General features: G+C 54.3%; 106 protein-coding genes, 1 tRNA gene and 1 pseudogene (1 of these 108 running past the window's edge). 45 read left to right on the top strand and 63 right to left on the bottom strand.

What is annotated here, in order from left to right; genetic code table 11:
• Window positions 1-242: 242 nt before the first annotated feature.
• Window positions 243-857, bottom strand: coding sequence for a protein-methionine-sulfoxide reductase heme-binding subunit MsrQ (gene msrQ / locus ACR0AL_RS15005; RefSeq protein WP_480663630.1), 615 nt, complete (start codon window positions 855-857; stop codon window positions 243-245).
• 4 nt (window positions 858-861) lie between these two features.
• Window positions 862-1,764 (bottom strand): protein-methionine-sulfoxide reductase catalytic subunit MsrP, encoded by a 903-nt coding sequence (gene msrP / locus ACR0AL_RS15000; RefSeq protein ID WP_480663628.1) that lies wholly within the window; start codon window positions 1,762-1,764, stop codon window positions 862-864.
• Window positions 1,765-2,070: 306 nt separating this feature from the next.
• Here msrP and ACR0AL_RS14995 point away from each other — a divergent pair, with 306 nt between their 5' ends.
• Window positions 2,071-2,976 carry an alpha/beta hydrolase gene (locus ACR0AL_RS14995; RefSeq protein WP_170352005.1) on the top strand — a complete coding sequence of 302 codons (906 nt, stop codon included), beginning with the start codon at window positions 2,071-2,073 and terminating at the stop codon, window positions 2,974-2,976.
• Between the two features lie 47 nt (window positions 2,977-3,023).
• Here ACR0AL_RS14995 and clpB read toward each other — a convergent pair whose 3' ends face one another.
• Together clpB and ACR0AL_RS14985 are read right to left on the bottom strand one after the other, a co-directional pair.
• Window positions 3,024-5,642: an ATP-dependent chaperone ClpB gene (gene clpB / locus ACR0AL_RS14990; RefSeq protein ID WP_170414866.1), complete on the bottom strand. Its 2,619-nt coding sequence runs from the start codon at window positions 5,640-5,642 to the stop codon at window positions 3,024-3,026.
• A gap of 129 nt (window positions 5,643-5,771) precedes the next feature.
• Entirely contained in the window at window positions 5,772-6,092 is a 321-nt protein-coding gene (locus tag ACR0AL_RS14985) for a hypothetical protein (protein ID WP_170352007.1), read from the bottom strand.
• A 150-nt stretch (window positions 6,093-6,242) separates the two neighbouring features.
• On the opposite strand from ACR0AL_RS14985, the gene pyrF reads away from it, so the two are divergent.
• A complete protein-coding gene (gene pyrF, locus ACR0AL_RS14980; RefSeq protein ID WP_170352008.1) occupies window positions 6,243-6,947 on the top strand; it encodes an orotidine-5'-phosphate decarboxylase in 705 nt (234 codons plus the stop codon).
• A 358-nt stretch (window positions 6,948-7,305) separates the two neighbouring features.
• Window positions 7,306-8,559, top strand: a complete 1,254-nt coding sequence (locus ACR0AL_RS14975) for a DNA polymerase IV (RefSeq protein WP_480663626.1) — start codon at window positions 7,306-7,308, stop codon at window positions 8,557-8,559.
• A gap of 7 nt (window positions 8,560-8,566) precedes the next feature.
• Here ACR0AL_RS14975 and ACR0AL_RS14970 read toward each other — a convergent pair whose 3' ends face one another.
• A complete protein-coding gene (locus tag ACR0AL_RS14970) occupies window positions 8,567-9,427 on the bottom strand; it encodes an N-formylglutamate amidohydrolase (protein WP_170552587.1) in 861 nt (286 codons plus the stop codon).
• 148 nt (window positions 9,428-9,575) lie between these two features.
• Between ACR0AL_RS14970 and ACR0AL_RS14965 the strand changes: the two genes are divergently transcribed.
• From ACR0AL_RS14965 to ACR0AL_RS14930, 8 genes are all read left to right on the top strand, one after another.
• Window positions 9,576-9,650, top strand: a tRNA-Val gene (locus ACR0AL_RS14965).
• Between the two features lie 91 nt (window positions 9,651-9,741).
• Window positions 9,742-9,867 (top strand): type B 50S ribosomal protein L36, encoded by a 126-nt coding sequence (gene ykgO, locus ACR0AL_RS14960; protein WP_008755722.1) that lies wholly within the window; start codon window positions 9,742-9,744, stop codon window positions 9,865-9,867.
• A gap of 184 nt (window positions 9,868-10,051) precedes the next feature.
• Window positions 10,052-10,429 (top strand): hypothetical protein, encoded by a 378-nt coding sequence (locus ACR0AL_RS14955; RefSeq protein WP_170352011.1) that lies wholly within the window; start codon window positions 10,052-10,054, stop codon window positions 10,427-10,429.
• Window positions 10,419-10,934 carry a hypothetical protein gene (locus tag ACR0AL_RS14950; RefSeq protein WP_170352012.1) on the top strand — a complete coding sequence of 172 codons (516 nt, stop codon included), beginning with the start codon at window positions 10,419-10,421 and terminating at the stop codon, window positions 10,932-10,934. The genes ACR0AL_RS14955 and ACR0AL_RS14950 overlap by 11 nt, the downstream gene beginning before the upstream one ends.
• Before the next feature lie 29 nt (window positions 10,935-10,963).
• The gene (locus ACR0AL_RS14945; protein WP_170352013.1) at window positions 10,964-11,527 is read left to right on the top strand and encodes a hypothetical protein; all 564 of its coding nucleotides are present in this window, start codon (window positions 10,964-10,966) and stop codon (window positions 11,525-11,527) included.
• A 141-nt stretch (window positions 11,528-11,668) separates the two neighbouring features.
• Window positions 11,669-12,685, top strand: coding sequence for a Fe(3+) ABC transporter substrate-binding protein (locus tag ACR0AL_RS14940; protein WP_170352060.1), 1,017 nt, complete (start codon window positions 11,669-11,671; stop codon window positions 12,683-12,685).
• A gap of 119 nt (window positions 12,686-12,804) precedes the next feature.
• The gene (locus ACR0AL_RS14935) at window positions 12,805-13,359 is read left to right on the top strand and encodes a helix-turn-helix transcriptional regulator (protein WP_170352061.1); all 555 of its coding nucleotides are present in this window, start codon (window positions 12,805-12,807) and stop codon (window positions 13,357-13,359) included.
• Entirely contained in the window at window positions 13,356-13,874 is a 519-nt protein-coding gene (locus ACR0AL_RS14930; RefSeq protein WP_170352014.1) for a GNAT family N-acetyltransferase, read from the top strand. Before ACR0AL_RS14935 ends, ACR0AL_RS14930 begins: the two co-directional genes overlap by 4 nt.
• A 14-nt stretch (window positions 13,875-13,888) precedes the next feature.
• Here ACR0AL_RS14930 and ACR0AL_RS14925 read toward each other — a convergent pair whose 3' ends face one another.
• The 5 genes from ACR0AL_RS14925 to ACR0AL_RS14905 all read right to left on the bottom strand — a co-directional run bounded on the left by ACR0AL_RS14925 (window position 13,889) and on the right by ACR0AL_RS14905 (window position 19,940).
• Window positions 13,889-15,133, bottom strand: a complete 1,245-nt coding sequence (locus tag ACR0AL_RS14925; protein WP_480663624.1) for a molybdopterin molybdotransferase MoeA — start codon at window positions 15,131-15,133, stop codon at window positions 13,889-13,891.
• Window positions 15,134-15,404: 271 nt separating this feature from the next.
• Window positions 15,405-16,253, bottom strand: coding sequence for a carboxylating nicotinate-nucleotide diphosphorylase (gene nadC, locus ACR0AL_RS14920; protein WP_480663622.1), 849 nt, complete (start codon window positions 16,251-16,253; stop codon window positions 15,405-15,407).
• Window positions 16,250-17,815, bottom strand: coding sequence for an L-aspartate oxidase (locus ACR0AL_RS14915; protein WP_480663620.1), 1,566 nt, complete (start codon window positions 17,813-17,815; stop codon window positions 16,250-16,252). The genes nadC and ACR0AL_RS14915 overlap by 4 nt, the downstream gene beginning before the upstream one ends.
• A gap of 8 nt (window positions 17,816-17,823) precedes the next feature.
• Complete coding sequence (nadA, locus tag ACR0AL_RS14910; RefSeq protein WP_170352018.1) at window positions 17,824-18,876, bottom strand: quinolinate synthase NadA; 1,053 nt, start codon at window positions 18,874-18,876, stop codon at window positions 17,824-17,826.
• Window positions 18,877-19,031: 155 nt separating this feature from the next.
• The gene (locus ACR0AL_RS14905) at window positions 19,032-19,940 is read right to left on the bottom strand and encodes a LysR family transcriptional regulator (RefSeq protein WP_480649317.1); all 909 of its coding nucleotides are present in this window, start codon (window positions 19,938-19,940) and stop codon (window positions 19,032-19,034) included.
• A gap of 100 nt (window positions 19,941-20,040) precedes the next feature.
• Here ACR0AL_RS14905 and ACR0AL_RS14900 point away from each other — a divergent pair, with 100 nt between their 5' ends.
• The 5 genes from ACR0AL_RS14900 (at window position 20,041) to ACR0AL_RS14880 (ending at window position 25,400) form a co-directional block, all read left to right on the top strand.
• Complete coding sequence (locus ACR0AL_RS14900; RefSeq protein ID WP_480649315.1) at window positions 20,041-21,249, top strand: oxidoreductase; 1,209 nt, start codon at window positions 20,041-20,043, stop codon at window positions 21,247-21,249.
• 216 nt (window positions 21,250-21,465) lie between these two features.
• On the top strand, window positions 21,466-21,855 hold the full coding sequence (gene speD, locus ACR0AL_RS14895) for an adenosylmethionine decarboxylase (RefSeq protein ID WP_170352021.1): 390 nt from the start codon (window positions 21,466-21,468) through the stop codon (window positions 21,853-21,855).
• A 106-nt stretch (window positions 21,856-21,961) separates the two neighbouring features.
• A complete protein-coding gene (locus ACR0AL_RS14890) occupies window positions 21,962-23,155 on the top strand; it encodes a GNAT family N-acetyltransferase (RefSeq protein WP_480663618.1) in 1,194 nt (397 codons plus the stop codon).
• Between the two features lie 29 nt (window positions 23,156-23,184).
• Window positions 23,185-23,772, top strand: a complete 588-nt coding sequence (locus ACR0AL_RS14885) for a hypothetical protein (RefSeq protein ID WP_170352023.1) — start codon at window positions 23,185-23,187, stop codon at window positions 23,770-23,772.
• A 77-nt stretch (window positions 23,773-23,849) separates the two neighbouring features.
• Entirely contained in the window at window positions 23,850-25,400 is a 1,551-nt protein-coding gene (locus ACR0AL_RS14880; protein WP_480663616.1) for a polyamine aminopropyltransferase, read from the top strand.
• A 250-nt stretch (window positions 25,401-25,650) separates the two neighbouring features.
• Here the strand turns inward: ACR0AL_RS14880 and otnC are convergent, their stop codons facing one another.
• The 7 genes from otnC to ACR0AL_RS14845 are packed head-to-tail and all read right to left on the bottom strand — an operon-like array spanning window position 25,651 to window position 31,974.
• Window positions 25,651-26,292, bottom strand: a complete 642-nt coding sequence (gene otnC, locus ACR0AL_RS14875) for a 3-oxo-tetronate 4-phosphate decarboxylase (protein ID WP_170352025.1) — start codon at window positions 26,290-26,292, stop codon at window positions 25,651-25,653.
• Window positions 26,289-27,566 carry a 3-oxo-tetronate kinase gene (gene otnK, locus ACR0AL_RS14870; protein ID WP_480663614.1) on the bottom strand — a complete coding sequence of 426 codons (1,278 nt, stop codon included), beginning with the start codon at window positions 27,564-27,566 and terminating at the stop codon, window positions 26,289-26,291. Before otnK ends, otnC begins: the two co-directional genes overlap by 4 nt.
• The gene (locus ACR0AL_RS14865; protein WP_480663612.1) at window positions 27,563-28,360 is read right to left on the bottom strand and encodes an N-acyl homoserine lactonase family protein; all 798 of its coding nucleotides are present in this window, start codon (window positions 28,358-28,360) and stop codon (window positions 27,563-27,565) included. The genes otnK and ACR0AL_RS14865 overlap by 4 nt, the downstream gene beginning before the upstream one ends.
• Window positions 28,357-28,644: a putative quinol monooxygenase gene (locus ACR0AL_RS14860; RefSeq protein WP_480663610.1), complete on the bottom strand. Its 288-nt coding sequence runs from the start codon at window positions 28,642-28,644 to the stop codon at window positions 28,357-28,359. Before ACR0AL_RS14860 ends, ACR0AL_RS14865 begins: the two co-directional genes overlap by 4 nt.
• Window positions 28,644-30,155 carry a tripartite tricarboxylate transporter permease gene (locus tag ACR0AL_RS14855; RefSeq protein WP_480649307.1) on the bottom strand — a complete coding sequence of 504 codons (1,512 nt, stop codon included), beginning with the start codon at window positions 30,153-30,155 and terminating at the stop codon, window positions 28,644-28,646. The genes ACR0AL_RS14860 and ACR0AL_RS14855 overlap by 1 nt, the downstream gene beginning before the upstream one ends.
• A 4-nt stretch (window positions 30,156-30,159) precedes the next feature.
• On the bottom strand, window positions 30,160-30,909 hold the full coding sequence (locus ACR0AL_RS14850; protein WP_480644830.1) for a hypothetical protein: 750 nt from the start codon (window positions 30,907-30,909) through the stop codon (window positions 30,160-30,162).
• A gap of 57 nt (window positions 30,910-30,966) precedes the next feature.
• On the bottom strand, window positions 30,967-31,974 hold the full coding sequence (locus ACR0AL_RS14845; protein ID WP_170361964.1) for a Bug family tripartite tricarboxylate transporter substrate binding protein: 1,008 nt from the start codon (window positions 31,972-31,974) through the stop codon (window positions 30,967-30,969).
• A gap of 135 nt (window positions 31,975-32,109) precedes the next feature.
• On the opposite strand from ACR0AL_RS14845, the gene ACR0AL_RS14840 reads away from it, so the two are divergent.
• The 6 genes from ACR0AL_RS14840 to ACR0AL_RS14815 all read left to right on the top strand — a co-directional run bounded on the left by ACR0AL_RS14840 (window position 32,110) and on the right by ACR0AL_RS14815 (window position 38,526).
• Window positions 32,110-33,198, top strand: coding sequence for an isocitrate/isopropylmalate dehydrogenase family protein (locus ACR0AL_RS14840; RefSeq protein ID WP_480663608.1), 1,089 nt, complete (start codon window positions 32,110-32,112; stop codon window positions 33,196-33,198).
• Window positions 33,195-34,226: a Gfo/Idh/MocA family protein gene (locus tag ACR0AL_RS14835; RefSeq protein ID WP_480663606.1), complete on the top strand. Its 1,032-nt coding sequence runs from the start codon at window positions 33,195-33,197 to the stop codon at window positions 34,224-34,226. Before ACR0AL_RS14840 ends, ACR0AL_RS14835 begins: the two co-directional genes overlap by 4 nt.
• Entirely contained in the window at window positions 34,223-34,900 is a 678-nt protein-coding gene (locus ACR0AL_RS14830; protein WP_480663604.1) for a GntR family transcriptional regulator, read from the top strand. Before ACR0AL_RS14835 ends, ACR0AL_RS14830 begins: the two co-directional genes overlap by 4 nt.
• A 215-nt stretch (window positions 34,901-35,115) precedes the next feature.
• Window positions 35,116-36,216 (top strand): Acg family FMN-binding oxidoreductase, encoded by a 1,101-nt coding sequence (locus ACR0AL_RS14825; protein ID WP_170552531.1) that lies wholly within the window; start codon window positions 35,116-35,118, stop codon window positions 36,214-36,216.
• Window positions 36,206-36,655, top strand: a complete 450-nt coding sequence (locus tag ACR0AL_RS14820; RefSeq protein WP_480663602.1) for a MarR family winged helix-turn-helix transcriptional regulator — start codon at window positions 36,206-36,208, stop codon at window positions 36,653-36,655. Before ACR0AL_RS14825 ends, ACR0AL_RS14820 begins: the two co-directional genes overlap by 11 nt.
• 338 nt (window positions 36,656-36,993) lie before the next feature.
• Window positions 36,994-38,526, top strand: a complete 1,533-nt coding sequence (locus ACR0AL_RS14815) for a phospholipase D family protein (protein ID WP_480663600.1) — start codon at window positions 36,994-36,996, stop codon at window positions 38,524-38,526.
• 103 nt (window positions 38,527-38,629) lie between these two features.
• Here the strand turns inward: ACR0AL_RS14815 and ACR0AL_RS14810 are convergent, their stop codons facing one another.
• From ACR0AL_RS14810 to ACR0AL_RS14780, 7 genes are all read right to left on the bottom strand, one after another.
• Entirely contained in the window at window positions 38,630-39,130 is a 501-nt protein-coding gene (locus tag ACR0AL_RS14810) for a CIA30 family protein (protein WP_480649295.1), read from the bottom strand.
• Between the two features lie 65 nt (window positions 39,131-39,195).
• Window positions 39,196-39,648, bottom strand: coding sequence for a TspO/MBR family protein (locus ACR0AL_RS14805; protein WP_480663598.1), 453 nt, complete (start codon window positions 39,646-39,648; stop codon window positions 39,196-39,198).
• Window positions 39,649-39,661: 13 nt separating this feature from the next.
• Window positions 39,662-40,165 carry an aggregation factor core gene (locus tag ACR0AL_RS14800; protein WP_480663596.1) on the bottom strand — a complete coding sequence of 168 codons (504 nt, stop codon included), beginning with the start codon at window positions 40,163-40,165 and terminating at the stop codon, window positions 39,662-39,664.
• A gap of 134 nt (window positions 40,166-40,299) precedes the next feature.
• Window positions 40,300-40,683: a nuclear transport factor 2 family protein gene (locus ACR0AL_RS14795; RefSeq protein WP_480663594.1), complete on the bottom strand. Its 384-nt coding sequence runs from the start codon at window positions 40,681-40,683 to the stop codon at window positions 40,300-40,302.
• A 145-nt stretch (window positions 40,684-40,828) separates the two neighbouring features.
• Window positions 40,829-41,209: a VOC family protein gene (locus tag ACR0AL_RS14790; RefSeq protein WP_170352041.1), complete on the bottom strand. Its 381-nt coding sequence runs from the start codon at window positions 41,207-41,209 to the stop codon at window positions 40,829-40,831.
• Window positions 41,206-42,222 carry a zinc-binding alcohol dehydrogenase family protein gene (locus tag ACR0AL_RS14785; RefSeq protein WP_170352042.1) on the bottom strand — a complete coding sequence of 339 codons (1,017 nt, stop codon included), beginning with the start codon at window positions 42,220-42,222 and terminating at the stop codon, window positions 41,206-41,208. The genes ACR0AL_RS14790 and ACR0AL_RS14785 overlap by 4 nt, the downstream gene beginning before the upstream one ends.
• A 26-nt stretch (window positions 42,223-42,248) precedes the next feature.
• Window positions 42,249-42,539, bottom strand: coding sequence for a putative quinol monooxygenase (locus tag ACR0AL_RS14780; protein ID WP_170352043.1), 291 nt, complete (start codon window positions 42,537-42,539; stop codon window positions 42,249-42,251).
• Window positions 42,540-42,643: 104 nt separating this feature from the next.
• Here ACR0AL_RS14780 and ACR0AL_RS14775 point away from each other — a divergent pair, with 104 nt between their 5' ends.
• Complete coding sequence (locus ACR0AL_RS14775; RefSeq protein ID WP_170352044.1) at window positions 42,644-43,531, top strand: LysR family transcriptional regulator; 888 nt, start codon at window positions 42,644-42,646, stop codon at window positions 43,529-43,531.
• Between the two features lie 32 nt (window positions 43,532-43,563).
• On the opposite strand, the gene ACR0AL_RS14770 is transcribed toward ACR0AL_RS14775, so the two are convergent.
• The 4 genes from ACR0AL_RS14770 to ACR0AL_RS14755 form a co-directional block, all read right to left on the bottom strand.
• Window positions 43,564-44,469: a haloalkane dehalogenase gene (locus tag ACR0AL_RS14770; RefSeq protein WP_170352045.1), complete on the bottom strand. Its 906-nt coding sequence runs from the start codon at window positions 44,467-44,469 to the stop codon at window positions 43,564-43,566.
• 254 nt (window positions 44,470-44,723) lie between these two features.
• Window positions 44,724-46,613: an SLC13 family permease gene (locus ACR0AL_RS14765; protein ID WP_170352046.1), complete on the bottom strand. Its 1,890-nt coding sequence runs from the start codon at window positions 46,611-46,613 to the stop codon at window positions 44,724-44,726.
• A 340-nt stretch (window positions 46,614-46,953) separates the two neighbouring features.
• The gene (locus ACR0AL_RS14760) at window positions 46,954-48,060 is read right to left on the bottom strand and encodes an alkene reductase (RefSeq protein ID WP_480663592.1); all 1,107 of its coding nucleotides are present in this window, start codon (window positions 48,058-48,060) and stop codon (window positions 46,954-46,956) included.
• A 122-nt stretch (window positions 48,061-48,182) separates the two neighbouring features.
• On the bottom strand, window positions 48,183-48,779 hold the full coding sequence (locus ACR0AL_RS14755) for a TetR/AcrR family transcriptional regulator (protein WP_170379638.1): 597 nt from the start codon (window positions 48,777-48,779) through the stop codon (window positions 48,183-48,185).
• 571 nt (window positions 48,780-49,350) lie between these two features.
• Here ACR0AL_RS14755 and ACR0AL_RS14750 point away from each other — a divergent pair.
• Entirely contained in the window at window positions 49,351-49,770 is a 420-nt protein-coding gene (locus tag ACR0AL_RS14750) for a hypothetical protein (protein WP_170414957.1), read from the top strand.
• Between the two features lie 772 nt (window positions 49,771-50,542).
• Here the strand turns inward: ACR0AL_RS14750 and ACR0AL_RS14745 are convergent.
• The 4 genes from ACR0AL_RS14745 to ACR0AL_RS14730 all read right to left on the bottom strand — a co-directional run bounded on the left by ACR0AL_RS14745 (window position 50,543) and on the right by ACR0AL_RS14730 (window position 53,573).
• Complete coding sequence (locus ACR0AL_RS14745) at window positions 50,543-51,010, bottom strand: lytic transglycosylase domain-containing protein (RefSeq protein ID WP_254428635.1); 468 nt, start codon at window positions 51,008-51,010, stop codon at window positions 50,543-50,545.
• 108 nt (window positions 51,011-51,118) lie between these two features.
• On the bottom strand, window positions 51,119-52,105 hold the full coding sequence (locus ACR0AL_RS14740) for a DMT family transporter (protein ID WP_170352051.1): 987 nt from the start codon (window positions 52,103-52,105) through the stop codon (window positions 51,119-51,121).
• Window positions 52,106-52,287: 182 nt separating this feature from the next.
• Window positions 52,288-52,782 (bottom strand): GNAT family N-acetyltransferase, encoded by a 495-nt coding sequence (locus ACR0AL_RS14735; protein ID WP_170379561.1) that lies wholly within the window; start codon window positions 52,780-52,782, stop codon window positions 52,288-52,290.
• 365 nt (window positions 52,783-53,147) lie between these two features.
• Window positions 53,148-53,573, bottom strand: coding sequence for an acyl-CoA thioesterase (locus ACR0AL_RS14730; RefSeq protein WP_170379559.1), 426 nt, complete (start codon window positions 53,571-53,573; stop codon window positions 53,148-53,150).
• A gap of 121 nt (window positions 53,574-53,694) precedes the next feature.
• On the opposite strand from ACR0AL_RS14730, the gene ACR0AL_RS14725 reads away from it, so the two are divergent.
• Window positions 53,695-53,913: a tautomerase family protein gene (locus ACR0AL_RS14725; protein ID WP_170352054.1), complete on the top strand. Its 219-nt coding sequence runs from the start codon at window positions 53,695-53,697 to the stop codon at window positions 53,911-53,913.
• A gap of 236 nt (window positions 53,914-54,149) precedes the next feature.
• Here the strand turns inward: ACR0AL_RS14725 and ACR0AL_RS14720 are convergent, their stop codons facing one another.
• Window positions 54,150-55,082, bottom strand: coding sequence for a LysR family transcriptional regulator (locus ACR0AL_RS14720; RefSeq protein ID WP_170361945.1), 933 nt, complete (start codon window positions 55,080-55,082; stop codon window positions 54,150-54,152).
• A 334-nt stretch (window positions 55,083-55,416) separates the two neighbouring features.
• Between ACR0AL_RS14720 and ACR0AL_RS14715 the strand changes: the two genes are divergently transcribed.
• A complete protein-coding gene (locus ACR0AL_RS14715) occupies window positions 55,417-57,096 on the top strand; it encodes a BCCT family transporter (RefSeq protein ID WP_170352056.1) in 1,680 nt (559 codons plus the stop codon).
• A gap of 547 nt (window positions 57,097-57,643) precedes the next feature.
• Here the strand turns inward: ACR0AL_RS14715 and ACR0AL_RS14710 are convergent.
• The 3 genes from ACR0AL_RS14710 to ACR0AL_RS14700 form a co-directional block, all read right to left on the bottom strand.
• A complete protein-coding gene (locus ACR0AL_RS14710) occupies window positions 57,644-58,180 on the bottom strand; it encodes a hypothetical protein (protein ID WP_226689732.1) in 537 nt (178 codons plus the stop codon).
• On the bottom strand, window positions 58,164-58,934 hold the full coding sequence (locus tag ACR0AL_RS14705) for a hypothetical protein (RefSeq protein ID WP_480663588.1): 771 nt from the start codon (window positions 58,932-58,934) through the stop codon (window positions 58,164-58,166). The genes ACR0AL_RS14710 and ACR0AL_RS14705 overlap by 17 nt, the downstream gene beginning before the upstream one ends.
• Window positions 58,935-59,007: 73 nt before the next feature.
• Entirely contained in the window at window positions 59,008-59,523 is a 516-nt protein-coding gene (locus ACR0AL_RS14700) for a DUF805 domain-containing protein (protein WP_480663586.1), read from the bottom strand.
• A gap of 560 nt (window positions 59,524-60,083) precedes the next feature.
• Between ACR0AL_RS14700 and ACR0AL_RS14695 the strand changes: the two genes are divergently transcribed.
• The 7 genes from ACR0AL_RS14695 to ACR0AL_RS14665 all read left to right on the top strand — a co-directional run bounded on the left by ACR0AL_RS14695 (window position 60,084) and on the right by ACR0AL_RS14665 (window position 65,445).
• The gene (locus ACR0AL_RS14695; protein WP_425082515.1) at window positions 60,084-60,383 is read left to right on the top strand and encodes a hypothetical protein; all 300 of its coding nucleotides are present in this window, start codon (window positions 60,084-60,086) and stop codon (window positions 60,381-60,383) included.
• 243 nt (window positions 60,384-60,626) lie between these two features.
• Complete coding sequence (locus ACR0AL_RS14690; protein WP_425082516.1) at window positions 60,627-61,046, top strand: hypothetical protein; 420 nt, start codon at window positions 60,627-60,629, stop codon at window positions 61,044-61,046.
• Window positions 61,047-61,101: 55 nt separating this feature from the next.
• Window positions 61,102-61,716, top strand: coding sequence for a hypothetical protein (locus ACR0AL_RS14685; RefSeq protein ID WP_480663584.1), 615 nt, complete (start codon window positions 61,102-61,104; stop codon window positions 61,714-61,716).
• A 408-nt stretch (window positions 61,717-62,124) separates the two neighbouring features.
• Window positions 62,125-62,298 (top strand): hypothetical protein, encoded by a 174-nt coding sequence (locus ACR0AL_RS14680; protein WP_170399849.1) that lies wholly within the window; start codon window positions 62,125-62,127, stop codon window positions 62,296-62,298.
• 118 nt (window positions 62,299-62,416) lie between these two features.
• Window positions 62,417-63,061 carry a hypothetical protein gene (locus ACR0AL_RS14675; RefSeq protein ID WP_480663582.1) on the top strand — a complete coding sequence of 215 codons (645 nt, stop codon included), beginning with the start codon at window positions 62,417-62,419 and terminating at the stop codon, window positions 63,059-63,061.
• A gap of 19 nt (window positions 63,062-63,080) precedes the next feature.
• Window positions 63,081-64,514, top strand: coding sequence for a hypothetical protein (locus tag ACR0AL_RS14670; protein ID WP_480663580.1), 1,434 nt, complete (start codon window positions 63,081-63,083; stop codon window positions 64,512-64,514).
• A complete protein-coding gene (locus ACR0AL_RS14665) occupies window positions 64,504-65,445 on the top strand; it encodes a metallophosphoesterase family protein (RefSeq protein ID WP_480663578.1) in 942 nt (313 codons plus the stop codon). The genes ACR0AL_RS14670 and ACR0AL_RS14665 overlap by 11 nt, the downstream gene beginning before the upstream one ends.
• Here ACR0AL_RS14665 and ACR0AL_RS14660 read toward each other — a convergent pair whose 3' ends face one another.
• Window positions 65,446-66,204, bottom strand: a complete 759-nt coding sequence (locus ACR0AL_RS14660; RefSeq protein ID WP_480663576.1) for a DUF4956 domain-containing protein — start codon at window positions 66,202-66,204, stop codon at window positions 65,446-65,448.
• Between the two features lie 354 nt (window positions 66,205-66,558).
• On the opposite strand from ACR0AL_RS14660, the gene ACR0AL_RS14655 reads away from it, so the two are divergent.
• Window positions 66,559-67,353, top strand: coding sequence for an SdiA-regulated domain-containing protein (locus ACR0AL_RS14655; protein ID WP_480663574.1), 795 nt, complete (start codon window positions 66,559-66,561; stop codon window positions 67,351-67,353).
• 736 nt (window positions 67,354-68,089) lie between these two features.
• Here the strand turns inward: ACR0AL_RS14655 and ACR0AL_RS14650 are convergent.
• Window positions 68,090-69,112, bottom strand: a complete 1,023-nt coding sequence (locus ACR0AL_RS14650) for a permease (RefSeq protein ID WP_480663572.1) — start codon at window positions 69,110-69,112, stop codon at window positions 68,090-68,092.
• Window positions 69,113-69,197: 85 nt separating this feature from the next.
• On the opposite strand from ACR0AL_RS14650, the gene ACR0AL_RS14645 reads away from it, so the two are divergent.
• Window positions 69,198-70,055, top strand: coding sequence for a LysR substrate-binding domain-containing protein (locus tag ACR0AL_RS14645; RefSeq protein ID WP_480663570.1), 858 nt, complete (start codon window positions 69,198-69,200; stop codon window positions 70,053-70,055).
• Between the two features lie 89 nt (window positions 70,056-70,144).
• Here the strand turns inward: ACR0AL_RS14645 and ACR0AL_RS14640 are convergent, their stop codons facing one another.
• The 5 genes from ACR0AL_RS14640 to ACR0AL_RS14620 all read right to left on the bottom strand — a co-directional run bounded on the left by ACR0AL_RS14640 (window position 70,145) and on the right by ACR0AL_RS14620 (window position 75,807).
• On the bottom strand, window positions 70,145-70,978 hold the full coding sequence (locus tag ACR0AL_RS14640; RefSeq protein ID WP_170552465.1) for a CE1 family esterase: 834 nt from the start codon (window positions 70,976-70,978) through the stop codon (window positions 70,145-70,147).
• Window positions 70,979-71,036: 58 nt separating this feature from the next.
• A complete protein-coding gene (locus tag ACR0AL_RS14635; protein WP_480663568.1) occupies window positions 71,037-72,731 on the bottom strand; it encodes an adenylate/guanylate cyclase domain-containing protein in 1,695 nt (564 codons plus the stop codon).
• Window positions 72,728-73,207, bottom strand: coding sequence for a GFA family protein (locus ACR0AL_RS14630; protein WP_480663566.1), 480 nt, complete (start codon window positions 73,205-73,207; stop codon window positions 72,728-72,730). The genes ACR0AL_RS14635 and ACR0AL_RS14630 overlap by 4 nt, the downstream gene beginning before the upstream one ends.
• Window positions 73,208-73,514: 307 nt before the next feature.
• A complete protein-coding gene (locus tag ACR0AL_RS14625; RefSeq protein ID WP_480663564.1) occupies window positions 73,515-74,660 on the bottom strand; it encodes a M24 family metallopeptidase in 1,146 nt (381 codons plus the stop codon).
• 229 nt (window positions 74,661-74,889) lie between these two features.
• Complete coding sequence (locus ACR0AL_RS14620; RefSeq protein ID WP_480663562.1) at window positions 74,890-75,807, bottom strand: homocysteine S-methyltransferase family protein; 918 nt, start codon at window positions 75,805-75,807, stop codon at window positions 74,890-74,892.
• A 267-nt stretch (window positions 75,808-76,074) separates the two neighbouring features.
• Here ACR0AL_RS14620 and ACR0AL_RS14615 point away from each other — a divergent pair, with 267 nt between their 5' ends.
• A complete protein-coding gene (locus ACR0AL_RS14615) occupies window positions 76,075-76,479 on the top strand; it encodes a GFA family protein (protein ID WP_480663560.1) in 405 nt (134 codons plus the stop codon).
• Here the strand turns inward: ACR0AL_RS14615 and ACR0AL_RS14610 are convergent.
• Window positions 76,428-77,258 carry a class I SAM-dependent methyltransferase gene (locus ACR0AL_RS14610; protein ID WP_480663558.1) on the bottom strand — a complete coding sequence of 277 codons (831 nt, stop codon included), beginning with the start codon at window positions 77,256-77,258 and terminating at the stop codon, window positions 76,428-76,430. The genes ACR0AL_RS14615 and ACR0AL_RS14610 overlap by 52 nt on opposite strands.
• 214 nt (window positions 77,259-77,472) lie before the next feature.
• Between ACR0AL_RS14610 and ACR0AL_RS14605 the strand changes: the two genes are divergently transcribed.
• From ACR0AL_RS14605 to ACR0AL_RS14595, 3 genes are all read left to right on the top strand, one after another.
• Window positions 77,473-77,985: a DUF6653 family protein gene (locus ACR0AL_RS14605; protein WP_480663556.1), complete on the top strand. Its 513-nt coding sequence runs from the start codon at window positions 77,473-77,475 to the stop codon at window positions 77,983-77,985.
• Between the two features lie 648 nt (window positions 77,986-78,633).
• Window positions 78,634-79,326 carry an AAA family ATPase gene (locus ACR0AL_RS14600; RefSeq protein ID WP_480663554.1) on the top strand — a complete coding sequence of 231 codons (693 nt, stop codon included), beginning with the start codon at window positions 78,634-78,636 and terminating at the stop codon, window positions 79,324-79,326.
• 53 nt (window positions 79,327-79,379) lie between these two features.
• Window positions 79,380-79,673 (top strand): hypothetical protein, encoded by a 294-nt coding sequence (locus tag ACR0AL_RS14595; protein WP_480663552.1) that lies wholly within the window; start codon window positions 79,380-79,382, stop codon window positions 79,671-79,673.
• Window positions 79,674-80,150: 477 nt separating this feature from the next.
• Here ACR0AL_RS14595 and ACR0AL_RS14590 read toward each other — a convergent pair whose 3' ends face one another.
• From ACR0AL_RS14590 to ACR0AL_RS14560, 7 genes are all read right to left on the bottom strand, one after another.
• Window positions 80,151-80,993, bottom strand: a complete 843-nt coding sequence (locus ACR0AL_RS14590) for a CopD family protein (protein WP_480663550.1) — start codon at window positions 80,991-80,993, stop codon at window positions 80,151-80,153.
• A gap of 32 nt (window positions 80,994-81,025) precedes the next feature.
• Window positions 81,026-81,370 carry a copper resistance CopC family protein gene (locus tag ACR0AL_RS14585; RefSeq protein ID WP_480663548.1) on the bottom strand — a complete coding sequence of 115 codons (345 nt, stop codon included), beginning with the start codon at window positions 81,368-81,370 and terminating at the stop codon, window positions 81,026-81,028.
• Window positions 81,371-81,382: 12 nt separating this feature from the next.
• A complete protein-coding gene (locus ACR0AL_RS14580) occupies window positions 81,383-81,847 on the bottom strand; it encodes a c-type cytochrome (protein ID WP_480663546.1) in 465 nt (154 codons plus the stop codon).
• Window positions 81,847-82,314 carry a DUF411 domain-containing protein gene (locus ACR0AL_RS14575; protein ID WP_480663544.1) on the bottom strand — a complete coding sequence of 156 codons (468 nt, stop codon included), beginning with the start codon at window positions 82,312-82,314 and terminating at the stop codon, window positions 81,847-81,849. Before ACR0AL_RS14575 ends, ACR0AL_RS14580 begins: the two co-directional genes overlap by 1 nt.
• Before the next feature lie 58 nt (window positions 82,315-82,372).
• The gene (locus tag ACR0AL_RS14570; RefSeq protein WP_480663542.1) at window positions 82,373-82,708 is read right to left on the bottom strand and encodes a hypothetical protein; all 336 of its coding nucleotides are present in this window, start codon (window positions 82,706-82,708) and stop codon (window positions 82,373-82,375) included.
• Window positions 82,709-82,917: 209 nt separating this feature from the next.
• Entirely contained in the window at window positions 82,918-83,457 is a 540-nt protein-coding gene (locus tag ACR0AL_RS14565) for a luciferase domain-containing protein (RefSeq protein ID WP_480663540.1), read from the bottom strand.
• A 65-nt stretch (window positions 83,458-83,522) separates the two neighbouring features.
• Window positions 83,523-84,113 (bottom strand): YceI family protein, encoded by a 591-nt coding sequence (locus tag ACR0AL_RS14560; protein ID WP_480663538.1) that lies wholly within the window; start codon window positions 84,111-84,113, stop codon window positions 83,523-83,525.
• A gap of 124 nt (window positions 84,114-84,237) precedes the next feature.
• Between ACR0AL_RS14560 and ACR0AL_RS14555 the strand changes: the two genes are divergently transcribed.
• On the top strand, window positions 84,238-84,819 hold the full coding sequence (locus ACR0AL_RS14555; RefSeq protein ID WP_170634835.1) for a TetR/AcrR family transcriptional regulator: 582 nt from the start codon (window positions 84,238-84,240) through the stop codon (window positions 84,817-84,819).
• A 463-nt stretch (window positions 84,820-85,282) separates the two neighbouring features.
• Here ACR0AL_RS14555 and ACR0AL_RS14550 read toward each other — a convergent pair whose 3' ends face one another.
• Window positions 85,283-85,981 carry a hypothetical protein gene (locus ACR0AL_RS14550; protein WP_480663536.1) on the bottom strand — a complete coding sequence of 233 codons (699 nt, stop codon included), beginning with the start codon at window positions 85,979-85,981 and terminating at the stop codon, window positions 85,283-85,285.
• Between the two features lie 223 nt (window positions 85,982-86,204).
• On the opposite strand from ACR0AL_RS14550, the gene ACR0AL_RS14545 reads away from it, so the two are divergent.
• Window positions 86,205-87,086, top strand: coding sequence for a cation diffusion facilitator family transporter (locus ACR0AL_RS14545; RefSeq protein ID WP_480663534.1), 882 nt, complete (start codon window positions 86,205-86,207; stop codon window positions 87,084-87,086).
• A gap of 159 nt (window positions 87,087-87,245) precedes the next feature.
• Window positions 87,246-88,115: a hypothetical protein gene (locus tag ACR0AL_RS14540; RefSeq protein ID WP_480663532.1), complete on the top strand. Its 870-nt coding sequence runs from the start codon at window positions 87,246-87,248 to the stop codon at window positions 88,113-88,115.
• Between the two features lie 75 nt (window positions 88,116-88,190).
• Here ACR0AL_RS14540 and ACR0AL_RS14535 read toward each other — a convergent pair whose 3' ends face one another.
• The 3 genes from ACR0AL_RS14535 to ACR0AL_RS14525 form a co-directional block, all read right to left on the bottom strand.
• Entirely contained in the window at window positions 88,191-88,838 is a 648-nt protein-coding gene (locus tag ACR0AL_RS14535) for a response regulator (protein ID WP_480663530.1), read from the bottom strand.
• Complete coding sequence (locus ACR0AL_RS14530; protein WP_480663528.1) at window positions 88,835-90,238, bottom strand: sensor histidine kinase; 1,404 nt, start codon at window positions 90,236-90,238, stop codon at window positions 88,835-88,837. The genes ACR0AL_RS14535 and ACR0AL_RS14530 overlap by 4 nt, the downstream gene beginning before the upstream one ends.
• 103 nt (window positions 90,239-90,341) lie before the next feature.
• Window positions 90,342-90,740, bottom strand: coding sequence for a MerR family transcriptional regulator (locus ACR0AL_RS14525; protein ID WP_170351305.1), 399 nt, complete (start codon window positions 90,738-90,740; stop codon window positions 90,342-90,344).
• A gap of 99 nt (window positions 90,741-90,839) precedes the next feature.
• Between ACR0AL_RS14525 and ACR0AL_RS14520 the strand changes: the two genes are divergently transcribed.
• Window positions 90,840-91,163: a hypothetical protein gene (locus ACR0AL_RS14520; protein ID WP_170351304.1), complete on the top strand. Its 324-nt coding sequence runs from the start codon at window positions 90,840-90,842 to the stop codon at window positions 91,161-91,163.
• 4 nt (window positions 91,164-91,167) lie between these two features.
• Window positions 91,168-91,350 (top strand): annotated as a pseudogene (locus ACR0AL_RS14515) (GDCCVxC domain-containing (seleno)protein); the annotation flags it as partial.
• A 12-nt stretch (window positions 91,351-91,362) separates the two neighbouring features.
• On the opposite strand, the gene ACR0AL_RS14510 reads toward ACR0AL_RS14515, so the two are convergent.
• The 5 genes from ACR0AL_RS14510 to ACR0AL_RS14490 all read right to left on the bottom strand — a co-directional run bounded on the left by ACR0AL_RS14510 (window position 91,363) and on the right by ACR0AL_RS14490 (window position 98,259).
• Window positions 91,363-91,776 (bottom strand): hypothetical protein, encoded by a 414-nt coding sequence (locus ACR0AL_RS14510; RefSeq protein ID WP_480663636.1) that lies wholly within the window; start codon window positions 91,774-91,776, stop codon window positions 91,363-91,365.
• Window positions 91,777-91,825: 49 nt separating this feature from the next.
• Complete coding sequence (locus ACR0AL_RS14505) at window positions 91,826-93,625, bottom strand: ATP-binding protein (protein WP_480663526.1); 1,800 nt, start codon at window positions 93,623-93,625, stop codon at window positions 91,826-91,828.
• Window position 93,626: 1 nt separating this feature from the next.
• Window positions 93,627-94,742 (bottom strand): hypothetical protein, encoded by a 1,116-nt coding sequence (locus ACR0AL_RS14500; protein WP_480663524.1) that lies wholly within the window; start codon window positions 94,740-94,742, stop codon window positions 93,627-93,629.
• A gap of 424 nt (window positions 94,743-95,166) precedes the next feature.
• Window positions 95,167-97,584, bottom strand: coding sequence for a DNA topoisomerase (ATP-hydrolyzing) subunit B (gyrB, locus tag ACR0AL_RS14495; protein WP_170351934.1), 2,418 nt, complete (start codon window positions 97,582-97,584; stop codon window positions 95,167-95,169).
• A gap of 102 nt (window positions 97,585-97,686) precedes the next feature.
• A complete protein-coding gene (locus ACR0AL_RS14490) occupies window positions 97,687-98,259 on the bottom strand; it encodes a TetR/AcrR family transcriptional regulator (protein WP_170351933.1) in 573 nt (190 codons plus the stop codon).
• A 100-nt stretch (window positions 98,260-98,359) separates the two neighbouring features.
• Here ACR0AL_RS14490 and ACR0AL_RS14485 point away from each other — a divergent pair, with 100 nt between their 5' ends.
• Window positions 98,360-98,926 (top strand): carboxymuconolactone decarboxylase family protein, encoded by a 567-nt coding sequence (locus ACR0AL_RS14485; RefSeq protein ID WP_170351932.1) that lies wholly within the window; start codon window positions 98,360-98,362, stop codon window positions 98,924-98,926.
• Here the strand turns inward: ACR0AL_RS14485 and recF are convergent.
• From recF to dnaA, 3 genes are all read right to left on the bottom strand, one after another.
• Complete coding sequence (recF, locus tag ACR0AL_RS14480) at window positions 98,923-100,020, bottom strand: DNA replication/repair protein RecF (protein WP_480663521.1); 1,098 nt, start codon at window positions 100,018-100,020, stop codon at window positions 98,923-98,925. The two genes, ACR0AL_RS14485 and recF, sit on opposite strands and share 4 nt — an antisense overlap.
• 39 nt (window positions 100,021-100,059) lie before the next feature.
• Window positions 100,060-101,181, bottom strand: coding sequence for a DNA polymerase III subunit beta (gene dnaN / locus ACR0AL_RS14475; RefSeq protein WP_170361914.1), 1,122 nt, complete (start codon window positions 101,179-101,181; stop codon window positions 100,060-100,062).
• Between the two features lie 227 nt (window positions 101,182-101,408).
• Window positions 101,409-101,672, bottom strand: partial view of a chromosomal replication initiator protein DnaA gene (gene dnaA / locus ACR0AL_RS14470; RefSeq protein WP_170361913.1) — the 3' end only. The gene runs 1,134 nt beyond the window's last position; 264 of the gene's 1,398 nt are visible here — the last part of the coding sequence; its start codon lies off the right edge, out of view — the gene reads right to left on this strand; the stop codon is at window positions 101,409-101,411.

Below are 101,672 nucleotides of genomic sequence, written 5' to 3'. Positions count from 1 at the left end.
TCTCCGCCGTCTCCAGCGTCCCAACACCGCCTCAGCAGCGCCGGTGAAGGGGGTTCTAAGGTTTACCCAAACAACCCGCAAGTGGAAAATTCGACAAACTCGCAAAAAACCGCAGATTAAAATTTTACCCATATAAATCATAAGCTTAAATAATGTCACACTCCACGAAACCCGCAACACGCAGCGCATCCCACCTCGAATCTCAGCTTTTGAACAGGGTTACCCATAGACTCAGCGCCGAGTCAGATGGAATCGGCCTGACGCGACCGAGTCAGCACACCGGATATAGGCAAACGCAGTAGCAACAGGCCGACGATTGCAGACAGATAGACCAGCGGTTCAATCTGGAAGCCCTTGGCCAACATGACATAGTGCAGCCCACCCAGAATCGCCGCAGGAAACACCAGGCGCTGCAAGCTGCGCCATCGCGGACCCAATTTCCGCACCGACAGATTGTTCGACGTCACCGCCAACGGCAGCATCAAGACAAAAGCGGCCATGCCGACCGTTATATAAGGGCGCTTAACGATATCCGCCCAAATCTGGCTGGGCACCTGCACATCCAACACAAGCCACACCAACAGATGCAGCGTGACATACGCAAAGGTCAGAACCCCAAGGGCGCGGCGGAACTTCAGCAGGTTCAGGCCAAGGAAACGCCGCAGAGGAGAAATCGCCAGCACACCAATCAGAAGCTGTAACGCCAACTCTCCGTACCGATGCTCCAACGCCTCTATCGGGTTTACGCCCAATCCGCCTGTCAGCCCCTGGTAAAACAACCAGGGCGCTGGAAGCGCCCCAATCAGGTAGACCGCCCAAGCGGGAATACGGCATAATATATGATTCACCTGCTGCATAGACTTAATAGTATTGCGAAAGATCCATGCCTTCGTACAGCCCGGCGACCTCGTTCTCATAGCCGTTGAACATCAGGGTTGGGATACGCTTGGCAAAGAGACCGCCGCCGATTTCACGTTCCGAGGCTTGCGACCAGCGCGGATGGTTCACGTTCGGGTTCACGTTACTATAGAAGCCATACTCACGTGGCGCCGACATGTTCCAGCTGGTGGGTGGCTCTTCTTCTGTCAGAGTGATCCGCACGATCGACTTGATCGACTTGAAGCCGTATTTCCACGGCACCACCAAACGCAGCGGCGCACCATTCTGGTTTGGGATCGGCCGATCATAAATACCCGTCGCCATGATGGTCAGCGGATGCATCGCCTCATCCAAGCGCAGACCCTCGCGGTAAGGCCACTCCAGAATCGGGTAGCGCACGCCCGGCATCTCGTCGGGGATCAAGGCGGTTTCAAAGGCCACGTATTTGGCCTCTTCCTGAACACCTGCCATGTTCAGAAGATCAGCCAGTTCGAACCCGTTCCATGGGATCACCATCGACCAGGCCTCGACACACCGGAAACGATAGATGCGTTCTTCGACCGTCATCTCGGACATGATATCCTTAAAGTCATAGTCGCCCGGATTGTCGACCAGACCGTCGATCTTAACACTCCATGGTTCGGTGGTCAGCGCACCAGCATATTTGGCAGGATCATCCTTGCCGGTCCCGAATTCATAAAAGTTGTTATAAGACGTGATCTCTTCCCAGGTGTTCGGCTCCAGCGCTTCTTGCGCCGTCGCGCCGCGCGCCATCCCCGCCAGTCCGACACCTGCCAGCCCGGCCATAACCTGACGCCGGTTCAAAAACGCCGCCCTTGGGGTGACGTCCGCATGTGTCAATGTATTGGTCCAGCGATGCGCCATGTATGTCTCCGTTGTCAAAACACCTCGGGTATGAGGTAGATCGCTGATAGCACAGTGCCAAGGTAATGAGCGTCACGATTGAGCGACGAGATTGTAACGTAGTCGCCTGTAAGCGTGGGCTTCAGAACGTTCCCAACCAAGCTAAGCTTTGCAATTCAGGCCCGGAACGTGCAGGCTTTGCAATGGATCGACAGACGTAGTGCGGTGTTTTTGGGGAAACCGTCAAAGCATACCTGCATCCATTAGATCCCTTGCGCCTGCTGACATTGCGATATCAATGGTATGAACCACAGAAAAAACAAACCTATGCCCGCCCCCGCCGCAATCAGTGCCAAGGCTGCATCTTATGCCGAACAAGCCGCAATTCGGGATCTAACGCAGCCTCTTCCCGAAATGCGGGCTATGTTGCGAGAGGATTACGCAGACAGTTGTACCGCAGCCGTAGAAATGTCCGGCGTTGCACTGTCCGATGAAACAATTGGCGGTGTGCGTTGCATGGTTATCACTCCTGCCGAACCGCGCTCTGGCCGCAGGTTGGTCTATCTGTTCGGCGGCGGCTTTACCCTTGGCAGCCCGTTTGAGGATTTGCCAATCTCAGCCTGGCTGGCGGCCAAGACCGGCGCGGTTGTGATTGCACCGGACTATCCCTTGGCCCCCGAAGCGCCATACCCGGCGGCCCTTGATGCCTGCACCGCAGTCATCTCGTCTGTACTGGCCGAAACGCCTGGGGCTTGCCTGTGTGGAGAATCTGCCGGGGGAAATCTTGCATTGGCTGCAGTCCACAGAATGCGCGCAAATGGCGTTCCGTTACCAACGGCACTGGCCCTGCTTTCACCTTTTGTCGACCTGCAGAACAACGGGGACAGCGGACTGGCAGATCGCGACCCGTTTCTAAATCAGTCTGAAATCGACTTTTTCCGTGACTGTTATGTTGGCAAAGAGGTCGACCTGACAGCCCCTGACGTATCTCCGATTTACGGCCTCTTCGACGCAGACTTTCCACCCGTCTTTCTGACTTCGGGAACCCGCGATCATTTGTTGAGCGGTTGCGTGCGTCTGGATCGCCTGCTGCGACAGGCCGGCGCCGACTGCACCCTGCGTGTATGGGAGGGCATGTGGCACGTGTTCGAGTTTTACCCGGAGATACCCGAAGCCGATGCCTCGCTGACGGAAATCGCTGTTTTTCTGAATGGGCATTTTGCCAAGGTGTAAAAAAAAACCCGCCAGTTTGGCGGGTCTTTCTGGTTTCCAATCTCAGATCAATGCACCACGGCATCGTCCGGGCGGGGTCGATCTGACGTGCCCAGCCTGTCACCGATGATCAGACCTTCGGCTCCGGTGGTCACCGGGACAGTCTCGCCGTCCTTGATCTCGCCGGCCAGCAGGGCTTCGGCCAATGGGTTCTGAAGCGCGCGCTGAATCACGCGTTTCAGCGGACGCGCACCAAAGACCGGATCATAGCCTTCGTTCGCCAGCCATTCCTTGGCACCATCGTCCAGTGCCAGCTCGATCTTGCGGGCGGTCAGACGTTTCTGCAGGCGTGCCATCTGGATATCAACGATGCCATCCATATCGGCCCGCTTGAGCCGGTCAAAGATGATCGTTTCGTCCAGACGATTCAGGAATTCCGGCCGGAAATGCGCCCGGACCGCATCCATCACGTCGCGTTTGGCCTGCGCACTGTCCGCACCTTCGGGCAACTGGCTGAGCGCCTGAGAGCCGAGGTTCGACGTCAGAATGATCAGCGTCTGCTTGAAGTCCACGGTGCGGCCCTGACCATCGGTCAGCACACCATCGTCCAGAACCTGCAGCAGCACATTGAACACATCCGGATGCGCCTTTTCGACCTCGTCAAACAGCACGACCTGATAGGGCCGACGCCGCACGGCTTCGGTCAGCACACCGCCTTCATCATAACCGACATAGCCCGGAGGGGCACCGATCAGGCGGGCAACCGCGTGTTTCTCCATGAACTCGGACATGTCGATGCGCACCATCGCGTTGTCGTCGTCGAACAGGAAGTTTGCCACGGCCTTGGTCAGCTCGGTCTTACCCACGCCGGTCGGCCCGAGGAACAGGAACGAACCCAAGGGGCGGCCTTCGTCGTTCAGACCCGCACGGGCACGGCGCACAGCGTTGGCGACAGCAGTGACCGCCGCATCCTGACCGATCACACGGGAATGCAGATCGTCTTCCATCCGCAGCAGCTTCTCGCGCTCACCTTCCAGCATTTTCGAGGTCGGGATACCCGTCCAGCGTTCGACCACCGAAGCGATCTGTTCCGGACGCACCGTCTCCTCAGCCATCATGGCATTGCTTTCGGCGTTTTCGGCCTCAGTCAGCTTTTTCTCAAGCTCGGGGATGACGCCATAGGACAGCTCACCCGCCTTGGCGAGGTTGCCTTCGCGCTTAGCGATCTCCAGATCGGCCCGCGCCTTGTCGAGTTGTTCTTTCAGGTCACGCGCGCCAGCGAGCTTGTCGCGTTCGGCCTGCCACTGGGCGGTCATCTCCGCGGATTTCTCCTGCAGGTCGGCCAGATCCTTTTGCAAGGTTTCCAGACGATCCTTGGAGGCTGCGTCATCCTCAAGCTTCAGCGCTTCTTCCTCGATCTGCATCTGCAGAATCTGACGATCAAGTTGATCGAGTTCTTCTGGCTTGGAGTCTACCTCCATCCGCAGACGCGACGCCGCCTCATCGACCAAATCGATAGCTTTGTCAGGTAGGAACCGGTCGGTGATATAGCGATGCGACAGGGTCGCCGCCGACACCAGTGCCGAGTCCGAGATGCGCACACCGTGGTGCAGCTCATACTTCTCTTTAATACCGCGAAGAATGCTGATGGTGTCCTCGACCGTCGGCTCCTGCACCATCACTGGCTGGAACCGTCGCGCAAGGGCCGCGTCTTTCTCGACGTATTTGCGGTACTCGTCCAGCGTGGTTGCACCGATGCAATGCAGCTCACCCCGTGCAAGCGCGGGCTTGATCAGGTTGGCGGCATCCATCGCACCGTCAGATTTACCGGCACCGACTAGCGTGTGCATCTCGTCGATGAACAGGATAATCTCACCGGCGGCCTCGGTGACCTCGGTCAGAACAGCCTTGAGGCGTTCTTCGAACTCACCGCGGTACTTCGCACCGGCGATCAGCGCGCCCATGTCCAGCGCCAGCAGTTTCTTGTCCTTCAGCGATTCCGGCACATCACCATTGATAATGCGCAGGGCCATACCTTCAGCAATCGCGGTCTTACCGACGCCTGGTTCCCCGATCAGAACCGGATTGTTCTTGGTACGACGCGACAGAACCTGCATCGAGCGACGGATTTCCTCATCCCGTCCGATGATCGGGTCGATCTTGCCCTCGGCCGCAGCCTCGGTCAGGTCGCGCGCGTATTTTTTGAGCGCGTCATAGCCCTCCTCCGCCGACGCGCTGTCAGCGGTGCGACCCTTGCGGATATCATTGATCGCCTCGTTCAGTTTCTGCGCGGACACAGCGCCGGCATCCAAAGCGTCCTTGGCTTTGGATTTCACCATGCACAGTGCCATCAACACGCGTTCGACCGGCACAAAGCTGTCGCCCGCTTTGGTGGCAATCTTGGCGGCCTCGTCCAACACCTTGGCGGTCTGGCCGTCCATGTAAATCTGGCTTGCGTCGCCGCTGACCTTCGGGATTTTGGCCATCGCAGCATCCAGCGCCTCGACCACGCGGTTCGGCGCGCCACCTGCACGAGTGATCAGGTTGCTGGCCAGCCCCTGATCATCATCCATCAATGCTTTCAAAATATGTGTGGGCTCCAACCTCTGGTGCCCCTCGCGCAGCGCAATCGTCTGCGCCGCCTGCACGAACCCCCGTGCCCGCTCGGTGAACTTGTTCAAGTCCATAGCATTCTCCTTTATCTCAAGCGCCCTGAATGTGATGCGCCCGCTTGGCGGCACGCGTCGGTCTGGGCCTCACATTCAATCTGGGAAATATCTTTGACGGTTCAAGAGGCTAAGCCGCAGATTCCGCACTTAACGGCGCGGTACGGAATAGACTGTATACCCTCCGGTTTTTGCGACTTGCCGTGCATTATACATGTCGACCAATGATTGCGCCGCATCGCTGCCTGAGGGGCAGGACACAAGATCAGCCGCGTCATCCAGAAAATCGACGGTAAAGGCCGTTTCGCCGGTTAACTGGCAATCATCGTCGGTCGAACGATAGCCGCGCACAAGGCGCAGATCCTGATTGGTCGGGGATCTGATGACCGTATCTGCGGCCTCTGGCTGCAACGGCATTTGCTGACAGCCAACCAAAGACAAAACAAACCCCACACCCGCAAACTGTTTCATGAGTCCCCCATCTTAAATGTTCTTTGTAGTGGGAGGACCATAGCACACTCAGTCATGAGGAATGCGATTTCGATCAAACATCGGTCCTGCATGGACACAAGGCACGGAACCCGTTAGGACGCAGACGTTTGCCAAAAAGGAGCTTGCCCCATGTCCGATGACCGCCTGATCGTTGCCCTTGATGTTCCAAACGCCTTGCAAGGTCTGGCCATGGCCGAGCGGCTGGGCGATGCCGTATCTTTCTACAAGATCGGGCTGGGTATGCTGACCGGGGGCGGGCTGGCCCTGGCTAATGAGCTGAAACAGGATCACGGCAAGCGCATTTTTCTGGACATGAAGCTGTTCGACATCGGCAACACAGTGGAAAACGCTGTGCGCGGGTTAGCACAGTTCGATCTGGATTTCCTGACCGTGCATGGTGATCCCCATGTGGTACGCGCCGCGAAAGAGGGTGCCACGGGCAAGGACCTTAAAATCCTCGCCGTGACCATCCTGACCTCGCTGAACCGCGACGATCTGGATGCCAGCCTGCTGAAAGAGGGCAACGTGCAGGAACTGGTGGTCGAACGTGCGGCACGCGCGCTAGAGGCCGGGGCCGATGGCGTCATCGCCAGCCCGCAAGAGGCCGCGCTAATCCGCGCCCTGCCCCAGGCCGAAGGTCGTCTGATCGTTACTCCAGGTGTCCGGCCAGCAGGCGCAGCATTGGGCGATCAGAAACGTGTGGCCACCCCGGCCAGTGCAATCAGCGACGGTGCCGATCACATCGTTGTTGGCCGCCCGATCTATCAGGCACAGGACCCAAAAGCCGCAGCCCAGGCGGTTCTTGCTGAGTTAAATTCCTTGACACATCACTGACAAGTGCCACCAAATCAGCGAATTTCCGCGCAGAAATGGCTTGCAACCAGTTGACCTAACGTCACTTTCCGGCCCAACCGTGCCAAATCGCCGCTGTGCCCCAAAACACACATGAAAAATACGAGTTTCTCATGTGTGACCTCGGTCCTATCGAAATTGGCGGTTTTGCGCGATTCTAGGGGTGTGATACTCCCCGCGGACCCTCTCTTCCTGAGGTCCGTCACCTCCCCCCGCCACTTCGCGGGGGGTCTTCTTTCGGACATGACCCTGCTTTCAGTAATCGCTGGCATTTCGTGCCACAGCTGGGGCTGGTATAAGGAAACCACTAATTGAATCGCATGAAAGGCGGGAAGATTTCATGCCCGGTCTCTGCCGAGATTGCCTGACCAAATTGACCGACGAACGGCGCTGCACTGCCTGCGGCAGCCCGCGGATCAAGGCGCATCCCGAGCTGTTTGATCTGTCCATCGCACATATGGATTGCGATGCCTTCTATGCTTCGGTCGAAAAGCGGGACAATCCCGAGTTGGCCGACAAGCCGGTAATCATCGGCGGCGGCAAACGCGGCGTGGTGTCGACCGCTTGTTATGTGGCGCGCATTCGCGGTGTACGGTCGGCCATGCCGATGTTCAAAGCCTTGCAACTGTGCCCCGAGGCGGTGGTGATCAAGCCGCGCATGTCGATCTATGCCGAAGTGTCGCGCGAGATTCGCAAGATGATGGACGAACTGACCCCGGTGGTCGAACCGCTGTCGCTGGATGAGGCGTTCATGGACCTGTCCGGCACGCAGCGCCTGCATGGCGCGCCGCCTGCCGTTATGCTGGCGCGGCTGGTTGGGCGGATGAAGGATGAGTTGGGCGTGACCGGCTCCATCGGGCTGTCGCACAACAAGTTTCTGGCCAAGGTCGCTTCGGACCTCGACAAGCCGCGCGGATTTTCGGTGATCGGAAAGGCGGAAACGGCTGAGTTCCTGTACGACAAACCCGTGCGGCTGATCTGGGGCATCGGCCCTGCCGCGCAGGAATCGCTGGATCGCGCGGGCATCCGCAGTTTTTCCGACCTGCTGCGCTGGGACCAAGAGGCGCTGACCGCACGTTTCGGATCAATGGGTTATCGGCTGTGGCATCTGGCGCGCGGACAGGACAAGCGACGCGTCTCGGCCCATGAGCCGATGAAATCCATCAGCAACGAAACGACGTTTTTCGAAGATACCGCCAGTCTGGATATTCTGGACGGGCACATCTGGCGCCTTTCCGAAAAGGTGGCGGACAGGGCAAAGGCCAAAGGATTGGCCGGGCGTGTTGTCACCCTGAAACTCAAACGAGCCAATCACAAGATCATCACGCGGCGCGTATCCCTGCGTGACGCCACCCAGATTGCCGACCGACTTTACCGCACGGCCCGTGGCCTTTTCGACCAGGTTGGCGATCAGGGGCCATATCGATTGCTGGGCGTTGGCTTGTCTGAATTGTGCCCCGAAGCGCAGGCCGATATATCGGGCGATTTGCTGGATCCCGGAGCAACTCAGCGATCACAGGCCGAACGCGCCACCGACGAGATTCGGCGCCGTTTTGGCAATGATGCAATTGTGAAAGGCCGCGCGCTGCGCTGAGCTGAGCTTACTCGGCCGCCAGGCGAACCGGATCATCGCCAATGCTGGCGATTTCCTGAATGATGTCGCGCAGAATCTCTTGAAACAGGGCGAAATTCTCATTCGGCACGATGTTGGCCTCGTCCATATAAAGCGCCCGGTCAACTTCGATCTGTACCGCATGTTGATGACGGGCGGGGCGGCCATAGGTCTGGGTCACATACGCCCCGGCAAAGGGCGCGTTACGTGCCACGTTCAGCCCGGCGGACACAAAGGCCGCTTCGATCCGATCCACAACCTCAGTCGAGGCGGACGCGCCAAACCTGTCCCCCAGCACCACATCTGGCCGCTTGGATTTCGCGTTGCTGGCCATGGCGACCGCCTCATGCGGCATCGAGTGGCAATCGATCAATATCGCCTGGCCGAAGACGTCGAGTGATTCGGCCAACAAGGATTTGAGACGTGCATGATAGGGCCGCCAGCAGGTGTCGATGCGCAGGCGCGCCTCGTCCATTGTCAGCTTGCCGCGATAGATCGCACGCCCATTGGCCACCACGCGGGGAATCACCCCCAACCCGGATGCCACCCGGGGGTTATGCCCGGAACGTCGCGCCCCTTGGACCAGTGCCGGATCCAGTTCCTCGGCACTGCGGTTCAGATCCAGATACGCCCGTGGCAACACTGCCGAGATCAACGGCGCGCCAAAGTCAGCAGCCGCAGAAAACAGCTGATCTACGAAGGCATCTTCCGAGGATCGAATCACATTTTCACTTAGAACCGTGCGGTTCAACAGCGTTTGAGGGTAACTCCGACCACTATGAGGAGAAGAAAACACCACGCATGACGTGCGTCTGGCGGGCATGTCCAATACATAGGGGGCGTTCGGCATGGTGACTCCTTGTTCGCATTGAACATAGACCGGAAAATAGTTCTACCAAACCCCTTGAACCCCTTTGCGACTCCTTTTATAGACCCCGCTACCGGCGCGGGGTTCCGCGCCCCATTTCGTTATGGGGTAGGACAACGCAACGGGACGTGGGCGGTTAGCTCAGCGGTAGAGCACTTCGTTGACATCGAAGGGGTCACAAGTTCGATCCTTGTACCGCCCACCATGATTTCACTGTTCCGGGCTTCCGGGGCACCCGACTAACCCAGGCGCTGGCCACGTCCTTGATGAAGGCGCCGCAGATTGGAGACAGACCAATGAAGGTCAAGAACTCGCTCCGCTCGCTCAAGAACCGGCACCGTGATTGCCGTATTGTGCGTCGCAAAGGCCGCGTCTACGTGATCAACAAGACGCAGCGCAAGTTCAAAGCTCGTCAGGGCTAAGAACTGCACATAACCACTTAAAGAAACCGCGCCTTCGAGCGCGGTTTTTTTGTTTTCCAACTATGCGTTTCTTGCCTGCGCTCAGCCCCGTAAGGGGCTTGGCAAGTTTGATTTTGATATTTCGCGTTGTGATAGAGCGTTCTCGTGTTAACGTTCTCCGGATTTTCGATGACGGGAGGTCAACTTGGCCGACGGTGAAATACTCGGAACGACCCTGACCGATATGGTCGCGGATATTGGCAGGAGCGTGGCGCAAGCCGCCGAGCAACTAAGCCTCGACCAGTTGAACGCCCTAAAGAACTACCCGCAGGAGCTTCGCGACATGGGCATCCCACCGGTTTTCTATCACATGCAGGATGTCGATGTGGAATTGAAAGTCGTAATGGAGATGAGCACTAAGACGGAAGAAGGCAAGCGGCCCGCAATCATCTCGATCTTCATGGGACCGAAGTTGACCCAGACCGATACGGTCGACACCAAAAGTGCATCGACCATGCGCATGCGCTTTGCTCCGGGCCCAGTAGATGACAACAGGTCACCAGAGGACACCGATGGCACGTAAGACAGTTAAGGCCCCCAAGAGGCCACCTATTGATGTACGCGTCACCGAATTGCCCGAAGCCTTTGCGACACTGTTGCAGTCACTTGCTGACCGTCTTACCGCAATGGAGCAGCGCGAGACCACTTTGCTTCAAACAATTTCGGACCTGCAGAATCGGATTGACGATCTGGAAGAAGGCGGCGGCGGCATGCTGATGGGCGCGGTGTCTCCGGTAACAAACCCGTTGGCCCAGGGTCGGTCAGAAATGAATTCGGGCGACGAAGACACTCAGGTTGTCGACGCTCAGGAATTTTCACAGGCACTGGGCGAACAGATTCTCGCCGGTTCAGACGGAAGCAGCGAGTTTACCATCGACAATGTAAAGGTCGAGGCCGTGGTCGGGCTGGGCCAAGATGGCAATAGGGCACAGATCGCAACCAACGCCAAGAAACAGGCGGTCAGCCAGAACGCATCGAAAGTTACGTTTTCGGTCCGAAGGCGGTCAAAAACGCAAATCATCGAATGAACACAAATTTTTCAAAAGGAGTTTGAACAATGAGTATCGGGCAAGAACTGCTGAACGTTCCCTTTGCAGAAATGGTTCAAAAGCTGGCACTTTCGGTCGCTGAATCACAAAGCGAGTTGGATCGCCACTCGACTGATATGGCCAAATACATGGCCGATCAGAAAATCCTGCTTCCCGATCTCTCCAATCCCGACGGCCCCGCCAAAGAATTCAGCCTCGTGTCGATGGGATTCCTCCCTGCATTCTATGCGGTGCAGGAGGCCGAGATAGAGGTCAAAATGGCGATCTCGATGACCAAACAGACCGAAAAATCAGGTAGCGCTTCAGTGAAAGGCGGCTGGGGGCCCGTGGCGGCCCAGGTCAACGCCAGCTATTCCTCGCGCTATGCCTATAGTCAGGAAGGTGCAAGCAGGTTGACCATCAAACTCGCACCGGCCGATCCGCCGGTCATGCTGCAAAAATACATGGAAGCTGTAACTCAGGCCATGCTGACCAAGGAACCGGTACTGAGCGACGATCCGGAACCTGAGCCGGCGCCGTCACCCGCACCACCGCAACCGGAAGGAAGACAGAGCAAACAGCGTCGATCCTGACAGCAAGTGCGCAGCAGGAAAGGCGAGCGACATTTTGACCAACTAAATCTGTCAGATTTCCTTGCATCCCCCTCAGAATCGTTTAATTGACCAAATCAGTCGGGTTAATACCCGCCACGATTTTCAATGTTGGGACAAATGATGCTGAAATCCTCTACCTGCGTTGCCGCCGCTCTGATGGCTTTGGTTGCTACCTCTGCCGCCGCCGAAGGTGAACTGAACCTGTACTCGTCACGCCACTACGACACCGACGAACGTCTCTATTCTGATTTCGAAGAGGCGACCGGCATCACCATCAACCGTATCGAAGGCAAGGCCGACGAACTCATTGCACGGATGGAAGCTGAGGGCGCCAACTCGCCCGCGGACATCCTGTTGACCGTAGACACCTCGCGTCTGGCGCGGGCCAAAGACGCGGGCATTTTGCAACCGGTCGACAGTGCAGTGCTCGAAGAACGTATCCCTGCCAATCTGCAAGACAATGACAACCAATGGTTCGGCTTTTCGCAGCGTGGCCGCATTATCTTTTTCGACAAAGAAAACGTAGCCAACCCGCCGGCCACCTACGCCGATCTGGCGAAACCTGAATACAAGGGTCTGGTCTGCATCCGCTCGTCCAGCAACACATATAACCAAACGCTTCTGGCATCGATCATCACCCACGAAGGACCTGAAGCCGCCAAAGCCTGGGCCGAAGGCATCGTCGCCAACATGGCGCGCGATCCGCAGGGCGGCGACACCGACCAGCTGCGTGGCATTGTTTCGGGCGAATGTGATATCGCCGTGTCGAACACCTATTACTTTGCCCGCGCCATCCGCAAAGATGTCAAAGGCGTTTCGTCGGAAATCGACTCAATCGGCTGGGTGTTCCCTAACAACGACAGCACTGGCGCGCACATGAACCTTTCCGGGGCCGGTGTCGCCGCGAATGCACCGAACAAGGACAATGCGGTCCTGTTCCTGGAATACCTGGCCAGCGACTCGGCCCAGCAATATTTCTCGGCCGGCAATGACGAGTTCCCGGCGGTGAACGGCGTCGCACTTGCGGACTCGGTTAAGTCACTGGGTGAGTTCAAGGCAGATGAAGTGAACCTGTCCGAGGTCGCCAAGAACCTTCCTGAAGCGCAAAAAATCTTCAACGAGGCTGGCTGGAAATAACCCAGTGCACGAGACCTTAACACTTTGAAGGGCGCAGAAATTTCTGCGCCCTTTTTTATTGCATATTACATATTTTTGCAGAATAATCTCTATAATGAACGATATTCTCACATATGAACATGCTGGATGATCTCTCGAACCGCCTCGCCAACCGTCTGAACGAACTGCGCCGGAGCCATGGGTGGTCACTGGACCAACTGGCCGAACACAGCGGCATTAGCCGCGCCACGCTTTCGCGGATGGAAAAGGGCGATGTCAGCCCGACCGCTGAAACGCTGGGGCGGCTCTGTGCAGCTTTTGGCCTGCCGATGTCGCGTCTGCTGATGATGGTCGAAGACAGTTTCGACCCTCGCGTACCGTTCGAACGGCAACCCGAATGGCGCGACCCGGAAACCGGATTTACCCGTCGCTCGGTATCTCCGCCCGCCACTGGGCTTAGCGGAGAGGTGCTGGAAGGTCACCTGCCCCCCGATGCGATAATCACGTACGATGCGCCACCAAAACCTGGGCAAGAACATCACCTGATCATGTTGGACGGCGCGCTGAAACTGACCGTAGACGGCGTTGCCCATGATTTGAATGGCGGCGATTGCCTGCGCTATCACCTTGCGGGTCCCACGCGGTTTGAAACAACGCCCGCGCGTGGGGCACGGTACCTACTGGTGCTGATATGATTACACGCATCGACGATTGCAGCTTTGACACCGCCTTGGACGACCTGACCGATATCCTGCACGCTTGTGTACAGGACGGGGCCAGTATCGGGTTCATCCTGCCCTTTTCATCGGATCAGGCCCGCTCCTATTGGCAAGACCGGGTGCGGCCCAACGTACAGACCGGCTCGCTGGACCTGTTCGTCTTTCGTGAAAACGAACGCATTGTGGGCACGGTGCAATTGATCCCCGCGACGATGCCCAACCAGCCACATCGGGCCGATGTGGCCAAACTGCTGGTTCACCCCAGCGCCAGACGCCGGGGTTTGGGGCGGGTCTTGATGGCGGCGCTTCAGGACCGGGCTATCCAGCTGGGCCGTACCTTGCTGGTGCTTGACACACGCAGTACAGACCCGTCACGCATCCTGTATCAAAGCCTAGGCTTTCAGATCGCCGGAGAGATCCCGGACTATTGCCGCAATCCGCTTGAGGACCGGCTAGAGCCTACGACCTATATGTACAAAAACCTAAGTTGATCCGGGCATCTGTTTCAAAAACGAAGAAACGGCAACTTATGACCTTGTGGCAGCGTTTCGGTTTCCGCAGGGATGACTGCAAGACCATCCGCCTGTGCAAGCGTCGCAACCCGGCCGCTATATGAAGGTGCCATCAAACGCAGCCGTGGAACGCCGTCGGAAGTCGTGTCGTCGATCATGACCGGACGGTATTCCTGACGCCCAGCGTGGCGCTGCAGCGGTTCGGCCAGCACCGCCTGTTCCGGGGTTGGCGGCGTATGACGCAGACCAGCCCGACGTGCCATCATGTGCGACCCGATGATCTGCCATGTCACAAAAGCCGAAACCGGATTGCCCGGCAGCCCGACATAAAGCGCGTCGCCGCGCCGACCGAAAATGATCGGCTTACCCGGTTTCATGGCCACCTTCATCACGTCAATCTGGCCGCCAATGGCTTCAAACAGGCGCGGCATGTGATCTTCATCCCCCACCGAAACACCACCCGTTGTGACAATGAGATCGGCATCATCGCAGGCCTGCCGCAACACCTGCTCCAGCCGCTCGGGGTCATCTGCGACCGGGCCTATATCCATCAGATCAATCCACGGCTTGTTCAGCAAAGCCCGCAGCATATAGCGGTTCGAGTTGTAAATCTGGCCCGGGCCCAGCGGTTCACCGGGTTGTTGCAGCTCATTACCGGTGGAAAAAAGGGTGACCTTCAGCTTCCGGAATACATTCACATCGCCATACCCGGCCGAAGCCAGTGCTGCAGCTTCGCGCGCGGTGATCTCGCATCCTTGCGACAGGATCGGGGCACCGGCCTTCAAGTCCTCCCCCGCGCGGCGGATATGTTGGCCAGGTTTGGGACGGCGGGTAAATCGGATACCTCCGGTGGTGGCCTCGCAATCCTCCTGCATCAGCACGGCGTCGAAATCGGTGGGCACCGGGGCACCGGTAAAAATGCGCAAGGCCGCACCCGCTGGCGTACCATGGGCACCGCTGTCCCCGGCGGCGATGCGTCCCGCCACCGGCAGGTTGAACACGGGCCCTTTGCCCAGATCAGCCGTGCGGACGGCAAAGCCATCCATGGCGGAATTGTCGAAGGCGGGCATGTCCACTTTGCTGGTGCAATCCTTAGCCAACATCCGACCCGTCGCATCGATCAGGGACACGGTTTCGGTCTCGGCAATCGGATCGGCAACGGCCAGTCCGCGAGCCAAAGCCTCTGTCACCGTCAGATACATCCGAGCGTGCTGGTCGCAACCACATCCATCAGCCATTTGAGCCCTCCAACCGGTCAAACACCTCTTCCAACCCAGCGCGTTCAACGCGAGCCTCTTCTTAGTTGGAGCTTGGGCCGCCGACAGCCATCACACCCCCAAACTGCCCATGAGCACGGCAATCAGGATTGCACAGCCCGGCCAGCGATATGCCCCCAATGAACAACACTGGCGCAGAGCCGTCATTGACATAGGTCACTATCACTATTCGCGGGCGGTCAGAGGGAATGGCACCGGAGCGGCCCCCATCCGCGAGAGGGTTTGAGTTGGTTCAGAAATCCAGCCCGATATCGATAGTGCGATAGGAATGAGTCAGCGCCCCGGATGAAATGTAATCCACGCCGGTTGCCGCCACGGCGGCCACGGTGTCGCGGCTGATGTTGCCCGATGCCTCGGTCACGATCCGACCGTCGACCAGCGCCACCGCCTGTTTCAATGTCTCGGGTGGCATGTTGTCCAGCAACACGACATCGGCCCCACCGACCTCCAGCACTTCGGCCAGTTGGTCCAACGTGTCCACTTCGATCTCGACCTTCATCATGTGCGAGGCGCGGGCCTTGGTGGCCTCAAGCACGGCGCGCACCCCACCGGCAGCGGCGATGTGGTTGTCCTTGATCAGGATCGCATCTGACAGGGAAAAGCGGTGATTGAACCCGCCACCATGCAGAACCGCTTGTTTTTCGACAATACGCAGGCCGGGCGTGGTCTTGCGGGTGCAGGTGATGCGAGCATTGGTGCCTTTGGTCTCAGCCACCAGCGCCGCCGTCGCGGTCGCCACCCCGGCCATGCGCCCGGCATAGTTCAGCGCCACCCGCTCACCCGACAGGATCGAAGCGGCGCTGCCCTCAATTTCCATCAACGTATCGCCTTTTGTGCAGCGTTGGCCGTCGGCGATGTGGGTGGTGACACGCAGCGCCGGGTCCACCAGACGGAACGCCAGCGCCGCCACCTGCATACCCGAGACCACCGCATCCTCACGCGCGTTCAGCCTGGCTGAATAAGTGGCATCTGCAGGGATTACGGTCAGGGTGGTAACGTCGCCATTGGTACCCAGATCCTCCATCAGCGCAGACCGTACCATCGGTTCAAGGATCAAGTCGGGCAAAGCCGGGTAATTCATACTGTGTCCTTTGCAATATGGTCCCGCAGGGCCAGCGCCTCGCTCAGCGTCAGGGCCGAGCGTTGGCCGGGGCCGGGGGTGAGATCGGGGAAATCGGATCGGGAATGGGCACCGCGACTTTCTTCGCGCAGCAGCGCGGCAGCCGCGATCAGGGTGGCGGTGGCGGTCATGTTCAGAAACAGGTCAGAAACCGCATGCCGGAATTCCAACGCACCGATTATCGTCAACGCTTGGCGCAGACCGGTACCATCGCGCACCACACCCACATGTTCGGTCATGGTTTCGCGCAGGGCGGCCACATCCTGTTCATTGATCGGCTCACCACCGGTGGTAAAACAAATGTTCACCTCAGCCGCGTCCTGCGGATTCACAACGGTTGCAATGTCGCGCGCGCATGAGCGGGCAAACACCAACGCCTCAAGCAACCCGTTCGACGCCAGCCGGTTCGCCCCATGCAACCCGGTTGAGGCTGCCTCGCCGCACACCCACAGCCCAATCAGTGAGCTACGCCCAGCCAGATCGGTCTCAACCCCGCCCATGTGATAATGCGCCGAAGCGGTCACGGGGATGGGGTCGGTCGCAGGATCGACACCGTTGCGCAAACAGGCCTCGGTGACCGAGGGGAATTGCCTAGCCATCTCGGCCCCGATGGCCTGGCGCGTGTCCAATGCCGGGCGTTTGCCCGCCTGCGCCTTCAGGTAAACGGCGCGCGCAACCGTGTCGCGGGGGGCCAGTTCAGCGTCAGGGTGGATGTCGGGCATAAACCGGTGGCCGGCGCTGTCGATCAGGATGGCACCGTCGCCCCGAAGCGCCTCGGTTGCCAATGGCGTCGGGTCTTCGCCCACGTCGATGGCGGTGGGGTGGAACTGCACGAATTCGGCATCTGCAATGCGCGCGCCTGCGCGAGCAGCCATGCCGATCCCCTGCCCGCGGATACGTGCAGGATTGGTGGTTTGGGCATAAAGGCCCGAGGATCCCCCCGTGGCCAGAACATGCGCTGATCCGCGCAGCAATATCGGCGGCGCATCGGCGGCATCGGCGCGGGTCAGGTAAACGCCGGTCACTTGTGTACCGTCGCTTTCCAGCCCTACGGCCTGCGCGCCCTCGATCACTTGAATCGACGGCGTTCGGCGCACCTCCTCGATCAGAGCACGCATGATCTCGGTTCCGGCCTGATCGCCCTTGACGCGGACCACGCGGGCGGCGGAATGCGCGGCCTCGCGCGATTGCACGAACCCACCATCGGCGGTGCGATCAAACCCGGTGCCCAAGTCGGACAGATCATAAATATGTTCCGGTGCGGCATTGGTGACGAACTCGGCCACCTCGCGCAGGACCGACCCGGCCCCGGCGCGCATGGTGTCGTCCGCGTGCGCTTCGGGGCTGTCCGTCCGCGCCATGGCAGCGGCAACGCCGCCTTGTGCCCAGGCCGAGCTTGCACCCGATCCAAGCGGTTCAGGCGAAATCATCACCACAGGGCAAGGGGCCAGCTTCAGGGCCGCATAGACTGCCGCCAGCCCGGCGCCGATGATGACCACACGCGGCGTCTCAACGCTCTGCATGTCGCGGATCAAATACCCAGCTGGCGTGACAAGTCGATCATGCGTTGCACCGACAGGCGGGCCTTGTCCGCCACTTCGGCGTCAACTTCGACCTGCCCGGTCATGGTATCAAGCGCGAACAGCACCTTCTCCAGCGTGATCTTCTTCATGTAGGGGCACATGTTGCAGGGGCCGACAAACTCAACCTCGGGCAGTGAATCCGCAATATTCGACGCCATCGAGCATTCGGTAATCAGCAGCGCCTTTTCCGGCTTTTCGTCCGAGACGTATTTGATGATACCGCTGGTGGAGCCCGAGAAATCTGCCTCGGCCACAACGTCCGGTGGGCATTCAGGGTGCGCAATCAGGCGGGTGCCCGGATTCCATTCCCGGAAATCGCGCAGATCTTGCGGGCTGTATTGTTCATGCACGATGCATGACCCTTCCCACCAGACCACATTTTTCTGCGGCACATCGCGTGCCACGTTCTGCGCCAGATACTGATCCGGCGTCATGATGACCGTGTGACTGTCTTGCGCCGCAACAATCTGGGCGGCATTCGACGAAGTACAACAAATATCTGACGCCGCTTTGACCTCGGCCGTGGTGTTCACATAAGACACAACCGGCGCACCTGGATACCGGCGACGCATTTCCTCGATCCCTTCGGCGGTGATCGATTCCGCCAGCGAGCATCCCGCCTCCATATCCGGCATCAGCACCGTCTTGTCCGGGCTAAGAATCTTGGATGTCTCGGCCATGAAATGCACACCGCATTGCACAATCACATCCGCCTCGACCTCGGTCGCTTTGATCGCCAGTTGCAGGCTGTCGCCGCCGAAATCCGAAATGCCATGGTAAATTTCGGGCGTCATGTAGTTATGGCCCAGAATGACCGCGTTGCGCTCGACCTTCAGGTCGTTGATCGCCTTGACATAGGGCGCATAGATCGCCCAATCGACGGGCGAGACCACGCGGGACATGCGGTCATAGATATCGCTCATGCTTGCGGCAAGCTCGGGCGATGGGGTCAGATCATATTTTTCGGAGAGATGCGCACGCTGCGCCGGTAGGTCGAACACGGGACTGTTTTTCTGCCTGATGGATTCGTGACGCACTTAATATGGGGTTTATCGTGGATTTACCACCACTCTTAAAAGAAGAATGTTCCAATATTCCCAGCTCTAGCGGAACTATCTTATCAATTCAGGCGCAACAGACCTTCTCGGCCCGCACCTCAAGCATCTCGGGGGCTGGTCTTGCCCGAGAAATGGTCGGCCACAAAGTTGATCAAGGCCCGCACGCGCTGCGGTAAAAACGGCATTTCTGGGCGCAGAATAAAGATCCCACCACCGGCATTCGGTTCAGCATGATCGGGCAAAACCGAGGTCAAGCGACCAGTGCGCAAGTCCTTCGAGACAAGAAACTCCGGCAGCCAAGCAATGCCGCGCCCGGCGCAGCACGCCGCACGGAGCGCTTCGAGGCTGTTACATGAAAACCCCGGCCCAAGACGCGATAGGAGACCCGCTGCTCCTGTGAATCCCCAATCCGACAGGTGTTTTTCCGGCCCCAGGCGTAGACATTTATGCGCGGTCAATTCCTGTGGTTGCTGCGGTTCGCCATGCCGCTCAAGATAGGTGGGCGCTGCACATGGTATCCGCCGATTGTTCATCAGCTTTCGCGACACAAGCGATGAGTCCGGCAAAACGCCGCTGCGGATCGCGATATCAAAACCTTCTCCGACCAGATCAACAACCTTGTCCGTCAACAGCATGTCAATCTCAACCTCGGGGTTGAGATCCATGAATTCAATGACCAGAGGGACCACGTGTCGCTGACCAAAAGCCGCCGAGCTTGTCAGGCGGATCATGCCATGCAGGCTGTCGGCACCATCGGCAATGTCCTCTTCCAGTGCCGTCAGGCGGGCGAGAATCTCGCGCGCTTCCTCTACATATCGCTGTCCCGCCTTGGTCAATGTCATGCGCCGAGTCGAGCGTATGAGAAGCGGCACCCGCAACCTCTGCTCTAGCTGATACACCCGCTTGCCGACGGCCGACGGGGTGTATCCCAATGCGCGGGCCGCAGCCGAGAAACTGCCGTGATCAACCACGGCCAGAAGAATTTCCAGTTCAGCCTTTTGTGCCATTTGATCCAAAAAATATCAAAAACTAGTCCCAATCACTACCTTATCAAAAGAGATTGTCCAAATTATCTAAGGTGGAGATCAAAAACCAAGGAGACCCACCTTGCCCGCCGCCTCGAACATCTCTCTCTTCACGCCGCTTACACTACCGAACGGGCGTGTTTTGAAGAACAGGATCATCAAATCGGCCATGTCGGATTCACTGGCCGACGGTCAGGGCAACCCAACCGCTGCACAGATGCGTCTGTATGAACGTTGGGCAACAGGGGGTGTGGCCGCGTCAATTATCGGCGAGGTGCAAGGCGATCCTCATTTCCCTGAAAAGCCGGGCAATTTGGTGCTTGATGAACAAGCCGACTTGGCGGCCTTCAGCGATCTTGCCCGGCGCGGGTCGACCGACGGCGCGCAGCTTTGGCTGCAACTCGGCCATGCCGGGGCGTTGGCCCATTTACCGATCAGCCAGCCTAGAGGCCCAAGTGCTATAGACTTCCCAGACTTTCGCAGCGAAGCCATGTCTTTGCCCGAAATCAGAGCAATCCCGGATCAATTTGCCCGCACTGCCCATCTTGCAGCCAAACTTGGTTTTGGGGGCGTCCAGATTCATGCCGCGCATGGGTTTCTTCTGAGCCAGTTTCTCTCACCCCTCTTCAACCGCCGGACGGATGCCTATGGCGGCGCAATCCACGCGCGGATGCGCCTGCTGATCGACACGGTCGAGGCCGTTCGTGCCGCAGTGCCCCGCAATTTTACAGTTGCTGTCAAACTCAACGCCACCGATCAGCTGGACGGCGGTCTTACAGAACAAGACGCGCTGAAGGTGGTTGCAGGGCTTGAAGGCAAAGGTGTTGATCTATTGGACATCAGCGGCGGAACTTATTTCCCGGGCGCTCCGTCCAGTTCTGATCGTACGTCCAAAGGCCCCTATTTCCTCGACTTCGTTCGTGCGGCGCGCGGTCTAACCGCGATCCCGCTTATGGCCACCGGAGGATTCAAGCGCCGCGACGAGGCAGAAGCCGCAATTATGGCGGGGGATGTGGATGCGGTGGGTATCGCACGAGGCTTTGTTCTTGATCCCGCTTTGCCCCGGACGTGGCAGGCGCGACAACACGAGGTCCCCTTCCCCCGCTTCACCACCCTTCCACCCGGAGGGATGACCGCGTGGTATACCATGCGCATGACGGATATCGGGTCGGATCGGGAAGGATCGGTGGATCGCGGTATTGCCCAGGCCATCACCGAATATGAAAACCGCGACGCACAGCGCGCAAGGATCTGGCAGAACCGGTTTAATTCCAGGTCAAAGCAAACCTGAGACAGCCGATCAGCAGGTTATGTGAAATTGCCCCCAAAAGCACCAAAACCGAACCAGTCGCGGTCTTGATTAAATTTTAGCGCAAATCCCTCATGAGTTGTGTTTTTTTGCCACAGCCCAGCAACCCAATTCAGATAAACCTGAGTTGAGATTGACTACCAAGATCAGAGGGATAGTCAGGATACAGAATTTTTGGATTTGAGGTTTCGATTTCATATGGATGGGTTCTCATCTTCTCTGGGCCTACACCTTATAGCAGATTTTTTCGATGCAAGCGCACTATACGATCCTTCCCCAGCAGAAGAGACCCTGAGACGCGCGGCAATTGCTGCCAATGCTCAGGTTCTTGGGATCAACATGCGCGATTTCGGACAACGGGCAGGTTTCACAGGCATGGCACTTTTGGCCGAGTCGCACATCTCGGTCCACACCTGGCCCGAACACGGATATGCCGCCATCGATATCTTTATGTGCGGTGACGCAGAACCACAGCGCAGCTTAGAGGTTTTGAAGTCCTATTTCCGCCCCCAGCGCGTCGATGTGCAATCCATCAAGCGCGGTCTGATCGGACAGAGCAGACACCGGCTTGCGGCGGCGGGCTGCTAAAGGGCGGATGAAGGAACTGCGCAGATGCCCGGTCACGATAAGTCTCATACTATGCGCGATAGTCGTTTATGCGCTGTGGGGTCCGGTTCGGCATTCCGGACCCATTGTGACGCTGCCAGATCATCTGTTGTTTTCGATCCGACATGGCAACCTGAACCATCTGACGCTCAATTGCCTGCTGATCCTTGTTGGCGGCAGCCTCAGCGAACCGCACTTGGGCAGCGCCCGAACCGCAGGGCTTGTTATCCTTTGCGCCGTTGCCGGAACGACAACAGAATTCGAATTGGCCGGACCCGGTTTTGTGGGGCTGTCCAGTGTCGCCTATGGCCTGGTTTCCTATGGAGTGATTGCCACAAGCACACCGGGGCGACGCAGTTGGATGCTGGCGCTGATTGTCTTTGTCCTTATCGCCGAGCTGTTGTTTCTGCGCCCTCAGATCGCCGTTTTCACCCACAGCACATCCGCCTTGATCGGAGGAGGACTCGCCATGTTTAGCGCCCTGTTCGGCTCAAAAGGGCCAACCCTTAAACCCATGGAATGGCAGCATGTATCCCCGGCTGTCCAAATCATCACCCAAACCGACGAAGATGATGCCGACGAAGCCGAAAACAAGTTCGTGCATGAAGGAACGGACAACATGTTCGTCCTGCAGGACCGCGGCGAGGTGCTGGGGCTGATCGGCTATTGCCTCGACGAAGATGCGCCGGACATCGCCTGGCTGTCCTGGACTTATCTGGATCAGGCGCATGCGGGCAAGGGGCTGGGAAGCCAGATGCTGAACGACCTGCTTGGCAAACTGGCCCAGATGCATGTCCGCAAGATTTTCATCGAAACCAGCGACTATGAAGAGTTTGGCAAAAAGCTCTATGCCGCGGCGCATAAACTGTATGAGGAATTCGGAGCCGAAGTCGAACTGACGGTACCCGGGTATCACGGCCCACGCGAAGCCAAGATCATCTATGGATTGGACAATCCCGAAGCGCCCGACATACAGGCGGCAGAGCCATCGCCAACCACTGGCCTGAGCTTCACCGACATTCACAAAGCTGCCGAAACGGACGACGTTGCCGGCCTGCGCTGGTGCGAAACCAGCAGCGGACTGAGCGGGCTGGATCAACAGCTTTCGTTGGCGCGCGCGCAAAGTTATCGCATGGCCGTTCTGGCCATCCCGTCCGACCTGTCCAACGCCAACGCAACAGAACTGCAGGCCAATGGCCTGAAAAAATGCGGCGAGCTCAAAGAGTTCTACGGCAAAGACCTGCATCAGGTCTGGTGGAGCAGCAACCTTGGCGAAACCTGAATCACAATCTCAAATCAATAGGAGAAGTTATGTTTGGAAACATTAAGACGATAGCCATTGTTGGCGTTGTGGGCTTTGTGGCCTATTCGATGTTTTTTAGTTCGAAGTCCGAGCAAACCGCCGATCTTGGGCAGGTTCTGGACCGGACCGAATTCGCGATCAACCAGTATCAGGAATACCTGGAAGCCAACAGCATCGCCGAAGCATCTGACGAGCAGGTGGATGAGTTCACCGGATATCTGACTCAGGTCATGAACTCGGACCCGCGCTTTTATGACGAACCGCTGGGCATGGAGGTTCTGTCTGACGCCAAATTCTCGGGTTTTGTCGATCCGAACGCAAATGGCACGCGCGACTCGAGCGAGGGTGAGATTTTCACAATCGAGATTGACGAGGCCAACAACCGCCTGATCGCCACCGACACCACCGGCCAATCCGCGGGCTTGCGGTTCTCGGGGGCGGGATTCCTGGCGGGGGCTCTGATCGGCAACCTGATCAGCCGCCAACGCTCGGCCGGCATTACCGCGTCCAGCTTCAACAACCGGTCAGTGACACCGCGCAACAGCTACTCGGCCCCGCGCAGCGCCCGCTCGGGCGGTTTGCGCGCCGGTAAATAAGACGCCGCGACTACACCAAACCCCACTCAGACCCGGCGCGTTATCAGTGCCGGGTCTTCCCGTTTTCGGATTTTGAAATGACTGATACTCTGACACCGCGTTACACGGCGCTGCCCCGGCGGCAGGCGATGGTTCTTCTTGGCGCAATCCTTGTTGTTGCCCTTTGTGGCATTGTCTACGAATTGATCATCGGTACGGTGTCCAGCTATCTGCTGGGAAACTCGGTCTATCAGTTCTCACTTACGATCGGGTTTTTTATGTTTGCCATGGGCGTGGGGTCCTATGTGTCCCGTTTTTTCCACGGCAATCTGATCCAGACGTTCATCTGGGTTGAGCTGATACTGGCGCTGATCGGTGGTCTGTGCAGCGTGTCGCTGTTCATGCTTTTTCCTTACGCGCCCTGGTTTTACACGGTGGGTATGTTCACCTTCATCTCGGCCATCGGATTTCTGGTCGGGTTGGAAATACCGCTGCTGATGCGCGTATTGTCGGAAAGCAGTACAACGCGGGAATCCATCGCTGATGTGCTGTCACTAGACTATATCGGTGCGCTTGGGGGATCGGTTCTGTTTCCCATTCTGTTGCTGCCGTCGCTTGGGCTGATTTCATCCTCTTTCGCTATCGGTCTGACCAATGCCATGGTTGGTCTGCTCAGCGTCCTGTGTCTGCGCGACCAACTGGATGCGCCCAAACGGATGCTGGCCTGTGCCATTGGTACCATAGTTTTGTTGTTCGCCCTGACCTTGGTGGCCGGGCGCATCACTGCATTTGCGCAGGATCATCTGTATTTTGATCGCATCGTCTGGCGCAAACAATCGCAGTATCAGTCGCTGGTCGTTACCAATACTTGGCAAAAAAACGACGTGCGCCTGTACATTGATGGCCATCTGCAATTCGCTGAAACCGACGAATACCGCTATCACGAAGCGTTGGTCCACCCTGCCTTGTCCTGGGGGGATAGCACCCCAAAGTCGGTTCTGGTGCTTGGCGGTGGCGACGGTCTGGCAGTACGTGAAATCCTGAAACACCCCAGCGTTGAGCGTATCGATCTGGTCGATCTTGACCCAGCGATGACCGACCTGGGGCGCAATCTGTCCCCCGTCGCACGTCTGAATGACAACAGCATGGAGGCATCCATACTAAACGTTCACAACACCGACGCTTTCAACTATGTCAAATCCACCGATCAGATCTATGACCGGATCATCATCGACTTTCCCGATCCTCATAGCGAGGCGCTTTCAAAACTGTATTCGGTCGAGTTCTACGCCATGGTTCAGGGCATTCTGTCCCAAAACGGCGTTCTGGTGACACAAAGCAGCTCACCTTTCTTTTCCCCCCATACCTATTGGACGATATCGGAAACCCTGTCCGAGATGTTCCCGCAGGTGGTGAACTATCAGATGTCGATCCCTTCTTTCGGGGTTTGGGGTTACAACCTTGCGACCAATGAACCCGCGTCTACGCTGGGGGATTTGCCCGAGGGTCTGAGGTTTGTAACGCCAGAGGTTTTTTTGGCCGCGCAAGTGTTTCCCAGCGACATGTTGCCCAGACGCGAGCTTGCAGTGAATTCCATCTTTGACCCCGGCATCTATCAGGAATACGCCCGCGACGTGTCAGGCTATTGAGCCTGGACGCCAATTGAATGTCGTCCACCTCTCAGATCGGGTCTAACAAGCGGGCACTGTCGAAAAAGGTCTGCATCGTCAGAGATCCTGAACTAACCCAGAGACTGTAGGTGCTCTTCTAACGCTGCATTACCGCCATTGATTTCATTAAAGAAAATTCTTGAAGTTCGACCATATTTCTGCGCGATATTTGCTCATAACTCTGCACGATTTGCCCAAAAGTCTGCGCACTCCACTTTTCGGTGCCGGATTAAATCCTTCCGAAAGTCTCTTTGAGTTCTGCGACTTGAGCTACATCCAGCAACCGGGTTGGCAGGCCCCGCAAAGCCACTAGTAGCTTGGCTGTTTCTTCTAACTCTTCTGCTGCACAGACCGCTGAGAAGAGATCCTTTCCCGAAACGACGGGACCGTGATTGGCCAACAGAACCGCACTATACTTGCCGCCCAGTTCGCGGATCAAGTAACCGGATTTCGGGTCGCCTGGTTTGATGTATGGAACCAGTTTGACCGTGCCGACGCGCATCACCACGTACGGCGTAAGCGGCGGAATACAGTCATTGGGATCGGTGTCTTCCAGACACGACAGAGCAGTGGCCCAGGTCGAGTGCAGATGAACCACAGCGCCCGCTTCCGGCCGCGTGTCATAGAAGGCTTGATGCAGAAAAACCTCTTTGGTCGGCTTGTCGCCGGAAACGTGGTTGCCATCCAAACTAATCTTGGCGATGCGCTCGGGGTCGATATCGCCCAAGGTGGAATTCGTTGGCGTCATGAGGATCCCGTCATGTAAACGCGCGGAGACATTGCCCGCCGTGCCGACGGAAAAACCACGCGCAAACAGTGATGCACACAGTTCCGACATCTGCCGTCGCAGTGTCTGTTCTTCAGAACTCATTTACCGGACTCCATCATTCTGAGGGCCTTCGCGAAAAAGTCCGGAGCGCCGAAGTTTCCAGACTTTAGAGCCAGCGCAATGGGTTCAGTCTTTCCAACGCTCAAGACTGGCACGCCCGGATCGATCTCTGGCCCAATTGACATGGCCTGTGAACCCAATGCCTCAGAGACGGCCTTGGCGACAGCGCCTGACGTCTCTCCTCCGGCCACGACAAGGCGCTTATGACCCGTTTGAACAAGTTCTCGTGCTGTTTCCGCAAAGAGATTGTCCAGCCTGTCCGCTACTACTTCTTGACCGAATTGACTTTGGATCGCACGCACCTCTTCCGGGCTTCCTGATGAGTAAGCGAGAGGGGACTCTCCTGAATGCGTTTCAAAGAAATCCAAAAGCGTTTGCGTGGTCACATCCCCGGACATAACACCCGGAACATCGATGGCGAACGTCGGATTGGATTCCGCATGAACATCGATCTGCCCGCGTGTCGTACCTGAACATGACCCTGCAAGGATAGCGGCAGGCCCAGAGATACCTGTGAACACAATGCCACCTCTTTTGGACGAAGCTTTTCTGACGAAGTTTCTGGGTAGACCCAATGCTATCCCGGATCCCCCGGTAATCAGCTGGGCATCCATCAGTGCCTCGCCCCAGGCCAGCAAATCCTCGTCCGAAATCGCATCACCGATTACAAAGCGTTCGTCTGCGATCTGCAACGCATCAGCAATCGCCTCTGGCCCTTGCTTCACGGTGCCAACTGGAACCAACCCAACCGCCTCTTTGGCCTGGTGCTGCAACCAACGCCTGATGTTCGCATCCGTCATCGGAGTAAGAGGGTGATTTTCCATCCCAGACTCGTGCAATAGCTTGCCGAGCACAAAAAGATGGCCGTGATAGATGGTACGCCCCGTGGTGGGAAAGGCCGGACAGAAAACCACCTTCTGCGCGTCCAGTTCGTTGGCAAGCGCTTCCGCGACCGGGCCGATGTTTCCTTCATTAGTGGAATCGAATGTCGAGCAGTATTTAAAAATGAACTGCTGGCATCCTTGATCCTTAAGCCACCGCAGAGCTTGCAAGCTGTCCGCTACGGCTTCCTCAATAGGTGCGGTGCGGCTCTTAAGTGAGATCACACCCGCTTCGATCTCTTTGTCAGCTGGGGAAGTTGGAATACCTGGAAACTGAGCCGTTCGTAGTCCACCTTCCGGCTCAACACCCTTCGCCAAGGTGTTTGCGACATCACTTGCACCAGTAAAATCGTCCGCTATGACACCGATTTTCATAGTTCAATGTCCCGCGTCGGCCCTGGATCCAGCCTATGGATATGCGGTGCCGCGCCCACGGGAAATACCTCACGCACAAGTGGATCATGGCCGGGCACGATAAGCCTAGAATGCGAAGCCAACCTCTCAAGGGTCTCGAAACCATCCATCATGTCTTGCAGGTCGACGACGATAGGAAAGGCTTTGCGTGCCATGAAATTCTCGTAATAGTGCGAGGCGTCAGAGGCGAGTACCATCCACCCGGCCGCCGTTCTTACGCGAACGCATTGCAACCCGCGCGAATGCCCTCCGATGCAGTGCACCGTTACCCCATCTGCAATCTCGGCTTCTCCATCATAGAACACCACCTTGCCTGAATAGAGACGCTTTACGACCTCGCATACATGGCCAGCCGTAAAAGGCGCACGCAGGTGATCCTGGCACATGCATGGACCTGTGGCGAAGGCCATTTCCGCCGACTGCATGTGCAATTTCGCGTTAGGGAACAAATGCAGCCCCCCTGCATGGTCATAATGAAGGTGGGTCACGATGACCTCAGTCACCGCTTCTGGCATAATGTCTAAAGGGCTTAGAGCCTCGCGAGGGTCCATCGCGATGGGACGACCACGTGCGGCGGCCTCATCGGAGTCATAGCCGGTATCGACCAGAACGACTTTGTTACCGCGTTTGAGCACCCAAACGAAATAATCCATCGCGTGAGGAGCGTCATGATTATCATCGAAAATGAAGCTATCGGCTCGCGTCCGGGCGTTGCGATCCGCGTATTTCACGGCATGGATTTCCCAATCGTTCATCGGATGACCTCGGAATACTGGTGAACTACCTTGGTGGCGATCATATCAGCCACCGCCGCATCGAAGGACTGAAAATGCGCGCTTTCTAGGTGGGCAGAGAACGCCGCGCTGTCCTCATAAACCTCATAAAGAAAAACTGTCTCGGGATCGTCGCCGAGGCACACGTCAAACTGTTGGCATCCGGGTTCTTCACGCAACGAGGTTGAAGCGTTTTCGACCATCAGCGGTAAAAAAGTGTCTCTCGTACCGGGTTTGAGAGTGAAAGTGACAGTAACTACAAACATCAGACAGAAAGTCCTTTCAGGCGTGAGAAAGCGCGCTTTGCAACGGGCAGCTGGCTGAGGATCAGACCAATGTTGAGCACCAGCAGAATGGCCGCACCGGGTCGTGAAAAGAAGACCGAAGGATCCCCATCCGACAGGAACAATGACCGGCGGAAGGTTTCGTCAAACAGGCTGCCCAGAATAACGCCTATCACCAACGGCGCGATTGGGTACTTCATCAGGTTCATGAAGTAGGCAACGGCGCCGACGCCAAGCATCAGGTAGAGATCATTGATACCACCACCGACGCTGAATGACCCAATTGTTGTCAGAACCATAACGACGGGTAAGAAGATGGTCTGCGGGATGGCAAGTATTTTAATGAATACCCGAGCGGTGAACAGGCCCATCAAGAACATTGTCAGGGAGGCCAGCACCAAAATTGCAACCACGCGCAAAATGATCTCGGGGTCTATCGTGGGGCCTGGGATCACGTTGTTGATCTTGAAGGCCCCCATCAAAGCCGCGGCGGGTGGCGAACCGGGAATGCCCAACACTAAAAGCGGGATTAGCGCACCACCAATACAGGCGTTGTTTGCAGTCTCAGAGCACAGCAGACCTTCCAATGATCCTTTTCCAAACTTGTCGCCCTCGGCAGATACGGTCTTGCCAACACCGTAGCTGACCCAACCGGCGACATCTTCGCCGACGCCAGGAAGCGCTCCTACCCCAGTTCCAATCACTCCTGACCGGCCAATGGTGGGCAGGTAGCGTCGGATGGAGCGTAGGTTCGGAAGGATTCGGCCCTTTAGGGCTACAACTTTCCCAGCCTCAACGTGCCTCAAACCGTCGATAATTTGGGGGATGGCAAAGGCACCCATCAAAACTGGCACGACCTGAAATCCGCTCATCAGGTAAGACCAGCCGAAGGTATAGCGCGGCTCAGACAACAGAGGGTCAAGTCCCACCATGGACATCGCAAGCCCGATCAGACCGGCGATCCATCCCTTAATCACCAGGTCTTCGCTCATCAAAGTGCCCGAAAGCAGAATGCCGAAAAGGGCCAGCAGTGCTTTCTCTGGGCTTGCGATGTTCTTTGAAACCAAAAGCAGCGCCCAGACAAAGATCAAAAGCGTGATGGTCCCGATAACTGTGCCAATGAAACTGGCCGTCGTGGTCAGCCCAAGTGCTTCACCCCCTCGACCCGCTTTAGCCAGTGGGTAGCCATCCATGGCTGTCGCCGCGCTGGCTGCTGTGCCCGGAATGTTCAGCAGAATAGACGGGTAAGAGCCGCCGTAAATCGCGCCGACATAGGCCCCGAGCAAAGCGATGAGCGAATAGTCCAGCGGGATCTTGTTGCCGAAGAAACCCGTCAAGATCGTCACTGCCAGGGTTGCCGTAAGGCCGGGCAATGCGCCGAATGTGATGCCCAGGAATACGGATGCGATCAAATACAGATAGGTCAGCGGGTCCACTGCCAGACCCACGAATGCAGTCCCAAATCCAGCTAGTTGCGAAAGAATAAAGTCCATCCGGTCAGTCTTTCCATAGCGGACGAAGCGTCACGTAGTAGTGGTATTCGATTTGCTTGAAGATCAGCCCGCCGCGCGCGGGCACGTTCTGCCGGAAAACAAAGGCCATCGCACAAACGAGGATGAGCGGGGCAAGTATTGCCACCAATGGAACGAACCGCAAAACGCGTTCAGAAGCCGCTTTGGTCAACACCACTAGTGTTAACGCGACCCACAAGGCCAGTGTAAACCAATCATCACCATGTGCATTCCAAACCACCTGTGCAGGAAAGAAGATGAATGCAAACAAACCGGCAGCGACAACTGCGATACAGGCCACCAAAGCACGCTGAGAATGGCCGCCGTAGTACCCGTAGGTCAAAGCTGTAATCAGCAACCCAGAACACAGAATGAAGTCCACTCTGGGGACCAGTCCCACGACATATGCAAGAAGGATCAGGCCGATTGTTGATGCTCGATAGGCTTCCGACCTATCCCATCCGATCCCCAAAGCACTGAGCGCGTTTTGGGCTCCACCTGAGCGGATCGAAATAGCTAGCAAGACGAAGGACAACACAAGCAATCCACCGAAGATGAACAGCGGTACAATTGCAGCCGAGTTGTACCAGTCCGACCCACTGACACCTGCGCGGTTTTCACCCCAAAGGGGGATGTCCGACGTCTTCCAAAGGAAAAAGGTGGAAATTGCTATCAGACCAATCGAGGCCCAGAAATCGCGCGCCCGCATGATCAGTGTATCGTCAGGTTTGTCCATTGCCTGCCTCTTGTCGGAAAGGGCGCGATTATGCGCGCCCTTTCAAATGTGATCGGATTATGGCTTCTCGATACCCAGCGACGCCGGATCGACGGTTGCGGCACCCAAATCTTGTAAGGTGTAGGCAAAGGTAGCTTCGAGGTTCGCAAACAGCTCTTGAGCTTCTTCGCCGTGTTGACCACCGACATCATAATTGTTTGCAGAGGCCCATTCAGCGACGGTGTCGGAGGCAATCGCTTGCTCGAAGGCATCACCAAGCGCGGCCTTTACGTCGTCCCCCGCTGAACTGTGAACTGCAAACCCGATGGCCTGCTTGAGTGGCAAATACTGATCGAGACCGTCATAGATGCCAAAGGCAGAAGGCACTGTTGCCCCTGCAATCTGCGCATCTTCGGGTGTCAACATCGCAAGCGGTTTAAGTTGACCGCCTTCGATCAACGGGGCCTGTTCAGCTAGAGAAGTCACAACCAACGCGACTTCACCTGCTATTGCTGCCTCCTGCCCGGGCGCTGAACCTTTGTATGGAACAAACTTGAATTCTGCACTGGACCCTTTTTCGATAGCCAGAAGGTTCAAGTGGTGGATCGAACCTGCGCCGGAAGCCGCCGCTGGAATGGTCCCAGGAGCAGCTTTTGCGGCGTCGACCAGCTCTTCCAGCGTGTTGTAAGGGCTATCTGCTGGAACCGAGATCAGATCAGGTGATCCGCCAACAATGAACGGATACCAAAAGTCAAATTTCTTATCCCAACCACCCTGCACAGCAGCGGTGACGTTGGACTCTGACAGACCAACCAATGTGTAGCCATCGTCTGGTTGATTCATGACGTAGACCATACCGTTGGAGCCTGCGACACCACCTGTTTGATTGATCACATTGATCGAGACTGGAAGGTGTTTTTCCATCTCGGCCATGATCATTCGGTTGATCGTATCCGTACCTCCTCCGGCCCCCCAGACCACAGCTGTGGTGATATCACGATAGGGATAATCCTGCGCAACAGCTGCCCCTGCAATCCCGGTCGCCATCACGGCTGCGGCCGCCAACCGCCCTAGCTTTTGTTTCATTTCCAAGTCCTCCCAAACAACTTTGCGTTTATTATTGCATTTATTTGCGTATACATTAAAGAATGCGTTGTCAACGGACTGTAGTGAAAGCTGCTATCGCGCTATGAATGCGAAACGGGAAGGATGCGGGCTAAGATGAAGAAAAGTTATGATGTGGCAGTGTTCCACGGGGACGGGATCGGCCCTGAAATTATGGCCCCTACGCTTGAAATACTGCACCAGCTTTCGCGCGGCAGTCCTTCATACGAACTGGTGTTTACAGACGCTCCGGCGGGCGCAGGCCACTACGCCAAAACTGGAGAATCGTTTCCGGCTGGGTCACTCGAAACTGCACGCAACGCCGACGCGATTCTGCTATCTGCAATGGGTTTGCCGGATGTTCGCTACCCTGACGGAACCGAGATTTCACCGCAGATTGATCTGCGAAAGCAACTGGGACTTTTCGCTGGTGTACGGCCAGTAAAGGTAAGCAGCGGACAAATGACCCCCTTGGCGCTGCCCACCGGAAAAGAGATCGACTTTGTCTTGATACGCGAGAGCACAGAAGGACTGTTCTTCACCCAAGGCACTGGCGAAGTTAACGAACACGAAGCACGTGAAACTCTGCTGATCACTCGTGAGGTGTCCGAAAAACTGTTCCGTTTCGCGTTTGAACTCGCCCAGAACCGCAAAAGAACCGGGCGCGGTCGGGGTCGAGTTACATGTGTCGACAAAGCTAATGTGTTCCGCGCCTTTGCGTTCTTCAGATCGATGTTTGATGCAGAAGCTGCACACCATCCCGAATTGCAGGCAGACCATGCCTATGTTGATGCCACCGCTCTATGGATGGTTCAAAAGCCTTGGGAATTCGATGTATTGGTGACTGAGAACATGTTCGGAGACATCCTCTCCGACCTTGGCGCGGGTCTCATGGGTGGTCTTGGACTGGCTCCGTCAGCGGATATCGGGTTGAAGCACGCTGTATTCCAACCCTGCCATGGTTCCGCTCCGGACATTGCGGGACGGGGTATTGCCAATCCTTTTGCGATGATCCTGTCCGCAGCAATGATGCTTGAATGGTTGGGGTTGACCCATGATCATCCAGACCTGTCCAACGACGGCAAACGGTTGAGCGAAGCCGTGGAAAAGGTGACTGCGAACGGGCAAAAACTGACGCGTGACCTAGGTGGCACCGCCGGAACGCAGGACGCGGCCTCATCGGTATTGGAAGCATTGCGGGCATGAATACTAAACAAGCCATCAGGGTCGCGTGTGTGGGTGCGGGGTACTTCAGCAGGTTCCACTACGAAAGCTGGTCCCGAATGCCCGGAGCGGTTCCGATTGCATCCTGCAACCGTGATATCAACAAGGCGAAGGAAACAGGACTGGCCGCTTACGACGATTTGTCAAAAATGCTGGAGGCGGAAGAACCGGATCTCGTGGACATCATCCTTCCACCTGTGGCGCAGGCCGCCGCCATCCGAACGGCACTGCGGTTTGGTATCAAGTGGCTGATCTGCCAAAAACCTTTCTGCATGTCATTGGATGAAGCTAAGAAGATCGTTTCCGAGGCTGAAGCATTAGGCGCAACTATTGTCGTGCATGAGAATTTTCGCTTTCAGCCCTGGTATCGTGCGATCAAGGTAGCGATGACCGAGGGTCGAATTGGAACACCTCTACAAGCGACTTTCCGACTTCGACCCGGTGACGGACAGGGACCAAGCGCCTACCTAGACCGGCAGCCGTACTTTCAGGATATGCCACGTTTCCTCGTTCATGAAACAGCGGTTCACTGGGTAGACACATTCCGATTTTTATTCGATGCGCCCAGCGCAGTTTATGCGGACTTGCGTCAAGTTAACCCCGTTATCGCGGGCGAGGATGCAGGTTACATCCTGTTTGACCACCCCAACGGTTTGAAAGCTCTGTTCGATGGGAACAGGTGCCTTGACCACAGCGCCGAAAACCTGCGTCAGACCATGGGCGAAGCTCTCGTCGAAGGAACAGATGGATCACTGGTTCTTAACGGCGACGGGTCAGTAGAACTCCGCGCATTTGGAAAACAGGAGCGACAGCAAATTCTACCTCCGAGCGATCATGATGGATTTGGCGGAGATTGCGTCCACGCCTTGCAAAGTCACGTCGTTTCAGGCCTTCTACGGGGCATGCCATTAGAGAACTCGGCCCGAGATTATCTGGACGTGATCCGCATTGAAGAGAAGATCTATCTTTCGGCTGCGGAGGGACGAAAAATCAACCTGGAGACGCCGTGAAGGATCAGGACGCAAAAACTCTTTCCAATACGCAGCGCGCTGTAAGGGACTTGCGGCAGATGATCCTGTCCGGCGAACTTGCCGCCGGGACTGACCATCTGGAGTCGGAACTCGCCGAAACTCTGGGCATGTCCCGCACCCCGATACGGGAAGCTGCGTTGATGTTGGAAAGTAAAGGGTTGCTGGAAATGCGGCCCCGCAAGGGCGTGCGGATACTACCTGTTTCATCAGATGATATGCGTGAAATTTACGACATACTGACGGAACTCGAGAGCCTCGCAGCGCAGCGCGCTGCCGAAGCGGGTTATTCCGAAGATGAACTGGCGGTACTTGCTGGATCAATTGCAAAGATGGACCAAGCCATCGAAGCCGGAGACCTTGAAGCCTGGGCCGAGGCCGACGAGTTGTTTCATCAGGAGCTCGTTCGGTTGGGCGGCAACAAACGGGTCGAAGCGATTGTCGCCATGATGAGCGACCAGGTGCGTCGCGCGCGCGCAACGACGTTGTTCATCAGGCCCCTGCCCGTCAAATCCAATGAAGATCACCGGGATGTTTTTCAAGCGATTAGTGAAGGTCGTCCAGATGCCGCCCGCGAACGTCATCGAGAACACAGGCTGCAAGCGCAGGCTATGCTTTGCGGGATACTCGAAAAGCATCGACTCAACAGCCTCTGATCTTCTCGTGTCCGGTCGTTAATCAGCTAAAATAACTGCCAATTTTCGACATCAAAGGCGCTCCGAATTCTTGTCGCCCACGGCAGTCCACGGTTGCGTCCGGCTGTTCTGATTCTCTTTTTTCAAATCACTCAACCAATCACTGCATCGTTTAGGGTTGATGTGGTACGAATTCGTAGTAAATTAGTACGATATCGCACTATTGGAGAGTCAAGATGCCAAACCGAAGACGTTTTCTCAAGATTCTAGGCGGAGGCACAATACTGGCGGCAACCGGTGCGGTTGCGTTTCTCGCTACACGCACGCCGCATGACGCGCTGGCTCCGTGGACGCCAAAACCGTATGACGACCCACGCAAAGTTGCTTTGTCCTATGCAATTCTCGCCCCCAATCCGCACAACTTGCAACCTTGGCTGGTCGAGTTGGTTGGACGAGACAAGGTGCGCATCCACCGTGATCCTGATCGCGAGCTTCCGGAAACCGATCCTTACCACCGACAGCTCTATATTGGCCTCGGGGCATTTGTTGAGACGATGGTACTGGCGGCAAGTGCTTTCGGGTTCGATACCGAGGTCAAGTTACTGCCAGATGGGGATGACGGACCCATCGCAGAAGCAGTATTTGTGCCAGGCGGAACATCCGATCCACTATCAGATCAAATCCTCAAACGGCATTCTAACAAAGAACCGTACACTGAACAGCGACTGTCCGAGGCGGAAATGTCAGTCCTTGAAAACTACGCCACTCTGATTTCCGATGAGAGTCTAGTGGCCCGTATTCGAGACCTCACGAAACGCGCATTTGAAATCGAGATGCGTACACCGCAGACGCTGAAAGAATCCGTCGACCTCATGCGGATCGGGAAAGCAGAAATCAACGCCAACCCTGACGGGATTGAACTGCGTGATCCCATGCTGGAAACACTGCGACTAGCAGGTCTGTTGGACAATGAGACCCTGATGAACGTTGACCACCCAGGCACTCAGTCACACATGCGAGGCTACTTCGCCATGCTAGACGCGACGCCGCAATACGCGGTCATCACGACGGCTACAAACACGCGAAGCGATCAACTCGATACCGGGCGTCGATTGATGCGTTTTTACCTGAAGACAACCGAAATGGGCCTGGGCGTTCATCCGGTCAGTCAGGCACTTCAGGAATATCCCGAGATGGCCGATGAATACGCTCTGGCGCATGAGCTTCTTGCGCCAACAGGGCACACAGTGCAAATGTTGCTGCGTTTGGGGTATGGGCCCGAACCAATTGCCACACCCCGCTGGCCGCTGGAGACACGAATTCTGAATGAAGCCTGAACATGAGACCAACGAAGTCTACCGGTTCTTCACCGAGGTCGGGATCATCAATCAGTTGATCTCGACCAAGCTAGAAGCGTTCTTACCTGGCAGAATGACCGCAACCCAATTTGGCATATTGGGCCACCTGGTCCGGCGCCCCGAGGGAGAGACGCCACTACAGCTATCGAACGCTTTTCAAGTGCCCAAGACGTCGATGACGCACATGCTCTCCAGTCTTGAAAGTCATGCCTTAATTACCCTTGAAGCCAACCCCAATGACAAGCGTTCAAAAATTGCCCGGTCGACGCCGCGAGGCGCGGAGTTTTTGAAAGCTTGTATGGAGCGGATGTCGGAAGCCCTGGATCCTGTTTTGTACGAACTCGGGCTTGAGCCGTTTCATGAAACGCTGCCTAATCTGACGCTCATACGCGAAGCTTTGGACAGCGAACGGGACTAAGTAGAACCAGCGCCGCCCAAAGCACGACCTCAAACGATCAGAACACCATGCTATCTGCGCCTAGGAGCAGCGACGGCGATCCTCGAGGCAAGATGGGCATGTCGTCAAATATTGCAATCCACGCGTCACCATCAAATACCACGAGTGGTTGGTTAAATTCCCGCCTATTGGGGAACTGCCAGAGTTCGCTCGAACTAGCGCACCGTCACAGTCGCCAATCGACAAAGTAGGATGTGCGAAATCAACACCAAAAACGAAACAACCTCAGGCTACATAGAACAAACTTGCAATCGCGTGCTCCGGCGTAGTCACCTAAGGCATAGGGTTGGAGGAAGCATATGGCGCAATGGAAGTTCCTAGTTTGTGTTTGTTGCGCGCTGGCTCTTGTAGCTTGCGCTCCAAAAACCCGCACATATGAAAAGACGGTATCGGTTTCGCTGCCAGCGACTTCAGGCACAGCTCTGGGCCTGGCGGCCAATCGCCTTGGGAATCCCAAAGACGGTCGGTCAGGCGTCAAGCTAATCAGTGATGGCGAAGAAGCGCTCGTCTCAAGGCTGTTGTTGGCGGCTGCGGCCGAGCGAACGATAGACGCGCAATACTACCTTCTGCACAACGACCCAACGGGTCACCTCTTTGCAGCCAGTCTATTGCAGGCCGCAGATCGGGGTGTTCGTGTCCGATTGTTGCTGGATGACATGGATACGTCCAGCTATGACGCGATGACAGCCGCATTGGACAATCACGAGAATATTGAAATCAGGCTGTTCAATCCGTTTTGGCGCGATCAGAGCCTTTTGTTCGCGGGTCTGACGGACTTCAAACGCATCAACCGCAGAATGCACAACAAGTCCATGACGGCGGACAACGTGTTCACGATAGTGGGTGGCAGAAACATCGGTGCCGAGTATTTTCTGGCGCGGAAAGAAATGAACTATGCCGATCTGGATGTGCTGGCCGCAGGCCCAGTTGTACGCGAGGTGTCGCAAAGCTTTGACGCATTCTGGAACAGCGAATTCGCCGTTCCGGCTCGTGTGGTCGTTGGAGAACCCCAAGAATTTGACCTTGCTGATGCACGAGTCCGGTTGAACGAACTGGTCGAGGAAGCGAGGCAAACGCAATACGGCGCTGCCCTCAGAAAATCAGCGCAAGAGAACTTCGCGGATGGAGCCCTGTCACTGGATTGGCTGCCTGCGAAACTTTATGCTGATCCGCCCTCGAAAGCCGCCGGCCTCGAGAACTCAGGTCCCGTCCTGGCATCTCAATTGCTTCCGTACTTTGAGAATGCCAGCAGTGAGGTGACCATCGTGTCCGCCTATTTCGTGCCGCGCAACAACGGTGTGAGATGGCTGACCGAACTCGAAAACCGCGGGGTCGACGTAAAGGTTGTGACCAATTCACTTGCATCTAACGACGTCGCACCCGTTTACGCGCACTACGCCAAGAAACGCCGTGCACTTCTACGCGGTGGGGTAGAACTCTACGAACTGCGCCCCGACGCCTATCAGGTCCAACGTCGGGGTATTAACTGGGCTCAATCTCGATCAGGCCTACACTCCAAGGCATTTGCAGTTGATGACCGATACTTGTTCGTAGGGTCGTTCAACTGGGACCCGCGGTCTGTCAACATCAACACCGAAATGGGAATTCTGATTGACTCACCAGCATTGACCGCACGGACTATGGGTGCCTTGGACGACGCGCTACCCGCATACACATATAACGTAACGCTAGAGCACGCCGGTCAGCTTAAATGGACAACAAGAGGCGATGATGGCAACGTCCTTGAGTATGAATCCGAACCGACAGGATCAGCTTGGGATCACATAGTTTCCGGTTTCCTAGGTATTTTACCAATTGGGTCACAGCTTTAGGTTTGTTGACAAGTAATCTGGCCGCGTGTCGCTCTTCTCGGACACGCGTCTACAGCGAATGGGAAACACCCTGACGTATTTCGGGCCATCGTCCAGGCGACCTTCAGTAAAAACCAATCTCGCTGACATCTACACGGGCGTCGTGATCGCGCCCGTAGGCGACAATTCCAACTGAGGTGATTTCGTCAGCGACGGGAATAGAGCGCAACAGGGCACCTGAAGCCTTAAAGTTTGACAAAGGTAAAGAAACCTCGGTCCATTCGTCAGAAGTTTCGAACTCGGCCTGATAGTATTGCCAGGGCAGCACCGTGCCACGTGTTCTGAGGTGAACGAAGTATTGCTCGCCGTTGCCCCGCACCACTAACCTGACGCCTGATACACCCTCATCTGGTCGAACAGGTAACTTGCGTCGGAACTGGATGAAGCCGCCGTTGTTTTCTGTACTCACGGTTCCGGTCAACCGCGCGAATGCAACATCACCTTCCGAATGAAACTGCACCTGCCCTGAAGAGACCCCTCCCATAACGGTGTCGGCAATGTAGTCCCAGCGCGTCTCCGGAGACTTGGAGAAGTCTTCAGTAATTTTTCCATCAGCCTGAGCCATTGTGCATCCGATGATAAATAGACCTGAAACAAGCCCAATGAAGTTGGCACGCATATTGTTCCTTCTCAGTTCAGTATCGCAATGGAAAGGTTCAGCGCCGTGGCAAATGCGACCCACGCGAAGTAAGGCAGGAAGGCCAATGCGGAGACCTGATCTGAATTCCTGACCTGAGCGATGAACATGAAGATTACGGCCAACAACGCGACAATGACCACAAGGGCAAACCACGGCAGTTGCAGTACGAAAAAGGCTGGGGACCACAAAAAGTTCAGACCCATCTGCGCCCACCACAGCTTCATTGCGGTCGAACTTCGGTCTGTTTCGAACTGGCGCCAACCAACCATGGCTATCAAGACATAAAGCACCGTCCAAACCGGACCAAAAATCCAATTTGGTGGATTGAAAGCAGGTTTAGAAAGCTGAGCATACCATTCGCCAGGTGCAGTCAGTGTCCCGATCAGGATGCCGCCTCCCATCACGAGGGCAAGAAATGCTATGCGGACCATCCAGTTCGACATTGTAAGGCAGCTTTCAGCAGTCCTTGGTCGCTACGTTGACAACTGCGTCGGAAGAGAAGGCTGCAGTATTGGTCTCAACTGCGTCGGCATATGACACTGTTGCGCCTTCGATCTCGGACCCGGTTACGGTGATTTCGCGTTGCCCGATTGTATCATCAACATCAATGGTAAAGGCGAGTTTGTCCCCAGCCGCGAGGGCGGCGATCTCAAGTTCAATTGTATTTTGCCCGTCCACCACCAAAGGAAGTTGCCGCAGTGCATCAACACCCTCAACGATTTCAAGCGGCTGGAATACCTCTACGCCTGCGCCATTTTCGGTGACATCGAAAATCAGGCGTCCGGTAGATTGCGACAAGTCAATTTTGAGGGTTGAGGCTTCTACTTCGCACGTTCCGACATTCGTCAGAACAAAACGGTCCTTTGGTGCACCTTCTATGAAGCGAATTTGAACTCCGGCGTGAAGCGAGGTAGCTGCGAAAAGTACGAGGCACACCGCAATAATTCTGGTCGGAAGCATTTTTGTCTCCTTTCGACGGTTCCTGACAAATACGCTCTGGCGGCTTTCTTGGATCAGACTTATGCCCTTTGACTATCGTGGTTCAGCCGACAGGACCTTTCAATGTTCCATGCGCCGCTGTCAGAACAGTTAAGTCAAAACATGCCGTTTTCATTCTCGCTGTTTGCCGGAACCTCCTGAAGAACGTCCCAGTGCTCGACAACCTTCCCATCGACATCCAGGCGAAAAATATCGATCCCTGCGTACTCGAGACCATCGGGCCAGATTTGGTGGCAATGCAAAACAACGTGGTCGTCTTCAGCAAAGGCACGTTTGATATCCACACGCTTTCCCGGGTATTCGGCAGCCATACGCTCGAAGTACTCGACAAAGGCTTGCTTGCCGTCGCCAACATGCGGGTTGTGCTGCGTATAGGTTTCCCCAACAAAGATCTCTATGGCCTCGGCAGGTCGACACTCGTTGAACATCATTTCGTAGAAAGCGATGACGTTTTTCTTGTTTGTATTGAGGTCCGGCATACTGATCTCCAAATCGACATTTGCACCGCCCAAAAAATGTTGGCCCACGCAAGTCTTGGAAGCAACCCGGCAAGGACCTCAATCCCTAATCGGCAAGAAGTTACCGGCTTGATTTTGCGTTGCGACTATTTCGCGGGTTAGCCACTTATTCAGTTTCTTCAAAGTCTATGTGAATGTGATTTCCATCAGGATCGGCCACATGGATTTGGATCATTCGGGATCCCGGGACTTCGGATTTGCGATACTGGATCTGACACGAGATCAGTTTTTCTTCGAATGCTCTCAACCCTGTGGCTGAGAGCGCAAAATGCTCGAGCTTGAGCTTCACTTCGGAGCCGACATTAGGCGTTCCTTCGTGACCCACAAGGTGAACCACGGCGTGATCACCCGCATACAACCAAGCTCCGGGAAACGGAAAATCAGGGCGGGCCCCGAGTTTTAAACCCAAGACCTCTTCATACCAAGTAACCATCTCAGGCAACTTAGTCGTCACGATATTCACATGATCCAGCCGCTCAATTCTCATCTAAAACCCTCAAGCACGAGCTTTCCTTTGGCCTTGCCGCTTTCAAGGATAGTATGCGCTTTCTTTAAGTTTGTAGCATTGATCCTACCAAGTGTATCGGTCGCTGTGGATCTGATCTTTCCGTCATCTATCAACCCGGCGACCTGATTCAGGATTTCGCTTTGACGGTTCATATCTCCAGTCCCAAAAAGCGACCGAGTGTACATGAACTCCCAATGCAATGAGATCGATTTAGGTTTGAATGGCGCGATGTCGAAGGTTTCAGGATCATCAATCAACCCAAAGCGACCTTGAGGTGTCATCACCTCTCCAGCTTGGGAAGCATAAAGCTGGGAATGGTTTGTCGAATAAATGAAATCCACGCTGTCGATACCGAGAGCCTCGAGTTGTGAGCCAAAAGGTTCCGCATGGTTGATGACATGGTGTGCACCCAGCTCTCGAACCCAGTCTTGTGTCTCGGGTCGGGACGCCGTCGCTATCACTGTCAATTCAGTAAGAGCCCGGGCCAATTGAATGGTGATCGACCCGACACCGCCTGCGCCACCAATAACCAACAACGTATTGGTCCCGCCGGAAACGGCATCTTGAACTCGCAAGCGGTCGAACAGCATCTCAAAGGCAGTAAGTGTCGTTAGCGGCATCGCCGCAGCTGCTTTTGCAGATATGGACTTTGGCGCTGACCCGACGATACGTTCATCTACCAGATGAAACTCAGCATTGGTCCCCGATCTGTTTATTGCCCCGGCGTACCAAACTGTATCTCCCGGACTGAAAGTCTCAACCGTTTCACCAACTGCTTCGACGATCCCTACTGCGTCCCACCCCAGAATATCAGGTATTGGACCTACAGGAGCACGTTTTTGACGAATTTTCGTATCAACTGGGTTCACTGACACGGCCTGCACCTTCACCAACAAGTCGTGCTCTTTCGGCGTCGGTTTGTCGGCCTCAAAGTCGATTAAGGCGTCCGCCCGATCAATCGACCCTGTCTCAAGGTATCCCACGGCTTTCATAACGTGCTCCTTTGTCCGGTTCTCAATCAACCGATGACTGTCATCTCATTCAACGTGAATTCTGCAACGGCGCCCTCTGTTGCTTCCAGGTAAGCCGCAAGGTGCTGAGCACCCATGTGGGTTTGCCAAAGCTCTCGGCTTTGCCAGTTTTCGTAGAACACGAAATGAGCCGGGTTGTCGTTGTCCTGGTGCAGGTCATAGTTAATGCAACCTTCTTCGGCACGGGTTATGTCGATGAGCTTGATCAGCTCGGCCTTTACGAGGTCAGTCTTGTCGGGGTTAGCTTTGATGTTGGCGACGATTGTCAACTTGGCCATTGGAATAGGTCCCTTGTGTATTTGCGCGATGCGTTAGATTTACGCCGCAGTCTTTTCGGGATAAACGGAGTATAATCGAACATATAATCCGGAAATACCGTTTAATGCATTTAGACAATCTTCGCTTGTTTCTGACCATAGCCGAGAAAGGCAGTCTTGTGGCCGCGGCGCGCGACACAGGGATGTCGAGCACGACAGTGTCCGAGCGGCTCGCGGCTCTCGAGGCACATTACGGAGTGGTTTTGTTCAACCGCACCACCCGTTCCATTAGCCTGACCGAAGAAGGCCGGACACTAGCTAACGGAGCAAGAAGCATACTCAGTGAGGTTGCGGACCTGGATACACTTGTTCGGCACGGTGCCGAAACTCTGTCTGGTCCAATTCGCATAAGCGCGCCGATTGACTTGGGACGGAGCATTGTTTCCAAGGTTATTGCCGAATTCACCGAAGAGAACCCAGCCGTCTCAATCGAACTGTCCCTCTCGGACGGCTATGTCGACCTTGTGGGCCAGGGTTTCGACCTCGCCGTTCGCTTTGGCAACATCACAGACAGCTCGCTCAGGTTGCGAAATCTAGGAAGCTACCAACGTTTCGTATGTGCGTCCCCAAGTTATCTGGCCTCATTCGGAACGCCCGAAAAACCAGAAGATCTATTAATCCACAACTGCTTGGTCATGAGGTTTGGCGACATGATCGACAACGTTTGGGAGTTTGGATCAGGGCCAAATGCCCAGCGCGTATCGGTAAAGGGAAATCGAATAGTCAATGATGGTTCACTCATCCGCGATTGGGCGATTGCAGGCCATGGGGTCGTATTGAAGTCAGAACTGGATGTAGGCGAAGATGTTCGATCTGGCAGACTTGTTTCTGTCTTGCGCGACTTCCTCCCACCGCCGAAACCTTTGCAAATGATGTTTCCGCCTAGCCGAGCCCAACCACGTCGCATAACGGCCTTGGCCGAGCACTTGCGTCGCAAATTTGGTGTGAATTGAGGCAACAGGGGAAGAAACTAGACTGATACCAGCTAGGTTTGCTTAATGAATTTCAAAGTCGCCTGTGCTAGCTCTCTGCCAGCATCTTCTTGAATGAAATGCCCGGCTTTAGGCACAACGGTATGGTTTTGACCAACTGCCCCAGGGATCGACTTTTGGAACACTTTGTCTACTCCCGCCATGACCCTGTCATCTTCTCCAAAAACGGTCAGAAACGGAGTGTTGAGGGTCTTTAGGGTTTTCCATGCGGCTCGGTTGGCTTCTGAAGCTGGGTTGTCGGGTTTGTCGGGCACCAACATTGGAAACTGTCGAGCGCCTGCCAGATAGCGCGCATCCGGGAACGGTGCGTTGTAGGCTGCGACCTCTTCATCGGAAATCTTGGATGTTGTGCCGCCGAATACGATGCGTCCCGAATTAAATTCAGGAACGGATTGCGAGTATTCCCGCCAAGAAAGAAATGCCTCGCCCAAGGGAGTGTCACCGGTGGGCAAGGCCGTGTTTGCCACAACTACCCGATAGAACCGCTCGGGCATACTCGCAACTAGCCGCAAGCCTATGAGTCCGCCCCAGTCTTGGCAAACCAATGTGATGCTCGTTAGGTCAACTTTCCGCAACCACTCGGACATCCAGTCTACATGGCGTTGGTAGGTGTAATCGAACCGCTCAGCTGGCTTGTCCGACCGTCCGAACCCAATCAAATCAGGCGCCAGAACTCGGTGGCCCGCATCTTTGAATAATGGGATCATGTGCCGATACAGGAAACACCAGGTGGGCTCTCCATGCATCAACAATACAGGCGGTGCCTGTGCCGGACCCTCATCCAAATAGTGCAGTCGGAGTCGACCGCCTTCGGTATCATCCACATCAAGATAGTTCGGGCCGAATGCGAAATCTGGCAACCCGTCAAACCGATGGTCAGGTGTTCGAAGGAACTTCATTGTGAACACTCCAATATGCCGACGGTATTGGCCAAGCAACAGTGATCGATAAAACAAAAACGGTCCAGTACCAGGGTATGTCGGCGTCAGGTTTGCATTTGTTCGCCGCCCTTCTTCTCTTGCTCGCAGCGAAGTTCCATTTGTATAGATCTCGGATCTGCTGCTCCGACAAAAGGATTGGTCTCAAAGGCCTCATCTTGCCAGTTCTTTTGAGCTGAAGCAGAGTTCAGCAATGCGGATCGCCAAGAAGCGCATCAGAAGAAGAGCGCAAGTCCGGTCATTGAGACAACTAAGAAAAGTAGAGTCATGATTCCACCCGAGCGAACGAAATCGACCACCCGGTAGCCTGCCGGGCCCATGATCAACGCGTTCACCTGGTGTGTTGGGATCAAAAATGAGTTGGACGTTGAAATTGCCACGGTGAGAGCAAACACAGCCGGGTTACCACCCGCCGATACGGCAATAGAAACCGCCAGCGGCACCAGCAGAACAGTTGCACCTACGTTTGACATGACCAGCGTGAACGCCGTTGCCAAAACGGCGATTCCTGCTTGCAAAGACCAGAGCGGCCACCCTTTAAGGAGGGCCAACACATGCGCTGCAATCCAATCCGCAGTGCCGGTGTTCTGAACCGCCTGGCCCAACGGGATCAGCGAAGCGAGCAGAAAAACTGTGCTCCAACTGATCGACTCGTAGGCTTCATCAATCGAGAGCACCCGGCTCAAAACCATCCCAATAGCGCCGATCAACAGGCACAATGACAAGCGCAGATCAGAGAACAAAATTAAGCTCAACGCTATTAGGAAGAAGGCGAGCGCCCATCCGACCTTGTGTGGCCGCAACTCTTCTTGGGGAAAGTCCGAGGTTACAACGACGAAATCCCTGTCTGACTTCAGTCGTGTCAGACGATCCCACTGCACGTGCACCACACATGTGTCGCCGGCTTGCAAAGGAACTTGCCCGATATGCGTGGCTGCATGATCCTCGGTTTCAACGTGGCTCAGTGTTTCTTCGCCACGCTGAATGGCTAACAAAGACAACCCATGTGTTTGACGGAGACGCAAATCAATCGGAGTCTGGCCGATCACTGAAGAACCGGGAGGAATAACAACCTCTGCCACCCCTGATTGAGTCGCGGCGAAATCATCTGCAAAGACGTCTAGTTGGGGTAGTATCTCTAAGCCGTAAGGCTCAGCGAACTGATGCTCAACCACCCGACGTAGGCCGAGCACTGCGAGCCGCGCCGGGGCTTCGATCTTTGTATCAGCCATCGGCGCGATGACCTTGTGGCCGCGATAGGATGTACCAAGAATGTAAATATTATGGGCGACCATGACATCCGCGAGCGTTTGTCCAATCAAGATCGAGCCTTCTGGAACACGAATCTCGAACATATCGGCCCTAAGCCCATAGGTGTTTTCTACATAGGTCTGCATGGACCGAGCTGAGCTTGCGTCTTCTCCACGTTCTCGCTGCGCTGGAAGGACCCAACGACCAAAGAGCACAAAGTAAAGAACCCCTGTCAGCACCAGCATCACACCGATAGGCGTGACTGAAAACAACCCAAATGTCTCCATTTGTTGGTCAGCCGGAAGGGATGAATTTGCCGAAACGATCAAGTCATTCAACAGGATGAGGGGCGACGACCCGACCAATGTGATCGTACCACCCAGAATCGCGCAAAACCCCATGGGCATCAGCAACCTACTCATCGGGATTTCCGTACGTGCTGAGATGCGGCTAACAACAGGCAGAAAAAGCGCGGCAGCTCCGACGTTCTGCATGAAAGAGCTGATGACACCAACCGTTGTTGAAATTATGGGGATTATCCGGGCCTCTGTCGTGCCACCATTCTTGAGGATCAAGGCCGCGACCTTTGACATAAGTCCAGTCTTATCAAGCCCAGCCCCAATTACCATCACTGCGATGATGGACATCACAGCGTTGGAGGAGAAACCTTCAAAGAGCTTGGATATATCGGCTAGATTACCTAGCCCCGGTAGATAGCTCAGTGCGCCAAGCAGTACCATTACAAGAATTGCTGAAACATCGATCCGTATAATCTCGGTAACAAAAAGTAAGACCGTAAAAGACAAAAGACTCAGTACGGCTATCATTTCGTACGTCAGTGTTGGTAATTCCATATCGTACTCCCAACCTAACGTTACCTGACCAGCAGCAAATACGAAGAACCAACTCTGCGCGGCAGATAAGTCCAAAATCTATCACGTCGGCTCACGCAACTCGTTTTCTCGGACGTGGTATCTGCTGAAATCTGGATTTCGCCAACTCAAAGAGACGCTGATGATAAACTCAAAAGCCTATCTTAATCACCGCAATCGGAGGGCAGCAGTCCATTCGTAGACTTGTGACAGAACCCCGCTTCAAGAAAGGGTATTGCCGTACCGGCGAAGTGAGCGCGTCCAAACCGGCGCGCTCACTCTATTTGGTATTGCCTGTTACCAAGGAGTTAAGAGTGATGCATCACTCTGCGGCAACCGCTTCCTCTTCTAGTGCTGGGTAGTCGGTGTATCCTTTTTCGTTACCGCCGTAGAGGGTAGTTGCATCCAGCTCATTCAGCGCGGCGTCTTTTTCCAGCCGACTGACAAGATCCGGGTTGGAAATGAACGGTCGGCCAAAAGCCACCAGATCGACGGCACCGGTCTCAACCGATTCAATCGCCATTTCGCGATCATAAGCGTTGTTGCCCATTTTCGCACCGTCAAACAATTCATAGAGCGCCTTCAGATCGCCACCTTCAGGAATATCGCGCGGGCCGCCGGTCTGTCCTTCCACGAGATGGAGATAGGCCAACCCATAGCTATTCAACAATTTGATCGCATGGGAGAACGTCGCCTGCGGGTCGCTGTCGGAGATGTTGTTGGCGTCCGAGAACGGGCTGAGGCGAACACCAACGCGGTCGGCGCCCCACACGTCGACAACCACGTCCATGACTTCCTTCAGGAATCGCGCTCTGTTCTCGACAGGACCGCCGTATTCGTCTTCACGCCTGTTGGACTCGTCCCGCAGGAACTGATCGATCAGATATCCATTGGCTGCGTGGACCTCGACACCGTCGAAACCAGCCTCTTTGGCGTTTTCCGCGGCCCTCCGGTAGTCGGAAACAATGTTCGCAATTTCTTCGATGGCCAGAGCCCGCGGTTCAGATGTTTCAACAAACTGCTCACCATCAAACGTCTTGGCCTTAGCTCCAATTGCGGATGGTGCAACAGGGGCGCCACCATCCTGCTGCAAGCTGTAATGCGAAATCCGGCCCACATGCCAAAGCTGGATTACAATCTTCCCGTCCTTGGCATGGACGGCCTCAGTCACTTTTTTCCAGCCGTCGATCTGCGCTTCGGAATAAATGCCGGGCGTCCAGGCATAGCCCTTTCCTTGGGGCGAGATTTGCGAAGCCTCCGTGATGATCAGACCTGCACCCGCCCGCTGGGCGTAGTACTTGGCCTGCAATTCATGGACACTGTCATCGTCGGCTCTTGCCCGGTTGCGGGTCAATGGCGCCATGACAACGCGGTTTTTCAGCTCGATTGCACCAGCTTTGATGCCAGAGAACAGTTTTTCATCAGCCATTGCTGTTTCCTTCTTTGGTAAACTGCGTTCAAATATTATTGGACCAATTAGTCCAAAATTAGGGTCACTGTCTTTTGATTGAGTTTGTTTTAGGTTTCATTTCCTTATGGTGGCGGGAGGCCTTATGGCGAAATCACCAACCGGGCTTGTTTCAGGGTTTGCGATATCTGCTCAGCGGGAACGCCCGCCTTGCGCAAGGCTAGTGTTCCGATTGCAAGGGACGCAAAGGCGCGTGCCTTGTCGAGGGCCTGTCCCGGATCCGAAGGCTCAAGCGCTCTCGCAATAATCTCGTCAATATTCTCCAAATGCTGCCGCCCGAGAGCCGCCACTTCATCGTCATGAGGAGCAAGTTCCGTCAGGCAGTTGATAAGCATACAGCCATCACGACCGCCTTGCGGGTTCGCCAAAGCTTCCATTATCGCACCAACAGGGTCATCTCCACCCGCGTCAGCAACGTCACGCAGCGCTTTCAAACCACGCCTTGAATAGTGGCTGAGGGCTTTGTGAAACAAAGCCTGCTTGTTGCCGAACGCTCCATAGAAGCTGGACCGACTCAAACCCATGGCCTTGGTCAGATCATCCACGGACGCGGTCTCGTAGCCCTTGTGCCAGAATACGCACAAGGCTTTTTCCAATGCCTCAGCTTCGTCAAAGGCACGAGGTCTACCTGGACCTGCGGATGATTTGATGTCGCCATTTGGGAGAGTTTTTTTGCTCATGCGCATGATTTGGAATGAATGGTCCAGAAATTCAAGGTGGCGGTAGGAAATTTTTGGAATGGTCAGTCCGTATTATGACCAGAGAAAGGAATTTAGGTCGGTAGAAATACAAGACCTCCCCATCCCGGTTGGTGTCACGCTAATCTTAGGATCAGGGCTGTTTGTCTTTTTGCGGGAGTGTCAGACGAGGAGGATCGTGATCGTAGAAAAGAGAGCCCGCGCTCGGTACTAGTTTCCAACACTGGACTGAGTGACTGGCGGCTTTGTCCAACGCGCTGATCTTGATCACTCACAAACCAGAGATTGGTTCGGTAGATTCATAGCCAATGCCCTCATCTTGTGAGGATTACTACTCCAATGAGTAACAAAGCCAGGAATTCAGAACTGGTTTTACGAGCATCAGAACGGCGGGTCATCGCAAGCAAACCAACAATAATTTCAGCGCGCTAGGCAAAAAAAAACGAGGTTAGCTGAAGTTTAATTTGCCCAATGTGAACTTCTTAACTTTGGTTAGAACGGTTTTTTGGCAGTATCGTTTCATGAGTTGTTAGTGAGTTCAGTGAGTGAGTAGATGTATTTGCATAATTTCGAGGGGCATTGTTGCGCGGTCAATGACATCCGGATGGATGATTTTGCGCGTGAGTATCCGTTGCTGGACGATGTAGGCGTGCACGCACAATGGCAGAAGGGCTCCTGGCAGATCACGCGGATAGCCGACATCTGGACACGAACCGGGAAGGTGCTTTCTTTACCTTACAAAGGAGCCAACGCCTATCCATCTTTCCAGTTTGCTCAGGATGGAACCCCGCTTCCTTTGATGGAAAAAGTGTTGAAAGCCCTGCCACGTGAAATGACCCCGTGGCAATGCGCGTTCTGGTTAACCTCACCCAAACTGGAACTCGGAGGTGAAAGCCCGGCAAATCGCATTCAGATCGGCGATGATTGCATAGTCGGTATCGCAGGCGATGCTGGTGGTCTGAAGGCAGCTTAGTGTTAGCTTTTGGTCACTCATACGTCTTACAGCATCTGGAAAATTCGTGTCTCCCCTGCTTTTTCTGCCTCCGGCAAGAATAGCGAGATCAGGGCACTTAAATGTCCATTCTCTTCTGAGAATTCAGAGACAATACCAAGCAGCCCATCCATAAATACGAATGGCCAAGAGCATACTGAAATACGGGTAATAACTAGGTCTTCGAATATCGATACCCGTTGGAGAAAATCCCACCGACAAGTACAACTGCTCTGCAAATCTGTTATCTACCGCTACGCGTAGCGGAAACTCAACAAACTCGGTTTCTGCATATTTCTGTCAAACAGACTTCACCGCTCAAACACAGCCATCATCTGCCTGCGCAATCGCGCCAGATCCTCATCCACACTAGCGGTAGGATCCCGGCTCAGGATGTGACTGGCTGGATCAAGGGGCATACACGCCGGAGCAGCGTTTGGTATCTGGTTCGAAAAATCGCGGAGTTGGCCATTCGGGAGATTGAACCAACTTCTGATAATAGGCAGGGCGTGTCACCAGACGACACCTAAAGCAACGCACAGGTAGGAATTTCGGTGCCAGTCTCCCGTCTTTCCACACCAGTGCAAACTACTTGCCCCGGAGGACTAGGTCGTTTGCAGAATTGGAGCCTCTCCTGAGGAAGCGCTCGCACGCCCGACAACTAGCTTTTCCGGGGCCATGACAAATAACTCAAAGTTAGCAATTTGCCCAAAAGTCTCAGTTCCAGAGGGGAATAAGAATGTCAGAGAAGGCTTCATCCGCAGTACTTTCGCACCTCAGTATCCCTAAGCCCGGTGGCCACAAGCATGCATCTGTTTCGCGCCTCGTAATAATACCCTCGGGCATACCACATGACCGCTTCGGGCTCATTTCCATCTGAAACCATCCAAGCACCACGCAAATATCTAATGGCGTATGTTAGATTGGTCTGAGCGTCCAAGAGGTCGGAAGGCTGTCCGCGAAATCCCATCTGGCGCGCAGTAGCAGGCAGAATCTGCATCAGCCCGTAATAGGGACCATTTCGGGCATTGGGGCGGTAGTCGCTTTCTCGCTGGATCACACGGTGTACGAGGCTCCGCGGTACACCGTTTGCGTCCGCGGTTTCGTTGATCATCACGCGCAGCTCAGGGGTTTCACCGGGATAAAGTCGCGTCAAAGGCTCTGCGGGTTCATTGCCGCAAGCGGTAAGAATTAGCGCAGCAAGAATGACTGTGTATCGCATCAAAATTCTCATCTCATTAATGACAAGATTCATCAGTGCTCAACTGTGATTGATATTCAATATCCCAAGGTATTTTTGAGCGGCTTTTGGCCAGAATTGATTTGGCACCTAATACCGACGGTGCACTCTCTTTTCAGTAACAACGTGCCTCTTTTTCTGACGCTCGCGCAAAAAGACAAACAGTCCTGACCCCAAGATCAGTGAAATACCGACTGCGACAGGCAGGTTTGGGAGTTCGCCCCAGATGACCCATCCCCAAAAAATAGCCATGGGAAGACCGACATATTCAAACGGTGCCACAGTAGCTGCGTCTGCCATTCGGTAGGCCTGGCCAAGGCAATACCCGACAATTGCAGAATTGAATCCGAGGCCAATAAACAACCAGCGGTCAGCCCCTTCGGGCCAAACCCACGCACGCAGTAAGAAGATCAGGCTATCGTTCTCGAGCTCGCTCGCAAAACGGCCATCCCCTGCCACTGACCAGAACAACAGACTGACAACGATAAAGCACGCCTGAATGTACACGGCCATTGCTGAGGCTTTGGACTTTGCGCCAAGAAAACGGGTCATCACGTTGTTGAGGGCATAGGTAAATGCAGCAAGAACCGGTAAGGCATACATCAACAGACCAACTTCACGCTCGCCGCCGGCCTCCCATGGGCGAGTCATGATCACCACGCCCAAAAATCCCACAAGCACAGCACCAATCCGCATCGGCCCAACTTTTTCGCCAAGCAATGGGATACTCAGCAAGGTGATCATCAAGGGGGCTACGAAGAAAACAGCGGTGGCTTCCGCCAGCGGCATTACCGCCAGGGCCGTAAAGAACGTCAGATTGGCAATGACAATCAGCAAACCGCGCACAAGGTGAAGTCCCGGCTGATCGGTTTTCAGGATGCGCCAACCGCCCTCCATCTGGACCAGGGCAAAGCTGAACCCGATCCCGATCAACGATCTTGTAAACACCATCTGGTGCAAGGGGTAACCGCCAGACAGGAATTTGATCAGCATGTCATTGACAGAAATCGCCAATATTCCGATCAGCACGAACACAATACCAGCTGTCGGGTTTTGTAGTTTTTGTTCCGCTGTCATGGAGTGCCCTTTCACAGGGCCACTACCATGGGTCAAAGAATAGGTCACGTCGCTTTGCGACATGGCAGTTCGCTCAGATATCCGCGACGCGTATCTGTGACCGGTCGCAGCCCAAACCGGAAATTCAAAACTAGACTTTGCAGTTTTCCGAGAAGCGGACAATGCAGCCGTTTGTTCTATCGCTATTGGGCGGCTCGAAACATCGGAAATAGGGGTGGGGCTTGGTCGGCTTTGATTAGACCCATCTCTTGAAAACCATAGCGCTTATACAGCGATAGATTTGTAGGGTTTGTCGACTCTAAGTAAGCAGGTCTTCCATCTTCGTCACAACGTTTGAGGCAGCATTCAAGCAACGCGGAACCCAACCCTTTTCCTTGGCGAATTGGGTCGACCGCAATAAATGCTAAATGCCAGCAGTCCTCATCTGGATGATAATTGTCCATCTGCCCAAAGGTTTCGAACAACGCATCATGCTTTTCTGGTGAGACCGTCTGCTCAAAACAGGCGACAAGCCGTTCTTCATCAGGGTGAATGCTTGGCGGAAGCCAAAGTGCGCCAGCGGTGAAATCATCGTTTCGAAACGCGCTGCCCTGTTCAAATGCACGCCCTCCAAAGAAGTCCATTACTCGCGGGAAGTGGGAGAGGAAATCGGCAGGTTCAGGATACAGCCAACGCATGAATGGGTCCGCAGAAAATCCAAGAGCAAGTCCGCTTAACAAACTTTCTGCTTCACTTCGGGTTGATGATCTAAACATGAAATTACCTTTGGTCGTTCCACTTCGATTTCCAAATTTTAGCATGAGGGCCGTAAATACTTGTTGTCAAATGCGCAATTTATTGTCCTGCTCAAGCAACGATGGATGACTGCATTGGGCTCACTGCAGACATTTTCTGCATACAATGTCTGCGACAGATCGCAGCCCAAAGCGGACCTTCAAAACCGAGCTTTGTAATTCTAGCGATGCTGACCAAAGCCACCGATTGATGTACGGCGCTAAGATTGGTCGGAGTGAACCAACGCAATTCGGGACTTTCTGGTCATTCAGGTTGGATTCCCCAACCATTTGGTTGCACGTTTGCGAACGTCATCGGGTATCTCTGTGGCTTGGCGGGTTTCGAGGCTTAGCAGTACGCATTTGAATTCGGTTTCGAACGCTATTTTGTTGCCGTCAGCTCGAAAAAGCCGATGTCTAAAGGTCATGGATTTGGAGCCAATCGCTACAACTTCCGTCTCCAGCCGTATCGATTCACCAGCAGTAAGCTCTGCGCGGAAATCGCTTTGAGCGTTGACTACGGCGAATGAAACACGGCGGCCCGTTCGCATATCGTTTGCGGTTAACCCCATTTCAGATTGAATGGCTAAAACACCGTCGGAACATGCGGCGAAGTACCTCGAAACATTCATATGTCCAAGAAAATCGCAATCCGTTGGATCAACAACCGAGCGAAATGAAACCATTGCTGACATGTAGTTGCTCCTCTCGAACTGCATAGGATTCTTACAAGAATGGGCATTGCATGTCATCTTGTCGAACAATCGACCAAGTATAGACCAGCATTTTGGTAAGTCTTAAGAAATGGAGTGTGCGATGCCCTCAATTGAAATTCAGGTACTTGAAGGTGTGTTTTCGGCAGAAGAAAAAGGCAAGATAATACAAAATGTCACCAAGGCCTTCGGCGAAGTCGCCGGGCAAACAATACAAAATGGAACGTCTGTCCGGTTGCTAGAGGTAAGCAGCGGTTCATGGGGTTACGCGGGACACATTCTAACTACACAAGACGCTTTGGAGATGCGCGCCCGTGGTTGACAAAACACCTTAGGACCGAGTCAGTTTTCGGCAGCTTTGGCCCACAGCAGTCATTTTCTACGGGTTGCATATTTGGCTGATTCAGCCCGTAGCCGACATTCGCGACCAGATTTTGCAATTCCGTAAAGCGAGAAGAAAGCAAGTTTTCAATGCCGCTTCATGTTGTTGTAGTATTGCCGTAGTTTTCGAATTGACCTGACGTTATGGCCGAGCTGACTGAACAACTCAGCGACGTTCTAATTCGAAGATGCTGCGAGAACTTGATCCGCAATCCAGTCGAACACAAGCCTGGACCCCCTGCCGGAGTTGGTATGACTTCGAGACATTACATAACCAGCATCGCTGAAGACTAAATCGTCCGTAACGGTCACCAGAGACCCCTTGCTGAGCAGATCATCAATCAATCCAATCCACCCCAATGCGACACCTTCACCAGACAAAGCAGCCTGGGTGACCATGTCATAGTTGTTGAAACTGATGTAATTTTTCTTTCTTTTGCCAGTTATGCCCAGGCTATCAAACCATCCTTGCCAGGTTTGCCACGCTGCGGTTGCAGGTTTTGACAGGCTCAGAAGTTGAACATCCAGCAAGTCCGCGGGATTTTGGATTGATCCAATCTTCTCTAATAGCTGAGGACTGCAAACAGCGGCGACAACCTCTTCCAAGAGTAGTATTTCATCAGGTTTGATCTGGGCTTTGGGTGCAACATGGATACGAATGTCGCAATCGGTATCATCCAGGCCGGGCGGCACAGTGGAGGCCAAAATCTGAATTTCAATTTCATCCCCGATTTCCTCTCGGAGGTAACCAAGACGCGGAAGCAGCCAGAATGTTGAGAACGCAAAATCGGCTGAGATTCGAACACTGGGTTTAGTTTTGCGCTCGAGCAAAGAGTTTACCGCAAAATTCATCTGCGTCATTGCGGGTCTGACCACATTCAAAAGCCTCAACCCCTCATAAGTCAGTGAAACGCCCCGGTGTTCTCTTTTGAAGAGGACGACGCCCAGATCGACCTCCAAACCTTTTATCCGTTGCGAGATCGAGGACTGGGTCAGCCCGAGAGCGTCGCCGGCACTTGTAAAGTTTCCATGCTTCGCGACCATTTCGAACGCATAAAGCGCCACGAGGTTTCGGCTTAGACTGGTATTAACTCTGTTAATGTCACCCATAATTACTCAGCTACTGCAAAAGAGAGAAAATTTATACCAAAAACTATGCCAATGGGCGCGAGTGCAGCCCTGTGAGAGAAACACGGGAGCCAATGATAACCAAACAAAACCGCGGCCATAGGTGCGGACAGCCATCCGATTAACGAAATTCACACGCGTGCGCTGGCTCTGAGAAGCTAAGAATTTCGGCGCGTTTTAACTCCCCGGACCCAGTGAGATTGACGATGCAACTGGTGTGCATCGTTGGGCTCACTGGTTTCCCGGCAATATGGGCGATCGGGCCAAAACTAGCAGACTGTCCCACCAGAATATCAAAAACAGGGAGAAGTTGATTATGGCGATAAAGCCACCTCTATCAGAACTTCCGATTAAGACCGCTGACAACGGTTTTTATAGGGGGTTCAGTGTTAACGTCACGGTGATCAGTAAGATTATCATTAGTTTGCTGGTCGTCTGGTGCATCGTTTGGCCGACCCAGGCCGGCAGGATCCTTGGCGATTGGAATGCAGCCATTCTGGCTCAGTTTGCAGCTTGGTACATCTGGGTCGTAACCGGGTTTGTTATCGTCTGTATTGGTTTGGCCATCTGGCCAGCCGCAGGACGTCTGAACCTGGGTGTAGAAGGCGAAAAGCCGGAGTTCTCGAATTTCTCATGGTTCTCGATGATGTTCGGTGCAGGTATCGGAGTTGGGATGTTGACCTGGGCGGTGGCGGAACCCGTGGCCCACTTCAAGAACAATCCTTCGGTTATTCAGGGGGTCACTACAGCCCTAGATGCGGACAATGTGCGCACTGCCTACGTGTGGTCCTATCTGCATTGGGGATTGGGCGCTTGGGCGTGCTACGCGATTGCAGGTCTTGCATTGGCATTCTTCAGCTATCGCCGTGGGCTTCCGCTGACGATCCGCTCATCCCTGACGCCGCTTTTTGGTAAGGCGCTTTCGGGCAACCTTGGCCACCTGATCGATATCGTCGCCGTCGTTGCAACCATCTTGGGTGTGGCACAGACGCTTGGCTTTGGTGTTGAGCAGTTCGTTGCGGGCCTGACGCGTATCGGCATCGGCGGCCTGGCAAATACAGACGGTTCAGCCACAACGCTGGGCATCATCGTCGCGTTGCTGGTCATCATGGGGGCTTCGACACTGTCAGCTCTGTCTGGTGTGGGTAAGGGCATCAAGTGGCTGTCGAACATTAATATGGCGCTATCGATCTTCCTTCTGGGTTTCTTCATCCTGTTCGGGGCTACGTTCTTTGGCGCCAAGGCATTCTTTGTCGGCATCTGGGACTATCTGGTTGCTCTGCCCTGGCTCAGCTTCAACGTCTACGCCTCGGATGGCGTAGAAGGGTCTGAATCTTTCCTGCTGGCACAATGGCAGGGTTGGTGGCCGGTGTTTTATTGGGCCTGGTGGATCGCGTTTGCACCTTTCGTCGGATTGTTCTTGGCGCGCATCTCGCGGGGGCGGTCCATCCGTGAGTTCGTGCTGGGTGCGATGATCGTACCGTCGCTGATGTGCTTTGTCTGGTTTGCATGGGCCGGCGGCACCGCTATCGACCTTGAGCTGAACGGTGGCGCAAACGGTGTGATCCTGGATGCGGCTAATGGTGACAAGATCTTTGCCATGACCACCTACATGCTCGCGCCCATAGCCGAGTTCCTGGCCTGGGCCATGGCGGTTGTGATCGTGATTTTGCTGATGACCTTCCTTGTCACTTCGGCTGACTCGGCCGTGTTGATCGTGAATACGATCAACGCGGCTGGTGACGAAGGGCCCAAGGCACGTCCGCATATCATGTTCTGGGGCGCTGCGCTGGCATTGGTGGTTGGAGGCCTTCTGATCTCAGGTGGAACCGGGGCCATTCAGACCGCTATGGTAATCGGCGCATTACCTTTCTCTATCGTCATGGCGCTGATGTGCATTGCTTTGATAAAAGCGATCTGGAACGATGGGCGCCGCGAAGCGGCTGGCATCGCATCAACTGTTGATCCCGAAACATCAACGATGCCAGCCGAATAGTACTCGCGTATCTAAATGTGACCCCGGGACGAAAAAACCGGGGTCACAAATATGATGGCAGCCGAAACAGAAACCTATCAAAAATGCGGGTTTTAGCGCCGCATATTGATTGCTTGATCATTACCGAAAATACGTCTTTGGCTGAACTTTGCAAAGTCTGCTTTCTGCGCAGAACGTTCAAACTGCCTGAGAACCCAAACCTGGGATTCCAGAAGTCACATTGAGCATGAACCCCAGCAATACTGCTCACGTTTAGTTACGACCCGGATTGCGATGTCCATGCAGTAAGGTGTTTCAGTAGCGTCCCAACCCGCAGGCAAGTTCGCAACAAAAGAAACCTTTATTGAATCCCTTCAGAGACTGTAGGTACGCTCATAACGCTGCATTCCCAACATTGATTTCATTGAAGAAAACCTTGGAAGCTTGCCCATAACTCTGCGCGGTATTTGCGCATAACTTTGTACAATTTGCCCATAAGTTTGCATGCCACAGAGAACCCATCGAACAAACCAGCTCCTGTGGCTTATCTGCAATTTTCAAATGCAACTTATTCCCAATCGCCAGCAGATGAGCGCCACGTCTTAGCGTCCGCATCCCAAACACTGGCGGTGACGCAAGGCGTTGGGTTTATTCCGTCGCAATTGGAGCCATGAATATCCGCAACAACAACGCGTTGACGCCCAAAATCAACAACCGTCCAGCCCTGGTTGAGCAAGGATTGAACCTCCTCTTCAATCAAGAAGTGCGACATGCATCCGCCAGTTCCGCAGTAAAGAGATGCAGCGCTCGAACACGCAAAACCAGACTCATTCAAAACCCAGTCGCGTTGTAGATCTCCGTCGAGATCGACCCTTTCAACCGCACCCCAATCTAAGTCAAACTGACCGTCGTTGAACGACGCGCATGCCTGCGCCGCCAGATCAACCTTTGCTCGCAAACCGGTTGGAAGTCGCGAAACGTCAGCCGCGACAACTGGTGAGGTCCAAACCAGGCCCGAACCCAGCAGGATCGCAGATACCAAACGTTTCAAGTAGCTTGCCAATTGGGAAGCCGGTTGGAAGGTGGCTTCAGTTGCATTGTTCATACCTGTAGTCCCCGTATTCCAGCCAGTTTGCCGAGCCTTCGTTAAAAATCAGAAATTCGGACCTGTCTTCACCAAGAAGGGCGACGACAAATCCGGCTGGTGGCTCAGAGTTTCCGAAGTAGCTGTAGGCTGTCATGGCTCTGATCGACGCACCGTTAACCGTTACTCGCGCGTCCCACTCTCCGTCCGGGTTGTCCAAAATTACGGGTTCGATCACGCGTTTTATCGCTCCGCCACCACAGTAGACGATGCCTTCGGGTGCTTCGTAGGAGGTCCCCTGGCTAGCATCCGAGTTGCACGCGGAACGAAGGGACCGAATTGCCACGCCGGAACCTTGTAAGTCAAAGATTCCGTAGCTGACATCTTGATCAATCATAGACAGATTAACGGATGCATTGGCCGCAAGCTGGTCCAGTACAAAACCATAGTCCTGCTGACTATTGAAACTGACCTCGACGGGATAGTTGTCGACGATCTGCAAGGCAGCGTTTTCTGCGCCAACCTGAAATGCTCCAACTTCGGTGGTGCCGTTCTTCAAAAATCGAATGGAAAGCCCCTGCTTCTCCACAATGTCCTGGCTGTCCTCATATCCAGCCGGTGCAAAGCGGATACGGTTACACTGTAGTTCCAGCGTCATGTTTCCAGATTGAATAAATGCATTGGGATTGGGCCCGGAACTAAACGACCACTCCGCTGATGCTGTAGTCGCCATAACCACCATCAGCGTCCCAGTGGAAATCGTTTTGAAACTCATTTTCTCTCTCCATAGTGTTACGGTTCGCACTGCTATTCAGCAGAGAGTCCGGCCAATTGCCCGGGCAGCCAGGTCAGGAAACAGGTTCGCCGTATTCGTTTGCGCCTTCTTGGGAAGGGCGCGTCAACCACCAGATCATCAGAATGGACAGAACCAATTGAAGAATTGAGACAACAACAATACCGGACACGCCCAGGACTGCCGCAGGTCCTCGCAATGCGTCAGGGTTCTCGGTCCCTTGCTCCAAGACCGAGAAGAACGCCACCCCACCCAGCATAACAAAGAGCGTTGTAATGCTGAGCGCCATCGGCAGCAGCAAATACCAGCCAGGTCGTCCTGTATCATGCAGTCTCCGCCAACCGGCGGCCAGCATAGGTATGAGAACAGCCAGTTGGAAAACAGAGGACAAGACGCGAGATCCTTGCCCAGTTTCTGGGTTGGTCCCGAATATGATCGTATCCAGCACAGCTAAAGCAGCACTCACGAGAACCACAAACAAGAAGAACCACCAGTATTCTGAGCGTATAGCCCGACCGGAGAACTGGATGTATTTCGAGAAACACGTCTTAACGGCTTCACCAAATCCCATCTTTCAATCCCTTCATTGTTTCTGTGCGGCCTCAAATCGCTTCGCCACTCAGGGGAACACACTCGCAGCTCCCACTTACTTTTTTGTTTGAACGCAGAGGCCTATCGTACGAGAGCGTAGAGAAATTTACGCGCGGAAAAAACATTGATTTATGAGAAATTAGATTCAAACATGCGAATTCGACACAACTTTATTTTACCTCCGTTGTTGTCGTTGCTGCTCGCTGTGCCGAGCCCTTCCGACTGCTGGAGTGAGTGCTGGCGGTCGGAAGGCACTTTACAATGATTGAGCGCTGGGAGGACGCGATGCTAAGACTTAACGTACTCGCCCTCTTTTCAGAGTTTGCTCTAGCATTTGCTAGTGACGTCATTCGGCCTTCACACGTTATTGTCGGCCCCGATAGTCAACGAAATATCGTCCCGCCGACCAAGCCCCCCGCGGCAAGTTTTGGGTAAGATGGTCACAGGATCGAGGTATGTTCTATTGGCTGCACAGACGCGAGAGCTTCAAACAAGCGCATCCAATTTCACTAATTTCAAGGGAACCAGAGGGAGAAGAAAATGTCTAACAAGATGGTGATGATTGCAGGCGCGACATGTTTCGCACTGCTTACGGCCTGCGACGATACGAGTACATCAAGCGCGTCCGCCGAGCTCACGCCGGCTCAGCAGGCGTGTTTGCGAGATGTAGCCAACACGACAAACAATTCGCAAGTCGTGGTGCTCTCATCTGCGTTTAGCGAGGCGGGAACACAGGTCACAGTCGGCGTTGGCGAGGATCGTGCTCCTTGGAATTGCATTGCTTACAGTGATGGCGCGACAGCTGGTATCGAGTTCTTGGGCGACGAAGGCGCATTGTGACCTGTCTGCTGCGTAGCTGAAAACGGCTACGCAGCACTGGCTTGATCTGCTGAGGCTCGACTTGGTTTGTAGAACCACCATCATCGTATTCGCGGTCCTGTACCTGTTGGCGTTGATTGCATTCTTGACGGGCACATTTGGCTGGTTGGGACAGGAACGAGACCCTTTGTCCGGAGTGTTCCTACTGCCGTTGGGACTACCTTGGATACTTGTAGCGGACTTAATTTCGGAGTCTGCCAAGCCGTGGTTTGCAGCGATTGCGCCGATGCTCAACATTTTGGCGCTGGTTTTCATTTGCAGATGGGCTCGCAGTTTACACCAGAAATGAAGGCGGAGCTCTGTCTCACCAAAAGGGAGGAAAACATGGGAAAAGTGATCTTGGGAATTGTGATCGGGCTCGTCCTCGGCGTGGTTGGGGCGATGACCTTGGGTGGTGGGGCCGCGATGGGTGTCGGCGTTGCGACAGGCTTGTCCGCCGGTGTCTGCACCACATTGAAAGGAGCACAAGCCGAGAACCTTATCACCGCCGAGCAAGCGGATCAGATCCTCAATCGCGTGAATTCCGAAATGGCGTCAATGCAAGGAATTGAAACGACGGGCGAGATCGTCGGCAGCGCACAGGCATGCGATGAATTTCTGTCAAAGTTACGAGAAGCGAAGTGAGGTTCCGCTTTGTACGGAACAAAACAGTAAGGACAAGCCAACAGGGAACCATTTGATGAAACTCGTTTTACTCAAGCTCCTCACATCCATGTTCGCAATCGCGAGCACAGCTGCTTTTGCAATGTCAGAAGCCGACGACGCTTGTATCGACCATTTGCGGCAGGTTGGTGGACCAGACGGTCAATCCGGAACGATTGAAAGCTCTCAGTTCTCGGAAGCTGGTACGCTCGTTATGCTGCGTGATGCAGGTGGAACACTTTGGCGCTGCATCGCTTACAAGGATGGAAGCATCGGCGAGATGTCGGTTGTCGAAGCCATGGATGATGGCGGTGGAGCCATGGACGGTGCCGCCGGGTCTACCGGTAGCCAGCGTGTCAAATTCGATGCCGGGTCCACCGGTGTCGAACTCGTCGGCCAACTCGCGCCCGGCGCCTCTCAACAATATGTCCTTGGCGCGCAGAACGAACAGTTTCTGTATGTGCGCGTCGCGCCACGAAACGGGTCGTTGGACTACGTCATTCGCAACCCTGATGGCTCGGAGCTTCTGGAGATGATGCCGGCGGACAAAGAATACCGGGGCCAGCTTTGGCAATCTGGTGACCATGTCGTTGAAGTTATTAACCGGGGAAATGCGCAAGTTGACTACAACGTCATATTTGGAATCGAGTAAGTCCACGCGTGAGTTGCACTGGATTTTTGGATTGCTGGAGACCAGAAAGGGAGAGAAGAAATGAGAACCAATCTATCGCTGCTTGGAGGCGCAGTTTGTGCCCTTGCTTTGGCGGCATGTGACGATAACGGGGGATCAGTGGATACTGGGTCGCCAACCGTCGGCAGTTCAAGCGACCTTTCGTCTTTTGAAGGTGCGCGCGCCGGTCAGGCTGAAATGGGCATCCAAAGTCTCGGATTTGAACTCATCCGAAGCGAAGGTCTGACCTCGTACTGGTTCAACCGGAATACAGGCGCTTGCGCGCGCATTACTACATCTGAGGGTCGGTATTCAGATGTCACCATGCTTCCTTCCTCCGACTGCTGAATTTTGTCCGGATTAGTTTATAAAAGTGAAGGAGGCTGAGAAATGCACTTCGATCTTGCACACGCTGTGGTGACTGTTGCAGCTTTGATAGTCACAAACCTCGTATTGAAATCTGCCGGGGTGATCAACGAAGAAAACAAACACCAATGGAACTGGAAAGTTGTTCTGGCCTACTTCGTAGTCGTCTTTCTCATCAATCTGGTGTGGCCAATTTGAAACTTCAGGACGGGAAGCCAACCGCCCACCTTACATGGTTACCGTGAACGAGCCTCTCCGCGGGACTCCCGGCAAGAAAAGCGTGAGCATCGCTGGCTGAAAACAGAAAGGAATACGCATGCGGTTTTTGACGTCCCTCATATTCATTGGTGTTCTTGCAACCGCGGCGAATTCTGATGTGACCAGTCGAAACGGTGGCCCAAGCAACAGTCAAATGCTTTCAAAGGGTGGCGACGGAGGAATTGATGGTGTCGCCTTTTTTCGCCCAGTCTTAAGCGGAGTATTGTATCGCTCTGGTTTCAAAGGCGGCGACAAGGACCGAACGGGCCTGAGTGAAGGACAACGCGAAACTTTGTGCGGTGAAGGGTTTTCAACCGGGTTTTATGCCGACTTTGGCAAAAACACTGAGTACGGTCGCACCAGTTGTGGAAACGGATCCTTTGACTATCAAAGTGCCAGATCCTCCCGGCCCGGTGCTGTCATGGCTTCCATACACGAGGTGATTGAAAACCCTGGAAAAGGACCTGTCTTGGTGCACTGCATGTGGGGCGTTCATTCCTCGGGGGCATTGTCGGCAATGGCGCTCGTTCAGTTTTGTGGTTGGACAGAAGAAAGGGCCAAGGAATATTGGAATGATGCCCGAAACGGGGCCCCTTGTTCAGGCGGGTGCGACCAGTGGATTGACTCAAAATTCTCCAACTTCAGCGTCGACCCCAAGTTGAAAATCTCCACCGAACAACAGGCAACGATTTGCCCCAAATGATATTGGGAGGACTATCCAAATGAAGTTCATCCTTCTGGGGTCACTTGCTTTCATTGCACCCGCCGTCTTGTGGGCGAACGACGATGTTCTCGGTGAAGCCACGACATTTAATAGTCCCAACGGTGTTACTGAACGCTGTATTCGGATCAATAAAGTTCCAACGGGCGAGTATAAGAAAAGCGATCTTGAGGAGGAAGCGGCCTATTGCGAGATCGATTTCTATGCCTCCGAAATTGCTATTTGCCCAAAAACCTGGAGCACCAGCCCAGGAATGGCCGTCTACGATATTTCGGAAGGACCTTACGTGGGGAACCGTTCTGAATTCGAGAGAAACGCTTGCAAGGAGGGGAAGGCGGCAAAAGATCTGGCCAAGGACAGGGTGGCTAAATTCAAGTCCACCATGAATCAAAAAGGCACCAGTGGAACGTTTTCCACGTCTTCACTGCTTTACTATCATTTCTCCAGATATTTCGACGCAACTGTCAGAGTTCCAGTCGCTGTTTGGCGTAGCATGGACGCCCAGGCGCATTTTTCCGAGGTCGCCGAGCCTGGCCTTGCGATTTCTGGTGGATCTCATGGCGGGCGAATGAACCACGAAGGCTGGCGGGTCTTCGCAGCTGCGGATGCTGACCCGAAATCATACCAGCCAACCGACGATCTATTCACCGCGGATCGAACGCAAATTTACGGTGTACTGCTTGATAGTCCTGGGCATCGATACGGCTCGGAAATCAACGGCACTCGTAAGTCTGGCTGGGGGAAAGGTCAAAACCGCGATTTTCAGGAAACCCCCGCTTTCTTGGCTTTGAGTTCTTCAAAACCCTTGCCAGAAGCCATTGCAGAGGGCGTTAAAGAAGGCCGAAAAGACCGGATGATCAACAAGGATCTCGGCCCCGATGTCAGTGACCAACAGATGGCATTTTGGATGCAAGAACTCACCGAGATTGTTCTACTCGACTTCATCTTTAGCCAGCAGGACCGTGTGGGAAACATAGACTTCACACCCTATTGGTATTGGGTCGAAGACGGAGACCTGAAGCATAGGAAGGCCAAGCACCATGAACCAAACGATGGAGACGTTCCCGCCGACGCATTATTGATCCGTCGCAGCAATCTAAACGACAACGATGCTGGTGGGCGGGTCGAGTATGCCAATTTCGCAAAATCTACTCAAATGCTAGAGAAAATGCGGCACTTCTCTCCAAGTACGTATCGGCGCTTGGTCGCTTTGAATAATGACCTTCAATCTCAAGGTCCCGTCTACGGCTGGTTGTCGCAAAGCTTTGGGTTGTCAGACAGTCAGATTGCCCAAGTTGTGAAAAACACCGCGCTGGCAACATCCATCCTCCGGGACAATTGTTCTAATGGTGATTTGATGTTCGACTTGGATCCTGTCGCATTCTTTTTGAGAAACGACACCGAAGTGGAGGCCGTGAACTGTAGTGACCCGTAAGCTCTCTACGCTCTTTGCGGCATTCATTTGGACCGCTCTGGTCGCCTGCAAAGCGGCGGCATTGGATGTCATCGTCATATCGGATCTGAATGGAAGCTATGGTTCGGTAAGATACGATGCCCGCGTCGACAAAGCGATTGAGCGGATAGTCGAGATTGATCCAGATCTGGTTATTTCGACCGGAGATATGGTTGCGGGGCAGCGCATTCCCAACTTGTCCGACAAACAGGTCAGGGATATGTGGAAGGCGTTTCACGAGGCCGTATCAGATCCTTTAGCGGCTGCCGGCATTCCATTTGCGGTCACGCCAGGAAACCATGACGCCTCTGCGTACCGTGGGTTCGAGCGGGAAAGAAAAATATACGCAGAGGAATGGACTCCGAGAAAACCAGACGTCGACTTCCTGCTTTCAGATGACTACCCGTTCTTCTACGCATTTGAGATGCAGGGCATTACGTTTGCCTCTCTGGATGCAACGACCCTAGGACCCCTATCCGGTGACCAGCAGGATCGCCTACAGGAACTGGGTGCAGACGGCGACCCGATTGTCACTTTCAGTCACCTCCCACTTTGGCCATTCGCGATCCAGCGCGAACGCGAAATCATCGGCGACCCAACACTTGAAAAAATCTATTTGGAAAGCGGTGTCGTTCTGCATCTGTCAGGCCACCATCATGCCTTCTATCCAGGTTGGAAAGACGGTGTTGCTTACGTCTCCCAAGCTTGTTTGGGAGGTGGTCCCCGACGGCTTATCGGCTCAAAAGCCAGATCACCTCACAGCTTCACTCATGTTACGTTTCAGCCAAACGGAGAATTTGGGATAGCAGTATATCGAGGACCTAATTTCGAAAGGTCGGTAAACTTCAAGTCGCTTCCGAAAGAGATCAGATCCCCGAACGCGGTGTTGAAACGTTTGGACCTTGTCAAATGACTAGAGGTTGAGTTTCAGTTCAACTTTTTCAGGAACCAAGTCGTTTATCATCTCTTCTATCCGGGCTTCTGAAAGTCCACCCGAGGTGATGAAAAGCAATGAAACGCGAGATTTTCCGGGGACGTGGTGTTTTCTGACCAGCTTCCATCCAGCGTCTGCGGCCATAGCTTCAATGGCGCCGCTGACGTTCAATGAGTGCTCTTCGTCTGAGGCCTTCAGGGAAACTTCGACACCCCTGTTGCGTCCGCCTAGCCAAATGAAACACCAACACACAATCGCCACCAGAGTGGCCATCAGCGGCAAGCCCAAACCGACCGCAAGACCAAGAACCGTTACGATAATCATTTCGACTGTATCGACCGGATCATCCAGATTGGAGCGGAACCTGAGCAACGCGCCGATGCCAAAGATAACGAAACCAATCATTGACCCATGTTGAACAACGAGGAACCCTACGGCCATTCCGATCAGCGCGTACAGGAAAAACAATCTGGGCATAACCAGATCGCTGACACTTCGGCGCGCTTTACGTCGTACGGGATGATAGACAATCAAAGCGGTCAAAATGATCGTTACGATGACGTCCAGTGTGAAAAAGTAGAGTTCCTGCGTGCCGCGGAACTGAGTCCAGCTTCGTTCAATTACTATCTCTGACTCGGATGTTCCTGCAAGCAAGGAAGCAGGATCAATCTGAGAATAGCTAACACTAGGCAAAAGCACCGCCAAAAGGACCGATACAATCGAAAATAGCTTACTCAACAGTCTTTTCCTCCCGCTGAATCGTCGAATAGTCGCTCTGTAGTGAGTAACTTGGCTTAATCGCTCAACACCTCACGACTAAGCCGCACTCCCATAGACCAATTCAACCTTATGAATTTAGTTCCGGTAAAGCCTTGCTGGATCAGACATCATACTTCCGCCAAATACTGTGTTAGGTTGGACAACATCGATTTTTGATCGAGTATGAACTAAGTCCAAACGAACGCAGGTTTTACTCGAATGAACCAGCCAAATGATCGGCACAAACGAAGAGTTGCAAAGGAAATTTGCGCGAGCCTTGCTGTGGTCGCCAACGTTTTTGCGTTAACGAGCCCAGTGAGAGCGCAGACTGATATGTTGGAACTTATTGAGTCTTACAAAGTGGCAGATAAATCAGCGGGCTTTTCTGAGCCATCCGGATTGTCGCTTTCCAGTGTTCATGGATTCTTGTGGGCAGTAAGCGATGAAGCATCGAAGCTGCACCTTCTAGGAGTAGATGGAGAGCTAAAGAGTTCGTTCAAACTTCCAGAATATCTGGGCACAGACTTGGAAGGTGTCGCTGGAAGAAAGGATGGGTCTGTATTGCTGTTACCAGAAACTGACCGATCCATCGTAACGGTCCAACCCACAGACCCAATCAAAGTCAATTCTACTCCAATTTCTTCACTCAGGGGCTACAGCAAAGTTGCTGAAATGCTTGCTGAGAACCCTTTGAACAAGGGACCGGAAGGGATCACTGTAGATCAAGACTCTGGACAAGTATTCGTAGTCATTGAGGGTCACCCAAGACTGCTGCTCGTCATTTCCTCGAAAATTGATGAGATTATTGGAGTAGTTCCATTGGCGGCTGAGGCTGGTTTCGTTTCATCTCGCGCCGACGATGACGAACTAGACATCAGCGGGATCGCCTGGTCCGGCAAGACCAAGTCTTTATGGATACTCAGCGATGAAGGGCGCCGAATATTCGTTTTTGATCCTAAAGTTCTGACGGTCAAAACTATCGATTTAATTTACTCCAAAAAGGATGAAGTAAAGGAAGTGAAGAATCCTGAGGGGATAGCTTTGGATGAAAGTGGTGGCGTTCTTTACATCTTGACCGATGATGGCAAAAAGTCACGCCTATACGCATTTGTTTTACCGCAGGTTTGATTGCCGAAAAAAATCGCACTGGCTTGTCGTATTCAATTGCAGAAAACGAAATGGCCACCTCTTCCCGCATCTCGGGAGTTGCGAATCCCAGTATCGAATGTCCGGTTTGGGCTGGAAGCGGCCACCCGAAAACCTTCCCCGGCAATGCGGCGATGGCGCGAAATAAGCAAAGAATGAGACCCGAAGATATGAAGCCTCGAACTAAGAAAGTTGAAGGTTAATGCGCCCAAAGTCTTGGGCCAAAAATGCAATTCTTTGGGCGAAATGCAAAGCCATGGGCGCACCTACAAGAGTGTAGGTGTTCTCATAACGCTGCATTGTCTTCATTGAAGACATTCAGGAAATTCGGCTGTGTTCGCCCATAATTCTGTGCGGTATTTGCGCATAAGCTTGCACGATTTGCCCATAAATTTGCGCGGTTCGAAAAACGCTCTCAATTGATGGCAGCTGTCGCGCTCCATCTTCAGCTTTAAAGGGCTATCTCTCAATCATAGGTGCATTCTGGGCGGCAAAATTCAACCCTTATCTGAAGGACGATGCTCGTCAGCGCTTGTGGTAAATTGCGGAACTGGAATCCAGTTTCTGAAGCCCAAATTCTGCGGAAGGCCGTGACGTGCATTCTATTCGATTTAGCCGAACGAGCCAAAAGCCTTCGTTTTCCTCGGCAGCGGTTCTATGGCCGAATTACGGACTTGAATAGTGCTTTGCCGATGCCTGCTCAAGTTCTCGTGCGCGGTCAGGCGATCCACCCAAAAGCGTATCCCGCGGCGAGAGATCCCAAAATGGCAAGCAAAAGATAGAGCAAGAATGGCTTCAGTTTGAGAACCGGGGCGAGGGCCATTGCGCCCCAGATACTGACCACACCACCTGAAACCAAAAAGGCCATGGCGGCACCTTTAGACATGCCGTTGTCAATTAGCCCACGCGTAAGTGGGAGCGCGGCGTAACCATCGATATAGGCTGGTGCACCCAAAAAAACCGCTGCGGGTATAGCCCACCATTGATCCTCGCCAACATAAGCCGCAAGTACCCCTGGGGTCAGTGCAGCATTCAACGCGTATTCGGCCGCAAAGGCAGGAATCAGGCAGATTAAGATAAGCCGTGCCGTTGCCCAGAATTGTTTTCTGAATGAATGCCGACGTGCTTGAGTTCTCCAAACCCATGGGTCGAAGGTTTGGTCATTGCAACGTCGCGCTGTGCTGAGTTGGCGTGCCAGACCATTGTTGCGAAGCGCGTACAATGACCAAGGTGCTTTGGCAAATAAGCTGGCAACTGCCCCTCCGAACACACCCAATCCGAACGCTGCGAGCGTTTTGCCAATTGCAAAGCTCAATCCCAGAGTGGCAGCGGTCGTTGCGAGCATCGCAGGGTCTGTGATCGGGGATGACAACCAAAACGCCATGATCGGGGCAAGCGGCACGCCAGCAGCCAACAACCCTGCCATCAATGGCAGTACGGTGACACCACAAATTGGCGTGATGGCCCCGATCAATGATGCGGCCACCACTGTTCGGAGTGTCCTGCCTTCGAACACGCCAGCAATGTGGGTGTCTGCTCCGCTGGCGATGATCCAGGCCGCCAGAAGGATGCCCGGAATAACTATCGGGGCAACGACAACGAGGCCCCAGAGGACAAACCTAGTGGCATCCGCAATGTGTTCCGGCCAGGCGAAACCGATGCTGACCAACAGCAATAGGCACACGCCCCAGACCACATAAGTCTTACCTGATTGCCGGCGGACAATTGTCTGATCGGTCATAGGATACTCCTTTGATCTTGAAAAATAGGAGTTGAACAAACATGTTTGAAACGAATAGTTTCAATCACTGATATTGGTAATTCAAATGGTAAATCTGGATAGCGATTTGTTGCGCACCTTTATTGCCGTCGCCGAAGCAGGCAGCGTCACGGATGGCGCCGCACGTATCCATAGGTCCCAATCCGCCACAAGCCTTCAAATCAAACGCCTCGAATCCATCCTCGGCCAACCCGTATTTAAGCGGCACGGGCGCGGGGTCGTCCTAAGCGATGCAGGTCGTCTGCTGTTGCCCGTTGCACATGAAGTGACAACACGTCTGGACGTGGCATTGCAGGACATTTCCCAAACGGCCGTGACGGGCAAACTGCGCATTGGCGTTCCAGATGATCACGGTCGAGCCAAACTGGCTCAGATTATCGCAGCATTCACCCACCACCACCCACAGGTCGAGTTGGAGGTGACCTGCGCTTTGAGCACCGGTTTCCCTGACGCCATCGACAAGGGGTCGTTGGACCTTGCAGTTTATGAAGTTGAAAGCCCAGAGCCTCATGAAGAGCTGTTGTTTGAGGATCCAACATGTTGGGTCTCATCCGCACATCGGGAGTTTTCAGTCGATGAAACTCTGCCGGTGGCTGTATTCGATCACGCCTGTTGGTGGCGCGACGCGGCAATCGCTTCGCTAGAGCACCGCGCAAAACCATACCGCATTGTCTATTCCAGCCAGAGTGTCGCTGGTGTAATCGCGGCGGTCGAAGCAGGGTTAGCGGTGGGCCTACTGGGGCGTTCTTCACTTAATGCCGGTCTATCGATAGTGGGCGAGACCCTTGGTTTCAGCAGAACGTCCACCTCGAAGTTGGTGATGGCGGCAGCCGGTTCACAGGAAACCGGGCCATTGGACGCCATGAAAACGGCTATCCGCTCTGCGTTTCTAACTAAAATCTAGAAGACGCGCCTTTTGGCCAGCCGACCGATCCACAAGCTCTTCTAAGTCTCACCGTAGCAAAACCAATTTTTTTTGAAATTGATGATGCGTCAGTTTCCCAGACTCTCAAACCAGTCAAGCGCTGTGGAGCTCCATTCTGTCGGGTAACCGTGCCCTCCGTCATGCAGAATGATTTCGAGACTACCGTATTCGCAGTTCCAGCGTTTGCGCCACAGACCCTCGGTCATTTCGTGATGTGCAGCATTGGGTGGGCATTTGTTTTCTTGCCGCCACACCGACAGGCCTTGCCAGATATCTGCCTGCGTGATGGTAACGTCAAACTCCTCGCTGTGTATTGCGCGACCTTCAAGCGGAACAACTTTGTCGGCAAACCCGTGGGTATGGAGCAAGTGTACCGGCTTTAGACAATCTTCGGTTGCCGGGAGCCAGAAACCACCGGAAGCCGGCGCGTAACCAAGCGCTATTTCCGGTGCAAGACAAGCAACTTCCCAGACCATTGATCCGCCTCTGGAAAATCCTGTCAGCAACACCCGGCCCACATTCACGTTTGCACGAAGGGCAGCGTCAGCCAAAACCTCACGGAGAAATCTTACGTCTGAGCGAGGGTAGGTGTTCCAACCGTCTCGAACAGACCAGTCGGTGGGTTTACCATCCAACCATGGGAGCGCGGTTGGCGCGATAAATGCGTATCCCCGCTTGGTGAATTCTTCAACGAACGCCGAGTTCCCTACAATCTTCTCACCTGTACCGCCATAACCGTGCAGGTGCATCACAGCAGGTCCACCCTGCCAATCGTTCGGAAGAACGATATGATATTCTCCGGTTTCAATCTTGCACGAATTTGTTTTGTCACCACAGTCGAGGGCGATTGCCTGCCCTGAACTCACGAGTAAAACTAAAACGGCCAATACTTTGTTGTGCATAATGTTCCCCTCGGGGATTTATGTTAGCACACTTCAACACAGAATTTCCTGAGAGAGCTTACTCGGGCAGCCCCACTAAACGAAGTCCATCCAGGATTGCGTCCCAACGTGTTGGGTCCTGAAAATGGAACCTGCGCACGCCGCTAACTCGGAAGTCCGGATCTGACGCAATTAGGGCATCCCGCGCCCTTTCTCCTTCATCAGGTAGACCAGCCTGACCGGCTGCGCTGGCAAGGTACATTTGTGCGACCGGCAGCCCCGGCGAATTTTGTAGCGCTCGGTTGGCGCTGGCGATGGCATTCTCGAAGTCGCCCATAACCAGATAAGTCTGGGCCAACGCTTGTGGGACACGGTGATATATCCGGTTCTTGGCAAGAGAAAACGAGCCCTTTTTGATGGACTTCAGCGCTAACTCTGGTTGGCCCATCAGGTTCTGAATCCAGCCCAGTACCATATGCCCCTGGGCGAACTGCGGACTGATTTCGAACCCGCGTTCAACACACCGCACCGCCGCTTCCAAATCGCCGGTAATACCGTAGTGAAAAATCCCCCGGATCAGGTGCAAGTAGTCGCTTTGGTCATTCAACGATACCGCCTTGCTCAACCCGGCGTCGGCCGCTTCGATATCCTCCGTGTTTATCGGACGGTAACCCCATACCAATTCGCCGATCAACGTGTTCGCCTTCATTCCAACGGCCATAAAATTGCGTGGCTGGACCGTCAGGATCCTGTCCAGCAGACGGCCCGCCGCGTCCCATTCTTCGGGCTGCGATCCCATCATGTAATGCCCTGCGAGGTTCAGCATTGCCTCGAGATCGTTTGTCTCTGTCTCAGCCGCGTGCTCAGCAATTCGTTGCAGAATTCCGTATCGGATCGTTGTTGCGATTTCACCTGACAACAGATCTTCCGCCAAGAAGGGATCGGAAAGATCACCGTTCATCCGCTGGGTCAGATAGGTTGCTGACGTGCTCGTCTCGCGTAGCTTTAGGGTGGTACGGACCTGGTTGCCGGACGCCTGAAACACTGCGGTTGCGATATGATCCGGGTCCGCATCGAGAGCGATCAGATCCAATCCGGTCAGATTGGCAAGCGCCGCCTCTACCGTGTGATTGCAGGCCTCTGCCAGCATCTTGGCATCATCATTGCTGCCAAGGGCTTCGAATGCCGCGAGGGCTATGGTCGGTTTCCTGGATGTACCACCGATGGGTGGTGTGCTGACACCGTTCTGTGCACCATCTTGGTCGGGGGGCCAAACAAAGGCGCGGATCGGGCGCGAGATGTTTTTTAATGTCAATTCACCGACATCCGCAAATAGCACGTCCATTACGCCAACGATCTGGTCACGAACGGCAGCGGAGATGCAAATCCCGCCCGTCGGGGCTGCGCCCTCCAAGCGAGCTGCGAGATTCACACCGTCACCATAGATATCGCCGTCATCAACAACCACATCGCCTATGTGAAGGCCCATGCGGTAACTGATCTGCCGATCCTGAGGCGTGGATTCTTCCTCTGCGCGAACGGCTTCTTGTGCAGATATCGCGAAGCGAACCGCTTCCACTACACTAGAAAACTCGGCCAGAAATCCGTCGCCCGTTGACTTGATGATCTTACCACCTGCCTGCGCAACACCGGGATCAAACACGGACACGCGCAGTTCTTTCTGACGGGCCAGCGTGGCTTCCTCGGCAGCTTCCACAAGCCGCGAGAAGCCGACAATGTCAGCCGCCAAGATCGAAGTGAGTTTGCGTTTCAACCTTCGGCTCGCGTGTTCAAGGAAATCCAACCGGTTTTGTCCGGTTCGGTCACAGCGGCACCATCCCCTCCAAACGATGTCGGAACCGTCTTCCACTTCGGCAGGCCTTCAGCCATGTCGAAAACACGCTCGCCGTAGAAGATGTGAAAGGCCGGCTCGAAGCTCAAACCGGATTCGGCCAGCGACATTGCGTAGACCGCTACAATGTCCTTTCCGGGTTTGATATTCACCAATGCACCCCCGCATTTGCCGCAGGAAACACGATGGCTTTCATCATTCTTGTCCGAGTGAACCGTCGGTCCTGACAACGAGACATTGTCTGCCGACCAGAGGCACCAGGCATTAACCGGCGCCGAATGCCATTTTCTGCAAGAGTGGCAATGACAATAAGCCATGACCATCGGCTCACCGGCAGTAGAAACACTACATGCGCCGCAATAACAGATTCCTCGGTAGGTTTCAGAATCATCACTCATTTTCCATCTACCCCCAATCGAACAATGGCTGTTAACGCAAGTTTTCCGCCACGCCTTCTTCTCCAATGCACTGCCAGTTATACATTCCAATTGCCGGGTCCCAAAGTGGCTTATTTACCTCTGAAACTGCGCTATCGAAGGTGCCGGAGGTGCTTCCAACTTCTCGCACCTTATCGCGTTGCGGATGCCTAAAGATGCAACGCAATCGCGAGATCGTGGAGCAAAACTTACAAAATCCTAAGACCCGGCTCGCCATTTCAGGCGCTCGCCACGCCAATGCATTCAAAAGACTGCGTTGGTCAGAAGGTCAAAGGATAACGGCATCCAAGGACTTTGGATGTTCCGTTATTGCCTCCCAACCATCTTCGGTGATTATGAAACTGTCGCCAACCTGCGCACGAAATGTATCGACTGACACTGAACCATCAACAGCGAAAACCATCCCTGGCTGCAACACTGTCGTGTCGCCGGTGACGAGCTGTGGTTTCTCCAAAAAGCTATAGCCGGTCGCGCGACCACACCGGAACGGGTATTCAAAACCCGCCCCCTGGATAACCTCGGCATAGGCGGTATGCACACTTTCGGCGGTCACACCTGGGCGCAGCTCTGCCAGTGCGGCGGCCTGACTTGCCACGGCAACCTCATAGATATTCTCTTGTTGTTTGTCCGCCACCTCACCAATCCAAAAGGTGCGGTCAAAACCCAGTTTGAAGCGGTGAAAATTGGTCATGCCGCAAAAGCACAAAAACACCGGCTCGCCTCGTTTCATGATCCGGGTTGAGGCGCGATGATGGGTTTTGGTGATGGTGTCGCCCGACGCCATTATTTGCAGAAAATGAGTGTTGGGCGACATGTCCGCGTCATCGTAATGCGCCACTAAAAGCTCGGCGGCCTTTCGTGTTCCAGCCTGGGACGTGGCAATCGCAACTTCGAACTCCGGCACTCCGTCTGCAATGGCGTCGCGTCCGGCGTCCATCATAGCGCTTGCAACTTGCCCGGCATGCCGGGCAAGTTGAAGTTCCTGGGCGGATTTTATCATTCGCATTTCAGCCAATATCGGTGTGGCGCTGACCAGGTTTTCCACCGGGACCAACGTTTCCAGATATGTCCGCACAACAGGCGGCATGTGATCAGGCTCGATCCCGACGCGCTTTGCCATTTTGACCGCTTTAGGCAGTTCCGATCTCCACTCTTCGCCCATACCGTCATTCCAGGCCGCGATACGATCAACATGAGCCGCCGAACGTGCCGCGTTCAGGTCTATTGTCGGCGTGATCAGCAGGCTTTCGCCTGATCGGTGCACAATCAGGATGGTTGGACGCCCGAACTCCATATGCAAGTAGTCATAATAGCCCGTCAGATAATAAACGTTGTCGTCATCGGTGATGAGAGCAACGTCGATTCCGGCTTCTTGCATATGAGTGCGAAAGCTTGTCATCCTCCCAGCAAACATCGTCAGTCTCCATCCTGAAGGTGTCAGTTGAGCTTCTCAAATTGAGTTGCGTGATCGAGACGGTAGAACACGTTTGGTCCACGGTCTATAAAAGCAAAGTCAAGCACCTGTCATGACGCTTCGCCAGCATTTCATCGGAATTACTTCTCGGATCACTGTTTTTCCCGTTAAAGCCTATCATCAAGCTTCACGCATACGGTGATACGCCGCCGTAAGTAAAATAGCAGCGCTATCTGCGACCTACCTCCAAAGCCATTTCCCTCAGGTGTCGCATATCCGTACCGCAGCAACCGCCAAACACCCTGATAGACGGGTTTTCCCGCAGGACATCCGCAATTTCTTTGCCGAGTTGCACGGGATCTCCTTCATCCAATGTATCTGCCTCATCCAGTTCTGCGTGCGAACAACTTGATGCATTGGCAACAACACCTTTGAGCCTTGGATGCGCGTTGAGCGCGTCGGCAAAGTGCGTCGGGTGTGCGCAGTTGACCATGTAGAACAGAGCCGCGCCGTCTGTTTCTGCTTCGATCTGGTCTATGGCATCAACAAGCTTTGTGCCGTCAGCCAAACAGCCATCGGTTTCGACGACCAATGACAAAATGATGGGTAAACCAATATCTCTTGCAGCCAGAACACAGCCAGCAGCCTCGCTTAGGCGGTTGAACGTGTACGCGGTCACAAGATCAACACTGGTTTCCTTCAGAACAGCAAGTTGCGCACCGTGGTAACTTCGCGCCTGTTCAACTGTCATGGGCGGTATGTCAGCGTAAGGATCGTATCTTGGGCCAACGCAGGCGGAAACCAAAACGTCATCCCGACCAGAAGCCTGGCGCACCACCTCCATCAGTGCGACACCATCCTTGTTTACCTCACGAAGGCGTTCAGCATCGTAGCCCAAAGGTGAAGCACGGTCGGCATTGGCCATCCATGTTGGCGCGTCGAGAATACACCCAACACCCATATCGTCGGCCAATTGCACGAGCGCTTGCATTTGTCCGGCCAGAACAGCCCGGGTGTCGGGTTTCTCCAGCAAGGGAAACGAGGCAAATCCTGGGAGCTCGATACCGTGGTTAAAGATCAGGTCCGTACCTGTACCTGCATAAACCAAAAATTTCTTGTCACCCTCGTCTGGAAGTTTCCGCGCCATTTTGCACCCCTCGAAAACCGACATTACTCTGCGTCCACAATAACAATGATCACATCTTCTGCAAAACCGAGGTGTTTACTTGCCCGTCCGGACGCTTTCTCCATTCGCGGTATCGGCTATGCATGTTTAGGCGTGAACCGCCGGAGTTTCTGAACAAGCGTGGCTGTACCGTTCTAACCGATAGCCGGTCCTCGTTACCTCGGAGCGGCAGGTTCAAGCTGACACAAAGAACTGGCCGTTCTATCCTTTCCAGGTGGAGGAGAGGTCATGGATGATAAGATCGAAGGAGGCTGCAAATGTGGGCTGGTGCGATATTCTGGATTTCGCTCTGGCCTTCCGATGTTTCGATGTCACTGCCGAGATTGCCAGCAGCTCACCGGCTCGGGGCATTCAGAGATGGTGCCACTTGTGGCCAATTCTCTTTCGATTAGTGATGCGCTCAAAACATTTGAAATGACAGGAGGATCAGGGCGGTCAACCTTTAGCGGGTTTTGCCCGAACTGTGGCTCACCGCTGATCCGTAGAAGTGAACGGATGAGTGACTGCATCTACGTCCATGCGGCATCAATGGACGATCCCTCCAAGTATCATCCGGCGAAATCGATCTACAGCGAAGCAGCTCAGGCTTGGGACAAAGCAGTGATAACAACTGAAGGGGCAGGCACGAAGTAACCTCCAATGTCTTTGTTTACTTCCGCCTGAACGCGCGTTGCCAAATCCGCACGTATTGCATCACGCCGTTCTTTCGGCTGGCGCTTGAGGAGCGATGCCGCACGCACTGCACCCCCATCAAAAACATCAAAAAGCATCTTAGGATCTGAAACGCACAATTCGCTAGCAACATCGATAAGCCGCACATTGCGGAAACCTGCATCTTCGACCATTGGTTTGGCAATTCCGCTGTCTACGAGCATGTGCGCATCCGGGCCCGCAGGCAGAGTGATGGATGGGTCGGCCAGGCGTTCAACAGCATCGAACAGCCAGCCAAACGCGCCATCTGATCCTTTGCCACGCCAAATCGAGAAGGCAACTCTACCGCCCGGTTTCAGCACTCTGGTCACTTCTCTCAGACCGCGTTCGGGGTCTGGAAAATGTGGGACGCCGAACCCGATTGTGACTGCATCAAAGGTATCATCTGGAAACTCTATTGCCATTGCATCACCCTGAACGAACCGCGCCGTTGGAGCAGCTGATTGGGCAAGCTCAATCATCGGTTCAGAGAAATCCAAGCCCGTTACATCCGAGCCGCGGGCTACAAGCTCTGCTGCCACGACGCCGTGTCCGGTGCACAGATCAAGCGCTTTGCAATTCGGCCCGGCAGCGACTTCGTCTGCAAGCGTTCTGGCAACCAGGCGCGTTGCTGTTTCAAAGCCGTCGGCATACCCTTTGGCAATAGACGGATCTGCCCATCCTTGACGCTCCATCTTCTCAAAGTCCGCTGTATCAGTCACTTTAGCCCCCCAAAGCTCCAAAATGTGACAAGAATACACTCAAGCAAGGTTCGGGCCAGATATGTTTTTCAAGCCTTGCCAGGATCGATCCGGATATTCGCCATGTAATCGCGAGCACCTGATCTTAACCAAAGGACGAGACTTGAAAGCGGTTGTGATCAGTAGCGGATGGTTTCAATCTCAATAGTGGGTTTGCAGTTTCTGGAGTGACCCGATGGACATAGTTCGACTTTCCGAACACCTAATGGGTATGAAAGACGAGGTTTGGCTGCGGCATACAAACCCTTGGTCTGTCTGGACCCGCGTGCTGACACCGCTGCCCCTTTTGGCGCTGGCGATCTGGAGTCGGGCGTGGATTGGTGGTTGGGCATGGGTTGCCGTCGGCGTGGTTTTGGTCTGGGTCTGGATCAACCCGCGTGCATTTGCCCGACCTAAGACTTTCGACAGCTGGTCAGCCCAAGGTGTATTGGGCGAGCGTGTCTGGCTGCGACACCGAGACAAGATTGCGGCTCATCATATACGAGTGGCCAAAGCACTGGCCTATGCCAGCGGGTTAGGTCTTCTGCCGTTTGCATACGGCCTTTGGGCGTACGACTTGGGATTCACATGCCTCGGCATAGTTGTGATCTCTGGTGGCAAGATGTGGTTTGTTGACCGAATGGCGTGGATCTGGAGCGACTTTCTGCGTGATGGTGGGGTGCTGGAAGACCTGGCGGCTGGGACGTAGGCCCAGTCACTTATCTTTCAACGCCAGCCCCCAAAGTCTTGCTGCCCGGGCAGGCTCCCACCTTTCAGCAAAAGATTATGCGAACATTGCTACTTCCATTGCAGGCGAAAAAACTCAGTGCGACTCCCAGGCTGGCGATTTGCCGATCTTCTCGGTCAGGTAATCAATAAACACTCGAACTTTGGGGGTCAGCACGTTGGATTTGGGATACCAGTCTTTGAAAGCTCTGCTGAAATTGTTTGGATTGTTGTCCCCAAGTTCAGTTGCGGCCGTTGTAACAGACAGATCTCCTGACTTGAGTATTTCCGATGCCGTTCCCATCACGACGCGGTTGCTCAACTCACGGAAATCACGGTGAACGCGGGCTTTGCCAACGGTGTTGAGCTTTCAGATGTCGCCTATGACGGCGTCACGTCCGCTCTTCGAGTAAACGTGAATGTGCACGCACCCCTTCTTTGCGTGACTGACGTATTCGACATCGCTTCAGGGGATCTGAGCTTGCCCGGTAAGGTAAAGTAAGTCGGTGGTGGCTCCATTGAATCCACTCAAAACTATTGCCGCTCAATTTGGTGGCCCTCCGACGGTAGGGAACCAAGATGAGTCTAAGGTTCCCAAAGGTTCCCTCATTGCAACTTCGTCATCGAAGGGATGGTTCATGATATTGAGTGCCGGTGGAGCATCGGATCTGACATCCTTCATATCCAACCCACCCTACTGGTTGGCGAGCCCGGCGTCGGCAAAACAGCTTTTGCAAAGACAGCCTGTAAAGCTCTCGGCCTTTATGTGCAAAGCGCAAATGTCGGCGGCAAATCGGAGAACCATTTGTTTGGTCTTTCGGTAGGTTGGAGTTCTGCGCATGCAGGGATCGTGACGGAGGCCGTGGCAACGGCACGCGTCCTTAACCCAATGATCATCCTCGACGAAATCGACAAGACGCACGCGAGCCGCAACGGAGGTATCACCGGCGAACTTCTTGCGTTGCTCGAGCCCTCTGAGGCCAGGAGATATCGAGAGAAATATCTGGCGGCTGACGTGGATGCCTCACATGTGAGCTGGATTTTGACCGCAAATGATTTGAGTGGCGTACCCGCCCCTCTTCTCAGCCGTTGCACAATCTATGAAATCCCGCCCCCGACACCAGAGCAACTACCTGCGATCATTCAAAGCCTGGTGAGCGAATTCGCCAATGAGTTTGGGTTGCGGCCCGAGTTCTTTCGGCTGAATCTTGGCGATGTTGAAGCTCTGGTAGGCACCTATGAGCAGCACAGATCAGTGCGGGCACTGAGACGGCTGGTGCGGGGCCTTCTGCATCAAAAGACCAAAAACCACTCGTGGAACTAAGGCGGGCCCACGAGGGTCAAGCGTGCAGACACACCAAAATAGGAAGGACGAAAATGCTAAGAGTTGTTGTTTATGTAAATCGTACCCCAATCGCGGAAGCCTGTGCAGGGAACATGTCCGGACTTTCTGATATCTCCGACTACAAAGTCAGAGTATTCGAAGACGAAGCCCCACATCTCGACATCCCGGCTCAGGATGTGACCGGCTGGATCAAGGGGCACACACGCCGTAGTAGCGTTTGGTATCTGGTTCGAAAAATTGCAGAGTTGGCTGTACGGCAGATTGAAGCAACATCTGACAATGAGCACGATGTGTCGCCAGATGACACCCAGAAAAACGAGCAATGAAGAGTACCGGAGCCGGTCTCCCGCCCTTCTGCACCATTGCAAAATACTCGCGCTGGAAGACGAGCTTGTTTGCAGAATTAGAGCCTCTCCTGAAGAAGCGCTCGCACGCCCGAGAACTGGCTTTCTGAGGGCGATGGAGTATTATGCAAAGTTAGCCAATTGCCCGAAAGCGTCAGATACAGAGGGGAATGGGAATGTCGGAAGAAGGTCCCAATAAGACTACCGAAGAATTCGAGAAACGCTGCGAAGTAGACGCCATCACGGTGGCCTTTCTCCTACTCAAAGCAGCTCAATTCGCCTCAGAGGATGGGCTAACGCGAAAAAGCATGAGCGCTGATAAGTGGAACAAACTCGCCCCAAAGCAGCTCTAGAAAGAGCAAGTGTCGCCGTTTTTTGAAATGGCGCGATGGGTCGCTAGCAGCCCCAAGCGGACATTCGTAACAAGTATTTTCAGCTCCTGCTTCGGACCATAGGCCGTCAGAGATTGATAGGAGGTGTCGTCACACTGGTTAGCGTCGCCGTTGCAAACAGGATCAGGACAACAGCAAACATCTCCATCGAAATCGACCACCGGAGAGCAATTTCCGCACCACGCTTCTCAGTCCTGAGAGCCGGAACAAATCTCAGCTTGTTCAGCGCCGCGAGGCCAAGAAGGGCAGAAACGATCACGACCTTGATCAAAAACCCCAATCCATATGCCGTCCCAAACAAGGCGGCTACGGAGCCCGAAAGCAACCACGCGAGCGCTGCACCTGCAACAATCAGGACGGCAACTCCATAAGCAGCGACATTGCCAAAGTGGTGGAGTAGATCGGCCCCAGTGGGAGTGAGTGCCGCTTTGCGCAAGGGCAGGAGAGCGCCAACCCAAAAGGCGACTGCCAGCAGATGCAGAACCAGCAAGACGGTGAGAGCCGCTCTAGGCTCTCCGAGGGAGTGTCCCACCTGGGCAAAGGAAACCGCAACGGCAAGGCTGCCCGCCAAAGCGATCCACTGCCCGACGCGGGGAAGCAGGATTGCCAATATCGCAAGTTCACCCACCACTCGCCAAATCGCGGCGGTGCCAAGCGGACTGTCCCAAACAAAACAAAGCATCATTGGGTCCGTCGCGCCCTCAAAGCCCATTCCGGATATCCGCGCTGCTCTGATGCCAAAACGTAAAGCAAGCACGGCCAAACCGACAATCGCAGCTCCGACCGCGAGGTGCCGCGCAAGGCGTAAAACAGACTCTTCAGCGCGCTTGGCAAAGAGGACCGCGAACAGGACGCTGCCCATCGCCAGCAGCGCCGCGCCGTAGCCAAGTGCTTTCGCCAAAATGGCCAAGACGACAACACCGTCAATGGGGGCCAGCCCAGTCACTCAGCGACTGTGAAAGAGAAGCTACCCTGCATCGGATGACCGTCTGACGCCATACCTCGCCAGTCGAAGCGATAGCTTCCTGGTGCAAGCTCTTCCAAGGGCATGGCCCGAAACTCTATGGCGGGGTCCATACCCGTTTCGCGGTCAATTTCGACGACGCCATCGGGTGAGCTCAGCGTGACCGAGACTATGCGCATCGGATCATCGAACCGCATGGAAAGCTCTGGCACATCCGTGACAGTCGCGCCGTCAGCCGGCGTCGTTTCTTCGGACTTTGAATGCGCAATCGCAAGCATTGGAGCCATTGCTACAACCAAGCCGAAAAGAGATTGTTTGATCATCTGAGTTATCCCCTATTCGGACTGGGCAATCAGTTCGTCGTGATACTCACGAAGGTCATCGGGCCAGGTTGACTTGATAAAAGATAGCACCGCTGTGATTTCGTCATCGCCGAGAACACCCTCATAGACCGGCATACCAGTTGCGGGCGCATTCTCCATCAGTCCGGCCAGGCCAAATTTGGTCAGGGTGAAGAGCGTTTCATCATCGTGGTGCCACGTATGCCCCGTTGCGTCATGCGGAGGTGCTGGTAGCAAACCATCCTCGCCGCGTATCCGCCAGTTTGGCTGTCCTTCAAGACTCGCTCCGTGGCAGGCAGCACATTGGTCCGCGTAGATATCTTGACCAATGGCGACAACTTCCGCGTCATCAGGTGTCAGTAGACCAACCGCTTTGGAGGGCTGGGCCAGAACGAACGCTCCGGCGAAACCGGCGAGCGCAAGCCCACCGGTGACCAATAGTGTTGTATGCCCTACCATCAGGTATCGAACGGCTGCGCGGTGCCCGCCCGGTAGTACACCGTTCCGGTCCCAGCCTCTCCCCCAAATGCGATGACGTCATAACGGGCGGACGGATCGTCGCCCATACCAGGGGAGCCCATTGGCATGCCAGGAACAGCAAGCCCTGTGATATCAGGCCGATCCGTCAGCACGGCTTCCAGTGCTTCGAACGGCACATGGCCTTCAAAGACATAACCATCGGCTTCAATGGTGTGACAGGATGCGAGGTTCAGCGGGATACCCCGCGCTGACTTCTGTGCCTCGGCGTCCGTCAGTTCCTCAACGGTGACGGCGTAGCCACGCGCGCGAGCCAATTCGGCCCATGCGTGGCAACATCCGCAACCTGGTGAGCTGAGTACGTGCATTGGGGCGCCTGCACGGACTGGAAGAGCGGTCGCGATGAGGGCAGTTGCAGACAGTGTGGTGAAGTGACGACGTGTGATCATGTCTGTCGGTCCTTTGATGTGAAATTTGAACGGATTGCGGGCGGGCGCCCATTGCCGTTCAGGCTTTCGGAGGACCGGTGGGGACGCCCATTGCGAGGCCCGAAAAATCGGAATCAGCGTGCGTCACACCACCCACTGAGATCACCAATGGAGAAATCGGCGAAATCCCCGCCGTGGCGACAAGATCACCAAAACAGGGTGTTGAACCCATGCCGCTAGTGGTGTCGCAACAATCCGCAACAGCTTTCTCGGCATTAGCCAACGGATCGTCGTCCGCCATTTGAGCATGATGACCAGAATGATCCGATCCATGGGTCAAGCCATGCTTCACGGACGCTGCGGATGCGCCAGAGAATGCAACAACAAGAAGTATCGACAGGATCAAGCGAAACATACCAAATATCTACTGGGGGTATGCAGTTTTGACAAGTTACGAGGATGTGTCGAAGCAAACGATCCTAGTTGCATCCATTGAAGTTGCGCCACATCTCTGGATCCGGCCCGTCTAATGCGGTTTTACATGAATCACCTGAAATTCCGGTAAAACTGAATTTTGACTGACCTGCTTATTTGTCAGCAACGGAAAGGTCAGCAGGTGGGCGTTTAGCCCAGAGTGATGCCGGTGATGAAGGTGTACGAGCTTTCAACCAGATCGATGACGACATCCAGCTCTTCGGGTGTGGTTGGAGTATAGATCATGACAAAGCCGCTCCACCCAGGACGTTGCTTGGCCCAAGGGTGTGCGACGGCCCAGCCAGCCTCAATTGCCCTTCGCGCCATTTCTGGGTCGAGCGAGGCGTGCAAGCTGCCATCAGGATGCATGTGCGCAAACTCAAACCTACCGACGATAGAGTTCGGTTGGGATAACAACATATCGGGATCAAGCTGAAAGCCAATCGCGCCAGGTAATGATATGCGTGTGGGGCCAAGTGTGACCCCCGGGAATTGTGCAACTCGCTCCAGCAATAGCTGGGCCAAATCGGCCTTAATTTCGACACCAATCTGAGTGTGCGGCACGCCGCTTGTCGTTTCGGGACGGGGCGAGATGCGCTCCGGCAAGGAGCGCTCTTGCGCGGACGCCATCGAGCACATCAATGTCACTACCGTCACAGCAACCGCCAATGTTTTCAGGTGTACATTCATCGTGTTGACCATCCGCCAAAATTAAAGATTGAGTGCTCAGCGCCGTATCGGTGCCCCTGCACGCATCATTCAGCTTTTAACGCTTCAATATTTATCAAGAGCTCTATCTCGTCGCTCACCGCAGGTGCAAAGGCCCCAAGTCCGAATTCAGACCGCACGATAGTCGCCGTTGCTGCCAGCCCCAAGGTCGGTGTGCCCTCCTTTTCGCCAAAAGGGTATGGCGCTGACTTGTTAAGCGTTGTTTCCAAAACAACAGGTTTGGTGACGCCATTCATGGTCAGGTCGCCGGAAATATTCGCGCTATTGTCCCCGGTCACTTCAATGCTGGTTGAGGCGAATGTGACCACGTCACCGTCACTCGCGCTGAAAAAGTCATCGGACATGAAGTGTTGCAAACGGGCATCCCAGCCCGTGATCATGGATTTTATAGGCATAGACACTGTGACAGACGACGCAGACGGATCATCTTCGTTGAACTCTATCTCACCGCTAAAACCTGAGAACATTCCAAATGTTTCTGAGAACCCGATGTGGTCGTAGCTGAACAATACCTGGCTGTGTCCAGGATCCAGCTCGTAAGTGCCGCTCTCGGACAATGCGGTTGTCGCACCCATCGATAAGAGTACCGCCAGCGGGGTTGCTGCCACTTTGAACATTGATACGCTCCCATTTTGACAAGACGTGTTTGTGGAATTGAGTTTTGGGATTTAGGTTTTGGCCGATCATACTTTTAGGACAAAATGTTCTACTATGCAACAAAATGTTCTATAGGAGGAGTGATTGAAAGAAGATCCCAGGCTGATCGCCACACGACAGACTGCGCTTGATGCTGCGCAAAAGATACTGATGGATGAAGGCGTGCTGCACGTAACTCATGGCGCAGTTTCAAAGGCAACGGGCATTTCGCGCAGTACACTTTACAGGCACTGGCCAGATGCGCGCAGTCTGCGTGATGCAGCATTCCGGCGCATCGCAACACCGCCAAACATACCGCCCAAAACCGATGGCCCGCTACGATCTGACCTGCGCTGGTTACTCGGTGTACTGATGGGAGCCTTGAATGACACACCGTGGGGCCAAATCGCGCCTCAGGTGGTCGCTGCTGCGTCCACCGACGAAGAAGCAAGGTTAGTGATAACAGAATTCATGAAAGACAGGTTCGCGAGTGTTGAAGCAGTATTTACAGCCGCAATAGACCGCGATGAGATCACCGCCGACGTTCCGGTCGACCAACTCATAGAACTAGCAGTCGCGGCACCTTATTTCCGCAAGCTCATTCGTCACGAGGCACTGGACGAAGAGTGGTTGGACAAACATGTCGGTCTGCTTTGCAGCATCGCGAAAACCAATTCGGGACAGTGACCATCGCCTGACTATGCAATCAAAGCGGCCAATAAACATAACAGTTTCCAAGATCGCAGTATGGCTACGTTCGCCGCTTGACATCAGCACGTCGCAGGGTCAATTCGATGCGCTCCTCACAACGTTGACGACTGCACTCTGATTTGTCGCTGCCGCTAATTCACAATGCAACATGAACACCTTTGGGTTCAGTGTCGCCCACGGCAATGTCGACTTTCGGGAACCGGCCAAACATTGCAATGTCCAGTATCCTCCTCGGATGCGCCTTTCGCTGACTTGCACATAAGTGACTTGAAGCAGCCCAAACTGAACCTTCTCACCCAAGCATTGCAATTTAGTAAACTCGCAACGAAGCGGCATTTAGACTATTTCCGCCCAAAAACCGCTTCCAAAACGCGATCCCCCAGACTGACTTGGTAATGTCAGGTTCAATGCGGGCGTCACGCGTACCAATGCTGCCCGATTAGTCCGTTGCGAAGCAATAAAACAGACCTGCCCCGCCTGAACGTGGCAGATGTTCCTCTCCGCAACCGCGCGAGCCGTGCGATGAGTTCCAGGACACCATGTTTCGGGCATCGTTGAGACCGATACGGTCATGATGCCCGACAATCGCAGATCCATCCTCGCTGTTCGAAGTCCAGTTACTGCATGTTGTGTCACCGCCTGCCGTAGAGAAGTAACCTGCGGAATCGGAGCCGGTCAGAATGTCATGTTTGTTCGGCTGGCTACCACGCCCATTGACGGGGTTACCGTTTTCGTCGAGCGCTGTCTGTAGACTAATGTTCACGCTGTCGCGGTGCAGTTCTTCAACATTGTTGGCGATGAGCTCTCCATTGGCATTGTGCCAGGGGCCCGATCCGATCCGGTCGCGTGCAGAAATGCCATTGGTGATCGTCATCGGGTCGGTGCTGCGATCAATGGACATTGAAGTGCTCAGATAGGCCGCAAATGTTTTGGAAGAACCGGCCGCGGAAGCGAGTGCATTACAATGGGCATCGGCGCCTTCGAGGCCGCCTAGATTGGCACCGTCCCCCTTGCCCACACTAGTGATAAAAAACGACATCTCCTCGCTTGCCGATTGCGCCTGTGCCGCCGTTGCGAAACAGCAGATTACGAGTGCAGCAACCCCATAAACAGGTGTTCTTTTGGTGAACTTCGGCATGTGTTTCTCCCTTCGTGCTGTGTAATCACTGATGCTAGTCGTATGTAACCATCGGGTCCGGATGTATGACACTATGGTGCTGGTGCGATTCACTACAGCCGGTTGTGCATGACCGACCCTCTGGCCCTAATCATTACTACCCTACTCCGGTCTTACGTGTTAAGTACGGTTGCTCACCTGTTCCCAGGATCATTTGTAACGAGTGACTGAGGGTCGTGACGGAATGACACAAAAAATCGCTCTTTGGTCCATTCCGATATCCATGGCGGTATTGGCACTAAAACTGTTGGCCTGGTGGCTAACCGGCTCGGTGGCTTTGTTGTCAGACGCAATGGAATCAACTGTGAATGTCGTTGCGGCGCTGCTGGCGTATCTCGCAGTTCGGGTTGCAAACAAGCCCCCTGATAAAAACCACCCCTTCGGTCACAAAAAAGCTGAGTATCTTTCTGCCGTCGTCGAGGGCGCACTCATTGTGCTGGCAGCATTCTTGATCATCAGAGAAGCTGTACTGGCACTTCCAAACCCGCATCTTGAGGATGCGCCGCTTCTTGGAATCGTCGTGAATGTCATTGCAACGGGTGTGAATGGCGCATGGGCTTACCTATTGCTCAAAATTGGCAGGCGCGAGGGTTCGCCTGCATTGGAGGCGAGCTCCCGGCACATTTTCACAGATGTCATGACCTCAGTTGGTGTCATAGCAGGTCTGATACTGGCGCTTGTCACCGGCTGGTTGATCCTCGACCCGATCCTGGCAATTCTTGTTGCGCTGAACATCTTGTGGGAGGGATGGAAAGTTATTCGGGCTTCAGTCGATGGTCTGATGGATGTGACACTGTCGGAGCATGACTTGCAGACCGTTTCTAAAGCAATCGAAGCAAACCTCGGCGCAGCCTTAGAATACCACGACCTCAAAGGGCGCAGGTCCGCAAATGTCATCTTCGTAGAGTTTCACCTTGTTGTGGACGGCACAATGCCAGTCAGCGCGGCGCATGATATATGCAATGACATCGAGGAAGAATTGGATCGTTTGTATCCGGGTTCCGTCTTTGTCATTCACCTCGAACCTGATGACGAGTTGAAGGGTGACGGGGTTAATTCCCACTAAACTGGTCAAATGGCTCAGCAAAAACTCTATTGGTTTGACTGATCTGACTAAGACGTTCGGCTTGAAATTCGTCAGACCTAAGCCCGATGTGGGAAAGCCGAACCAGAAGTAACCTGTCTCCAACGTCACGAAGCGTGACGCTTAGAAATGGAGGCGAAAATGAAAATTCAAAGAAAGCTGGGTCAACTTCTTAGTACAGCAGCGTTGGCTTCGTTGATTGCGGCTACGCCTTATCTGCCAGCGTTTGATGCCGATGGTCGCCTACATTTTGAACCGTCCTATGCCTTTGCCAAGAGCGGCAAGGGGAAAGACGGGGATGGTCGCGACGATGATCGGGATGATGATCGTAACGACGACAGAGATGATGACCGCGACGACAACTCGGGGTCAGGTAATAGCGGCCGTGGTGGTGACCGGGACGATGATCGTGATGACGATAGAGACGATGATCGCGACGACGACAGAGATGATGATCGTGACGACAATTCGGGATCAGGAAAAAGTGGTCGCGACGACGATGACGATGATGATGATGATGATGATGATGATGATGATGCCTCCAAACGCTCCAACAAAGGCAGCGGAAAGAAGGATCGGTCTCAAACAGGGGGCAAGCCGTCGGGTTCGGCTGGGATAACAAAGATCGAAACAAACGCTAACGGCATTGAAGTGCGTTACGCCGACGGAACCAAGGAGGAGATCGAAAACGGGCGGTATGAAAGAAAGAATGCGCAGAACCGAACTGTTGAGGAGCGCCCCGCGACTGGTGCTGACGTCTCAAGGCTCCGGTCTTTGGCAAATGGCATCTCAATCGGCAACGTGCGCTCTTCAGGGCAAGGCGGCGCTGCTGGAAGTCGGCCCACGAAAATCGAACGCCAGGGCAACAACATCGAAGTGAACTATGCCAATGGTTGGAAAGAGGAGATCGAGTTTGGGCGCTACGAGTTGAAAGACCCGTACAACCGAACTGTTGTTGAAAGAAACGCAACGGCCTCTGATCGCAGGAGGTTGCAGTCGGTTGCCAACTGAACAGCAACTCCAGTCGATAATCCGTTGGCGGCTTCTTTGAGTGAGGGGCCGTCATCGTCTTCAAAGAGACCGCAGTTAATCTCCCTTGTTCCAAACATCATGGGCAATGAGCGCGGCCTCTACCCGATTTCGCGCATGAAGCTTCGACAGGATTGCCGTCATGTAGTGCTTCACGGTCTTTTCCTGAAGGTCTAACTCGTCAGCGATTTCCCGATTACTCAGCCCTTTGGCCACACGCCTCAGAATTTCTTCTTCACGATGCGTAAGGTCATCGAGAATGCTGCTGCTAACAGACATGCCGGTGCCAGCGTTGATTTGAAGCAATACCCGCGAGGCCAAGCCTGGAGATACGAATCCTTCACCTGCGGCGATGCTGCGTAAGGAAGCGGTTAGTTCGCTCGCGGTTACTCCCTTCACAATGTACCCAATCGCGCCCGCCTCCAAGGCGTCCGCGACATCGCTGCTGTTTTCTGAAACCGTCAAGATTGCAATGACGGGCGGATTTGCCATTGCCGCAATTCTACGTGTCGCGCTAATCCCGCCACCGGGCATCGAGAGGTCAAGAATGGCTATGTCCGGCTGATGCGTGCCGACCAGCGACACTACCTCTTCAGCGTTGGACCCAGCGGCCAAAACTTCGAAACCATCTGCTTCATTTAACGTGCGTTGTAAACCATCCCTAAATATCGGGTGATCATCAGCTATTACGACAGATGTAGTCATGATGTGCCTAACCTTCTGGGAAAGAGTGTCATAGAAATGGTCGTGCCCTCACCCGGTCTCGATGCGACTTCGAACCTGCCGCCAATACTCTCGACCCGATCCCGTAAGCCCATAAGCCCCTGGCCACCATCATCTCGCAACGTGGTTTCTTCTGACCTGTCAAACCCAGGTCCGTCATCTTTGACCTTCACAACTATGCAATCGTGCTGCGCCTCTGAGATAACAGTGCACTTGGAAGCCGGAGCATATCTCGCGGCATTGGAAAGCGTCTCCTGAAGGAACCGAAAAATGCACAGCTTGCCGGACAATGACAACTCCGGAGCCTGAATACCTTGGAACGAAACATCGGGTCGCAACGGGCTGTGCTCCGAGTGATCTTCTACGGCTCTCTTCACAACATCGACGAGCGACAGGCTGTCGATATCTGGCGCGGACAGCCCTCGCGATATTGCACGAATTTCAGCCAGAGACTTTTGCAAAGACTGCTGAATTTCCTCTGCCTCTTTAGGCCTTTCGGCCTCTTGGGAAAACGCCGCCTCCAGTCTTAGTGCCGCGAGCGACAGGTACTGCGCAGGACCGTCATGTAGCTCGGCACCGAGTTTCTTGAGGAACCGATCTGTTTGCGTGGCATATCTTTCTGACGCGTCGACTACACGCGACCGCAGCCGGGCATTCTGCTCGGCCATCCTCTCACTTTCTGTCAGGCGCTGTTTAAGAAGAGTCCCCTGTCGTCGAATTGTTTTGTCACCAATTGCGACGATGGAATACAAAACAATAGTACTTGCCAGAAATGCGGAACCGACGACCAACCAACTTGTTCGCCTGGCCTTGGCTAAGTCTAACTCAAGCTGATCAGCTCTTTCGTAGAACTCCGCAACTGCGATGATTTCGCCGGACCAGAGTTCGCGGATGGGGCTGTAAACTTCAAGCAGTGGTATCCCCAATGACGCCTCGGCGGCGCTTTCGGCATGATCAAGCTCTTCGAAAGAGCCGGAGATGTCACCGCTCCACGCCCGCCTTAAGTCATCCGTTGGATTGAAACGGTTTCCAATGATGTCTGTATCCGAGGCGTGGGCAATCACACCACCTTGTTTCCAGAATTTGTAAGAGACAATGCGGTCACGCATTGGCTGGGTCATGAATATCTCGTCCAGCGCCAGGCTCGCCTGCTCAGAAAGGCGGTCGCCATGAGCCAATTCCTGGCTGAGCGGGGATACTACGCTTTCCATATATAGAGCCGCAGAGTTGGCGGAGTTTTGCACGACTGCGTTCTGGATTCGATTTGACACCCAGACCCCGACGATTGCGGTAGCAGTACCCATCACGAAAATGCTGGCCGCAAGAAAGACTCGCGACAACGACCAATTTCCAATCGTCAGGTCAGTTACTTTGGCTCTCATCGTGAAATCGACTATGAACTACAATCTGTTATCGCACCACGGACCTTGGTCTGACGTGATCTGGCTAAATCTCGGATACTGAGCTTCTGCCCAGTGGCCGGAGTCAGATATCATCCATCGTTCTCAGTCTTTGCAGCATCGGGCAGTGAACGTTACCGCTATCACAATTGGCCGTAAGCTCACTCAAGGCGTGCTCCAGTTGTCTGAGCTCATCAATCTTGCTTCGAACGCTGGCAATGTGTGCCTCGGCCAATTCTTTCACTGACCGGCAATCTTCAGCACTTCCTTCTGACAGCTCTAAAAGCACCTTTGCGTCAGATAGAGGAAACCCCAGGTCGCGGCACTTCTTCAAAAATCGAAGTCTTCCCACATCGTTTGCTGAATAGAGGCGACGATTGTTCAGAGCTCGTGCGGGTCCTGGTACGATACCTTCGCGTTCGTAGTAGCGGATAGTTTCTATGCCGACCCCGCTTTGCCGGGAAGCCTCACCAATCGCAATCATGTGAAGTGCCTCCACTTGATCCTGTAGTTACTACAGGAGTTATACGCTCTGAATGCCGGTGCCTCAACACAATCAAATAGAGTACCTCGGGAGCAAAAGATGAAGAAATATTTGAGCCTCAGCTACTTGGGATCGGTTTCAGCTCTGGGGGTCGCGACATGCTGTGTTCTTCCAATGGCCATGATGTTGCTCGGCTTGGGTGGCAGTTGGTTGGCGATATTCGGAAAAATAGCGGCAGCAAGCTACTATGTTCTCGCCATCTCAACAGCGCTGGTCGCGGTTTCGTTGTTCGTAGCGCATCGAAACGGGACGTTGGCAAATCTGAAATGGTGGCTTGTCGGAAGCACGGCGACTACCGCGTTGGCATGGGTCATCGTGTTCAATGAGGCTCAAATCAACGATTATCTAATCATGCAGATGTGAGACAATGACAAAACAAACTGTGGTGCTGAATAGCATTTTGACCTGCCCTCGGTGTGGGCACGTTGAAACCGAGAAAATGCCAACTGAATCGTGCCAGTGGTTTTATGAATGCAAGTCATGCAAGGCAGTCTTGAAACCGTTAGAAGGCGATTGCTGTGTTTTTTGTTCCTACGCAACTGTCCCGTGCCCGCCAATTCAGTTATACAAAGACGTGGCGGATAACACCTCCGCGCTTACAAGCAAAATCAGGAGCTATAGATATCGACTTCCGGTCATCAACACGGATTTCTCTAGGTCCAAAATCCACGAACTCGGATTCAGCTAGATTCAAGTGTTTATCGACGAATTTAAGCAGGCCAGTCTTCGCCGCTGCCTCGCCATTTCCTTCAAGGTTTCCTAGATGGGTCATTGCTTGAGCGAAACTGGCTCCCTTCAACACATGTTGAACCACTCGATAGAAATCATCATAGTTCCAGCGCCCGCCATCAGCCGCTTCATAGTCCGCAATCTTTCTAGCAATTCGATCTTTGCTTGACGGGGTAGAGGGCGCATAAATCCTTGGGTTGAATAGGACCAAACCCCTTAGAAAGTCTGTCTTTGGCTTTGTTGGCACCAATTTCTCCTATCAAATAATCCACTTATGCATCGATGCAAAAACGGTTTTAAACTAAGCCATTCGCGCCACCCCACAGCTCGGCGAGGTTCACATCGCTGCTATCCGGTTCTTGCTCTTTCGGTAGCTTGTCAATTTGCATCAGCATCGGGATATCGAAGCTGGTTCCGGTGACCACGCAGGCTCCTTGCGGTAGCGTGGGTATCTGTCCACGAGAAAGTTGATCCAACGTAGATATTGTGTTTTCCAAGAGTGCAAGGTCTCTGTCATTCACAAGGCGATGGATGAAATAATTGTGCAGTTGTGAGACGACGGTTGGCGAGATGTCAGCAGGTCTTTGGCTCGCAAGGGTTAGGAATATACCAAACTTTCGGCCCTCTTTGATAATCTCTTCGAACAGTTCTAGGCGGTAGTCTTTCCAACTCTCTGCTTCACGATTTGACTGCTGCGAGAGAATATTATGCGCTTCATCGATAACTAGATGGAGGGTAGTTGAAGGTGGGCTTGTAACAACGTCTTTATGCTGTTCATAGAAGTGCTTCGCAATAAGAATAGGTAATATCTTCTTCACGTCCTGCTTGCACTCACGCAAGGAAATGACAGTAACGGGCTTATTAATAGCATCATCATGTTCCCCAACAGAAATAACTCTTGAAAACTCTTCCTTCAGGGAGTCAACTCTCCGCAGAAGCGGTTGAATGTGCTCGTATTGTGCCGAGCCAGACAAAACGTCTCGAATTATTTGCAAGCCTGCGCGGATTTGCAATTCAGAGAATCCGGAGAGGCCAGATAGGTCAAGTGCACTAATTAGGGGTTCGAAATGTTGATTAAAATGCGTGTCATTATCTAAGTAGAACCAGTTGCCCCCAACTATTACGTGAAAACTGTGCGCGTTGGCGGTACTCCTCAAGCCCGTATTGCCAACAAGTAAAGCAAGGTCATCAGCATCAGGAAGGTTCCTAACAAGCGCTTTGACTTGTTCGAGCGCTTCAACGCTAGGATCAGTCGAACGCAGAACTCGCGTGATAGTAGACTGAGCATAGCGCGTCAAACTGTTCGGTACGTTCGCGAAGGTCTTGCGACCGGAGATCACTCGCCGCAAAAATGGTTTCTGAGTATTCGCAGTGGCTTGGAAAAGAATGCCAAGCGTTTCAGCATCCCAAAACTCATCATCGAGGATCGAAAAACGATCCCCTTGGGAATTGCGAGTCGTTAACCGAACAACCTTCTTGTGATCAGCTCCGACAAGTTGCCCACTAGTATATTCACCATTGAAGTCTAGGAACACGAACTTGCTTGTATTCCCGATGCTCTGGAGCTTGTTTTCAAAAAGCACGGTGTACAGCTTCGTCAACGTGTTCGACTTTCCACTTCCAGTATTGCCGAAAATACCCAGATGCGAATTGAAAAGCTTTTGCCAGGGAAGGGAAACCGGCAAGTCTTCCTTTAAGAGTTTACCAATTACATATCCATCGGGAGATTTGCTCTCAAAGATGCTGCCTACTTGCTGCTCGGACAAAAGACGAGCAATATCACCAATCTTGGGTAGGTATTTTATCCCGTCTTTAAACTCATTATCCTCAAAGTACCCGATAGGTCTCAGCTTTAACCTTCGTGTGAAAAGTTTCTCGTTAGCTTCAACTTCGTAATGCCGTTCGTCCAAGTATTCACCTTCGACGATGCAGGCAATCTCGCGAAAACCATGCGATACACATACGAACTCCCGAATTGAAATACCCTTGAATTTCTTACCTTTGTAGAAGTGCGTCTCATGGTTAGAATTCTCATAAGCTCTTACCGAAATTTCGACCCCAATAACCGCGACAACTTCTCCGATTTGGATGCTCATGCTAGGTACTCGACGGCTTTGTTGTGAATACTTCGTCGTTGAATGCGGTGAAGTCGAGAAATCCCTCTACCCTAATCAACTCAACGTTCGGGAAGCCGAGGAACTTTTGCTCCATCGAGACTTTCTCGACGTCGTCGAAACAGCAAATGTACATAAATAGAGACGGGTTCGAAAGTGAACGCTTTACGAGGTTCAAGATGTGCTCATCCGCAAATGAGAACCCAAATGCGACGAAAACGGTGTCCGGCTTTTCGAGCTCATAGCTTAGCAACCGCAACATCTGGTAGTAGTGCTCTTCGAAAACAGTCTCGTGGAACTTCCATTTCGTTGGGTTCACAATTGGAAGTGTCTTGTACGCATTTTGAAACGCAGAGTTTTCAGTGGACGTTACGTCGGCAGGGGGTTCGAGATCTTCATCCGTTTTGGTCTTGTCCAACAAATAGTCAAAAAAGTCTTGTTCCTCTCGTAGAGGAACGTCCTCAATCCGCTTTCTGGCGCGACCCCGATCATAAGACACCTCGATTTTGTCGCCATCTTTATACCAGTATACGCTGCCATGAAGTTCGATCAGGTTGATCTGAGGAACGCTCTTTGAATGGCGGTCAAAAACACCTTGGTCTTGAAAATATCTTCCAAAATTCCGTGCATTCAGAGTGCGCTTAACAAATCCGTCGGTGCCATCATTCAGGTGGAAGTCATACGAGCCACGCCTCAAAAGAGACTCGGCCGTGTGAGCAACCATTCCGTCGTAGTTAGTGGTGAAAATGTTAACTCGCTTCTTGTGACTCTTCTTGCTGAGAATTATCAAAATCGTCTCGATAAACTGGCGGTAGTTTTCGATTGCCTTGTTTTGATCTGCGGTATTCAGGGCTACAAATTCATGATCGTACTCGGCAGCGGGAAGAATGACTTCACGGACATACCAAGAGAACAGATGCGCCTGGAAATCTGCATTCCCTTCGAACTTGGTTGCCAATGTCTCAACTGTGTGAGCTTTGTCTGATCCGCTCTGTTTGACTTGTAGAGCAAGAGTTGGCAGCAAGCCAAAAGAAGCCCCAGAACCAAGTAAAAAATTTAAGTTCTTCTCGTAAATCTCTGACTTATTGATCTTTGACAAATTGAATCGTCCTTTAGTTGTATGGAGAGAACACAACATTTTTTTGAGAGGAATGCACGCGCTTTGGGCCAACGAAGTTGACTGAGCTGAAGAATGGTACAGGCAGCCTGCTACAGAGGTCTACGCGACCACAGAACGACCAAAGCCAATTTTCGGGTATCGCACAGACTTTAATACAGACGTTGCGCTCGCCACCAAGTCGGGAGTTGAAAAGTCTTGTTTGCGGATGTCTGCTTTCGAATTGAAGCGGCTATCAGAAAATCTTCACCGGAACTGCGTCCTTGGCGCGAATTCAGCCCATAAATAGACCCGCAGATATAGGACCTCTAACTCCAAAAAAATGAAGGTTATAGCGCCCAAGGTTTTGGGCCAAAGATGCAAAGCTATGGGCGAAATGCAAAGCTATGGGCGCACCTACAGAGACTTAGAAATCCAGATTCTCGACGCTCAGTGCGTTTTGTTGGATGAATTCACGGCGCGGCTCTACCACGTCGCCCATCAGCTTGGTGAACAGGTCATCTGCCTCGACCATATCGTCCACCCGCACTTGAAGCAGAGTCCGTGCGTCCGGGTCCAGCGTGGTTTCCCATAGCTGGTCGGGGTTCATCTCTCCCAACCCTTTGTAGCGTTGCAGCGATAGACCCTTTTCACCCTCTTCCAGAATGGCGCGCAACAAGTCCAGCGGGCCGTGGATCATCTGGCTACGGTCGCGACGGATGAGGGTGGCGGGGGTGTTGTAGATCTCTTGTAGGCTTTGGGTAAAGCTGCCGGTTTTGCGGGCCTCGCCCGAGCGCAGCATGGGGCCGTCCAGCGTGCGGACCTCTTCAACACCGCGCAGGATACGGGCCAGACGGATGCCGTGATCCTGCGTGATCCGACCTTGCCAGCCGCGTTCGTATTCCAGCGCAATCAGGTCCAAACGGGCGGCAACTTTGTCGGCCACACCCTGCAGGTCAGCATCTACGGCACCCGGCACAAAGGCACCGGCAACGGCGGCCTGTTCCAGAATGTGGCGCGGATAATGGGTCGGGAATGCGTCCAATACGCGTTTCAATTGACGCGCCTCATCGACCACACGGGTCAAGTCCTGTCCGATGATCTCTTCACCCGAGCCCAGTTTCAGCACGGCCCCTTCAACGCCCTGATTGATCAAGTAGTCATCCAGAGCGGCTTGGTCTTTCAGGTAAACCTCTGATTTACCGCGTGAAACTTTGTAAAGCGGCGGCTGCGCAATATAGAGGTATCCGCCTTCGATCAGTTCCGGCATCTGCCGATAGAAGAAGGTCAGCAGCAGCGTCCGGATATGCGCGCCGTCAACATCCGCATCGGTCATGATGACGATCTTGTGGTAGCGCAGCTTTTCGATGTTGAACTCATCGCGGCCAATACCGGTGCCCAGCGCCATGACAAGGTTGCCGATTTCTTGCGAAGACAGCATCCGGTCAAACCGCGCCCGTTCCACGTTCAGGATTTTCCCGCGCAACGGCAACACCGCTTGGGTCAGACGATCCCGACCTGTTTGAGCTGATCCGCCAGCCGAGTCCCCCTCGACTAGGAAAACTTCGGTCTTTGATGGGTCCTTCTCGGAGCAGTCCTTCAGCTTGCCGGCTAGGTAATTCACGTCCATCGCCGTTTTGCGGCGGGTCAGTTCGCGTGCCTTGCGCGCGGCCTCACGCGCCAGAGCAGCCTCGATGATTTTGCCGACAATGGTCTTGGCCTCGTTCGGGTTCTCTTCGAACCACTCTGCCAGCTTTTCGTTCATCAGACCTTCAACCGCTGGGCGCACCTCGGACGACACCAGCTTGTCTTTGGTCTGGGACGAGAACTTCGGATCGGGCACTTTGACGGACAACACACAGGTCAGACCTTCGCGCGCGTCATCGCCGGTAAAGCTGACCTTTTCCTTTTTCGCGATCCCGCTGGATTGCGCATAGTTGTTGATCGTGCGGGTCAACGCACCCCGGAAACCGGCAACATGGGTGCCGCCATCGCGCTGCGGGATGTTGTTGGTGAAGGGCAGGACCGTCTCGTGATAGCTGTCATTCCACCACATAGCGATTTCCACGCCGATATCGTCGCGTTCGCCTTTGATATAAATGGGCTCTGGCATCGCCGCCGATTTCGAGCGGTCCAGATACTTGACGAACTCCTTAACGCCACCCTCATAGAACAGCTCGGTTTCCAACCGTTCCGCCGGGCGCTCGTCGATCAGGATGATGCGCACGCCCGAGTTCAGGAAGGCCAGCTCGCGCAGGCGTTTTTCCAGCGTTTCAAACGAGTATTCCAGATTCGAGAACGTGTCGGTCGAGGCCAGGAACCGCACCTCAGTTCCGGTGCGGTCGCCACACTCCTCGACTACTTTCAGGTGCTCGACCGTTTCGCCGCCTTCGAACCGGGCGACATGCTCTTTGCCATTTCGCCAGACACGCAGTTCCAGCCAATTGGACAGGGCATTCACAACCGAAACGCCCACACCGTGCAGACCGCCCGACACCTTGTACGAGTTGCTGTCGAACTTACCGCCCGCGTGCAGCTGCGTCATGATGACCTCAGCCGCCGAGACACCTTCTTCGGGGTGAATATCCACCGGAATACCACGCCCGTTGTCGCTGACCGAGACGCTGGAATCGGCGTGAATTTTCACTGTCACATGGTCAGCATGACCGGCCAACGCCTCGTCAATACCATTGTCGACAACCTCATAGACCATGTGGTGCAAACCCGAGCCATCGTCCGTGTCGCCGATATACATGCCCGGACGTTTGCGAACCGCCTCTAAGCCTTTGAGAACTTTAATGGAATCAGCACCGTATTCCTGGGGTGCCTGTGCGTCGTCGGACATTCAGTCAGTACCTATATTATTTTGGTAACTTATACGTTTTCTGGTGGGGAATGTCACGCGCTCCCCCAAGATTTTGTGGTTTGGATGACCTTGATTTGCGGATCAAAGCCGATCAAGGTCGGCCGCGATATCTGCGGCAATTTCCGCTGCGTTCACATCATCCCGCTCGGCCGACAATCGCAGGCCCAGAAGGTCGGATTGATACCGCGCGGCAAGACGCTCCGGGTCATGTTCCGAACCGATCTCACCGGCCTTTTGCGCGCGTTGAAACAGGTCTGCAAAACAGGTCTTCATTGCGATCATGTGGGTGCGGGCCTGGCCTGCCAATTCATGGCCGCGCGCCTGCAATTCGGCATAGGTTTTGGACAACATGCAAGCCTTGGTAGGCAACACAGACGCCTCGACCACCAGTCGCGGCTGGGCCTTGAGCGCCTCTAAGGGGCCCAGATCCTGCGCCAAGGCCATCATATTGGCGACGCCATCCTGCGCATAGCGTTCCATTGCCAGCGCATAAAGCGCATCTTTCGAACCAAACGCCGCATAAAAGCTGCCTGGCTTCAACTTCAACTCACGCTCTAGGTCCTTCAACGATGTTCCGGCCCAACCGTGACGCCAGAATATATCTCGGGCCTGAGCGATCAGGGTATCTCGGTCATAGGCAGGTTTGCGGGGCATCATATTCACCAATTCTTGAACGGTTGCTCAAATATATACTTGAGCGACCGCTCAAGAAAGGCTATTTCGGACTCAGCCGCCAGAAAAAAGGAATTCCCAAATGGCCAACTTCCCTTCACACGACCTCGAATCCGCCCCTGAAGGTTCCAAACCATTGCTGGAAAAATCTCAGGCCGCGTTTGGCCGCCTGCCCGGTTTGCACAAAGTGATGGCCGAAAGCCCCCAGCATTTGGAAGGCTATCAGGTGCTGCACCATCTGTTCGTGCAGACAGATTTCGACAATGACGAAAAAACCGTCGTCTGGCAGACCATCAACGTGGAAAACGAATGCCATTACTGCGTGCCAGCGCATACCGGCATTGCCAAGATGATGAAGGTCTCGGACGAGATCACCGAGGCCCTGCGCAACGAAACCCCGCTGCCCAATGCCAAGCTTGAGGCGCTGCGCACGTTCACCCTGCAAATGATGGAAACCCGGGGCAACCCGTCCGAGGAACAGCTGCAGGCGTTCTTTGATGCAGGCTACTCGCACCGCGCTGTATTGGACGTGGTGCTGGGTCTGGCGCAGAAAACCATGTCGAACTACGTCAACCACATGGCACAAACGCCGGTTGACGAGGTCATGCGCGGCTTCCTGTGGGAACGCAAAGTCAGCGAACCCGCCTAAGCGGAAACGACCGAGCCCTCAAGGCCATCACTCACGATCAACGTCTGGGCCCGGTCGCCCAGTTCCGCAAACAGCTCAGGCCCGGTGCCCGTCATCCAGGCCTGAGCGCCCAGCGCGCAAATCTCATTATACAGCGCCGCCCGTCGCCCCGCATCCAGATGGGCGGCCACCTCATCCAGCAACACGATCGGAGGCGCGCCAACCATCCCGGCCAGCGCCCGCGCGTTTGACAGGATCAGCGACACCAACAGCGCCTTTTGCTCTCCGGTCGAGCAATCTTTGGCTGGCACACCTTTGGCGGCAAACACACCATACAGGTCCGACCGATGCGGCCCGACCAATGTGCGCCCTGCAGCCAAATCGCGGAAACGGCTTTCATTCAAGGCCTCGCGCAAATCCTCAGCTGCCTCGGGCATCGCGCCTTCGGTTTGCACCAATTCCAGATCAGCGGACGGAAACGCCGTTTCCGCCTGTTCCTGCGCCCTTCGCAGATGTTCCAACGCGGCCAGCCGCGCGGAGTGTATTCTATGGCCGGTCTCGGCCATCTGCCCTTCGAGCGCTGCATACCAATGGGCATCGCGCACCTGCTCTTTCAGCAGGCGGTTGCGTTCACGCATGGATTTTTCATAGGTCAGCGAGGCCTCGGCATGGGCGGGGTCGAAACTCAGCGCAATCCGATCCAGAAAGCGGCGCCGCCCCTCAGCCCCTTCGATCCACAGCCGGTCCATCGAGGGGATCAGCCAAACCACCCGCGCCAGTTTACCCAGATCTATCTGATTGGACGCTTTGCCATCGATCCGAACCTGCCGCGCCGCGCCACTTTCGGACCAGGTCTCGATCTCGTAATTCCGGCCCTGTGCTTGCATCAGGCCGGACAGCTTCCAGCCCAGCGCCTCAGGTCGCCGGGTCATCTCGGCCGCGCTGGCCCGGCGCATACCGCGACCGGGGGAAAACAGCGACACTGCCTCAAGAATGTTGGTTTTGCCCGCCCCGTTCGGTCCATGTATCGCCACCGGCCGCCCATCCAAGGACAACCGCACTAGCTTGTGGGACCGGAAATGCGAGACCGTAAGTTCGGTCAGGGCCAAACTCATGACCCATCCCTTTCGTTAAAAAACACCCCGCGGGGTCGATCAGACGCGCATCGGCATGACAACATAGACTGCGCTTAGATCATTGCCTTCCCGCATCAGGGTCGGATCACCGGCTGAGTTGAACAGGAACACGGCGTTTTCACGATCCACCTGGCTGGCGATCTCAAGCAGGTATTTGGCGTTGAAGCCGATCTCGAGCCGTTCGTCGCCGTAGGCCACGGCCAATTCTTCTTCGGCGGCACCACTATCGGGGGCGTTGACCGACAGAACCAGCTTGTCCGCATCCAGTTGCAGTTTCACAGCGCGTGAGCGTTCCGACGAAACGGTAGCAACCCGATCCACGGCCTGCGCGAATTCAGCAGCGTCCACTTCCAGCTGACGCGTATTGCCCTGCGGAATCACGCGGGTGTAGTCGGGGAAGGTGCCGTCGATCACTTTTGAGGTCAGTGTGATATCGGGCGTTGCGAAACGCACCTTGGTTTCGCTGACCGAGACGGCGATATCCATCTCATCATCATCCAGCAGTTTGCGCAACTCGCCCACGGTTTTGCGCGGCACGATCACGCCCGGCATGTCTGCGGCACCATCCGGCAAATCTGCATCAATGCGAGCCAGACGGTGGCCATCGGTGGCCACACAGCGCAGCACCTTGCCGCCTTCGGACCCGTCAGCCACATGCATGTAGACACCATTCAGGTAGTACCGGGTCTCTTCGGTCGAGATGGCGAATTTCGATTTGTCGAACAGCCGTCGCAACAGTGCTGCCGAAGCCGTAAAGTTCGACTGATATTCCGACGACGCCATCACCGGGAAATCCTCTTTCGGCAGCGTTGCCAGCGAGAAATTCGACCGGCCTGCTTCAACCGTCAGGCGGCCCGCCGCACTGTCAGAGGTCAGCGTCACCAGTGCCCCATCCGGCAGTTTGCGCACGATCTCGTGCAGGGTCGTCGCTGCAACGGTTGTGGCCCCTGCCTTTTCGACCTGCGCCGGGGCTTTATCCACCACCTCGATATCCAGATCGGTGGCACGGAACATGGCTTGATCGCCTTCGGCCTCGATCAGCACGTTGGCAAGGATGGGAATAGTGTTCCGGCGCTCTACAACAGATTGGGCCTGCGAAACGGCCTTAAGAAGGGTGCCGCGTTCGATGCTGATCTTCATACCCTCAATTCCTCTGACTTGCGTGCCGAAAACAGGCGGGACTGGCACGTTAGCGGTTCCACCCTGAGGCACAAGGATTTTTTATGGTTTTCTGGGTCGGAACGGCCAAAGGGTCAAGGGGCGCGTGGCCGGGCGGGCACAGTTCCTATTCAACCGTGGATTTAAGCGCACAAGAAAACGCCCCGGGCGTGAGGGTCCGGGGCGTTTCTTGAATGATAGGATGACCCTTAGGCTTCCAGCGAACGGCGCAGCATTTCCACATCTTCGGCGATCTGGCCGTCGGTGACTTTCAATTCTTCAATGCGTTTGACGCCGTGCATGACGGTGGTGTGATCGCGACCACCAAAGCGACGCCCGATCTCCGGAAGGGATCGGCTGGTCAACTGCTTGCACAGATACATCGCCACCTGTCGCGGACGGGCATAAGACCGCAGGCGCTTGGGGCCGATGATGTCGGACAGACGGATGTTGTAATAGTCCGACACTTTGCG

Source organism: Ruegeria sp. BB1 (assembly GCF_056539465.1).
Note: the sequence above shows the minus strand (reverse complement) of the source record. Positions and strands in the feature narration are given on the sequence as shown.

Bases quoted from the DNA above. Each gene is read 5' to 3' on its own strand.
- ACR0AL_RS14685 (WP_480663584.1), top strand. From the start codon at position 61,102: ATGAAACTCGTTTTACTCAAGCTCCTCACATCCATGTTCGCAATCGCG.
- ACR0AL_RS14845 (WP_170361964.1), bottom strand. From the start codon at position 31,974: ATGAAACAAAAGCTAGGGCGGTTGGCGGCCGCAGCCGTGATGGCGACC.
- ACR0AL_RS14810 (WP_480649295.1), bottom strand. From the start codon at position 39,130: ATGGCTCAGGCTGATGGAAAAATTACTGAAGACTTCTCCAAGTCTCCG.
- ACR0AL_RS14640 (WP_170552465.1), bottom strand. From the start codon at position 70,978: ATGCACAACAAAGTATTGGCCGTTTTAGTTTTACTCGTGAGTTCAGGG.
- ACR0AL_RS14780 (WP_170352043.1), bottom strand. From the start codon at position 42,539: ATGGCCAAGTTGACAATCGTCGCCAACATCAAAGCTAACCCCGACAAG.
- ACR0AL_RS14615 (WP_480663560.1), top strand. From the start codon at position 76,075: ATGGATGATAAGATCGAAGGAGGCTGCAAATGTGGGCTGGTGCGATAT.
- ACR0AL_RS14880 (WP_480663616.1), top strand. From the start codon at position 23,850: ATGACTGATACTCTGACACCGCGTTACACGGCGCTGCCCCGGCGGCAG.
- ACR0AL_RS14725 (WP_170352054.1), top strand. From the start codon at position 53,695: ATGCCCTCAATTGAAATTCAGGTACTTGAAGGTGTGTTTTCGGCAGAA.
- ACR0AL_RS14620 (WP_480663562.1), bottom strand. From the start codon at position 75,807: ATGGCGCGGAAACTTCCAGACGAGGGTGACAAGAAATTTTTGGTTTAT.
- ACR0AL_RS14925 (WP_480663624.1), bottom strand. From the start codon at position 15,133: ATGGCTGATGGATGTGGTTGCGACCAGCACGCTCGGATGTATCTGACG.
- ACR0AL_RS14905 (WP_480649317.1), bottom strand. From the start codon at position 19,940: ATGGCACAAAAGGCTGAACTGGAAATTCTTCTGGCCGTGGTTGATCAC.
- ACR0AL_RS14755 (WP_170379638.1), bottom strand. From the start codon at position 48,779: ATGAGCAAAAAAACTCTCCCAAATGGCGACATCAAATCATCCGCAGGT.
- ACR0AL_RS14815 (WP_480663600.1), top strand. From the start codon at position 36,994: ATGGCGCAATGGAAGTTCCTAGTTTGTGTTTGTTGCGCGCTGGCTCTT.
- ACR0AL_RS14560 (WP_480663538.1), bottom strand. From the start codon at position 84,113: ATGTTCAAAGTGGCAGCAACCCCGCTGGCGGTACTCTTATCGATGGGT.
- ACR0AL_RS14970 (WP_170552587.1), bottom strand. From the start codon at position 9,427: ATGCCGAACGCCCCCTATGTATTGGACATGCCCGCCAGACGCACGTCA.
- ACR0AL_RS14795 (WP_480663594.1), bottom strand. From the start codon at position 40,683: ATGCCGGACCTCAATACAAACAAGAAAAACGTCATCGCTTTCTACGAA.
- ACR0AL_RS14790 (WP_170352041.1), bottom strand. From the start codon at position 41,209: ATGAGAATTGAGCGGCTGGATCATGTGAATATCGTGACGACTAAGTTG.
- ACR0AL_RS14940 (WP_170352060.1), top strand. From the start codon at position 11,669: ATGCTGAAATCCTCTACCTGCGTTGCCGCCGCTCTGATGGCTTTGGTT.
- ACR0AL_RS14945 (WP_170352013.1), top strand. From the start codon at position 10,964: ATGAGTATCGGGCAAGAACTGCTGAACGTTCCCTTTGCAGAAATGGTT.
- speD (WP_170352021.1), top strand. From the start codon at position 21,466: ATGGATGGGTTCTCATCTTCTCTGGGCCTACACCTTATAGCAGATTTT.
- ACR0AL_RS14595 (WP_480663552.1), top strand. From the start codon at position 79,380: ATGCTAAGAGTTGTTGTTTATGTAAATCGTACCCCAATCGCGGAAGCC.
- otnK (WP_480663614.1), bottom strand. From the start codon at position 27,566: ATGAAAATCGGTGTCATAGCGGACGATTTTACTGGTGCAAGTGATGTC.
- ACR0AL_RS14580 (WP_480663546.1), bottom strand. From the start codon at position 81,847: ATGGTAGGGCATACAACACTATTGGTCACCGGTGGGCTTGCGCTCGCC.
- ACR0AL_RS14535 (WP_480663530.1), bottom strand. From the start codon at position 88,838: ATGACTACATCTGTCGTAATAGCTGATGATCACCCGATATTTAGGGAT.
- ACR0AL_RS14805 (WP_480663598.1), bottom strand. From the start codon at position 39,648: ATGTCGAACTGGATGGTCCGCATAGCATTTCTTGCCCTCGTGATGGGA.
- ACR0AL_RS14700 (WP_480663586.1), bottom strand. From the start codon at position 59,523: ATGGGATTTGGTGAAGCCGTTAAGACGTGTTTCTCGAAATACATCCAG.
- ACR0AL_RS14860 (WP_480663610.1), bottom strand. From the start codon at position 28,644: ATGTTTGTAGTTACTGTCACTTTCACTCTCAAACCCGGTACGAGAGAC.
- ACR0AL_RS14575 (WP_480663544.1), bottom strand. From the start codon at position 82,314: ATGATCACACGTCGTCACTTCACCACACTGTCTGCAACTGCCCTCATC.
- ACR0AL_RS14550 (WP_480663536.1), bottom strand. From the start codon at position 85,981: ATGCCGAAGTTCACCAAAAGAACACCTGTTTATGGGGTTGCTGCACTC.
- ACR0AL_RS14565 (WP_480663540.1), bottom strand. From the start codon at position 83,457: ATGAATGTACACCTGAAAACATTGGCGGTTGCTGTGACGGTAGTGACA.
- msrP (WP_480663628.1), bottom strand. From the start codon at position 1,764: ATGGCGCATCGCTGGACCAATACATTGACACATGCGGACGTCACCCCA.
- ACR0AL_RS14705 (WP_480663588.1), bottom strand. From the start codon at position 58,934: ATGAGTTTCAAAACGATTTCCACTGGGACGCTGATGGTGGTTATGGCG.
- ACR0AL_RS14825 (WP_170552531.1), top strand. From the start codon at position 35,116: ATGCCAAACCGAAGACGTTTTCTCAAGATTCTAGGCGGAGGCACAATA.
- pyrF (WP_170352008.1), top strand. From the start codon at position 6,243: ATGTCCGATGACCGCCTGATCGTTGCCCTTGATGTTCCAAACGCCTTG.
- recF (WP_480663521.1), bottom strand. From the start codon at position 100,020: ATGAGTTTGGCCCTGACCGAACTTACGGTCTCGCATTTCCGGTCCCAC.
- ACR0AL_RS14835 (WP_480663606.1), top strand. From the start codon at position 33,195: ATGAATACTAAACAAGCCATCAGGGTCGCGTGTGTGGGTGCGGGGTAC.
- ACR0AL_RS14605 (WP_480663556.1), top strand. From the start codon at position 77,473: ATGGACATAGTTCGACTTTCCGAACACCTAATGGGTATGAAAGACGAG.
- ACR0AL_RS14720 (WP_170361945.1), bottom strand. From the start codon at position 55,082: ATGGGTGACATTAACAGAGTTAATACCAGTCTAAGCCGAAACCTCGTG.
- ACR0AL_RS14600 (WP_480663554.1), top strand. From the start codon at position 78,634: ATGGTTCATGATATTGAGTGCCGGTGGAGCATCGGATCTGACATCCTT.
- ACR0AL_RS14650 (WP_480663572.1), bottom strand. From the start codon at position 69,112: ATGACCGATCAGACAATTGTCCGCCGGCAATCAGGTAAGACTTATGTG.
- ACR0AL_RS14585 (WP_480663548.1), bottom strand. From the start codon at position 81,370: ATGATCAAACAATCTCTTTTCGGCTTGGTTGTAGCAATGGCTCCAATG.
- ACR0AL_RS14820 (WP_480663602.1), top strand. From the start codon at position 36,206: ATGAAGCCTGAACATGAGACCAACGAAGTCTACCGGTTCTTCACCGAG.
- ACR0AL_RS14935 (WP_170352061.1), top strand. From the start codon at position 12,805: ATGCTGGATGATCTCTCGAACCGCCTCGCCAACCGTCTGAACGAACTG.
- ACR0AL_RS14645 (WP_480663570.1), top strand. From the start codon at position 69,198: ATGGTAAATCTGGATAGCGATTTGTTGCGCACCTTTATTGCCGTCGCC.
- gyrB (WP_170351934.1), bottom strand. From the start codon at position 97,584: ATGTCCGACGACGCACAGGCACCCCAGGAATACGGTGCTGATTCCATT.
- ACR0AL_RS14545 (WP_480663534.1), top strand. From the start codon at position 86,205: ATGACACAAAAAATCGCTCTTTGGTCCATTCCGATATCCATGGCGGTA.
- ACR0AL_RS14850 (WP_480644830.1), bottom strand. From the start codon at position 30,909: ATGGACAAACCTGACGATACACTGATCATGCGGGCGCGCGATTTCTGG.
- ACR0AL_RS14490 (WP_170351933.1), bottom strand. From the start codon at position 98,259: ATGCCCCGCAAACCTGCCTATGACCGAGATACCCTGATCGCTCAGGCC.
- clpB (WP_170414866.1), bottom strand. From the start codon at position 5,642: ATGGACTTGAACAAGTTCACCGAGCGGGCACGGGGGTTCGTGCAGGCG.
- ACR0AL_RS14775 (WP_170352044.1), top strand. From the start codon at position 42,644: ATGCATTTAGACAATCTTCGCTTGTTTCTGACCATAGCCGAGAAAGGC.
- ACR0AL_RS14855 (WP_480649307.1), bottom strand. From the start codon at position 30,155: ATGGACTTTATTCTTTCGCAACTAGCTGGATTTGGGACTGCATTCGTG.
- ACR0AL_RS14885 (WP_170352023.1), top strand. From the start codon at position 23,185: ATGTTTGGAAACATTAAGACGATAGCCATTGTTGGCGTTGTGGGCTTT.
- ACR0AL_RS14975 (WP_480663626.1), top strand. From the start codon at position 7,306: ATGCCCGGTCTCTGCCGAGATTGCCTGACCAAATTGACCGACGAACGG.
- msrQ (WP_480663630.1), bottom strand. From the start codon at position 857: ATGCAGCAGGTGAATCATATATTATGCCGTATTCCCGCTTGGGCGGTC.
- ACR0AL_RS14770 (WP_170352045.1), bottom strand. From the start codon at position 44,469: ATGAAGTTCCTTCGAACACCTGACCATCGGTTTGACGGGTTGCCAGAT.
- ACR0AL_RS14800 (WP_480663596.1), bottom strand. From the start codon at position 40,165: ATGCTTCCGACCAGAATTATTGCGGTGTGCCTCGTACTTTTCGCAGCT.
- otnC (WP_170352025.1), bottom strand. From the start codon at position 26,292: ATGAGTTCTGAAGAACAGACACTGCGACGGCAGATGTCGGAACTGTGT.
- ACR0AL_RS14930 (WP_170352014.1), top strand. From the start codon at position 13,356: ATGATTACACGCATCGACGATTGCAGCTTTGACACCGCCTTGGACGAC.
- ACR0AL_RS14505 (WP_480663526.1), bottom strand. From the start codon at position 93,625: ATGAGCATCCAAATCGGAGAAGTTGTCGCGGTTATTGGGGTCGAAATT.
- ACR0AL_RS14760 (WP_480663592.1), bottom strand. From the start codon at position 48,060: ATGGCTGATGAAAAACTGTTCTCTGGCATCAAAGCTGGTGCAATCGAG.
- ACR0AL_RS14950 (WP_170352012.1), top strand. From the start codon at position 10,419: ATGGCACGTAAGACAGTTAAGGCCCCCAAGAGGCCACCTATTGATGTA.
- ACR0AL_RS14670 (WP_480663580.1), top strand. From the start codon at position 63,081: ATGAAGTTCATCCTTCTGGGGTCACTTGCTTTCATTGCACCCGCCGTC.
- ACR0AL_RS14985 (WP_170352007.1), bottom strand. From the start codon at position 6,092: ATGAAACAGTTTGCGGGTGTGGGGTTTGTTTTGTCTTTGGTTGGCTGT.
- ACR0AL_RS14750 (WP_170414957.1), top strand. From the start codon at position 49,351: ATGTATTTGCATAATTTCGAGGGGCATTGTTGCGCGGTCAATGACATC.
- ACR0AL_RS14520 (WP_170351304.1), top strand. From the start codon at position 90,840: ATGAAGAAATATTTGAGCCTCAGCTACTTGGGATCGGTTTCAGCTCTG.
- ACR0AL_RS14655 (WP_480663574.1), top strand. From the start codon at position 66,559: ATGTTGGAACTTATTGAGTCTTACAAAGTGGCAGATAAATCAGCGGGC.
- ACR0AL_RS14525 (WP_170351305.1), bottom strand. From the start codon at position 90,740: ATGATTGCGATTGGTGAGGCTTCCCGGCAAAGCGGGGTCGGCATAGAA.
- ACR0AL_RS14840 (WP_480663608.1), top strand. From the start codon at position 32,110: ATGAAGAAAAGTTATGATGTGGCAGTGTTCCACGGGGACGGGATCGGC.
- ACR0AL_RS14715 (WP_170352056.1), top strand. From the start codon at position 55,417: ATGGCGATAAAGCCACCTCTATCAGAACTTCCGATTAAGACCGCTGAC.
- ACR0AL_RS14570 (WP_480663542.1), bottom strand. From the start codon at position 82,708: ATGTTTCGCTTGATCCTGTCGATACTTCTTGTTGTTGCATTCTCTGGC.
- ACR0AL_RS14785 (WP_170352042.1), bottom strand. From the start codon at position 42,222: ATGAAAGCCGTGGGATACCTTGAGACAGGGTCGATTGATCGGGCGGAC.
- ACR0AL_RS14745 (WP_254428635.1), bottom strand. From the start codon at position 51,010: ATGCGATACACAGTCATTCTTGCTGCGCTAATTCTTACCGCTTGCGGC.
- ACR0AL_RS14730 (WP_170379559.1), bottom strand. From the start codon at position 53,573: ATGTCAGCAATGGTTTCATTTCGCTCGGTTGTTGATCCAACGGATTGC.
- ACR0AL_RS14530 (WP_480663528.1), bottom strand. From the start codon at position 90,238: ATGAGAGCCAAAGTAACTGACCTGACGATTGGAAATTGGTCGTTGTCG.
- ACR0AL_RS14735 (WP_170379561.1), bottom strand. From the start codon at position 52,782: ATGCGTTGGCTGTATCCTGAACCTGCCGATTTCCTCTCCCACTTCCCG.
- ACR0AL_RS14710 (WP_226689732.1), bottom strand. From the start codon at position 58,180: ATGAACAATGCAACTGAAGCCACCTTCCAACCGGCTTCCCAATTGGCA.
- ACR0AL_RS14740 (WP_170352051.1), bottom strand. From the start codon at position 52,105: ATGACAGCGGAACAAAAACTACAAAACCCGACAGCTGGTATTGTGTTC.
- ACR0AL_RS14765 (WP_170352046.1), bottom strand. From the start codon at position 46,613: ATGGAATTACCAACACTGACGTACGAAATGATAGCCGTACTGAGTCTT.
- ykgO (WP_008755722.1), top strand. From the start codon at position 9,742: ATGAAGGTCAAGAACTCGCTCCGCTCGCTCAAGAACCGGCACCGTGAT.
- ACR0AL_RS14540 (WP_480663532.1), top strand. From the start codon at position 87,246: ATGAAAATTCAAAGAAAGCTGGGTCAACTTCTTAGTACAGCAGCGTTG.
- ACR0AL_RS14865 (WP_480663612.1), bottom strand. From the start codon at position 28,360: ATGAACGATTGGGAAATCCATGCCGTGAAATACGCGGATCGCAACGCC.
- ACR0AL_RS14630 (WP_480663566.1), bottom strand. From the start codon at position 73,207: ATGAGTGATGATTCTGAAACCTACCGAGGAATCTGTTATTGCGGCGCA.
- ACR0AL_RS14675 (WP_480663582.1), top strand. From the start codon at position 62,417: ATGCGGTTTTTGACGTCCCTCATATTCATTGGTGTTCTTGCAACCGCG.
- ACR0AL_RS14625 (WP_480663564.1), bottom strand. From the start codon at position 74,660: ATGTTTGCTGGGAGGATGACAAGCTTTCGCACTCATATGCAAGAAGCC.
- ACR0AL_RS14485 (WP_170351932.1), top strand. From the start codon at position 98,360: ATGGCCAACTTCCCTTCACACGACCTCGAATCCGCCCCTGAAGGTTCC.
- ACR0AL_RS14995 (WP_170352005.1), top strand. From the start codon at position 2,071: ATGCCCGCCCCCGCCGCAATCAGTGCCAAGGCTGCATCTTATGCCGAA.
- ACR0AL_RS14915 (WP_480663620.1), bottom strand. From the start codon at position 17,815: ATGCAGAGCGTTGAGACGCCGCGTGTGGTCATCATCGGCGCCGGGCTG.
- nadC (WP_480663622.1), bottom strand. From the start codon at position 16,253: ATGAATTACCCGGCTTTGCCCGACTTGATCCTTGAACCGATGGTACGG.
- ACR0AL_RS14680 (WP_170399849.1), top strand. From the start codon at position 62,125: ATGCACTTCGATCTTGCACACGCTGTGGTGACTGTTGCAGCTTTGATA.
- ACR0AL_RS14695 (WP_425082515.1), top strand. From the start codon at position 60,084: ATGTCTAACAAGATGGTGATGATTGCAGGCGCGACATGTTTCGCACTG.
- dnaN (WP_170361914.1), bottom strand. From the start codon at position 101,181: ATGAAGATCAGCATCGAACGCGGCACCCTTCTTAAGGCCGTTTCGCAG.